We start from the raw sequence: 95,982 nt of genomic DNA, 5'->3' as shown, positions 1-95,982 counted from the left end.
GGAACAAGACTTAGATTATATACACAAAATTGGGCCCGAATCGAAAAACAGCCCTGTTCATTCACAAGCCCGTGCTGCGGCGCGGAGTCGTAGTGCACGTTATCCTGAAAGGTATGCCGCCATGCGAGCGGCTTGTGCTGCATCCAACTCCCTCACGACATGACCATCCACACCATTCTGAAAATGGGCGACCCCCGCCTGCTGCGCGTGGCCCAGCCAGTGACCGTATTCGATACCGATGAATTGCACCAGCTGGTGCGCGACATGTTCGAGACCATGGCGTCGGTGAACGGAGCCGGGCTGGCCGCACCGCAGATCGGGGTGGATCTGCAACTGGTCATCTTTGGCTCCAACGACCGCAACCCGCGTTATCCAGACCGGCCGCTGGTGCCACCCACCGTCCTGCTCAACCCGGTGATCACGCCTCTGGGGGCAGAAGAGGAAGAAGACTGGGAAGGGTGCCTCTCCGTGCCGGGTTTGCGTGGCAAGGTGCCCCGCTGGTCACGCATCCGCTACACAGGCTTTGACCTGTATGGCGATCCCATTGACCGCACGGTGGACGGCTTTCATGCGCGCGTTGTGCAGCATGAGTGTGATCACCTGATCGGAAAGCTGTACCCCATGCGGGTGCGTGATTTCACGCAGTTCGGGTTCATCGAGGTGCTGTTTCCGGAGATCAGCGCCAACGAGGACGACTGAGCCTGACCTGCACCCTTGGCTCACGCCCCCCAGGTCAGGATGACAGTTCCTGCAGCAGCTCGGTCTCGATCTGAATCTGGCGCGCGTTGTTCTGCAGCTCGGGGCCCTGGATGAGGAAGGTGTCTTCCACCCGTTCGCCCAGGGTGCTGACCTTGGCCAGTTGCACGCTCAGGTGGTGCTGCGCCAGGATGCGTGCTACCAGATACAGCAGGCCTGCACGGTCGCTGGCAGAGATAGCCAGCAGCCAACGCTGCGCTTTTTCGTCGGGCCGCAGGGTCACGCGGGGTGCGACCGGGAAGCTCTTGACCCGGCGCGATACCCGCTTGCGGGTGGGCTCTGGCAGCGGGCCGCCTTCCTCGATCACGCGCATCAGGTCGCTCTCGACCATGTGGGTCAGCTCGCGGTAGTGCCCGGGCTGTTCAGACGCGGAAGAGGCTACCACCTGGAAGGTGTCGAGTGCATAGCCGTTGTTGGCGGTGTGCACCCGCGCATCCAGGATGCTGAAGCCCACGCGGTCGAAGTAGCCGCAGATGCGGGCAAACAGGTCGGCCTGGTCGGCGGCGTAGACCATCACCTGCAGGCCATCGCCAGCCAGTGACTGCCGGGCGCGCACCACCGGTTTGGCCGCGCCCACGTGGCGTGACAGATGGCGCGTGTGCCAGGCAATGTCGGCCGCGTCGTGGCGCATGAAATAGCTCACGTCGAGCGTGGCCCACAGCGCCTTGTGCGCTTCAAAGGGCAGGGCGTTGAGCGCCAGCAGCACCAGTGCCTCGCGCTTGCGGGCCTCGATCTCTGCGGCTGCGTCGGGCGCGCGGCCGCCCAGGGTGCGCAGCGTGGCGCGGTACAGGTCTTCCAGCAGCTTGCCCTTCCAGGCGTTCCAGACCTTGGGGCTGGTGCCGCGGATGTCCGCCACCGTGAGCAGGTACATGGCCGTGAGGTTGCGCTCGTTGCCCACACGGTGCGCAAAGGCGCCGATCACATCCGGGTCGCTCAGGTCCTGCTTTTGCGCCACGGTGCTCATGGTCAGGTGTTCGCGCACCAGAAACTCGATGAGCCGGCCGTCTTCTCGGTCCACGCTGTGCTGGCGGCAAAAGCGCCGCACTTCCTCTGCGCCGATTTGTGAGTGGTCGCCGCCTCGCCCCTTGCCAATGTCGTGGAACAGCGCGGCCACGTACAGGATCCACGGCTTGTCCCACCCTCCCGCCAGCTGCGAGCAGAACGGGTATTCGTGCGCATGTTCGGCCATGAAGAAGCGGCGCACGTTGCGCAGCACCATCAGGATGTGCTGGTCCACCGTGTAGACGTGGAACAGGTCATGCTGCATCTGCCCCACGATGCGGCGAAACGGCCACAGGTAGCGCCCCAGCACCGAGGTCTGGTTCATCAGCCGCATGGCATGGGTGATGCCCGAGGGTTGCTGCAGGATGCGCATGAAGGCATCGCGGTTGACCGGGTCGCGCCGGAAGGCGCTGTCCATCACGCCGCGTGCGTTGTACAGCGCGCGCAGGGTGCGCGCCGACAGGTCCTTGAGCCCGACCGTGGTCTGGTAGAGCAGAAAGGTCTCCAGGATCGCATGCGGGTCGCGGGTGTACAGGTCGTCACTCGCCACCTCGATGAGGCCCGCCTTCTCGAAGAAGCGCTCGTTGATCGGACGCGGCTCGTGGGTCGATGGGTTCAGGCGCTCCTCGATGTTGAGCAGCAGGATCTGGCTGAGTTGCGACACCGCCTTGGCTGCCCAGTAGTAGCGGCGCATCAGGCTTTCGCTGGCCCGCATGGGCAGGCGCGAGCCGTCGGGTGCCTGCGAGCGGTAGCCGAACGACTCGGCCACGGCCGTCTGCAGGTCGAACACCAGACGGTCTTCGTGCCGCCCGGCCGCTGCGTGCAGGCGGGCACGGATCAGGCAGAGCAGCGCCTCATTGCGCTCGATCTGGCGCACTTCGAAGGCCGTGGCCATGCCGCTGGCAGCCAGCTCCTTCCAGTTGCTGCCCAGACCGGCCGCCTGGGACACCCACAGAATCATCTGCAGGTCGCGCAGGCCGCCGGGCGACTCCTTGCAGTTGGGCTCCAGCGAATAGGGCGTGTTCTCGTACTTGGTGTGGCGCTGGCGCATCTCCAGCGTCTTGGCGACCAGAAACGCCTGGGGGTTCATCTGCGCCCGGTACTGGCGCTGGAACTCGGCAAACAGCGCGGGATTGCCGCACACCAGCCGCGATTCGAGCAGCGAGGTCTGCACCGTGACATCGCCCGCGCTCTCGGCCAGGCATTCAGCCACCGTGCGCACGCTCGATCCGATCTCCAGGCCCGTGTCCCAGCAGCTACCAATGAAGCCTTCGAGCTTGGTGCGCAAGGCGCTGCCGGCCTCGGGTGCCGTGCCGTCGGGCAGCAGCAGCAGGACATCGACATCGGAATAGGGGAACAACTGGTCGCGCCCGAAGCCGCCGACCGCCACCAGGGCCATGTCATCGGGCAGTTGGGCGCGTTGCCACAGGGTTTGCAGCAGGTTGCCCGCCAGCGACGACAGCTTGCGCAGCAGCACCCGGATGCCGCGCGTCGATGCGCCGGTGGATTGCATGGCAGCCAGCAGCGCGGCCTTGTCGCTGCGGTAGGCGTCGCGCAGGGCATGGAGTTCAGTCATGGTCGGTAAGTATCGTGGGAGGCCATGAAAAAGCCATGCAAGAGTTGTGCAAGCGGCAGCCAAAGGCGCGGGACCCGGTGGCCCCGCCGCCGCCTCAGGTCTTGGTGGCTGTCACAAAGGACGGCAGGGCGGGCGATCCAGCCGACAGCGTCATCACCTCATACCCCGTGGGAGTGACCAGCACCGTGTGCTCCCACTGGGCCGACAGGCTGTGGTCCTTGGTCACGATGGTCCAGCCGTCGTTGCCGTGTTCCTTCACCTCGCGGCGGCCCGCATTGATCATGGGCTCGATGGTGAACACCATGCCGGGCACCAGCTCTTCGAGCGTGCCGGGCTTTCCGTAGTGCAGCACCTGGGGTTCTTCATGGAACTTCTTGCCGATGCCGTGGCCGCAGAACTCGCGCACCACCGAAAAACCGTGCCCTTCGGCAAACTTCTGGATTGCGTGGCCGATATCCCCCAGCCGTGCGCCGGGCTTGACCTGCACGATGCCGTGCCACATGGCTTCAAAGGTCAGCGCTGACAGTCGCTTGGCGGCGATCGAGCATTCCCCGATCAGGAACATGCGGCTGTTGTCGCCGTACCAGCCGTCTTTCGTAATCACGGTCACGTCCACGTTAACGATGTCGCCCTTCTTGAGCGGCTTGTCGTTGGGGATGCCGTGGCACACCACATGGTTGACCGAGGTGCACAGCGAGGCCGGGTAGGGCGGGTAGCCCGGCGGCTGGTAGCCCACGGTGGCCGAGATGGTGCCCTGCTGGGCCATGCATTCGGCGCCCAGGCGGTCGATCTCTTTGGTGGTGATGCCGGGCTTGATGTGCGGCGTGATGTAGTCCAGCACTTCGGAGGCCAGGCGGCAGGCAACGCGCATGCCCTCGATGTCCTCGGCGCTTTTGATGGTGATGCTCATGCCGCAATTATCCCATCGGCCCCCCAGCCGCGCAGGCGGCCTGGGCTTGCCCGGTAAAATGGAGGGCTCCGGTGCTGGTTGCACGCTGGCACCCGGAGCCACCCTCTACCCCTGACACCCCCCAACAGGCCGCTACCGTGACCTTGCACATGACCACGCTGGCGGGCGGCAACGCCCTCAGCTCCTTCCGCGCTCAGCAACTTCAACCCGCCCTGGAGGCGATCCACCCCAAGATCAGCGGCATTGCAGCGCGTTTCGTGCACCTGGTCGCCACCGATGCGGTCCCCACCACCGCCGAGCAAGAACGGCTGGCTGCCCTGCTGACCTACGGCGACCCCTACGCTGGCCCTGAAGACGGCGCCGCGCTCATCGTCACGCCCCGCCTCGGCACGTTGTCGCCCTGGGCTTCCAAGGCCACCGACATCGCGCGCAACTGCGGCATCGCCATCCGCCGCGTGGAGCGCATCACCGAATACCGCATCAGTCTGAAATCCGGCCTGCTGGGCAAGACGCCCGAGCTGACCGCCGAGCAACTGGGCCAGATTGCCGCGCTGCTGCACGACCGCATGACCGAATCGGTCGTGGCCGACCGCAGCGCAGCCGCAGCGCTGTTCACCGAACTGCAGCCCGCGCCCATGGAGCATGTGGACGTGCTGGCCGGTGGTCGCGCAGCTCTGGAGGCCGCCAACACCCGCTTCGGCCTGGCGTTGGCCGACGATGAAATCGACTACCTGGTGACCGCCTTCACGGGCCTGAAGCGCAACCCCACCGACGTGGAGTTGATGATGTTCGCGCAGGCCAACAGCGAACACTGCCGCCACAAAATCTTCAACGCCCAGTTCACCATCGACGGCGTGGCGCAAGACAAGAGCCTGTTCGGCATGATCCGCAACACGCACCAGCTGGCGCCCCAGCACACGGTGATTGCGTATTCGGACAACGCCTCGGTCATGGAAGGCCACCAGGTGGAGCGTTTTGTAGCCAAAATGGCCGCAAGCGCTAGTGAATCAAGCGCTAATAGCTATCAAAAAAGTAGCGTCACCCAGCATGTGCTGATGAAGGTGGAAACGCACAACCACCCCACGGCCATCTCGCCCTTCCCGGGCGCATCGACCGGCGCGGGCGGCGAGATCCGCGATGAGGGCGCCACCGGCCGGGGCTCCAAGCCCAAGGCCGGCCTCACAGGCTTCACCGTGTCCAAGCTCTGGGGCAGCACCGTGGGCAAGCCTGAGCACATTGCCAGCCCGCTGCAGATCATGGTCGAAGGGCCCCTGGGCGGCGCCGCGTTCAACAACGAGTTCGGCCGCCCCAACCTGAATGGCTACTTCCGCGAATACGAGCAAAACGTGGGCGGCGTGCAGCGCGGCTACCACAAGCCCATCATGATCGCGGGCGGCGTGGGCGTGATCGACGCCGAGCTGACGAAGAAGATCGAGTTCCCCGCCGGCTCGCTGCTCATCCAGCTGGGCGGCCCCGGCATGCGCATCGGCATGGGCGGCAGTGCTGCCAGCTCCATGGCCACCGGCACCAATGCGGCCGAGCTGGACTTTGACTCGGTGCAGCGCGGCAACCCCGAGATCGAGCGGCGAGCGCAGGAGGTCATCAACCACTGCTGGGCGCAGGGCGCGGCCAACCCCATCCTGGCCATCCATGACGTGGGCGCAGGCGGTTTGTCCAACGCCTTCCCCGAGCTGACCAACGACGCAGGCCGTGGCGCCCGCTTTGACCTGCGCGCCGTGCAGCTTGAAGAGTCGGGCATGAGCCCGAAGGAAATCTGGAGCAACGAGTCGCAAGAGCGCTACGTGCTCGCGATTGCACCCGAGTCGCTGCCCCTGTTCCAGGCATTCTGCGAACGCGAACGCTGCCCCTTTGCCGTGATCGGCACGGCCACCGAAGAGCGCCAGCTGGTACTGCATGACCCCGCTGCCACGGCCGACGACCAGAAGCTGCCCGTGGACATGCCCATGAACGTGCTGCTGGGCAAGCCGCCCAAGATGCACCGCGACGTGACCACCGTGGTGCGCGAATTCGCTCCGATGGACTTGACCGGCGTGCCGCTGCAAAAGGCCGTGATCGACGTGCTGGCTCACCCCACGGTGGCGTCCAAGCGCTTCCTCATCACCATCGGCGACCGCACCGTGGGCGGCCTCAGTCACCGCGACCAGATGGTAGGCCCCTGGCAGGTGCCCGTGGCCGATTGCGCCGTGACGCTGGCCGATTACAAGGGCTTTGCGGGCGAGGCCATGAGCATGGGCGAGCGCACGCCGCTGGCCGCCATCAACGCCCCCGCCTCGGGCCGCATGGCTGTGGCAGAAGCCATCACCAACCTGTTGGCTGCGCCCATCGAGCTGCCGCGCGTGAAGTTGTCGGCCAACTGGATGGCCGCCTGTGGCGAACCCGGCGAAGACGCCGCGCTGTACGAAACCGTGAAGGCCGTGGGCATGGAGCTGTGCCCCGCGCTGGGCGTCTCCATCCCCGTGGGCAAGGACAGCCTGTCCATGCGCACGCAGTGGAGTGAAGGCGCGGACAAGAAGAAAGTCACATCCCCCGTCAGCCTGATCGTGAGCGCATTCGCTTCACTGTCCGACGTGCGCGGCACGCTCACACCCCAGCTCGACGCCACCGAGGCCGACACGACCCTGGTGCTGATCGACCTGGGCAAGGGCCAGAACCGCATGGGCGGCAGCATTCTGGGCCAGACGCTGGACCAGAGCGGCGATGTGGTGCCTGATGTGGACGACCCCAAAGACCTGGTCAACCTCGTCAACGCGGTGAACGCACTGCGCGCCAAGGGCCAAATCCTGGCCTACCACGACCGCAGCGACGGTGGCCTGCTGGCCGCAGTGGCAGAAATGGCGTTTGCAGGCCATGTGGGTGTGTCGCTCAATGTGGACCTGCTGGTGACCGAAGGCGACGGTATCAGCGACAGCCGCGCTGAAGTGGGCGATGCCAAAAACTGGTCGGGCCAAGTCAGCGCGCGCCGCGAAGAACTCACGCTCAAAGCCCTGTTCAACGAAGAACTGGGCGTGGTGCTGCAGGTCAAGACCAGCGAGCGCAATGAGGTGATGCAGACCCTGCGCGAGCACGGCCTGTCCAAGTTCAGCCACTTCATCGGCAAGACCCGCCCCGCCTCGTCGTCCATCGATGCGGGCAAGGGCGAGCTACAGGTGTGGCGCGATGCCAAGGCCGTTTTCAGTGCCTCGCTGGCCGACCTGCACCAGGTGTGGGACGCCGTGAGCTGGAAGATCTGCCAGCAGCGCGACAACCCCGCCAACGCCGACGCCGAGCACGCGGCGGCAGGTGAGCCCACCGACCCCGGCATGCATGTGCACCTCACGTTCGACGCCGCTGACAATGTGGCCGCGCCGTATTTGAGCCTTGCCAAACCTAAGGTCGCCATCCTGCGTGAACAGGGTGTGAACTCGCACATCGAAATGGCCTACGCCTTCACCGAGGCAGGCTTTGAGGCCTACGACGTTCACATGACCGACTTGCAGACCGGCCGCGTCAAGCTCGAAGACTTCAAGGGCGTGGTCGCCTGCGGTGGCTTCAGCTACGGCGACACGCTGGGCGCGGGCATCGGCTGGGCGCGTTCGATCACCTTCAACCCCGTGCTGGCAGCCCAGTTCCAGGGCTTCTTTGGCCGCACGGACACGTTTGGTCTGGGCGTGTGCAATGGCTGCCAGATGTTTGCCGAGCTGGCTGACATCATCCCCGGCGCGCAAGACTGGCCGCGCTTTACCACCAACCAGAGCGAGCGCTTCGAGGCCCGCCTGTCGCTGGTGGAGGTGCTCGAATCCCCCAGCCTGTTCTTGCAAGGCATGGCGGGCAGCCGTCTGCCGATCGCCGTGGCGCATGGTGAGGGCTATGCCAACTTCAAGTACCGTGGTAATGCCGACAAGGCCATCGCCGCCATGCGCTACGTGGACAACCACGGCCGCGCCACGGAGCAGTACCCGTTCAACCCCAACGGCAGTGCGGGCGGCCTGACGGCCGTGACCACGGCTGACGGCCGCTTCACGGCCATGATGCCGCACCCCGAGCGCGTGTTCCGCAACGTGCAGATGAGCTGGACCAGCGAGGACAAGGCCCAGTACAGCGGCTGGATGCGCATCTGGCGCAACGCGCGCAAGTGGGTGGGGTGATGGGCTGAGGCACCCTGCGCTGCAGGGTGCTCATGCTTGATATCAGTAGCCGCTGAACACCGCAGGTTCAGCGGCTACAGTTTTCTTCAGGTGGGGTTCATGCCCTGTCGTCCATCTGAAGAAACACGCGCCCTCCGTCGATGCGCACGGGGTAACACTTCAATGGCTCGGTGACCGGTGCGCAGGTGGGGCTGCCATTGCGGACATCGAACTTCCCCTGGTGCAGGGGGCACTCGATTTCATGGCCGTCCAGAAAGCCATCGCACAGGCGCGCGTGCCCGTGGGTGCAGATGTTGTCGGTCGCAAACACACTGCCATCCACCTTGTACAGCGCAATGTTGTGCTCACCCACCTGCAACCCGATGACATCGTCGTCGGGTACTTCGGCTTCGCTGGCGGCGTCGATCCAGGAGGTTTCGTTCATGGTGGTTCAGATGGGGTAGATGATGGAGTTGGGGATCATTTCGCTGTCGTACACACAAAGGCGCGTCGCGAATTTGAGTCCTGCCGGGGTGCGTTCGATCACGTCGATGTACCGCCCCACGTTGAACACCGTGGACTCGCGCGAGAGCTTGGTGCGGAACACTGCGTAGTTCGCCTGGGCCTCGAAACGGTTCTCGCTCGCGGCAAGGACCACGGGCGCGCTGACCACATGGCGCTGGTAGTAGGGGTCGTGGAACAGCGTTTCGCGGATGCCGTAGACGCGGTCCTTGAGCATCCCTTTGCTTTCGAACAGCAGCGTTGCGAGGGGGAATCCGCGCTCGTGGTTCTCGCGGGGCACCAGCTTGTACGTGCAGTCCTCCGTGAAGAACTCGGGCCACAGGTCCCAGTCACCAGAGTCCACCGCCAGTGCGTACTCGGAATACAGGCGCGAGATGGCTAGGTAGTCATCAAAAGCAAGGTGGGGCGTAGTGCTCATGGTCAGCCCTCCATCACTTCACGCCAGTACGCGTACATGCCGCGGATGAGTGTTTCGGTCACCATGTGATCGGTGTTCTCCACGGTCTTTCCCCCCAGCTCGGCCAGGGTGCGGTGGTAAGGCTTGCTTTCAAAGCCTTCCTGCGAAAACTCGATCACCTCCCCGTCGTCGGCAGACACAAACCCCGCCGGGCCGAACAGGTTGGCCTGCCGCAAACGGCGCTGTGTCATCTCCGCGCTGTCGTCCTCGAACCCGAAGTGGGTCCACACGAAATTGAAGGCCCCGTGCCCGTCCGGCTGGATATGCCGCGTGGAGACGCTGTTGACCTGCTGCTGAAAGATGACGCTGGGGAACACCGTCATCATGACCGCTGTGGGCCCTCCCCACCAGGGCTCGGGCACGATGTCCAGAAACCGCGCATCGTGGAGCTGCATGCTCTCCTTGAAGCTGGAGACCTGGGTGACCTGTTCGGCCTTTCCCGCCTGGCCCCGGGTGGAAATCATGGCGGCATGTCGGTGGCGCGCATCCATCTTCAGCTCGCTCTTGTTGTCAGCACGCCAGAGGCCAAAGGTCACAAACCAGGTGTGCAGCAACCCGGGGTGGTAGGGGTCCTTGATGTTCTCCTGCATGAGCTTCCAGTTGCCCGGAATGCGCTGGCGGTTGTAGCCCAGTATCGTCAGGCGCCGGCCGTTGAAGAGCCGGTCAAAGTACGACAGGATGTCCGGCCCTAGAAAGTCTTCGAGCGATTCAACATCGTGGTCGAAACTGGCAAACACCACGCCACCCCGGGTGGCCACCTTGAGCTTGTTGAGGCCATGGTCCGCCGTCTGAAAATCTGCTGGCATGCCCCCGTTGATTTTTCCGTCCTGCTTGACGCCACGTCGAAAGGGCACCCCTTGCAGATCGCCTTGCAGCGTATAGCTCCACTGGTGGTAGGGGCAGACAAAGTCCTTCTTGTTGCCGTGGCGCTCGCGGCAAAACTGCATGCCGCGGTGGGCGCACACGTTCTCGACCACCTGGATGCCGCTCGCGTCGCGGACCATGATGACCGAGCGTTCTCCCACCACCGTGCGCTTGAAGTCGCCCACGTTCGGCACCTCGGCCTCCAGCCCGACATAGTTCCAGTGCTGTCGGTAGAAGAAGCGCTCCAGCTCTTTCTTGTGCAGGTCTTCACCGGTGTAGGCCATGAACGGGATTCGGCTGCTGCCTTCGGTTTCCCATCGCATCTGGCTGGGAAAGACTTCCTTGGCGGGTGTGCTCATTGCTGTCTCCTGGGTTATTTTGTGGGGCTCACGTGCCACTGGCATAAAACGCATCCGCGTACACCTGCTCTGGCAACACGCCCATTTGCCTTACCAGCAAGGCAGTGGCCTCAACCATGGGCGGTGCGCCGCAGAGGTAGGCGCGAAAGCCTTCCAGGCTGCGCCAGTCCCGGGCGATGGCGTCGGTCACCAGTCCGGTGCGATGCCCCTGTGCGGGACCGGACGCGACCACGATGTGCACCTGGAGCTGCGGGTGCTGGCGCTGCAGCGCTTGCAGCCATTCCGCGCCATAGATATCGCGCTCGGACCGCACGCCGAAGTACAGGTGGATGGGGTTGCCCATGCCTGCGGCAACTACGCCCCGAACGATGGACAAAATTGGCGCCAGCCCTGTGCCGCCCGCCACACACAGCATGGGGCCTGTGTGTTGGCGGCGCAGGTAGGCAGAGCCCATCGGGCCGCTCACGCGCACCGTATCGCCCACGCGAAGCTCGTTCGCCACGTAGCCGGTGACACGGCCTTGCGGAACCAGCCGGATGTGGAACTCCAGCGTGTTGTCCTGGGCGGTGCCCGCCATGGAATAGGGCCGCACATGCGCTGACGTGAACTGCAGCTGCGCATACTGGCCGGGCGAAAAATCGAGTGCTTTTGCGGGCTGGAGAACCAGTCGCTTGATGTCGTGGGTGGGGTCTTCCATGGCCACCACCGTGGCCTTGATGATGCGTGCCGTGTGCACGACCACTTCGTCGGGTTCGGGAATCTCTACCGTGCACGGTTCCGTCACGAAGGTCTGGCAGGCCAGGACGTAGGAGTCTTGTGCCGCCAGTGGTTGCTGTACTTCGCGCCCTGAGTCGAGCACCTGTCCTGCCACGATCTTGCAGCGGCAGGTGCCACACCGCCCGGCCATGCAGCTGTGCGAAATCGGCACATCGTTGTTGCGCAACGCGTCCAGCAGATTGGTGCCAGGAGCGACGTTGAGCGTGCGCTGCAAGGGGCGTACGTGGATTTCCATCGTCCGTTGTCTCGGGTGTTGTCTCTGATGTTTTTATGGGTCGATTCCCGGGGAAGGGATCGATGGAGGCGATGATCAGATCGGCGAGAAAATCAGTCAACGCGATGATGTGAATGTTGAATATCATCCAAATCAATAGTTACGGAGGCAATCGATGGAGCTGAAGGACATTGATCTGAATCTTCTGGTGGTCTTCAACCAGCTCCTGGCCGAACGCAAGGTTTCCAAGGTGGCGGAAAACCTGGGCCTTGGCCAGCCTGCGGTGAGCAATGCGCTGGCGCGGCTGCGCAAGCTGTTTGACGACGAGCTGTTCACCCGCACGGCCAGCGGCATGCAGCCCACGCCGTTTGCAGAACAACTGGCGGAATCGGTGGGGTATGCGCTGGGCATGATTCATGGAGCCGTGAACGCCAGAAACACGTTCGACCCGCGCACCAGCAAACGCAGCTTCACCGTCGGCATGACGGACATTGGCGAGATCTACTTTCTGCCGCAACTGATGCAGCGCATCGAAGAAGTCGCGCCCTCGGTCACCATCAGCACCGTGCGCAATACGGCCACCAACCTGAAGGACGCCATGGAGTCGGGCCAGGTGGACCTGGCCGTGGGCCTGCTGCCGCAGCTGAAGGCGGGCTTTTTTCAGCGCCGTCTGTTCGAGCAGAACTACGTCTGCATGTTTCGCAAAGGCCATCGGCTGGATCAGAAAAAGATCCGCCTGCAGGACTTCTTCGGTGCGGACCATGTGGCCATCGTCTCTGCGGGCACCGGCCATGGGCAGGTGGACGAGATACTGGACAACCACTCGCCGCAGCGGCAGGTGAAACTCAAAGTGCCTCACTTCGTTGCCGTGGGCCACATCTTGCAGTCCACCGATCTGGTGGCCACGGTGCCGGAGCGGCTGGCCGAGCGCATGGCCGTCCCCTTTGAACTGCGGTACCTGGCGCACCCGGTCAAGCTGCCCAAAATCGCCATCAACATGTTCTGGCACGCCAAGTTCCACAAGGACCCGGCGAACCATTGGCTGCGCTCGCTGGTTTTTGACCTCCATGCGGACGCTTCCAAAGGCGCCAAGGGTTAGCACCATCCTTCTCGCGTTGGGTGAGGTGCGGCAGAGCGGGCACGTCGCCTGCGCTTTCCTGCTCTCCTACGCACACCTGGCGCCGCTGCTGGCGCTTGGGGTGTCTGTGCGTTGCTATAGTGCGGCGCACACCGGCGGCATGTTGGCCGCTTTTTTACGACCCATCCCAAGGACTCTTCATGGCCACTGGCAGCCTGCTTGCTTTGCTCGACGACATCGCCACCATCCTCGACGACGTGGCCTTGATGACCAAGGTGGCGGCCAAGAAGAGCGCTGCCATGGCCGACGATGTGTCGGTGATGACCAAGGTGGCCGCGCAGAAGACGGCGGGCGTGCTGGGGGATGATCTGGCACTCAATGCCCAGCAGGTGACCGGCGTGCGCGCCGAGCGCGAGATTCCGGTGGTGTGGGCGGTGGCCAAGGGCTCGCTCATCAACAAGGTCATCCTGGTGCCTGCCGCGTTGCTGATCAGCGCCTTTGCGCCCTGGGCCGTGACGCCGCTGCTGATGGTGGGGGGCGCCTTTCTGTGCTTTGAAGGCTTTGAAAAGGTGGCGCACAAGCTGCTGCACGCGCAGCACGAGGACGAGGCCGAACGCGAGAGCCATGCCAAGGCCAATGCCAACCCAGCGGTGGATCTGGTGGCGTTTGAAAAGGACAAGATCAAGGGCGCCGTGCGCACCGACTTCATCCTGTCGGCCGAAATCATCGCGATCACGCTGGGCACCGTGGCCTCCGCGCCCTTTGTGCAGCAGTTGACCGTGCTGTCGGGCATCGCGGTCATCATGACCATCGGTGTGTATGGGCTGGTGGCGGGCATCGTCAAGCTGGACGACCTGGGCCTGTGGCTCAGCAATAAGGCCAGCAGCGCGGCGCGTGCCTTGGGCGCGGGCATCTTGCGCGCGGCGCCCTGGCTGATGAAGGGGCTGTCGATTGCAGGCACCGCTGCCATGTTCCTGGTGGGCGGCGGCATTCTGGTGCACGGAGTGCCGGTGCTGCACCACGCGGTCGAGGCTACAGGTACGGCGGCCGCGCAGTGGCCGTTGGGCGGGCTGTGGGCGGTGCTGGTGCCCAACCTGCTGAACGCCGTGGTGGGCATCGTGGCGGGTGGCCTGGTGCTGGCCGGGGTGACGCTGGTGCAGCGCCTGCGGGGCAAGTCCACAGCCTGATAGTGGGTATTCCTTGATCTAGGTCTAAGGGTTACTACCGATGGCTTGAGGTAAGGCAAGGCCGGGTGGAGGCCGCAGCGGTTCAATGCATGCACGGGGGTCGTCCCCGTCCAACCGATGCGAAATACCATGAAAAAGAACCTGCTGGCTGTCGCCGTTCTCTGTGCCCTCTCTTCTGGCGCTGCCCTGGCGCAACAGGCTGAAGGCCCCTGGATGGTCCGTGCACGCGCGGTGCACCTGGACAGCGCCAACAAGGACAGCACGCCGCTGGGCCTGTCGGTCAACAACAAGACCATCCCTGAAGTGGATGTGACCTACTTCTTCAACAAGAACATCGCGGCCGAGCTGATCCTCACGGTGCCGCAGAAGCACACGCTCAGCGCTGGTGGCGCCGCTATCGGCACCCTCAAGCACCTGCCTCCCACACTGCTGGCGCAGTACCACTTTGACGCCCCTGGCTTCAAGCCCTATGTGGGCGCGGGCCTGAACTACACGCGCTTCTCCAGCGTGAACCTGCCCGCAGGCGTGAGCATTGACCGCAACAGCTTCGGCCCCGCGCTGCAAGTGGGCGTGGACATTCCGCTGGCCAAGAACCTGTACCTCAACTTCGACGTGAAAAAGGTTTTCATCAAGACCGACGTGAGCGCAGGCGGTGCCAAGCTGGGCACCTTCAAGGTAGACCCCGTTCTGGTGGGCGTGGGTCTGGGCTGGCGCTTCTAAGGGCACAGGGCCCAGGCGGGCCCTGCGTTCCTGACGATAAAGTTCTCCAAGGGTTTGAGAGCCTGTTTACGATCTACCAGGGGTCGCGCAGTGGTCTTTGCGGGATGGGATGCAAGGCACGGTGCGCCGCCAATAGCCCCGCTATTGGCAAGCGCCGCAACGCCGCAGACCGCCCGCAAAGACCACTGCCCGAAGGGTTGGAGCGAAATCGGGTGATTGAATGCCTCGGCTGCTTGCATGGGCATGAGCCCATGCGGCGCACCCGAAACGTCCACTCATCCCGATTGCGTTCCAACGCGACCCCTGGTAGATCGTAAACAGGCTCTGCGGGGCTGGCGCGTGCGCCAGCCCTTTTTTTTGGCAGGTGCGGAAATGGCCTACACACGGCTGTCAGCGAGGCAACGCACAATGGGGAGAGGGGCAGGGGAGCGCGTGGGGTGTGCCGCAAGGCGGGCATCCCAGGCGCCTCTGCTTTTGACCCACCGGCGGCGCTGCCGCACCAACGTCTTGACGACCCATGCTCCTGCCTCGCTATTCCGACATCACGCACGGGCTTACTCAGCGGCCCGCACGCATCTCCCCCAAGTACTTTTACGACCAGCACGGCTCCCAGCTGTTTGAGGCCATCACGCGCCTGCCGGAGTACTACCCCACGCGCACCGAGATGGCGCTGATGCAGGCGCATGCGGACAGCATTGCCCATGCCATTGGCCCGGGGCGCACCCTGATCGAGCTGGGCGCAGGCAACTGCCAGAAGGCCCGCACCCTGTGCCGCTTGGTGCAGCCGGCCTGTTTTGTGGGCGTGGACATTTCGGCGGATTTTCTGGAGCAGGCGGTGCAGGGGCTGCGCGATGAGTTTCCGGCGCTGGATGCCCGCGCGCTGGCGGGTGACATGACGCTGGGTGTGTCACTGCCCGACGACATTCCCCGCACCGGGCGCCTGGTGTTCTACCCGGGCTCGTCCATCGGCAACTTCGACCCGCCGCACGCGCTGGATCTGCTGGCCCACATGCGCGAACTGGTGGACGATGATGGTGGTCTGCTGATCGGCATCGATTTGCCCAAGGACGTGGCGGTGCTCGAAGCCGCCTACGACGATGCCGCAGGGGTCACTGCCGAGTTCAACCGCAATGTGCTGCGGCATGTGAACCGCCTGATCGGCAGCGACTTTGACGTAGCGCAGTGGCAGCATCGCGCGTTCTTCAACACCGAGGCGTCGCGCATCGAGATGCACCTGGAGGCGGCCACTGACACCGAGGTGTGCTGGCCCGGCGGCGGCCGGAGGTTCGACCGGGGTGAGCGCATCCACACCGAGAACAGCTACAAGTACCCGCTGCCCGTGTTCACCGACATGCTTGCGCGCGCCGGCTTTGCGCAGGCCCAGGTGTGGACGGACGAGCGGGGCTGGTTTGCAGTGGTCCACGCCCGTCCTTGACCGGTGGTATTCATGACCGTGACATCCCCCGCATTCGACACGCTGCTGGCGCGCTACACCGCCGTGCGCGGCCGCTCGCTGGCCCTGGCGGCACCGCTATCGCCCGAGGACTGCGCCGCGCAGTCCATGCCTGATGCCAGCCCCACCAAATGGCACCTGGCCCACACCACCTGGTTCTTTGAGACCTTTGTGCTTGAGGCCCACGAGCCCGGTTTCCAGCCGTTTGCACCGGCGTTCCGTGTGCTGTTCAACTCGTACTACAACGGCGTGGGCGCCAAGCACCCGCGCCCGCAGCGCGGGCTGCTCACGCGGCCATCGCTGGACGAGGTGCTCGCCTACCGGGCCAACGTGGACGCCCGCATGGCGCGCCTGTGGCCCACCGTGGCGCACGACGACGCGCTGCGCGGCCTGATCGAGCTGGGCCTGCAGCATGAGCAGCAGCACCAGGAGCTGATACTCACCGACATCCTGCACCTGCTGTCCTGCAACCCCTTGTTTCCCGCCTATGCCAAGGCGTCTGACGCCGTGGCGCCGGGGCCCGCCGGGGCGCTGGCGTGGCACTCGTTTGACGCGGGGCTGACCGACATCGGCCACGCTGGCAGCGGCTTTGCCTTTGACAACGAGGGCCCGCGCCATCGGGTGTATCTGCACCCGTATGCACTGGCCTCGCGGCTGGTGACGCAGGCTGAATATCTCGCGTTTGTGGAAGGTGGCGGCTACCGCAACCCGCTGCTCTGGCTGGCCGAAGGCTGGGACTGGCGGGCGGCGCAGGGCCTGGAGCAGCCCTTGTACTGGCATCGCATCGACGGGGCCTGGCACCACTTCACGCTGGCTGGCCTGCAGCCGCTGCAGGGCGACCAGCCGGTGGTGCATCTGTCGTACTACGAGGCAGATGCCTATGCGCGCTGGGCCGGTGCACGCCTACCCACCGAGGCCGAATGGGAGCATGGGGCCGCGCAGGGTACCGCTGGCATGGCGCAGTGGCATGGCGCTGCGTGGCAGTGGACTCAGTCGAGCTACGCGCCGTACCCGGGCTTTCGGGTGGCGGACGGCGCCGTGGGTGAGTACAACGGCAAGTTCATGGTCAATCAGTACGTGCTGCGGGGTTCGTCCAGCGCCACGCCGTCAGGGCATGAACGACTGACCTACCGCAACTTCTTCCCGGCCACAGCGCGCTGGCAGTTCACGGGCATTCGGCTGGCACGCGACCTCGGGTGAAGGCGGCCAGCGCCCGGCGCTGACCGCCATCGACCTGTCGCGCTGGGGCAGGCATGACGATGTCGCCATGCACTGTGAGCCTGTTTGCTATGAAATATGTAGCTAGTGGCGCATATTCCACTAGCGCTTGGACGCAAAAAGCCTCAAAAATACGATAAAAGGTGCCTGGCCATGCGCTTGGGAGGCGCATGGCCCTTTGCACATCAGACCTTGTCGAGTGCCTGCGCCAAGTCGGCCTGCAGGTCATCGATGTGCTCGATGCCGACCGACAGGCGCACCATGCCTTCGCTCACACCGGCTTTGGCCAGCTCTTCGGGGTTGAGCTGGCGGTGGGTGGTGGAAGCTGGGTGCGTGGCCAGCGACTTCGCGTCGCCAATGTTGACGAGGCGCGTGAAGAGCTGCAGAGCATCCAGGAAGCGCGCACCGGCCGCGCGCGGGTCGGCGTCGCTGTTCTTCACACTGAAGCTCAGGATGCCCGAGGCCTTGCCGCCCGACTGGCGCTGCACCACCGCGTGGTCGGGGTGGTCGGGCAGGCCCGCGTAGCGCACCCATTCCACCTTTGGGTGGCTCTGCAGGTACTTGGCAATCGCCAGCGTGTTGTCGCAGATGCGGTCCATGCGGAGGGCCAGGGTCTCGATGCCTTGCAGGATCAGGAACGCGCTTTGCGGCGACAGCGCCGCGCCCGTGTTGCGCAGCGGCACCACGCGCGCACGGCCGATGAAGGCGGCAGGGCCCAGGGCTTCGGTGTAGACCACGCCGTGATAGCTCACATCGGGCTCGTTCAGTCGCGGGAAGCGCGCCTTGTGCTGCGCCCACGGAAACTTGCCGCTGTCCACAATCGCGCCGCCCACGCTGTTACCGTGGCCGCCCAGGTACTTGGTGAGCGAGTGCACCACGATGTCGGCGCCGTGCTCGATGGGGCGCAGCAAGTAGGGGCTGGGCACGGTGTTGTCCACGATCAGCGGCACGCCGTGGTCATGCGCCACCTTGGCGATGGCCGCGATGTCGGTCACGTTGCCCAGCGGGTTGCCGATGGACTCGATGAAGATCGCCTTGGTGCGCGCATCGATGTGCTGCGCAAAGCTGGCCGGGTCGCGCGGGTCGGCAAAGCGGGTGGTGATGCCTTGCTGCGGCAGCGTGTGGGCAAACAGGTTGTAGGTGCCGCCATACAGCGTGCTGGCCGACACGATGTTGTCGCCCGCCTCGGCAATGGTCTGGATGGCGTAGGTGATGGCCGCCATGCCGGAGGCCACGGCCAGCGCGGCGATGCCGCCTTCGAGCGCCGCGACGCGCTTTTCGAGCACGTCGGTCGTGGGGTTCATGATGCGGGTGTAGATGTTGCCCGGTACCTTCAGGTCGAACAGGTCGGCGCCGTGCTGGGCGCTGTCAAACGCGTAGGCCACCGTCTGGTAGATGGGCACGGCCACGGCCTTGGTGGTGGGGTCGGGGCTGTAGCCAGCGTGAACGGCCAGGGTCTCGATTTTCATGCAGCTTGTCTCTTTCGTTGAAGGGAAGGGAGTGGGGCAACCGGCCTCTACCCGTGCTGGGCGGAGCCGTATATGCCGATGGCGCGGGCCATTCTGGCACCGCTGGCCCGTGGCGTCATCGAATCGTTGGCTATGTGCTTATGACGTTCTTGCGTGCCGTGAACGCCCTCAGGCCGCAGGCTCGTCCAGGGCGCTGTCGCTGGACTCTGGCGTGGTGCGCCGCTGTGGCTGGCTGCGTCGCCAGGCCTTCTCGATCTCGACCACCACCAGCACCACCAGCGCGGCGCCGATGCACAGCGCCAGCTCGCCCAGGCTCAGCGGCTCGGTGCGGAAGATGGGGTTGAGCCAGGGCACATAGATGGTCGCCAACTGCAGCGCAAAGGTCAGCAGCACGGCGCCCAGCAGCGGGCGGTTGCTCCACAGGCCCAGGCGCCAGATGGGCTCGGACTCAGACCGGATGGCGATCACGTGCGCCATCTGCGCCAGCGTGAGCACGGTGAACACCATGGTCTGCCAGTGCGCATGGCCGGTCTGCAGCGCCCAGGCCTGCACGGCCAAGCATAGCCCGCCAATCAGCAGGCCCACGCCCAGGATGTGCTGCCACATGCCGTGCGCAAACAGGCTTTCGCGCGGTGCGCGGGGCGGGCGTTGCATGATGCCGCGCTCGGCCGGTTCGGCCGCCAGCGCCAGGCCCGGCAGGCCGTCGGTCACCAGGTTGACCCACAGAATGTGGATGGGCAGCAGCGGAATGGGCAACAGCAACAGCGGCGCGAGGAAGATGGTCCAGATCTCGCCCGAGTTGCCCGTCATGGCGTAGCGCACAAACTTGCGGATGTTGTCGTAGATGCGGCGGCCCTCGCGCACCGCCGCGACGATGGTGGCGAAGTTGTCGTCCAGCAGCACCAGGCTCGACGCCTCGCGCGCCACGTCGGTGCCGCCCTGGCCCATGGCCACGCCGATGTCGGCGCGTTTGAGCGCCGGGGCGTCGTTCACGCCATCCCCCGTCATGGCCGCAAAGTGGCCCTGGGCCTGCAGGGCCTCGACGATGCGGATCTTCTGCGCCGGGTCCACGCGGGCGTAGACCTGCACCTGCTCCACCTTGGCCCGCAGCGCGGCATCGTCCAATGCGGCCAGGTCGGCGCCGGTCAGCACCGGAGCATCGGCACTGCGCACGATACCCAGCCGGTGCGCAATGGCGCGCGCGGTGGCGGGGTGGTCGCCCGTGATCATCACTGGCGTGATGCCCGCGCTGATGCAGTCGCGCACTGCGGCCTGGGCCTCGGGGCGGGGTGGGTCGATGAGGGCGATCAGGCCCAGCAGCTCCAGCTGGTTTTCTACCGCGTCGATGTCGTTGGTGTCGGGCAGGCGGGTGTGGCTGCGGCGGGCCAGGGCCAGCACGCGCAGGCCCTGGGCGGCGAGCTGCTGTGCGGTGCCGAGGACCCGGGCGGTGTCGATTGGAGCAGCGCCTTCGGGCGTCCAGTGGGCGGTACAGCGGGGCAGCACGGATTCGGGCGCGCCTTTGGTGTAGGCCACAAAACCATCGGCAGCGCGGTGGAAGGTGGTCATGCGCTTGCGGTCGGAGTCGAAGGGCTGCTCTTGCACGCGGGGGCTGGTGGCATCGAGCTGAGTCTTGTCCAGCCCGCCCGCGTGGGCGGCCAGTACCAGCGCGGTTTCGGTGGGGTCGCCCAGCCACTGGGTGCCTGACGGACCCTCTTCGGCCTTTGCCTGTAGCGTGGCGTCGTTGCACAGTGCGGCGGCGCGCAGGGCCTCGGCGTGGGCGGGGCCGAGCAGGGGGTCGCCGGGCACCCAGCGCACGCCGTGGGCCAGCAGCAGCTCGGCGTGCATGCGGTTTTGGGTCAGGGTGCCGGTTTTGTCCGAGCAGATGGTGGTGACCGAGCCCAGCGTCTCCACCGACGGCAGGCGCCGCACCAGCGCATGCACGGCCACCATGCGGCGCGCGCCCAGGGCCAGCAGCACGGTGACCACGGCGGGCAGGGCCTCGGGGATGGCGGCCACGGCCAGGCTGATGGCGGTGAGGGCCATGAGCAGGGGCGCCTCGCCACGCAGCACGCCCACCACAAAAATCACTGCGCAAATGCCCAGCACCGCAATTGCCAGGCGCTTGCCAAAGGCCGCCAGGCGCAGTTGCAGCGGCGTGCTGCGGTCGCCGGTGTCGAGCAGCGTGGCCACCTTGCCCAGCTCGGTGCGCATGCCGGTGGCCACCACCAGCCCGCGTGCGCGGCCATGGGTGGCGGTGGTGCCCTTGAAGGCCATGTTGGTGCGGTCGCCCAGCGCGCCCACGTCTTCGGCCGCCAGGGCCTCGGTCTGCTTGGCCACCGTGACAGACTCGCCCGTGAGGGCCGATTCATCCACCTGCAGCTGCGCAATCTCGATGAGCCGCAGGTCGGCCGGGATCTGGTTGCCCGCCTCCAGCAGCACGATGTCGCCGGGCACCAGCTCAGTAGCGGGTAGGACCTGCACCATGCCGCCGCGCAGCACGGTGGCGTGTGCCGCCGCCAGCTGGCGCAGCGCAGCCATGGCCTGATCGGCGCGCCAGGCCTGCACAAAGCCGATGACGGCGTTGAGCACCACGATGACAAGGATCACCAGCGTGTCTGTGGCCTCGCCCACCAGCCCCGAGATGACGGCCGCGCCCAGCAGCACCAGCACCATGAAGTCCTTGAACTGGTCGGCCAGCAGACGCCACCAGGGGCGGTCCTGCGATGCAGCCAACTCGTTGGCGCCATGCGTGGCGCTGCGGCGCTGCGCCTCGTCGGCATGCAGGCCTGCGTCAGGGTTGACACCATGGGCCTGGGCGACGGCCTCGGTGGGGTGCAGGTGCGGCGCGGTGGACGGGGACATGCGGCGATCGGTGAAACGGGCCGCAAGCCCACGCAAGGACTTCTTTGCGTTGCCTTAGTGCGCGACTTGCGGCCGGGCTTTGTAGAACTGGAGCGGGACTTCTGGCACCTGGTTCAACACCTGGCGCTTGATCTTGCCCACCACATGCATTTCACAGGGCTTGCAGTCAAAGCGCAAGGTCAGCTTTTCCTTGCCATTGATCAACATCAAGGGTTCGGCCTTGATGGTGCCCTGCACGCCCGTCACGCCCTTGGCCTGCTTGGGGCACAGGCTCATGGAAAAGCGCACGCAGTGCTTGGTGATCATGAGGCTGACTTCGCCTTCTTCTTCATGCGCCTCGTAGGCCGCAGCGATCACCTTCACGCCGTGGCGCACGTAGAAGTCGTGGGCCTTGTGGTTGAACACATTACCCAGGAAGGAGAGCGTGTCCTCGGGGTAGGGCGCAGGGGGCTCCACCGGTGTCGCACGCGGCAGGCGGGCAAAGTTGCGGGCGCGGTTGGCCTCCAGGTCGGCCACGGCATCGCGGCGCAGCGCGTTGAGCACCGAGGCGGGCACAAACCACGGCTGCGACAACTGCAGTGCAATGTCGTGCACCGCAAACACCGTCGCGCCAAAGCGGCCCAGTTGCTCGCGCAGGCTGGCTTCGGCCTTGGCCGGATCGGTGGCGGGTTGGTGGGGCTGTTGCACGTCGGCACTGCCCACGTTGCCATCCTCGTCGGTCAGCATCAGGCTAAAGCCGGTGGGCGTTTCGCTCAGGTGCGCCCACAGGCTGATGCGGCGGTCGCTCGACTTTTTCTCCAGCGTGCGCACCCAGTCCATGTCGCGGTTGCGGTTGACCTCGGTGCCCTTGCGCAGATCCTTGAAGCCTTCCATCGGGTCCTTGGGGTACACGCGCCACTGGCCCACACTGCGGGCCGACACCGGCTCGGCCACGTTGATGGCCATGCCCACCAGCTCCTTGTGCAGGTCGTAGTAGCACAGACCATCGCCGTTGTGCAGCACGGTGGCGGGGTCGCTCACTTCCAGCTCCACAAAGTCGGGGCCCACCTTGGTCACCCAGCCGATGGCCTGGCCGGGGTTCTTGGGGGTGTCGAAGGCGCCGATGTCTTCCTTGCGGCCGGTGACGAAGTAGTCGGTGAACTCGCGGTTGAAGTTCTGGAGCGGGTCGGGTTTGAATGTGAAAGTGGTGCGCCCGCTGGACGAGCGCGACAGCGGCCGGCCTTGCGCCTCGCGCTCTTCGATGATCTCGTCGAGCAGCGTGCGGTAGTGGGCGGTGATGTTCTTCACATAGCCCATGTCCTTGTAGCGCCCCTCGATCTTGAAGCTGCGCACCCCTGCGTCGATGAGAGCACGCAGGTTGTCGGACTGGTTGTTGTCCTTCATGCTCAGCACGTGCTTGTCATGCGCGATGAAGCGGCCCTGCGCGTCCGTCACCTGATAGGGCAGGCGGCAGGCCTGGCTGCAGTCGCCTCGGTTGGCGCTGCGGCCCGTTTGCGCGTGGCTGATGTTGCACTGGCCGCTGTAGGCCACGCACAGCGCGCCGTGGATGAAGAATTCAATGTTGGCGCGGCCCGGCGCATCGACCGGGCCCAGCGCTTTGTGGACTGCCGCAATTTGCTGCACCGTCAACTCGCGCGCCAGCACGATCTGCGACAGACCTGCGTCCTGTAGAAAGCGCGCTTTTTCAGGCGTGCGGATGTCGGTCTGGGTGCTGGCGTGCAGCTGGATGGGGGGCAGGTCGATTTCGAGCAGGCCCATGTCCTGGATGATCAATGCATCCGCGCCCGCCTCGTACACCTGCCAAGCCATCTGGCGCGCGGCTTCCAGCTCATCGTCGCGCAGGATGGTGTTGAGTGTGATGAAGATGCGGCTGTTGAAGCGGTGCGCGTGCTTGACCAGGCGCTCAATGTCCCGGATGTCGTTGCCCGCGCTGGCCCGGGCGCCGAAGGCCGGGCCGCCGATGTAGACGGCATCGGCGCCGTGGTTGATGGCTTCGATGCCAATGTCTGCGTCGCGCGCAGGCGAGAGCAGTTCGAGCTGGTGGGGCAGGAGGGACATGGGGCGTGATTATCCCAGCCTGCCTTGCTGGGCGGTGCGCGCCGGACGTATTAGCCCGGTTAATGCTGGAGCAAATTACTAAGTTTGCTTAGTAATTTTACAGAAATGAGGGTTCGGGTGGCTACGATGCAGGGTTTGTTGTGTACAAGTTCGGTGCACAACAGGATGCTTTGACCGACCCAGGAGACTTTGTACTGTGCTGCGCCCCGTTTTCGCTTCTTCGCCCCTGTTCCGTATTTCTGCCCTGACCGCCCTTGCGCTGGCGGCCAATCTGGCCTCCGCCCAGGACGTGCAAACCGTCAAGATCGCCCACGCAGGCCCGGTGTCGGGCGGCATTGCCCACATCGGCAAGGACACGGAAAACGGTGTGCGCCTGGCCATTGACGACCTGAACGCCCAGAACCTCGTCATCGGCGGCAAGAAGATCAAGTTTGAAATCGCGGCCGAAGACGACGCGGGCGACCCACGCCAGGCCACCGCTGTGGCGCAGAAGCTGTGCGACCAGAAGGTGGCTGGCGTGGTGGGCCATCTGCAATCGGGTACGTCCATTCCCGCGTCGGCCGTCTACGCCAAGTGCGACCTGCCCCACATCACGGCCTCGGCCTCCAACCCTGACCTGACGAAGCCCGGCCACAAGACCACCTTCCGCCTGATCGCCAACGACAACGCGCTGGGCGCTGCGCTGGCGCTGTTTGGTGCGGACCACCTCAAGCTCAAGAACGTGGCCATCATCGACGACCGCACGGCCTACGGCCAGGGCGTGGCCTCGGTCTTCAAAGCCACGGCGCAACAAAAGGGCCTGAAGGTGGTGGCCGAGGAGTTCACCAACGACAAGGCCACCGACTTCATGGCCATCCTCACTGCCATCAAGAACAAAAAGCCCGACGCGATCTTCTACGGTGGCCTGGACGCGCAGGCCGGCCCCATGTTGCGTCAGATGGAGCAGCTGGGCCTGGGCAACGTGAAGTTCTTTGGTGGCGATGCCCTGTGCACCGAGAAGCTGCCCGAACTGTCGGGCAAGACGCCCGCGCTGAAAAACGTGACCTGCGCCACGGGCGGCGCCTCGGTGGACAAGATGCAAGGCGGCTCGGACTGGAAGAAGCGCTACGACGCCAAGTTCCCCGGCCAGTTCCAGATCTACAGCCCCTACGCCTACGACGCTGCCATGGTGCTGGCCGACGCGATGAAGCGCGCCAACTCGGTGGACCCCAAGGTGTTCACCCCGTTTCTGGCCAAGACCGAATACAAGGGCGTGACCGCCAACATCGCCTTCACCGCCAAGGGCGAGCTGACCACCCCCGCCGTGACCTTGTACACATTCAAGGACGGCAGCCGCGTGGCGTTGAACTGAGGCCGTTCGCCTCGGTGGCTTGACCGACTCTTGCCCCAACGGCCGCCTTGTGCGGCCGTTTTTGCATTCGGCGTTCATGCGGCGTTTGGCTTTACAGTCAGGCCCCATTGCAAGAACCCGCGGGCCGCCGGTGCCCGCCAAGGAGCCCAGGTATGCGCGCACTGTTTGGATTGGTTGGACTGGTGGTGGTGCTGGCCATCGTGGGCCTGCTGGCCAAGAAGCAACTGGCGGCCACGCGTGCCCCCGTGCCCGCATTGCAAACCGCCACGGGTGCGGCGGCGCCTGCCTCGGCACCCACCGGCACGGTGCGTGAGCAGAGCCAGCAGATGCAGCAACAGGTCAAGCAGCAGGTGGAAGGCCTGATGCAACAGGCACGCCCCATGCCCGAAGATGAGAAAAAGTGAGCCAGAATGCTTCTAAGCGCTCATATTTCATGCCTTGGATGCTATTGAAAATATAGTAATGAAGATGGCCAACGACGCGCACTGGATGCGACTGGCCCTGGCCGAGGCGCAAGCCGCAGCCAGCGCGGGCGAGGTGCCCGTGGGCGCCATTGTGGTCAAGGACGGTCAGGTCATCGCCACCGGTCGCAATGCCCCGGTGGAGGGCCACGACCCCACGGCCCATGCCGAGATCGTCGCCCTGCGTGCGGCAGCCCAGCGCCTGGGCAACTACCGGCTCGACGGCTGTAGCCTGTATGTGACGCTGGAGCCCTGCGCCATGTGCAGTGGCGCCATGCTGCACGCGCGGCTGGCGCGGGTGGTGTATGGCGCGGTGGAACCCAAGACCGGGGCGGCAGGCTCGGTGCTCAACCTGTTTGGGCATGCCGAGATCAACCACCAGACCGAGGTGCAGGGCGGGGTACTGGCCGAAGAATGTGGTGGCCTGCTGAGCCACTTTTTTGCGCAGCGCCGCCGCCAGCAGCGCGCCGAGGCATTGGCCCGCCACCCGTTGCGTGACGATGCCTTGCGCACGCCCGATGCGGCGTTTGCCCACCTGCCCGGCTACCCCTGGGCTCCCCACTACCTCAGCGACCTGCCTAGTCTGGCGGGCTTGCGTCTGCACTACCTGGATGAAGGCCCGCGCGATGCCCGCCGCACCTGGATGTGCCTGCATGGGAACCCGGCCTGGAGCTACCTCTATCGCCGCATGCTGCCCGCCTTTCTGGCTGTGGGCGACCGCGTGGTGGCGCCCGACCTGATCGGTTTTGGCAAAAGCGACAAGCCCAAGAAGGAGGGTACGCACCAGTTCGAATGGCACCGCCAGGTGCTGCTGGAGCTGGTCGAGCGGCTGGACCTGCGCAATGTCGTGCTGGTGGTGCAGGACTGGGGCGGCATCCTGGGCCTCACGCTGCCCATGGCTATGCCCGAGCGGTTTGGCGGCCTGCTGGTGATGAACACGCTGCTGGCCACGGGCGATGCGCCGTTGCCGCAGGGCTTTGTCGACTGGCGCGCGATGTGCCGCGACAAGCCGCTGTACGGGGTGGGGCGCCTGTTGGCACGCGGCAATCCGCACCTCAGCCCTGCTGAGTGCGCGGCCTACGATGCGCCTTTCCCCGACAAGGGCTACCGTGCCGCGCTGCGGGCGTTTCCCGAACGTGTCCCCGCCGCTTTGGACGACGCCGGCGCGGCGCTATCGCGTGCAGCCCGCGACTTCTGGCACCACCAGTGGCAAGGCCGCAGCCTGATGGTGGTGGGTGCGCAAGACCCGGTGCTGGGGTTGCCCACCATGCGGGCGCTGCAACACCACATCCGTGGATGCCCCGAGCCGGTGGTGCTGCACCATGCGGGCCACTTTGTTCAGGAGCATGGCGAGGCCATCGCCGCACAGGCTGTGGAATACTTCAGCCATTGATGTGTCCGCTGCCGCCGCCTGACTGCATGGGGCGCCGGGCATTCCCCCTGTTTACGGAGCAGACCCCATCGGGGCCTGAGCGCTTTGCACGACCACCATCACGACCACTCCCAGTGCGACCACGACCACGGTCCCAAGCACATCTACATTTATTCGCCCTCCAGCGCCGTGCGCGACAAGGCGGCCTTCAAGCGGGGCATTGCCCGGCTCAAGGCCCAGGGCCATGAGGTGGAGGTGGATGTGGACGCGCTGGCCGCGCACACGCGTTTTGCGGGTGATGACGACACCCGGCTGGCTGCTATCCACCGTGCGGCGGCCAGCGGCGCCGATGTGGCGCTGATCTCGCGCGGGGGGTACGGCCTCACGCGCATCCTGCCGGGCATCCGCTACAAGGCGGTGGCCAAGGCCATCGAAAAGGGCACGCACTTTGTGGGCGTGAGCGACTTCACCGCCTTTCAGCTTGCCGTGCTGGCCAAAACCGGGGCCACCACCTGGGCAGGGCCCTCACTGGGGGCCGATTTTGGGGTAGAGGGCGAGCCCGACGACATCATGGAAGCCTGCTTTGACGACCTGGTGACCGGCCACGGCGAGGGCACTGGCTGGCGCATGCACAAGGAAAAGCCCCATGCCACCACTGGCAAGCCGGCTGTGCCCAACGTCTATGTGAAAAGCGCCACCCTGTGGGGCGGCAACCTCGCAGTGCTGGCATCGCTGGTGGGCACGCCCTATTTCCCGCAGGTCAAGGGCGGAGTGCTGTTTGTAGAGGATGTGCACGAGCATCCCTACCGCATTGAACGCATGCTGACCCAACTGCTGCACGCCGGTGTGCTGGCCCAGCAAAAGGCCGTGGTGCTGGGGCAGTTCACCAATTTCAAGCTGGCGCCGCATGACAAGGGCTACAAGCTGCAGTCGGTGGTGGACTGGCTGCGCACCCAGATCAAGGCCCCCGTGCTGACCAACCTGCCGTTTGGGCATGTCGAGACCAAGGTGCTGCTGCCCGTGGGCGCAACGGTGTCGTTGTCGGTGGAAGAGCGCGATGCGCTGATCTATTGGGGCCACCAGCACTGAACAGGCGGCGCTAACCCGGGGCCGCTGCGTGGCACGATGCCGGTGCGGCGTGGTGACCGGCCCCGGCCGTCAAGGCTGCAATCTCAGGGTTTCAGAGGTGCGCGCGGGGTGCGTTGGGCATTTGTGGCACCCGCAGCGACAGCGGCAACTGCCCCTGGAACATCGGCGTGACCTGGTCCAGCACCGTCTGTGCGATGGCCTCGCCGCGCAGCAGGGTGAGCGTGTCGAGCAAATCGCTGCGCAGGTACCACAGCGCTTCGATATCGCCCGCGTAGCGCAGGCGCATGTTCATGCGCGCCACTTCGCAGCCGGTCAGCCCCATCAGGCTGTGCAGCATGGCACGCCGCACCTCTTCCAGACCCTGGTCGCGCACCCAGGCCGTCGATGACGGCTTGTCACGACCGAGCAGGTCGTGCAGGTTGTTGCGGAGATTGGGCTTGTTCCAGCGCATGGACGGTGGGCTGTGCGATTTTTGTAACAGGGTCGATCAAAGTAAGCGGGAGTGAGGATTGACGCAAGGGTGACGCTCCTGTTTTTGCATAAAGACAACACGGTGCCCCCGTTTGTTGCGAACTTTTACGCAATTCATCGCGAATTCTTGCGGCGGCCTGACGCGAGGCAAGCGGGCGAACAGGTGCGCTGCTCGGCGTGGGCTTTGCCGGGTCTTCAGGCACCCAAGATGCGCGCCCTCTACGCCTACTGCCACCACCAGCGCCTGCAGTGAGGCCGCAAGTACTGGCTTGCGTGGCCCGCAAAGACCTTGGCAAAGGATTGTTGACGCTTTGATAGATGCGTCTTCGTTGAGCTTGCACTAAACTGGTTCACATGATGTTACTAATCGGCCATCGTTCATGAGTGTGTTGTCAACGGTGGTCTTCGCAGACATCTCGGGCAGCACCTCGTTGTATGAAACGCTGGGCAACGAGCGTGCCACTGAGGCGGTGACCCAGGTCACTCAGTGGATCAGTGACACCATCGAGGCACATGCGGGCCGCGTCGTCAAAAAGCTGGGCGACGGGGTGCTGTGCGTGTTTGGTGACGCGGCCAGTGCCGTCACCGCCACCACCCACATGCTGCGCCAGCACCAGGCGCGCCTGGACCGGTGGCCGCAGCCGTTGCGCATGGACATCCGTGTGGGGGTGGCCAGTGGCGAGGTGGTCGATGTAGACGGTGACTGCTATGGCGATGCCGTCAATGTGGCCTCCCGCCTGTGTGAGCGCGCGGGCCCGGCTGAAATCTGGGCCACCGAGACAGCGGTGCTGCTGGCAGGGGCGGCGGCCGATGTGTGGTACCGCAAGCTCGGCGTCATGGAGATCCGTGGCAAGGCGGAATTGCAGATGCTTTACCAGGTGGAATGGCGCGAGAACGAAGAGCCTGACTCACTCACCATGCAGGCGGCGCTGGTCAGCAGCTTTGCGCCGGCCGATTCCATCCTGGGGCAGATCCAGTTTTCCTGGCATGGCGTGGACATGTCGTTCACCTCGTCGGATGCGCCCGTGCATGTGGGGCGTGCCACCCATGCCCAGCTGTGCATCAACGACCCCCGCGTCTCACGACTGCATGCGCGCATCGACTGGCGTAACAGCGGCTTTGTGCTGACCGACATGAGCAGCTTTGGCACCTGGGTGCGGTTTGACGGCAGCGACTCGCCTGTGCGGCTGCGCCGCGATGCCTGCATCCTGCATGGCACGGGGCAGATTGCACTGGGCGTTCCCTTCACCGAGTCCAGTGCACCGGTCATGAACTTCCAGGTGTCTGGCACCAGCGTTCATCTGGGCTGAGGCCTTGGGCCAGGGCCGATGGCTGTTGCCGTGCGGCGGGCTTCTGGTTAGCGTGCAGCCCTTTTCACTTCCCAACCAATACAAACAACCCAGAACAATCAGGAGACACGAGACATGGCGTGGATGAAGCGAACGGCCGTCGGGCTGGTGGTGGCGGCCTTGCTGGCTGGCACGGGGGCTGCCGTGTATGTGCAGCGCAGCTTTGCGACGCTGGATGGCAAGCTGGCGGTAAAGGGCCTGCGCCAGGCCGTACAGGTGCAGCGCGATGGCGCCGATGTGACCCACATCCGCGCGCAGAGCCCGCAGGATGCCTGGTTTGCCATGGGCTACGTGCACGCGCAGGAGCGCACCTGGCAGCTGGAGTTCAACCGCCGCGTGATGCATGGCGAGCTGTCCGAGGTGTTCGGGCCCGCCACGCTGGAGACCGACAAACTCATGCGCACGCTGGACATCATGGGCACGGCCAAGCGGCAGTACGCAGGCCTGCCGTTGTATGCCCGGGAGGCCCTGCAGGCCTACAGCAAGGGCATCCATGCCTTTCACCAGAACCGCCCCCAGGCGCTGCCGCCGGAGTTCCACATCCTGGGCGTTCAGCCCGGTGGGGCCACCGGTGCCGTGTGGGAGCCCGAGGACAGCGTGGGCTGGGCGCTGATGATGGCGCTGGACCTGGGCGGCAACTGGGGCAACGAGTTTGCGCGGCTGTCCATCGCCAAAACGCTGGACACCGAGCGCCTGTGGCAGCTGATGCCGCCGTACCCGGGCGAGCGCCCCGCAGCCACGGCCGACTTGGCCGCGTTGTACCGGCAACTGGGGGTGTACCGCGCCACCGATGCCAACGCTTCTGCTGCACCGTCCGCGGCCACAGCGTCGGCCGATCGGGAGGCTGCAACTGCCGCGCTGGGTGAAGGGCCTTTGTCCCGCCAGATCAGTGCCGGCATGCTGGCCTGGGCCGACGAGCTGACCCGCAATGCGGGCACCAACGAGGGCAAGGGCAGCAACAACTGGGTGCTGGCGGGCACCCGCACCGTGAGTGGCAAACCGCTGCTGGCCAACGATCCGCACCTGGGCCTGTCGGCACCCGCCATCTGGTACTTTGCGGGCTTGCAGGCACCGGCAGGCCAGGCGTCTGACGGCACCCCCATGGGCGCCATCGATGCGGTGGGTGCCACCTTGCCCGGCATGCCTTTCGTGGTGCTGGGCCGCACGGACAAAGTGGCCTGGGGCTTTACCAACACGGGCCCGGACGTGCAGGACCTGTACCTGGAGCAGATCAACCCCGCCGACGCGTCGCAGTACCGCACGCCCGAGGGCTGGGCGCCCTTCACGGTGCGTAACGAAACCATCCGCGTGAAAGGGCAGGCCGATGTTGCCCTGAAGGTGCGCAGCACGCGGCACGGCCCCGTGTTGAGCGACGCGCAGAAGTCGCATGCCGACGTGCTGGACCTCGGCAAATACGTGCTGGCGCTGCGCTGGAGCGCGCTCGATGCCGACAACCAGACGGTGCTGGCGGGCCTGCAGACCAACCAGGCGAAATCGGTGGATGCCTTGTTCGCGGCCCTGTCGCACTACCACTCGCCGATGCAGAACGTGGTGGCGGCCGATGACCAGGGCAACATCCGCTTCAAGGCCGCAGGCCGCGCGCCCGTGCGAGACCCTGCCAACGACATCCGGGGCGTGGCGCCGTCACCGGGCTGGGACGCCCGGTACGACTGGAAGGGCTGGCTGCCGTACGACCAGACGCCGGAGGACAACGGCGCCCGGGGCTGGATAGCCACCGCCAACCAGCGGGTGACGGCGCCCGACTATCCCCACTACCTGACCCAAGACTGGGCCTTGCCTTACCGCTACGAACGCATTGCGCAGCTGATAGAGGCCACCGACAAGCACGATGCCGCAAGCATGCAGGCGATCCACCGCGATGTGACCTCACTGGCCACGCGCAAGCTGCTGCCCTACCTCCAGCAGGCCAAGTCATCGCACCCGCTGGCAGCGGCTGCGCAAGAGCAGCTCAAGGGCTTTGACGGCGTGATGGATGCAGGCAAGGCAGCGCCCCTGGTGTTTGCCGCGTGGACCGACGAGTTGGCGCGTGGCCTGATCGTGCCGCGCATTGGCGAGGCGCGGTTCACCGCTACTTATGGCAAACGCGACTACCGGGCGGCGCTGGAGGGCATCCTGGAGCGCAACGACTCCTGGTGGTGCCAACCTTCCTCGTGCGCAGAGCAGTCGGCCGCAGCCCTGGGCCGTGCGCTCGGTCGGCTGCAGGCGGCCTACGGCGCCGATCCCGCGCAATGGCGCTGGGGCGCGGCGCATCCGGCACTCAGCGTGCACCGGCCGTTTGGCAATGTGCCCGCGCTGGCCCGCTTTTTTGACGTGAGCGAACCATCGCATGGCGACTCCTACACCGTCAACGTGGGGCAGTACAACGCGGGCGAAGCCAAGGGCCCGTTTGTGAACCGCCATGCCGCATCGCTGCGCGCGGTGTACGACCTGGCCGACCTGGAACAGTCTCGCTTCATCTACCAGACCGGGCAAAGCGGCCTGGTGTTTTCACCGCGTTACAGCGACATGAGCAGCACCTGGGCGCAGACGGGCTACCGCGCGTTGCAGCGCCAGCCCGCACGCTGGGCCCATGAGTTGACTCTGGCCCCCGCACCGGCGGTGCAGTAACCACGTTGGAGATCACCATGGGTTTTGTTCCGCTGATCGAGGTGACCCGGGGCAACCTCGCCGAATGCCAGCACTGGGGCGCCGTGGCGGTGGCCGACCGCAACGGCCGTGTGCTGGCGCAGGCGGGCGACCCGTATACGGTCACGTTCACGCGCTCCACCATCAAGGCATTTCAGGCCCTGCCATTCATGCAGTCCGGCGGCGCCCAGACGCTGGGCTGGGGCGCGGGTGAACTGGCGCTGCTGTGCGCCAGCCATAACGGCGAGGCCATGCATGTCGAGCAGGTCGAGCGCATGCTGGGCAGCGTGGGGCAGAACTACCGCGCCCTGCGCTGCGGCTGCCACCGGCCGCTGTTTGCAGAGCTGGGGCTGGGTTCGCTGCCAGACGGCTTTGTGCCGGACGAACGCCACAACAACTGCAGCGGCAAACACGCCGGTTTTGTTGCCCATTGTGTGCAGCAGGGCTGGCCGCTCGACAACCATCTGGACCCTGCGCACCCGTTGCAGCAGGCGATTCGTGAGCATGTGGCGCAGGCTGTGGGGCTGGAGCCCGAGCAACTGGCCATGGGCATCGACGGATGCTCCGCCCCCAACTACGCCATGCCGCTCGCGCACCTGGCGCGGGGCTATGCGCGCCTGGCGGGTGGGGCGCCCGACACGGATCTGGACCAGAGCCTGACCGCACTGGCCGACGCCATGGTGCAACGCCCGGAGTTGGGCTCCGGCACCGGGCGGCATGATCTGGATTTCATGCGGGCAGGGCGGGGCGATTGGGTCTCGAAGACCGGAGCCGACGGGGTGCAGGTGGTGGGCAGCCGCAGCCATGGCGAGGCCTTTGCCCTCAAGATCATGGACGGCAACATGGTGGCGCAGGTGGCGGCGGCCGTGGAGGTGATGGACCAGCTGGGATGGCTGGATGCTACGCAGCAGGAGGCCCTGGCGCTGCGCAGAAACGCCGTCATTCGCAATGCCAAGGGGCTGGTGGTGGGCGGCCGCCGGCCTGTGTTTCGCCTGCAGCGCGCAACGGCTTGAGCCGGGGTGGCGTGTGCGTGGCTACTGTCGGAAGTGTCAGCGCGGGAGCCCTAGCCGTACTGGGCAAGAATATTGAATCAAATGGGCCGTTAGTGCACTACTCATAAGCGCTAGCTGCTACAAAAAAAGTAGCAAAAGGCTCGGTGTCCGGCAGCACGTAGATCACCCCTGGTGCCCGCCCGAACCAAGGCGCGATGAACTGGTCGTAGAACGCGGCGGGGGCGTTCACGCAGCCGTAGCTGATGCGTTTGTCCCGCGTGCCGGGGCTCGCCAGCCGCTGCAGGCGGCGCTCAGCGGCGCTCACACTGCGCACCCTGTGCAGTGATACGGCAGCGTCGTAGTCGATCCACACAATGTCGTCACCCTGCAGGTTGCGGCCGGGTTCCGTCACAAAGCGGCCCGCAGGGGTGGTGCGTTCGTGCGGGCGGATGTGGGACAGAGGCTTGGCCCCGATGCCCGGGGCTGAGCGGTCACCCGTAGCGGCCCCCAGCAGCACGGGCGCGCTGCCGAGCCATTGGGCCTGGGCCGAAAACACGTGGATGCGCGCGGCAGGCTTGTCGATCACGGCAAACGGCAAGCCCTGGTGGTCGGCCGTCGCTGCGGACCAGCGCACCAGCTGACGCACCCGCGCCGAAGCGTCGTCGGGCAGCGCCAGGGCAATCCCCGGTGCGGCGAGAGCACCAGCGACGCCAATCAGTGCAAGTCTGCGGTCCATGAAGAAGGGTGGTGTGTGGGCTGTGCACTTCGCAGCCATTGATTGCTCCCAAGGCCATGGCCGCACCTGCCGCTCGCTGCAGTTTAGAGCGACTGACAAAACTCGCCTTGCATCGTTGTCTCGCCTTGTCGTACTAGTTGTACTGCCTGCGGCGAAACGCCTAGCCAGGGCCGCTTCGCTGAGTTTTGTTCGCCGCTCTTATGACGGTCAGGGTGAACAAGCTCACAGAAGGCGTCAGTCCAGTTTGCTGCAGCGGCCAATGCCCCCAATAATGCCCGTATCCGTGACTCCCGCGAAGCCTGGGGCTTCGAATTGCCATGTTTGACCGTCTTCGCAAAGCGCTGCATCTGTCCGGCGGCCCGAATGCCGCGCGGCCCGTGTCCAACCAGGAGGTGGTGCGTTGGGCAGCCACCCAGCGCTTGGCGGTGGTGCCGCAGGCGGTGGACGGGCATTTTGACCTGGGAGGCGACCTGAACGGCCACCCGTGGCGGCTGGAATGTGGCAATCCGACGCGCGATTACGTGCGCGGCCTGGAGTTGCGGGGGCGGGCCGACTTGGGGGTCGACCCGGAGGCGGCGGTGATGGTGCTCAACCGCCCCTTGCAGGAGTCGCTGGAGGGCAATGCCTACAACGCCATCACCGACACCCTGCAGACCACGGTAAACGCCAGCCTGCCTGAGGAAATGCGCTGGCTGGCCATGTTTGAAGAGGTGACTTGGCCGGGGCTGCCGGCCTCATTCCGCCAGCACTTTGCGGTGGTGGCCGAGCGCATGGAGACCGCACAGCGCTGGATCCATGCGCCGGTGGTGTCCCAGTTGCTCAATATCGTGGAAGGCGAGGGCGGGGCGGTGCGGGCGCAATCGCCGCTGCTGTTGATGCTGGTGCGCGGCAAGGTGTACCTGCGCATGGAGCACACGCAGCGCAGCCTGACGGAGATCGCCCAGGCCACGCAGTTGCTGCTGGCGGCTGCCCAGGGGGCATTGCAGAACCTGCCGCCGCCTGCGGCCGCAGGCGGGCCGACGGAAGACACTGAAGACCCGCAGTAGGGCGTCTGCGGGTCCCGTGTCCTGTGCGGCGGGGTGTTAGCCGCCGCGTGTCACCGGCACGGCGGCGTCGCGGCCGTAGGTGCCGTACTTGCCCAGCTCCCACTTGGCAATCGCGTTGCGGTGCACTTCGTCCGGGCCGTCGGCAAAGCGCAGGGTGCGCGCACCGGCGTAGGCATAGGCGAGTGGGAAGTCGTCAGACATGCCGCCACCGCCGTGCACCTGCATGGCCCAGTCGATGACCTGGCAGGCCATGCTGGGGGCCACCACCTTGATCATGGCGATTTCTGTCTTGGCGACCTTGTTGCCGGCCACGTCCATCAGCCAGGCGGCCTTCAGGGTGAGCAGGCGGGCCATGTCGATCTTGCAGCGGGCCTCGGCAATGCGCTCTTGCGTCACCGTCTGCTGCGCCACGGTCTTGCCGAAGGCCACACGCGAGGACGCGCGCTTGCACATCAGTTCGAGCGCACGTTCGGCCAGGCCGATCAGGCGCATGCAGTGGTGGATGCGTCCGGGGCCCAGGCGGCCTTGTGCGATCTCGAAGCCACGGCCTTCGCCCAGTAGGATGTTGGAGACGGGCACACGCACGTTCTCAAAAGTCATCTCGACGTGGCCGTGCGGCGCGTCGTCGTAGCCCAGCACGTTCAGCGGGCGGATGATCTTGATGCCGGGGGTGTCAGCGGGCACCAGCACCATGCTTTGCTGCGAGTGGCGGGGGGCTTCGGGGTCGGTCTTGCCCATGGTGATGAACACGGCGCAGCGGGGGTCGGCGGCGCCGGAGATCCACCACTTGCGGCCGTTGATCACGTACTCGTCGCCATGACGCTCGATGCGCGTTTCGATGTTGGTGGCGTCGCTCGATGCGACATCGGGCTCGGTCATCGCAAAGGCCGAGCGGATCTTGCCTTCGAGCAGTGGCTTGAGCCAGCGGGCCTTGTTGGCCTCGTCACCGTAGCGGGCAATGGTTTCCATGTTGCCGGTGTCGGGTGCGGAGCAGTTGAACACCTCGCTGGCCCATGGCACGCGGCCCATGATTTCGGCCAGCGGCGCATATTCCTGGTTGGTGAGACCCGCACCTGAATAGCCCGAGGCTGCAGCGCTGTCGACGGGCAGGAACAGGTTCCACAACCCGGCGGCCTGGGCCTTGGGCTTGAGGTTTTCGATGGTGTTCAGCGCGCTCCAGCGCTTGCCAGCGGCGGTGTTGGCGGCCAGTTCATCCTTGTAGGCGGACTCGTTCGGATAGATGTGGTCATCCATGAACTGGAGCAGCTTGGCCTGCAGTTCCTTGGTTTTGGGCGAGTAGTCAAAGTCCATGGGTTTCTTCTCCGTTGGTAATCGTGGGACGGCGCTGGGGTTGCGTCGTGTGTTCAGCCGCGCTGTGCAAACGACCAGGCCAGCTGGGCCATGGGCCGTGCGGTGTCGCCCGAGGCCTTGGCCTGGGCGCTGGAGGCTGTGCCGGCCTCTACCCGCTTGGCAATGCCCTGCAGAATCGCGGCGATGCGGAACATGTTGTAGGCGAGGTAGAAGTTCCAGTCCGCGCGCAAGGCTTCGGGCGTGGCGATGCCGGTGCGCTCGCAGTAGCGGCGGATGTAGGTGTCTTCGTCGGGAATGCCCAGGGCGCCCAGGTCCAGCCCCGCAATGCCACGCCCGAGCGATGCGGGAATGTGCCAGCTCATGCAGTGGTAGCTGAAGTCCGCCAGGGGGTGACCCAGTGTGGACAGCTCCCAGTCGAGCACGGCAATCACGCGGGGCTCGGTGGGGTGGAACATCAGGTTGTCCAGACGAAAGTCGCCGTGCACGATGGATACGTGGCCCTCATCCCGCGCGCTGGCGGGCATGTTGGCGGGCAACCATTCCATCAGGCGGTCCATCTCTTCGATGGGCTGCGTGATGGAGGCTACGTACTGCTTGCTCCAACGGCCGATCTGGCGGTCAAAGTAGTTGCCAGGCTTGCCGTAGTTGGCCAGGCCACGGTCCGCAAACTTGACGGTGTGCAGCGCTGCGATCACCCGGTTCATCTCGTTGTAGATGTCACCGCGTTCAGCAGGCGTCATGCCCGGCAGGGATTGGTCCCACAGCACGCGGCCCTGCATGCACTCCATCACGTAGAAGGCACGCCCGATCACCGACTCGTCCTCGCACAGCACAAACATGCGCGGCACGGGTACGTCGGTGCCGTACAGGCCGCTCATCACCGCAAACTCGCGCTCGATGGCATGGGCCGACGGCAGCAGCTTGGCCACGGGCCCGGGCTTGGCGCGCATGACATAGCTGGCGCTGGGCGTGATGAGCTTGTAGGTGGGGTTGGACTGCCCGCCCTTGAACATCTCCACCGTCAGCGGGCCAGCAAAGCCCTCCATGTTCTTGGAGAGCCATGCGGTCAGCGCTTCGATGTCAAAAGCATGCTGATCGGAAACAGGGCGGGTGCCGACGAAATGGTCAAAGTTGCTCATGGAGGCGGATGAAAGGTCGTGCAGTCGGTGATGGGGTAGTCGGCTCAGTTGTCGGCTTCTGCGATGCGCATGAGGGCTTCGCGGTCACGCACCACCAGGCCGCCTGGCTCGATGCGGATCGCGTCTTCGCGTTCCATGGCCTTGAGCTCCTGGTTCACGCGTTGGCGTGATGCGCCCAGCAGTTGGGCCAGTTCTTCCTGCGCCAGTTGCAGGCTGATGCGCATCTCGCTGCCGTCCGACAGGCTGGGCACCCCATAGCTGCGCACCAGGTGCACCAGCTGTTTGGCCAGGCGTGAGCGCAGGGGCAATGTGTTGAGGTCTTCCACCAGCCCGAACAGCTGGCGAATGCGACGCGCATGCAGGCGCAGCATGGCTTCGTACAGCTCGGTGTGTACGGCCAAAATCTTGCGGAAGTCGGCTTTGGCCACGCACAGGATCGTGGTGTCGCCATGCGCATAGGCGTCGTGTGTGCGCCGGTCCCCGTCGAAGATCGCCACGTCGCCAAACCAGATGCCCGGCTCCACATACGTCAGCGTGATCTGCTTGCCCGAGATGGAGGTGGAGCTCACCCGTACCGCACCGCGCGCGCAGGCAATCCACTCCTCGGGTGGATCCCCACGTGCGGCAATGAGGCCGCCGTCCTTGAAGCGTTTGACGTATGCACATCGGAGGATGTCGTGGCGTAGCGAAGGTGAGAGTGATGAAAACCAGCGACCGGAGTTGATCGCTTCACGTTCTTCGATAGTAAGAATCGGGTCGTCCATGGCCTGTCTTTTGGGTGACTAGAAACAGGCCCATTGTCGCGTCAGGGACCTGTGCAATGCGTCAGGGTTGTCACCTGCGTGTCTGCGCGTAAGGGCGCGTTGGCGAGTCACTGCGATATCGCAAATACGTGATGGGGCAATAAAAAACCCCCGGCGCTGGGTGGCAGCGTGCCGGGGGTTGATGTGCCTGTGATGGTGGATCGGCCGAGGCGTTTGAGGCGCAGCGCTATTCGTAGCGCGGCACGCGCTTTTCCAGGAACGCAGAGATGCCTGCGCCGCCATTAGCGTGGTGCAGGTTTTTCACGAAGTGGTCGCGCTCCTGGCCCAGGTGGTGCGTGAGCTGGGCCTGGGGGGCTTCGTTCAGCAGTTCCTTGATACTGGCCAGTGCATTGGGCGCACGGGCGTTGAGCTGCTCGGCCAGCGCGAGGGCCGCGTCGAGTGCGCTGCCTGCTTCGGCAACGCGGTTGACCAGGCCCATTGCGTGCAGGCGCTCTGCGCCGATGCGGTCGCCACACATGAGGATTTCGGTGGCCAGCTGGCGCGGCAGCGTCTGGGCCAGGCTCCAGCTGGCGCCGCCATCGGGCGACAGGGCCACATTACTGTAGGCCATCACAAACACGGCATTGCGCGCCGCCACGATGAAGTCGCAGGCCAACGCGAGCGAAAACCCGGCCCCGGCCGCGGCACCTTCCACGGCCGCAATTATCGGCTTGGGATAGGTGCGGATGGTCTCGATCCAGTTGTGCAGGCCTTCGATGCTCTGCGCCTGCACCTCGGGCGGCTGTTGCCGGTTGGCCAGCAGGCGCTGCAGGTTGCCGCCCGAACAGAACATGCCGTCCGAGCCGGTGATGACCACGCTGCGGATGTCAGGGCTGCTCTCGGCCACACCCAGCGCTTCCACGCCGGCGGCGTACATCACCGGGTCGATGGCGTTGCGCCGCTCGGGGTTGCGGAGGGTCAGGATCAGGGTCTGCCCCTGGCTGGTGCTCTGGAGTTCTGCGGGCATGGCGGTCTTCGGTGGGATGGCCGTGGTGCTGGCCGATCAGGCTTCTTCGACGTGGCTCAGGCTCAGGCCGATGGCCCCGCGCCGGCGCAGCCAGGGGCTGGGGCGGTAGCGCGTGTCACCGTACACGGTCTGCATGTTGAACAGCACCTCCAGGATGTTGGTGGGGCCCCAGCGGTCGCCCATGGCCAGCGGGCCCAGCGGGTAGCCCAGGCCCAGGGTCACGGCGGTCTCCAGGTCCTTGGGGGTGCAGATGCCTTGCTGGCAGATGTCGCTGGCGATATTGACGATGGTGGCCACCACGCGCTGCGTTACAAAACCGCCGCTGTCACGGATCACGCTGACGGCTTTGCCATCGCGCGCAAACAGCGCATGCGCCGCGTTGCGGATGTCGACGCGTGTGGCGGGGTTGGTGGCCAGCACGCGGCGCTTGGTGGCGGCGTCATCGATCAGCATGTCGATGCCGATGGTGCGGGCCGGGTCCAGCCGCTCCACCACCGCCACGGTGGTCACGTCAAAGCCCAGCGGGGCCACCAGCGTGATGGCCTGGGGGGAGGGCGATTGACCGGTTTCGATGGTGGCCCCCAGGTCCTTGAGCAACTGGTACAGCTCGGCCCGGCGTGCAGCGCGCGGGGACACCCACACCGGGGGAATGTCGTTGACGACGGGGACGGGCGCCTCAGCAGGCACCTGGGCCACACCCTCCACGTAGCGGTAGAAGCCTTCGCCCACTTTCTTACCCACCACGCCCCCTGCCAGGCGCTGGGCAGTGATCACGCTGGGGCGGAAACGGGGTTCGTCGTAATACTGGCGGTAGATGGATTCCATGACCGGATGCGACACGTCCAGCGCCGTCAGGTCCATCAACTCGAAGGGCCCGAGCTTGAAGCCGACCTGGTCGCGCAGGATGCGGTCGATGGTGGCAAAGTCGGCCACACCTTCGCCCACGATGCGCAGGGCCTCCGTGCCAAAGCCGCGCCCGGCGTGGTTCACGATAAAGCCTGGGGTGTCCTGTGCCTGCACCGGGGTGTGGCCCATGGCCTTGGCATAGGCAGCCAGCGCCGTGCAGATGGAAGGATCGGTCTTGAGGCCCGCAATGACCTCCACCACCTTCATCAGCGGAACGGGGTTGAAGAAGTGGAACCCCGCCAAGCGTTCCGGACGCTTGAGGGATGCGCCAATCGCCGTCACGGACAGGGAGGATGTGTTGGTGGCCAGCACCGCATCGGCGCGCACCACTTCTTCCAGTTCAACGAAGAGGGCCTGTTTGGCATCCAGACGCTCCACGATGGCCTCCACCACCAGGTCGCAGGCCGCCAGGTCCGCCACCGTTGTGACGGGGTGCAGCCGTGCAGTCAGCGCGGTGGCTTGGTCAGCCTCGATCCGGCCTTTGGTGACCAGCTTGTTCCATTGTTCCTGCAAGGCAGCCCGGGCGGCGTCGGCGGCCCCGGGGTTGGCGTCCAGCAGAAAAACCTGGCTACCGGCCTGGGCAGCAATTTGCGCAATGCCCCGGCCCATGGCGCCGGTGCCCACGATGGCGATGTTGGGAAACTGAATTTTCATAGCGGCATTATGGCTCTGGCCTTATCTGGGACTTATGTGCAAGAATCCTTCGGACCGAAAAACAGAATTGATTGTGAAAATCCGTAACACCATTTTTGGGCCGGGATTGTGGGCGCTTGCAGCCGGTGCTTCGGCGCTGTCCCTGGGCAATGGTAGTGGTACGGTGGTGTTGGGCTCCCCGGTCGATCTCTCGTTCGAGTTGCAGCCCGACCCTGGCACCGATGTCGCGTCGTCCTGCGTCACGGCCAAGCTGGTGGCAGGCGACAACGCCATCAGCGACAGCAAGGTGCGCGTGATCCCATTGCCCGAGGTGCGTGGGCGTCCGTCGGGCGTTCGCGTGTTGGCCTCGGTATCGCTGGATGAGCCTGTGCTGACCGTCACCCTGTCTGCAGGGTGCAATGGCAAGACCACGCGCAGCTACACCTTCCTTTCGGACTTGCCGACCACCGTGACCCGATCTGCCTCCGCGTCGCCCGTGGATGTGACGCGTCTTCCCTCCGCCGCCACCCGCACAGGTGCGGAGTCACAGAGCTCTCCTGCCGTGGGTGGTGGCAGTTCCGCCGCATCTTCAGCAGCCACCAGCATGGCGCAGGCCACCCGGCCCAGCGACAAGGCGGCGGCACCGGCAAAGGCTGTGCGTCCGCAGTCTGCCGACCGCAGCGCGCCAGGGGCTGCAACCGCCCCACGGCCTTCAGCGCGCGTAGGCGCGGCGGCTCCCGGCAAATCAGCGGTAGGTGCTGCACCGGCCACGCGTTCCCGTCTGGTGGTGGAGCCACTGGACACCTGGCTGGACAGCCCGGTGGCACTGCGCTCCACCGGGCAACTGCCCACCGCGCCGTCCGAGGAGATGTCGGCCCTGCGGGCCCAGGCCGCTGCGTTGTGGAAGTCGCTGAACACCGCGCCCGAAGATCTGCAAAAGGACAGCGAACGGCTCAAGGCCCTGGAAACAGACACAGCCGCGCTGCGTGCACAGGCCGCCAAGGACCGCGCCACGGCCGGTCAGTTGCAGCAGCAGCTGGAGCTGATGGAGCAGGAACGGTTCCCTGCAACAGTGGTGTATGCCCTGGGAGGCCTTTTGGCCCTGGCGCTGCTGGGTGTGGCATGGATGTGGTCGCGGATGCGCAGCGCGTCCGACAAGGCGGTGCGGTCATGGCGCGATTCCGTGGCCCTGGGCGCGCGCGCCGAGGCCACATCGGCCCATGACGAGGCGCTGGGTCTGACGCCCCATCCTGGCGACACCTGGCTGCCGTCGGAAACCCAGCCCCACGCTGTCGCAGCCGGCCTTGAGTCCGGTGCAAGCCCCTTGGGCAAAGCCGCCCCGGTGGCGGTGGAGCCACGCTTCGTGGCAACCAGCCCTGCGGCCAGTGCGCCCGCCCCGTTGCAGGCCAAGGCTGCTGCCCCGTCCCCGGCGCCCTCCGTGGCAGCCCACATCGTCAACCCTGAAGAGCTGTTTGACATTCAGCAGCAGGCCGAATTCTTTGTCTCGGTGGGCGAGCACCAACAGGCCATCGAGGTGCTGAAGCATCACATTGCAGAGCACCGCGAGACCTCGCCGCTGGCTTACCTGGAGCTATTGAGGCTGTACCACACCCTCAGCCGGGTGGATGAGTTTGCGCAGTTGCGCACCCAGTTCATGCAGTTCTTCAACGCACAGGTGCCGGAGTTTGCGGGCTTTCACCGCACAGGCCGCATGCTGTACCACTACACCGACGCGCTGGCCGAGATCGAGGCCGAGTGGACAACGCCTGCGGTGCTGGGCTTGCTGGAGAAATTCCTGTTCCGTCGCTCGGGCGCCGAAGCGGTGGAACCGTTTGATCTGGCTGCCTATGACGATCTGCTGCTGCTCTTGGCGGTGGCGCAGACCACGCCTGCCAGTGCACGGGGTGCGCCGCCGCCTCGCAAGCGGACGACCCCGCTCGCACCTCCCCGGTCTGAAACGCTGGTCGCTCCCTCGGGTCCTGCCCCCGCTGCGGCGGCGCTGCACGACGACTTGCCGCTCGATTCGCTGGCCGCCAGTCTGGAGTTCGAATTTGCGATGAAGGCCCAGCAGGAGCCGGCACCTGCGCCCGCTCCGGTTGCGCCCTCCAGGCCCGCAGCGTCTGTGGGCGAGGACTCGCGGGGCATTCCACTGGATCTGGATCTGTCGGACCCTCCCCACCTCACGCTGAGCGATCTGCCTCCGGTGCCCGTGACGGCGCCGCCACCCGCAGGCCAGCCGGTCGGCTTTGGTATGGAGAACGATCTCATGGAGCTCCGCCTTGAGCTGGAGCAGATGAAAAAACCTGACCGCAAGTAACCAGTCGCTGGCCTATCGACCGCCCCAGCCACGGCCACGCGGTGCGGTAGCTGCCCCAGAAGACCCGCGATAGCCGCTCCGGCCGCTATCGCTGCCCGACCATCACCGCATCAGAGCCATCAGCGCTGCAGCCGACGCTTCAGGGTCCGGTGCATTGACCAAGGCCCGCACCACCGCCACGGAACCCACGCCAGTGGCCAGCACCGTGGGGAACTGCTCGGCGCTGATCCCGCCAATCGCCACTTTCGGGTAGTGCCGCATCAGCCGTGCATACAAGCCCAGCCTGCCCACGCCCTGGGGCGCGGTAGCCATTTTTTTGAGGGTCGTAGGGAACACGGCACCCATCGCGATATAGCTGGGCCCCACGGCGTCGGCACGCACCATTTCGGCATACCCATGGGTGCTCACGCCCAGGCGCAGGCCGGAGCGGTGGAGTGTCTGCAGCTCTTCGGCAGTGAGTGCGTCCAGGTCTTCCTGGCCCAGATGGATGCCGTAGGCGCCTGCATTGATCGCATCCCGCCAGTGGTCGTTGATGAACAACAGCGCGCCCGTGCCTTGCACGGCCTCGACGGCGGCCTGGACTTCGGCCCGGATGGCGCGGTCGTCTTCCGATTTGAAGCGCAACTGCACCGTTGGCACCCCGGCGCGTGCCATGCGGCCCACCCACTGGGCGTCAGGCAGCACGGCATACAGGCCCAGGCGCTCGGGGCACGCGGCAAACTGCTGGGCGCGCGGAAGGCGCTGCAGGCCAAAGTCCTGGGGTTCGTCGGGCCACTGCTCGGGCTGTGCGCTGCCGGTGCGCAGCTCGCGCGCCTGCCAGGCGCGGGCCAGGCATTCGGCGTCGTGGGCGATGAAACCCAGTTGACTGCAAGCCTGCAGCGCGGCCAGGTACACAGGGTCCTGCGACGTGGGTGTGGGCACGGGCTCAGGCGCAAACCCTGCAAAGGTGGCCGCGTGGTGGCTCAGGATGGCGTTCGCCAGGGCGGTGGTGTCATGCATGGGCGTGGTGCCAGAAAGGGGTGCCCAGCACGGGGGTGCTAGGCTGGGCGGCGTCTTGTGCGGCCATGGCACCGGCCAGGCGGGCTGCGCGCCCGGCGCTCACGGCATCGGCAAACGCACCGGCCATGGCCACCGGGTCTTGGGCCAGGGCCACGGCGGTGTTCAGCAGCACGCCGTCATAGCCCCATTCCATGACTTGGCAGGCGTGCGAGGGCAGGCCCAGCCCGGCATCGACCAGCATGGGCACATTCAGGCGCTCGCGCAGTGTCTGCAGCGCGTAGGGGTTGACCGGGCCGCGCCCGGTGCCGATGGGGGCGGCCCAGGGCATTACGGCCTGGCAGCCCACGTCCACCAGGCGCTGACACAGCACCAGGTCTTCGGTGCAGTAGGGCAGCACCTGAAAGCCTTCTTTGATGAGGTGCTCGGCCACGCCCACCAGGTTCAGCGTGTCGGGCTGCAGGGTGTAGTCGTCGCCGATCAGCTCCAGCTTGATCCACGGGGTGTTGAATACCTCGCGCGCCATCTGTGCGGTGGTGATGGCCTCTTGCGCGCTGTGGCAGCCGGCGGTGTTGGGCAGCACGGGCACGTTGAGCTTGCGCAGCAGCTCCCAGAAGCTGCTGCCGCTCTCGGCCGGGTTGCTACCCTGGCGGCGGAGCGAGGCCGTGACCATGGCGGGCCGGGCGCGCAGCACGGCGGCTTCGAGCACGGCGGGCGAGGGGTAGCGCGAGGTGCCCAGCAGCAGGCGGCTGGCGAACGTCTGGCCGTACAGCACCAGCGGGTCTTGGGGCGTCGGAGTGGTCATTGGATTACTATGATTTTGATAGCTACTGACGTATGTTTTGTATGCGCTAGCAGCCATTTTGATTGAGTTACTGTTACCTCAGCCGCCAGTGACCGGCGAGATGATCTCCACGCGGTCGCCAGGCTGCAACGCATGGGCGGCGTAGCGGGTGTTGGGCACAAAGGTGGTGTTTACGGCCACGGCAAACGGGGGGCGCGCTTCGATGGCGGCCACGGCATCGGCCACGGTGGCGCCTTCGGGCAGTTCGTGCGGGACTTGGTTGATCGAGATGTTCATGCAAATGCGGGGGCGGCAACGCCGGTCGGGGCGGGTGCGATGGGTTCCAGTTCCAGCCGGAGGTCAAAACGTTCGGACAGGGTCGATTGTCCCGTGTTCAGCACCTCCAGGGTCACGTCCAGCATGGCGGGCGAGATCATGAAGCCGTGGCGGTACAGGCCGTTGATCTCCAGCACGCCCGGGCGGGTCTGGCGGATGGCGGGCAGGTTGTCGGGCAGCGTGGGGCGGCACTGCGTGGCCAGCTCCAGAATCCGCCCTTCGGCAAAGCCGGGGTGCACGGCGTAGGCGGCGCTCAGCAGCTCCAGGGTGGAGCGCACGCTTGCTGGGGAGCGGTCGTCGGACTCGATCTCGGTCGCGCCGATGACGAACAGATGGTCTTCTTTGGGCGCGATGTAGATGGGGTAGCGGGGGTGCACCAGCCGGGTGGGGCGCTGCAGCGTCACGTCGGGCGCGTGGATGCGCGCCACTTCACCGCGCACGCCGCGCAGCGCGCTCCACTGGCCCTTGGCGCCCAGGCCACGGCAGTCCAGCACCCGGTCGGGCTGGCCGGGGGCGCCGGGCGTGAAGGCGTCGGGCGACTGAGGCGTGTGCCAGTGCGCCCGCACTCCCAGGCGCTCCATTTCCACCAACAGGGCGGCCAGCAACTGGCGGTTGTCCAGCTGGCCCTCGCCGGGCAGGTACAGGCCTTGGTTGAAGCGGTGCGCAAGGGCGGGCTCCACCTGTTCCAGGGCGCCGCTGTCGAGCTTTTGCAGGGCGGGCAGCTCGGGCAGGCTGCGCTGGTTGTTTTCAAGCTGGCGGGTGAAGCGCTGGGCTTCGGCCACGTCCTGGCGGTGCCACACGATCAGTGTGCCAGCCTGCTGAAAAAACACGGGCTCCGACAAGCCTGCCAGCAACTCGGGCCACCGGGTCAGCGCGTGGTGGCCCATGCGGACCACGCCGGGTTCGGTGATCGCGGACTCTGCCAACGGGGCCAGCATGGCCGCAGCCACCGTGGCGGCCGAGTTCTCGGCGGCGGGGCCCCCCGCGTCATAGATGTCCACGCGGTGCCCCTGGCGCGCCAGCTCCACGGCCAGCAGACGGCCCATCAGGCCTGCGCCCAGGATGGCAAAGGAAGAAGGTTGAAGTGACATAGATCCGTCAGTGTGTCCGTGGTGTGGCAAGCGGCCATGGACAAAACGGGGTCACCGTTGATGGAAACTCCCCACGCCAGCATGACCTGGATCGGGTAGCGGGGCTCCTGCTTCGGTCGCAGTGCACAGGGTTCTGTGCAGGCCCCAGGGTATTTCTCAGTCGCACGCCCAAGAACAGTATCTTGATGGCAGGACACCCCTGTTTCGTCCGGAAAATGAATTACAGCACATCCCCCGTGTGCCCCGTTTTGACGTGGCGCATAGGCCATAATTTTTGCCATGATTTCACCGACGACCTCCTTGCCCTCCACGGGCCACCGCTACGCACGCGTGCTCTCCATCGCAGGGTCTGACAGCGGCGGCGGCGCGGGCATCCAGGCCGACCTCAAGACCTTCAGTGCGCTGGGCTGTTATGGCATGACGGCCATCACCGCCATCACGGCCCAGAACACCTGCGGGGTGACGGGCATCCACGGCATTCCGCCCGAGATGCTCAAGGCCCAGATCGATGCGGTGGTGCAGGACATTGGCGTGGACGCCGTCAAGATCGGCATGCTGCACTCGCCCGACGTGGTGCATGTGGTGGCAGAAGCCATTCGGACCTACCAGCTGCCGCACGTGGTGCTGGACCCGGTGATGGTGGCCACCAGTGGCGACCGGCTGATCGCCCAAGAGACGGTGGCGGTGCTGGTCCAAGAGCTGTTTCCGCTGGCCGAGGTGGTCACGCCCAACCTGGACGAGGCCGGATGGTTGCTGGGGCGTCGCATCGAAGGCGTGGAGGCGCTGGAGCTGGCCGCGCAAGACCTGCTGCGGCTGGGCGCCCGCGCGGCATTGCTCAAAGGCGGGCACTTGCCGGGCGACTGGGTGGTGGATGTGCTGGCCGTGCAGGGTGGTGCTCAGGGTCACCGGTTGCAGTCGCAGCGCATTGCCACCCACAACGGGCATGGCACGGGATGTACCCTGTCGTCTGCGATTGCAGCCCACTTGGCGCTGGGCCTACCGCTGGAGCAGGCCGTGGAGCAGGCACGGGCCTACATCTTGGGGGCCATTGCTGCCGGAGCGAATGTCACCACCGGCCGGGGCCACGGCCCCCTCAACCACGGCTACGCGCCGGTGGCGCAGCGGGTGTTTCAGGCACCATAGAGCGTCTTTTTAGGTGTTTTGAGGCGCAAGCGCTAGTCAAACATGCGCTGGGTGCTCCTTTTTTGATAGTGTTTTGGCGGCGACTCAGCGTGCCTTGGGCCTTGTCGCCCAGGCCAGCACGAAGCTGAACGCCAGCGTGGGCAGGGCAGAGCCCGCATCAGGCAGCACCTTGGGCGCCAGGTGGTACACTGCGATGCCGGCCAGCCAAATGGCTACGGGCGCTGCATTCACCTTGCGCGCCGCCGCCAGCAGGGCGGGCGCATCGGTGCCAAAGGCCAGACGCCCGAGGATCACGCCAAACAGCGGCACGAACACCGAGCTGAGCAGCAGCAGAAACGGTTCCAGGCTGTGCATGGGCAGCACCAGCGCCAGCCCGGTGCACAGCGCGGCCACCAGCAGGCCCCAGGCGCGCACACCCCAGCGCGGCAGCAGGCTATGGGCCGACACGGCGCCTGAATACGCGTCGCCATAGGCGTTGTCCACCTCGTCGATCAGGATCAGCGACAGCGCAATCAGCCCGCCCTGGGCCAGCAGCAGCGCCTGCACCAGGTCTTGGCTGGGCAAGGTCAATGCCACCAGCACACCCAGGCTGTAGCACCAGATGTTGGCCAGCGCATAGCCCAGCCACGTGCCGCGCAGCGCTGAGCCACCGTTCTTGCCATGGCGGGCGTAGTCGGCCACCAGTGGCAGCCACGAGATGGGCATCGCAATCACCAGGTCCAGCGCGGGCAGCACGCCCATGCCGCCGTCGCCCTTGCGCGTCCACAGCGCCTCAAAGCCTTGCGTTTGCGCCAGCGACAGGAACTGCCACGACAGCCACAGCAGCGACAACACCACCAGCGGCAGCGCGATGCGCGCAATCAGCTTGCGCACCAGCTGCACCATCGATCCGCTGATCAGCAGCATCACCACGCCGCCCCACAGCAGCGTGGCCAGTACGGGCCAGTGGGCTCCCGCCATGGCGCCCGACTGCTGGCCAATCGCCACGGTGGCGTCACGCATCACCACCAGCTCGAACGTGCCCCAGCCCACCAGCTGCACGATGTTCAGGATAATGGGCAGGCTGGCAAACGTGCGGCCATACACCGCGTGCATCAGCCCCGCACTGGCCAGGCCGCTGTCGCAGCCCAGCTTGGCCACCCAGCCCAGCAGGCCCGCACCCACGATGGAACCGGCCACGATGGCGATCAGGGCCTCTTTGGTACCCAGCGCGGGCATCAGGTACGCCCCCACTTGCATGACCAGCAGTCCCACGCCCAGGCTGAACCAGAGCGAGGCATGGTCATGCCACTGGAAGACGCGGCGGTCGGGGGAGACGGGGGCCAGCGCTTCGTTGGTGGCGTGCGTGGCAGGCGATGAGGACATGGAATGGCTCCGTAAGCAGATACAGAGCAGGGGCGGCCCGCCGGTGCGCCCGGATGTGTTCAGGGCCGTGCTTTGGCGGACTTGCTTCCCTGCGCGAGGATGATCTCAATCAGGTTCAAAGGGACTCTCTCAGTCGAAGCGGGCGGGCCCACATCGACACCCCTAGCGGTAGCGCTTGCTAAAGCAGCGCGCTGCGGATTGTAGTGGTGTGCGGCCGTCGCGCGCCCAGTCAGGCAGCGGTGGCCGGGGCCACACCCAGCAACTGGTGCAGGCGCGGGCTGGTGGTGGTGTATTGCAGGGCCACCTTGTCGCCCTTGAGCGCTTCGGCCGCGCTAAAGGCGGCCAGCGTGGCCTCGTGGAAGCCACACAGGATGAGCTTGCGCTTGCCGGGGTAGGTGTTGATGTCGCCCACGGCGTAGATGCCGGGCACGCTGGTGCGGAAGGCTTCGGTGTCAACCACCAATTGTTTACGGTCCATGGCGATGCCCCAGTCGGCGATGGGGCCGAGGCGGGGCGAAATGCCCAGTACCGCCACCAGCAGGTCCAGCGCCAGGGCGCGGGTGCTGCCATCTGCGTCCACCACCTGCAGTGCGGTGAGGCGGTCGCCCACAGTGTCGATGCCGGTGATCTGCACGGCCTCGACATGGATGCGACCTGCGTCGCGCAATTGCTGCAGGCGTTGCAGCAAGGCGTCAGGCGCCTGGAAAACGTCACGGCGATGCAGCAGGCTCACGCGGGCGGTCTGGCCTTGTTCGGCCAGTTCCACGGCGCGTGCCACCGCGGGCTCGTCGCCGCCGTGCACGACCACGTGGCGACCGGTCACATCCACTGTCGCGGGCAGGCTCTGGTAGTGGACCTGGGTGCCGACGAACCGCTCGATGCCGTCCACTTTGAGGGTGCGCGGCACAAAAGCGCCCACGCCGGCGGCAATGAACACGCTGCGGGCCAGCAGTTGTGCGCCTTGCGAGGTTTCGACCAGCAGGCGCCCGTCCGCTTGTACGGTGAGGGCGGACACCAGCGTGTTCAGGTGCCACTGGGTCTTGAACGGCGCGGTCTGCTGAAGCAGCAGACCAGCCAGCTCGCGCCCGGTGCACACCGGGATGCCCGGGATGTCGTAGATGGGTTTGTCGCCGTACAGCTCGACGCACTGGCCCCCTGCATGGGGCAGGGCGTCGATCAAGTGGGCGGTGATGCCTTGCAGGCCCAGCTGGAAGACCTGGAACAGGCCCACAGGACCTGCGCCGATGACAACGGCGTCGGTCTCGACCACGGTGGGCGCTTGCAAAGTCTCGGTCACCAGTGGCGCGCGCGGCGGGTTACTTGATCAGTTCGTTGACCTTGCCCGGCTTGCCGTTCCACTCGTCAGCGTCGGGCAGTGCAGGCTTGCGCTTGGTGATGCTCTTCCAGCCGTCGGCAAAGGCCAGGTCGGCGTTGAGCTTGATGAAGGCGATCTGGTCGGCCGGCAGGTCTTCTTCGGCAAAGATGGCGTTGGCCGGGCACTCGGGGATGCAGACGGCGCAGTCGATGCATTCGTCAGGGTCGATGACGAGCATGTTCGGGCCTTCGCGGAAGCAGTCCACGGGGCACACGTCCACACAATCGGTGTACTTGCACTTGATGCAGTTTTCGGAAACGACGTGGGTCATGACAGGAGTTGTGTGGGTCGGTGAAAACCCTCGATTTTAGAAGCTTTCACCGACCTTTGGTTACAGGGCCCCTTGCTGCGAAGGGGTGTCTCGGGCGTGCGGAGTCTGATCTGGGTCAGTGGCCCATCAGTTGACCAGCACGGCGCCCGCAGTTTTGTGGCTGGCGGTGTCCACCAGGATCAGCGATCCGAGCACGCGGGCCTGGGTGAACGGCGCAGCGGGAATCGCCTCTTGCAGCAGCAGTTCCACATGGCCGATGGCGTTGGGGTCGAGCTGCGTGGCGGCTTCTTCGACCAGCGTGTTGATGTTGAGCTTGTGCACCACGGCCTTGACCTTGGCCTTGACCCAGTGGTGGCCGTGCAGCGCCCAGTACACGCGGCCCGCGACCAGGGGCTCGTCGTCCATCCAGGCGATGGTGGTGCGCAGCTCGCGGCTGGCGGGCCAAGCGGGGGTGGCAGCGGGTGTGTCGCCAAAGTCATCGTCGGCAACCGGCGTTGCAGCAGCCGTGGGCGCGGCCAGAATCCAGTCGCCGCGCGATACGTCCACCTCGCGGTCCAGGATGATGCCGGCGCTGGTGCCTGCGGGCACGTCCTTGGGGCGGCGGGCGTGGTCCAGCACCTGGGCCACGGTGGCCAGCTGGCCGCTGGGGAAGATCTGCACGGCCGTGCCGGGCGCGAAGGTGCCTGCAGCCACACGGCCCCAGAACACGCGGCGGCCCTGGCTCGTGTCGGACGAGGACGAGAACTTCTCGACCCACTGCACCGGGAAGGCCGGTGCCAGTGCTGTGTCTGCCGGGGTGTTGGGCAGTTCTTCCAAGACTTGCAAGAGGGTAGGACCGTCATAGCCGCACCAGCCTGCGTGGGCGTCCACCACGTTCCAGCCCTTGAGGGCGGAGACCGGCACCATGGCTCGCACGGTGATGCCTGCCGCCTGGGCAAAGGCCTGCAGTGCGCCTTGAATATGCTTCCAGGCCAGTGCGGGGTCTTCCACCGCGTCCAGCTTGTTCACGGCAAACACCAGCGAGTGAACGCGCAGCAGGTGCACCAGCAGGCTGTGGCGGCGGGTCTGCGGCAGCAGGGCCAGGCTGGGGTTCTTCCAGTCGAGCTTGGTGGCATCGACCAGCACCACGGCGGCGTCGGCGCTGCTGGCGGCCGTGACCATGTTGCGGGTGTACTGCTCGTGGCCGGGCGCGTCGCCGATGATGAACTTGCGCTCTTCGGTGGCGAAGTAGCGGTAGGCCACGTCGATGGTGATGCCTTGCTCGCGCTCGGCGCTGAGGCCGTCGGTCAGCAGGGCCAGGTCGGTCTCACCCTGGCGCTGAACGCCGGCCAGGTGGTCTTGCAGCACGGCCTTGCTGTCCACCAACAGGCGGCCGATCAGCGTGCTCTTGCCGTCATCGACGGAACCACAAGTGATGAACTTGAGGGCGGAGATATGGTCGTTTTGGCTGGTAGCGCTAGTGTTATTTGCGCTGGCAGCTATTGAATTGATAGCGTTCATCAGAAATACCCGTCCTTCTTGCGCTTCTCCATCGAAGCATCCGATGTCTTGTCGTCCATGCGCGTGGCGCCGCGCTCGCTCACGTCGGCAGCCAGGGTCTCGATGACGATCTCGGCCGGGGTGGCGGCGGTGCTCTCCACCGGTGCGGTGCAGGTGATGTCGCCCACGGTGCGAAAGCGCACGTCGCGCGTTTCCACCACATCGCCTTCACGCGGCGGGGTGAGTTCGGTCACGGGCATCAGCAGGCCCTTCTTGTCCACCACCTGGCGCTTGTGCGTGTAGTAGATGCTGGGCAGGCCGATCTGCTCGCGGTCGATGTACTGCCACACATCGAGCTCGGTCCAGTTGCTGATAGGGAACACGCGGAAGTGCTCGCCGGGCTGCAGGCGGGTGTTGAACAGCGTCCACAGCTCGGGGCGCTGGGCCTTGGGCTGCCATTGGCCGAAGCTGTCGCGGTGGCTGAAGATGCGCTCCTTGGCGCGGGCCTTTTCCTCGTCGCGGCGGGCGCCGCCGATGAGGGCATCAAAGCGGAATTCCTCAATCGCTTCGAGCAGCGTGACGGACTGGTGCACGTTGCGCGACTCGCCCGGGTGGGCCAGGCGCACGGTGCCGCGCGCCATCGAATCCTCTACGCTGCGCACGATCAGCTCGGCGCCCAGTTCCTTGGCACGGAAGTCGCGGAAGTCGGTCACTTCAGGGAAGTTGTGTCCCGTGTCGATCATCAAGAGCGGGTAGGGAATGCGGCCCGCGCCAAAGGCTTTTTCAGCGCACTTGAGCATGACCAGCGAATCCTTGCCGCCCGAAAACAGCAGGGCGGGGCGCTCGAAAGCGGCGGCGACTTCGCGCAGGATGAAGATGGTTTCTTCTTCCAGGGCGTCGAGGTGCGAGTTGTTGAGGTGGTAGCTCATGTTGTTGGTTTTCTCAAGCAGCGCTGAGTCGGTGCGGGCGTTCATGGATGTGTTCGGTTTCAGTGGGCCAGATGCAGACCGCACTCGCGGTTGTCTTCGCCCTTGGTCGGGTCCACGTAGTCGAAGTTGTTGGGCAGGCCGTGCTTCACGCAGTATTCGTGCAGGTCTTTGGACGACCAGTGCAGCAGCGGCGCCACCTTGATGAGGCCATCGGGGTTGATGCTCACCGGGTCCATCTGTGCGCGCACAGCGGTGTCGGTAGCGCGCAGGGCGGTGAACCAGACTTGCGGTGCGGTCTCGCGCAGGGCGCGGGCAAAGGGTTCGAGCTTCACTTCTTCGGTGAAGGCAGCGTGGCGTGGGTCGTCCAGTGCAGGTGTGGGGCCGTCCACGGCTTCACGGTGGGCGCGCGAACGCAGGGGCAGGTAAATCTTGAGGTTCAGGCCCAGTTGCTTGGTCACCTCGTCGGCAAAGCGGTAGGTGGCTTCGGTGTTGTAGCCGTTGTCCATCCAGACCACGGGTACGTCAGGGTTCACCTGCGTGACCATGTGCAGGATCACGGCTTCAAAAGGACGGAAGTTGGTGGTGACGATGCTGGTCTTGCCCAGGCCCAGGGCCCATTCCACCAGGGCGGGCGCGTTGCGGCCCAGGTCGGCGTTGATGCTTGCGAGATCGATGTGGCTCATGGTGAGGGGCTCGTGTTTCGGTGCGGTGGACGCGTGGGCAGTGCGTCCGTCAGGCGGCCTTGGCGGCAAACAGGGGTTGAGGGTTCACGGCGTCGCCCTGGTAGAAGCCAGGGAAGCGTTCAAACTGGCGCTGCGCATCGGCAGCGTCCACGCCCTCGCGCAACACAGCGCTCGAAAAGCCGGTGCGCTGCATCTGCACCAGCTGGTCGATCAGCACATCACCGGTGGCGCGGATTTCGCCCTTGAAGCCACGGCGGCGGCGCAGCAGGAAGGCCTGGCTGAACGCGCGGCCGTCGGTGAAGTTAGGGAAGTGCAGGTCCACACGTTCCACGCCTTCCAGCGGCAGGGCCAGGGCGTCGGCATCGTTGGCCAGCGCCACCGCGCGGGCGTCGCCTTCTGCCGGGGGCTGGTGTTCGTGGGATGCGAGAAGTTTCAGGTTCATCATCGTTCCGGGATCAGGGGCAGTGCGGCTTCAGGCCGTGGCCAGGGTTTCGTCTTTGTGGCGGGCCTGCTTGGCCGCTTCCTTGAAGGGGTCGAGGCCGGTGCGGCGCACGGTGTTCTGGAAGGTCTCGCCGCTTTCGCGCAGGTCGCGGTAGGTGTTCAGCACGGCCTCGATCACGTCTGGCACTTCGGCGGCTGAGAACGAGGGGCCAATCACCTTGCCGGCCACGGCAGCGCCCGAAAGGTCAGAGCCGTCGGAGCCGCCCAGCGTGACCTGGTACCACTCCTTGCCGTCTTTATCGACGCCCAGGATGCCGATGTGGCCGCTGTGGTGGTGGCCGCAGCTGTTGATGCAACCGCTGATGTGCAGGTCGATTTCGCCAATGTCGTCCAGCTCGTCCAGGTCTTGATAACGCTGAGTGATGGCCTCGGCAATCGGCAGCGAGCGGGCGTTGGCCAGCGCGCAGAAGTCGCCGCCGGGGCAGGCGATCATGTCGGTGAGCAACTGCACATTGGCGCTGGCCAGGCCCAGGGCCTTGGCTTCTTGCCACAGGTCGAACAGGCGGCTGGCGTGTACCCAGGGCAGCAGCACGTTCTGGTCGTGGGTCACGCGGGCTTCACCAGCGGAGTATTTGTCCACCAGGTCGGCCAAGGCAATCAGCTGGTCGCTGGTGGCGTCGCCGGGCGACTGGCTGGGGCGCTTGAACGACAGCGTCACGGCGCGCAGTTGCGGGTTCCGGTGCGGGTGCACATTGCGCTGCAGCCAGCGGCCAAACATCACGTGTTCTGCGGCCTGGGCGTCCAGCTGGGCTTGCAGGACTTCTGGTGCCACGTCGGCAATGTCAGCCAGCTTCGGCGCCACAAAGCAGGCAGCCACGCGGTCAAATTCGGCCTGCGGGATGGTGTGGGGGCCTCCGTCGATCTCCAGAATCTGGCGGTATTCGGCTTCCACATCGTCGATGTACTGCTGGCCTTCGGACTTCACCAGAATCTTGATGCGGGCCTTGTACTTGTTGTCGCGGCGGCCGTGCTCGTTGTACACGCGCACGATGGCCTCGATGTAATTCATGATCTGGTTCCAGGGCAGGAACTCGCGGATTACGGTGCCAATCACCGGCGTGCGGCCCATGCCACCGCCCACAAATACCTTGAAGCCGATCTCACCCGCATCGTTCTTGACCAGGTGCAGGCCCACGTCGTGCCAGCCGGTGGCCGCGCGGTCGTCCTTGGCGCCGGTGATGGCGATCTTGAACTTGCGGGGCAAAAACGCGAACTCGGGGTGCAGCGTGGACCACTGGCGGATCAGCTCCGCATAGGGGCGCGGGTCCACGATCTCGTCCACGGCGATGCCTGCCAGCGCGTCGGTGGTGGTGTTGCGGATGCAGTTGCCGCTGGTCTGGATGCCGTGCAGGTTGACGCTTGCCAGCAAGTCCATCACGTCCGCGCTTTTGGACAGCGGGATCCAGTTGAACTGCACATTGGTGCGGGTGGTGAAGTGGGCGCAGTTCTTGGGCAAGAAGGTCGTGCCCAGCTTGCCCTGGCCTTCCATGGCGGCCTTGAAGACAGCGGCTTCGGGCTCGTCGTATTCGCGGGCAATCTGCGCCAGCACGCGCAGCTGGCGACTGGCGATCTCGCCGTAAGGCACAGCCACGCGCAGCATGGGGGCGTAGCGCTGCACATACCAGCCGTTTTGCAAGCGCAGGGGGCGGAAGTCGTCCTCGCTCAGCTTGCCGGTCTGCCAGCGGGTGAGCTGGTCACGGAACTGCGCGGCACGCTGTTGCACGAACTGGGTGTCGAAAGCGGTGTATTGGTACATAGGGGACTCAGATCAGAATCAGTTTGAAGCCTGCCCAGGCCAGCAAGAGGGACAAGGCGGAGCGAATCAGGCGCTCAGGCGTGCGGGTGACCAGGCGCGAGCCCAGCCAGATGCCCGGCAGCGAGCCAGCCAGCAATTGTGCAAGCAAAGGCCAGTCCACCGAGCCGAGCGTGGCATGGCCGAGACCTGCCACCAGGGTCAGCGGAACGGCGTAGGCAATGTCGGCGCCAATGATGCGCGGCAGCGGCAGCAGGGGATACACCAGCAGCAGCACCGTCACGCCGATGGCGCCCGCGCCCACGGAGGTGAAGGTGACCAGCGTGCCGATCACCGCGCCCAGCAGCACGGGCAGGCTCCAGTGGCGGGGGCGGGTGGCGTCGCCGGTGTGGGCCTTGCGGGCGGCGTTTTGTGCGGCCTGGCGCTGGGCAGAGAAAACAATGGCCTTGTAGAGCGTGGCGGCGGCCGTGAGCAGCAGGGCAAAACCCAGCGTGGTGGTCATGATGCGCTGGGCGGTGGCGCTGGCCGGGCCCAGGGTGTGCAGCGCCCACAGCGCCAGCAGGGCGGCTGGAATGCTGCCTGCGCACAGCTGGCCCACCACTTTCCAGGGCACCAGACGCTGGCGGGCCAGGCTGACGGTGCCGCCCATCTTGGTGAAGGCCGCAAACAGCAAATCGGTGCCCACGGCCATGTGGGGCTTGATGCCGAAGAAGAAGATCAGGATCGGCGTCATGAGCGAGCCGCCGCCCACACCGGTCAGGCCCACGATGAGCCCAACGGCAAAGCCCGCAAAAACAAACGCCAATTCATGCATGGCGGCGAATGTAGAGGGGCTTCTTATGGATGCAAACTATTGTTTTGCTCTGCCAATATGTCGATTTGTTTATAAGTAAGGATTGGCGCGGGCTGGCAGGGGGGATGCTTGAGCCGCCTGCCGTGCTGGATCTATTGCAGCCGCTCGGTGCCCAGCGCCTTCGCCAGCCGCGCATCCAGCGGCAGCGGCTCGCCCTGCAGCCGGGCTGCGAGCAGTTCGCCGCACAGCAGCGCCAGCGTCAGCCCGCGCGCGCCCATGGCCGTGCTGGTCCATAGGCCCGGCAGCTGGGCTGCATCCACCGGGCCCACGATGGGCAGGCGGTCGGGCGCGGTGCAGCGCACGGCGGCCCAGGTGCGCAGGGCGGGGGGCTCCCCTGCGGCGGGCTGTAGAGCCGGGGCGTTTAGTGCCTGGGCGAACAAGGGTTCCAGCTGGGGGGCGATGCCGGGCAGCAGGCCCTGCAGCTTGGCCCAGTTGGTGGCGTGGGCGGCGTGGATGTCGGCATCGGCCGGCGGCAGGACCTGCACATCGCGCTCGAACGTGGAGCCCATCACCCAGCCTTGGTCGTCATCTGCTTGATCGCCCAGCGGGAAGCGTGGCACCAGGTTGCCATTGCCGTTGGCCGGGAACGGAATCCATGGCAGCAGCGGCTTTGCTGGGTCGGCATGTTTGCCCCACGACACCTGCCCGCGCACCGGCTGCAGGGGCCAGCGGTGGTTCAGCAGGGCCAGGCTGCCTGCGCCCGCTGCAATGACCACGGTGGGTGCCTCGGCCAGCACCTGGCCCTGGGCATCGAGTGCCTGCCAGGTGGTAGTGGCGGGGCCGTGCGCAGTGGAGGGTGCTTCCACACGCCGCAACTGGGCCACTGCGCAAATCCCCCGCCATTGAATGCCGGGTTGGCCCAGCAAGGCCTTGGCCAGGCGCGCCGGGCGCACCCAGCCCGCTTGGTGGTGCCAGCAGGCCGTCGCGTCAGGCGGCAACTGGGCGGCGGCCAGGGCGGCGGGGGGCGCAGGCTCGCTCCAGGCGGCGCCTGGCCCTTGGGGCCAATCGGGCGACAGGCCGGGGCTGCCGTCGGTGCGGTGCTCCAGCACGCCGCAATGCGCCCAGTCCACCCCCTCGTTCAGCAGCCAGCGGGCCTGCTCCAAGGTGGTGCGGATGCCGCTGCGCGACAAGCGCGACAGCACGCTGTCGTCGGGCGACACATGGGGGGCAAACACCCCGGCGGGCAGGGCCGATGCGCCCGCAGCGGGCTCGGGGGCCTGGTCCAGCACCGTGACCTGCCAGCCGCGCCGGGCCAGGCTGGCTGCGGTGGCCGCCCCCGCAATGCCGCCGCCGATCACGATGCAGGGGCCGGGCGTGGAGGGTTCCGGCGCGGCACCCGCCTGGCGCGAGGTGCGCGGTTCCCAGCGCGGATTGAAGGTGGCATGCAGGTTGTCGCGCTTGGGTGGCACGCCGGGCACGCGGGTCACTTCAAATCCACAGTGCGCCAAGGCATCACGCACGGCACGCGCGATGGTCCAGGTGGCCAGGCGGGTACCGCGTCGGCAACAGCGCGCCACGGCCTTCAGGGTGTGCAGGTCCCAGCTTTCGGGGTTGCGCTGGGGACTGAAGCCGTCGAGGTAGACGGAGTCCACCGTCAGGTTCTGCTGGCGCAGCATGGCCTGGGTGTCGCCCACGTACAGGGTGAGCAGCACGCGGCCTTCGTCAAAACGCAGCCGGTGCACGCCTGGCAGCAGGCCCCACCATTGCTGGTGCAGTGCTTCGGCCAGCGGCGCCAGCTCGGGGTGGACCGAGGTGGCGCGCAGCAGGTCGGCCGCACTCACGGGCCAGGCCTCGGTCGATACGAAGTGCAGCAGCGTGGGGCGCTGCGGGTCGGCCCGCCAGGCGGCCCAGGTCACCAGGAAATTCAGGCCAAAGCCAAAACCGGTCTCCAGAATGCGCCACTGCGGTTGCCCCGCCCAGGCCTCGGGCAGGCCGCAGCCGTGCAAAAACACACGGCGGGCCTGGTCCAGGCCGCCGTTTTCACTGTGGTAGCGGTCGCCGAAGCGGGGGCTGTAGGGGGTGCCGTCTGGCAGCCACTCGATGCGTTCAGTCATGGGAACGGCAAAAGGCCGGCGTGGCGCCGGCCTGCTGGAAAGGGAAAAACGGTTTTTACCGCGAACCGCTCCGGGGTGCGTTGCGCTGCGTCACGCAATGGGCGGGGCCTAACCCGCCGCAGCGTCTGCGCTGCCGCCAAAGAAGTGATTTTGGCGAAACCATTTCTTGCAGCGCTGCACTGCGCTTCGCTCCGTTACGCGCTGGGCGGGACGTAGCCCGCCGCGGCGTCTGCGCCGCTGCCAAAAAAGTGGTTTTCCATCTGGCGGGCCAGGTATTGGCGGGCGCGCGCATCGGCCAGGTTCAGTCGGTTTTCGTTGACCAGCATGGTCTGGTGTTTGAGCCAGCCGGCCCAGGCTTCCTTGCTCACACTTTCCCAGATGCGTTTGCCCAGCTCGCCGGGGTAGGGGGGAAAGTCGAGGCCTTCGGCTTCCTTGCCGAGCTTGATGCATTGAACGGTGCGTGCCATGGGAATTCCTTGTAATGGGGGCGAGCGAAAAAAAGCTTCGCTCAGATGATTTGGATATTAAGAACTGAAATCTCAGTAGTTCCAGTTTTGAAGAGGGCCTTCCAGAATGCGTTCCATCGGTGTTTTGCACCGCAACACATTCTTAAAAAGAGGCCCTTCCATGAACTTTCGCCGCGACTTTATCAAGTTTCCCTTCGCCGCCGCCCTGGTGGGCAGTTTGGCCCTGACGGCATTGCCGTCGTTTGCGCAGTCGGTGACGCTGCTCAATGTGTCGTACGACCCGACGCGCGAGCTGTATGTGGACTTCAACCAGGCCTTTGCCAAGCACTGGAAGGCCAAGACCGGCCAGGACGTGACCATCAAGCAAAGCCACGGCGGCTCGGGCAAACAGGCCCGCTCCATCATCGACGGGCTGGACGCTGACGTGGCCACCCTGGCCCTGGCGGGCGACACCGATGCGCTGCACACCAACGGTGGCTGGATTCCCAAAGACTGGCAAAAGCGCCTGCCACACAACAGCTCGCCCTACACCTCCACCATCGTGCTGGTGGTGCGCCAGGGCAATCCCAAGGGCATCAAGGACTGGGACGACCTGGTGCGCCCCGATGTGAAGGTGATCACGCCCAACCCCAAGACCTCGGGCGGCGCGCGCTGGAACTACCTGGCCGCGTGGGAATTCGCCAAGCGCAAATACGGTGGTGACGCCAAGGCCAAGGACTTCGTGGCCAAGCTCTATGGCAATGTGCCCGTGCTGGACACCGGCGCGCGCGGCTCCACCATCACCTTTGCGCAACGCAACCAAGGCGACGTGCTGATCGCCTGGGAGAACGAGGCCTACCTGCTCGAAAAAGAGTTCGGCGCCAAGTTCGATGTGATTGCCCCGTCCATCTCCATCCTGGCCGAGCCCGCCGTGTCGGTGGTGGACAAGAACGTGGACAAGAAGGGCACCCGCGCTGTGGCCGAGGCCTATCTGCAGTACCTCTACACCGAAGAGGGCCAGGACATTGCGGGCAAGCATTTCTACCGCCCCGCCGTGTCTGAAAAGGCAAAGGCCAAGTACGCCAAGCAGTTCCCCAACCTGAACCTGTTCACCATCAATGACGCATTCGGTGGCTGGGACAAGGCGGCCAAGGACCACTTTGCGGACAACGCCAGTTTTGACCAGATCTACACCCGCAAGTAAGTAAGCCAGTCAGTCCACCCGCCTTTCGTGTGCGGGGGGATGGCGCCCCGTCTCCGTTCAACAAGCCAGGCCCCAGCGGGCCAGGCGGGGCGTTGCTCGTCCTTTTTGAATGAAAACAGGCTCAAGCGCTAGTCAAACATGCGCTGACAGCTATCAAAACCATAGTATTCAAGGAATCCACACCATGTCCGCCTTGCTCATCGCCGGCAGCCCCTCGGAGCGCTCCCGCTCCGCCGCCTTGCTCGACGCCGTGGCCCAGCGCCTCTCAGTGCGCGGTGCGCTGGTGGACCGCATCCACATCCGCGACCTCTCGCCCCAGGCGCTGCTGCTGGCCGACTTTGGGCACCCCACGGTGGTCAGCGCCATCGACCAGGTGGCCGATGCCAGCGTGCTGGTGGTGGCCACCCCCGTCTACAAGGCGGCATACAGCGGCGTGCTCAAGGTGTTTCTGGACCTGCTGCCGCAAACCGCTCTCAAGGGCAAGACCGTGCTGCCCTTGGCCACGGGTGGCAGCCCGCACCACATGCTGGCGCTGGACTACGCGCTGCGCCCCGTGCTGCAGTCGCTGGGCGCCAAAAGCATCCTGCCCGGCATCTACGCCACCGATGCCCAGGTCACGCTGACGCCCGAGGGCACCTACCACGTGCAGGCCGACATTGCCGCCCGGCTGGACGATGCGGTCAACGTGCTGGTGACTGAAACCCTGCGCCCATCGCCCGCCCAGGCCACGCGTTTTGCGCCGGTCAACTTCGCTGACGTGCGATGTAGCGTCTGATGTAGCGATGGCACTGCGGCAGGCCCGCAGTGCCACCTTCCTTCCCCCTTCATTTCCATTTTTGATTTTTGCTGCGCCGGGTGCGCGGGCAGGGCGGTGTGCCGCCTGCTGCCAGCCCGCCCGGTGCTCCACCCACTCGATTTGCTGCTGGAACCCGCACCATGAATGAACTGAACCGCTTCTCCCTGCAACGCCGCCACCTGCTGGCCGCCAGTGCTGCCATCGCCGCTGCGGCAGCGCTCCCCGCCACCTCTTGGGCCCAGCCCTCTGGCGCGCCCCGCGTGCTGCGCGTGGGTCACCAAAAGGGCTGGCTCTCCATCCTGAAGGGCCGCGGCACGCTCGAAAAACGCCTCGCCCCGCTGGGCGTCAAGGTCACCTGGACCGAATTCAACGCCGGCCCCGTGCAGCTCGAAGCGCTCAACGTCGGCTCCATCGACTTTGGCGATGTGGGCGAGGCCCCGCCCATCTTCGCCCAGGCCGCTGGCGCGCCGCTGGTGTACGCCGGTGCCACCGTACCGCGCCCAGCGCTGGAGGCCGTGATCGTCCCCAAGGACTCCCCCATCCGCAGCGTGGCCGACCTCAAGGGCAAGCGCGTGGCCTACAACAAGGGCTCCAACGTGCAGTACTTCCTGGTCAAGCTGCTGGAGAAGAACGGCCTGAAATACGGCGACGTGCAATCCGTCTTCCTGGCCCCGGCCGATGCGCGGGCCGCGTTTGAAAAGGGCGCGGTTGATGCCTGGATCATCTGGGACCCGTTCCTGGCCGCCGCGCAAAAGACGCTCGACGCCCGCCTGCTGGCCGACGCTACGGGCGTGGTCAACAACCGCGCCTACTACTTCACCTCGCGCGACTTCGCGACCCGGAATACCGATGTGCTGCGCATCGCGATCGAAGAGGTCAACGCCATCGATACCTGGGCGTCCAAGAACAAGGAAGCCGCCGCTGCCGAGCTGTCGGCCGTGCTGGGCCTCGACAAATCCATCACCGAGCTGTACCTGAACCGCGCCCGTTTCGGCACCGCGCCCGTCACGCGCGAGATCCTGGCCGAGCAGCAGTCGATTGCCGACACCTTCTTCGACCTGAAGCTGATTCCCAAAAAGCTCAACCTGCTGCACGCCGCGCCGGTCGATCTGCTGTAACCGCCATTGCCCAAGGAGCTGCCCATGCCTGCCCCCATGCCTTTCCCGTTGCACGCCCAACTGCGGCGCGTGCTGTGCGTCACGGCCGCCGCCTGGGGGCTGAGCCTGCAGCAGCGACGCGCGGCCCTGCGCGCGCCCCAGTTCGGCTTTGCCATCTCTTACTGACACCGTACGGACCTCGTTGAGATCCCGCTTTGAAAAGACCTGTGCCATGCAAATCTTCTGGTTCATTCCCACCCACGGCGACAGCCGCTACCTTGGCACCGCCCAAGGCGCACGCCAGCTCAGCCATGACTACCTCCAGCAGGTGGCGGTGGCCGCCGACAGCCTGGGCTACGAGGGCGTTCTGATCCCTACCGGGCGCTCTTGCGAAGACCCCTGGGTGGTTGCATCCAGCCTGATCGCCGTGACCAAGAAGCTCAAATTTTTGGTGGCGGTACGCCCCGGCCTGCACCAGCCGGCGCTGGCTGCGCGCATGGCGGCCACGTTCGACCGCCTCTCGGGCGGGCGACTGCTCATCAACCTGGTGACCGGGGGCGACCAGGCCGAGCTGGAGGGCGACGGCGTGTTTCTGGACCACGCCACGCGCTACGAGCAGTCGGCCGAGTTCATCCGCATCTGGCGCGAAATCCTCACGCGCAGCCACAGCGGTGAATCACTCGACTACGACGGCCAGCACCTCAGCGTGAAGGGCGCCAAGCTGTTGTTTCCGCCCCTGCAGCAGCCGCACCCGCCGGTGTACTTTGGGGGCTCTTCCGACGCCGCCCACGACCTCGCCGCCGAGCAGGTCGAGACCTACCTGACCTGGGGCGAGCCACCGGCTGAAGTCGCCAAGAAGGTGGCCGACGTGCGCGCCCGTGCTGCAAAGCATGGGCGCACCGTGAAGTTCGGCATCCGCCTGCACGTCATCGTGCGCGAGACCGAAGACCAGGCCTGGCAGGCCGCCGAAGAACTCATCAGCCATGTGGACGACGTGACCGTGGCACGTGCGCAGGCCGTGTTTGCGCGCATGGACTCTGAAGGCCAGCGCCGCATGGCGCGGCTGCATGCGGGCGCCAGGAATAAGGCCCCCACGCTCGGCACTGGCGTGTCCTCGCTGCCCCCCGAGGGGGCGCAATCGCCTAGGGGCGGCCCGTCGGCGATTGGACGCACGCGGGCCGACCTGGAGATCAGCCCCAACCTCTGGGCCGGTGTGGGCCTGGTGCGTGGCGGCGCGGGCACCGCGCTGGTGGGCGACCCGCAGACCGTGGCCGCGCGCATCGAGGAATACGCCGCGCTGGGGCTCGACACCTTTGTGCTCTCGGGCTACCCACACCTGGAAGAGGCCTACCGCTTTGCCGAGCTGGTGTTCCCGCTGCTGCCCGTGGGTGTGCGCGAGAAGCTTGCGGGCGGCAACCCGCTGGGCCCGTTTGGCGAAACCGTGGCCAATGACTTTGTGCCGCGCGCATCGCAAAGCTGAGCGCAGCGCTGCCCAGGAGACCGCCCATGTCCATCCAGTCCATCAACCATGTGCAGCTGCCGTTCCCGGCCGGTGCCGAGGCGCCCATCCGGCGCTTTTACAGCCGCTTGCTGGGCCTGCCCGAGGTGCGGCTGAACGCGGGCAATGCCCTGCGTTTTGTGGCCGGCGCGCAGCGCATTGACCTGGTGCCTACCGAGCACTGGCAGCCCGCACCCGCCGTGTCGCACCTGGCCTTTGAGGTGCAGGACCTGCCCGCACTGCGCCACCGCCTGCTGCAGGCCGAACTGCCGCTGGTGGAAAACTGTGCGCTGCCTGGCTACCTGCGCTTTTACGTCAAGGACCCGGCGGGCAACCAGCTGGAGTTCTTGGAGCCCGACAACGATCCCCAGGAAATATCGCCATGACACAGGCCCAGACAAACACGGTGCCCGTGCGCGAGCTGCAGGTCTCGCCACCCATTGCCGACACCATCGACCATCCGCTCGACGGCCCCCTTCTGCCCGCACCCGTGGCCCGATTTTTTGCCAGCGTGGCGCGGCGCCTGCTGCCATGGGCCGTGCCTGTGGGCCTCATCGTGCTGTGGCAGATCGCCTCGTCGCAAGGCTGGCTCTCCACCCGCGTGCTGCCCGCGCCGCTGGAGGTGGTGAAGGCCGCCTGGACTTTGACCCTGTCGGGCGAACTGTGGACGCACGTCAAGGTCAGCGCCGGCCGTGCGCTGGCCGGGCTGGCGATTGGCGGCGGCCTGGGGCTGCTGCTGGGCCTGCTGACCGGCTCGGTCAAGCTGTTCGAAACGCTGCTCGACTCCACCATCCAGATGGTGCGCAACATTCCCGCACTGGCGCTCATTCCGCTGGTGATCCTGTGGTTTGGCATCGATGAATCGGCCAAGCTGTTCCTCATCAGCGTGTCGGTGTTCTTCCCGATCTACCTCAACACCTTCCACGGCATCCGCAATGTGGACCCGGGCCTGATCGAGATGGGCCGCACCTACGGCCTGGGGCGCTGGCAGCTGTACCAGCAAATCATCCTGCCCGGCGCGCTCTCCAGCATCCTGGTGGGCCTGCGCTTCTCGCTGGGCCTGATGTGGGTGATCCTGATCGTGGCCGAAACCATCTCGGCGCAGGCGGGCATCGGCTACCTCACGATGAATGCACGCGAGTTTCTGCAGACCGACATCGTGCTCGTGGGCATCTTGCTGTACGCGCTGCTGGGCAAGCTGGCCGATGTGTTTGCCAAGGGGCTCGAACGTTACTGGCTGCGCTGGCATCCCGGTTACCAGGCTTGATGCTTCACGCTTGAATACTCACATTTTTATAGCTGCTGGCGCAATAGCCACTAGCGCAGGAGACCTTTTTGACCACAAGTTCATCTTTACAACCCCAGGGCGTGCGCCTGGAAGTGTGCGGCGTGGACAAACGCTACGGCGCGCGCAGTGTGCTCCAGAAGGCCGACCTGGTCATCGAACCCGGCCAGTTCGTCGCCATCGTGGGCCGCAGCGGCTGCGGCAAGAGCACGTTGCTGCGCCTGGTGGCGGGCCTGGAGTCCGTCTCGGGCGGCGCGATCCGCATCGATGGCAAAGACATCGACGGCCTGAGCGGTGACACCCGCATCATGTTCCAGGACTCGCGCCTGCTGCCCTGGAAGCGTGTGGCTGACAACGTGGCCCTGGGCCTGCCGCCCGAGCGGCGCGGCGCTGCGGCCGACGTGCTGGCGCGCGTGGGGCTGGGCGACCGGTTGAACGAGTGGCCAGCACGCCTGTCGGGCGGCCAGCGCCAGCGCGTGGCCCTGGCACGTGCCCTGGTGCACAACCCGCGCCTGCTGTTGCTCGACGAGCCGCTGGGCGCGCTGGATGCGCTGACGCGCATCGAGATGCACCGCCTGATCGAAGGCCTGTGGCGCACCAGCGGCTTTACCGCGCTGCTGGTGACCCACGACGTGCAGGAGGCCGTGGCCCTGGCCGACCGCGTGATCCTGATCGAGGACGGCCAGATTGCGCTGGACCAGCGCATCGACCTGCCACGTCCCCGCTCGCACGGCGATGCCGCCTTTGCCGCCATCGAAAAACGCATCCTGGACCGCGTGCTGCAAAAGCCCGATGGCGACCCGGCGCACGAAGCCCCCTGGCCGGGTGTGCCGGCGCACGGGCTGCGCTGGGCCGTGTGAGCTTTCACCTCTTTCCTCTTTCCCCCTTTTCTTTTTCTTTCAACGGACTTTTTAGGAGAACCCCATGTCCATTCAAGCCATCAACGTTCGCAACCAGTTCAAGGGCAAAGTGCGCGAGATCATTCGCGGCGACGTCGTCTCCGAGGTCGATGTCGAAACCCCTTGGGGCATCGTGACCTCCGTCATCACCACCCGCTCGGTGGACGACCTGGGCCTGGTCGTGGGCTCCGATGTGGTCGCATTGGTCAAGTCCACAGAGGTGTCGATCGCCAAGCTGTGAGTTGGGAGCAGGGCGCAGGGCCGACGGCGCCATGCCGTGCGGCACTGCGCAGCCCTCATCCTGTGGCACAGGCCTGCGTGTCGCGTTGGCAGGCAGCGCGACTTGCCTTGGCCGAGTCTTGACCAGCCGCTATCTGGCAAGAACCCTGGGGCTATTGCCCCCAAAGCCGCCCGGGTTGCCTACACTCGGGCCCATGACGACCCTTCTGGTTTGCCCCTTTGCCGCCCTGGCTGCGCTGCCCCGCGCAGCGGCCTGCGCGCGAGCGGTGGCCAAGAAGAACGCGCGTCGTCAGCTGACGCCAGCACATTCCTGAGCCCGGCGGCACCCTCTCTCCTCATCCCCTTGTAGCGCAACCATCCACCGCCGGGCACCAGCCAAGCGCGGTAGCGGCCGTCTTGTCCCCACGGGGCACCGCCGCATTCGATGGAGTGCTTTGTATGCATGCAGTTGTGACCCCTGGCGAGCGCACGCTCACCGACCTGGACTATTCGCGCCTGACCAAGCTGGTCGGCAACCGGCCAGCGCCCTTGCTGGATAACCTGCTGGCCAACGCCGACATCACCAGCCCGCGCACCGTGCGTGCGGATGTGGTCACCATGAACTCCCGCGTGGAGCTGGTGGACCCGCACACCCACCGGCGCCAGGTGCTGACCCTGTGCTACCCGCAGGACGCTGAGCCTGCGGCGGGCTTTATCTCGGTGCTGTCGCCGGTGGGTATCAGCCTGCTGGGCCTGCGGGTTGGAGATATGGCCAAGTGGCAAACGCCGCACGGCGAAGAGTGCTCCGCCACCATCGAGAGCATCCAGTACCAGCCCGAGGCCACGGGCGACTACCTCACCTAGTCGCCTTCGCACGCCGGCCCGCTGCGGGCCGTGCCACCAGATCACTTCCCACCAGACCGGCGCCAATTACATTGGCAGCCGTTGGAGGAGTGCGCGTTGTTCACCACAGAAGGACGTACCACCATGACCCCTCGCTCCATCCTCGTCGTCACCGATTTTTCTGAAGTGGGAGGGCACGCGCTGGCACGCGCGGCGTTGCTGGGCGCAGAGCATCGGGCTGCGTTGCAGCTGGTGTATCTCTCCGCACCCGGCGAGGTGCCACCCCCCGATGTGGCGGTGCGCCTGTCGCACCATGCGCTGCAGCTGCGGCAGCGCCACCAGATCGCTGTGCAGGCCGTATCGCGCGTGGATTGCACGGTGGCAGACATCGCCCGTGCGGCAGCCGCGCACGACCTGGTGGTGTGGGGCACGGCACCGCAGCGGGGGCTGCGGGCCTGGTGGGGCACGCACCCCGCCCTGCAGTTGCTGCGTGCTTGCCAGCGCCCCGTGGTCGTGGTGCGCAACGCGGCGGACCAGACCTACCAGAGCCTGTTGGTGGCGGTGGACTTTTCGCAGGCATCGCACCGATTGGTCGAGCTAGGCCTGGCACTGCACCCCCGCGCACGTGTGGAACTGTTCCATGCCATCAGCACCGCCAATGAGGGCAAGCTGCGGTATGCCGAGGTGTCGGAGCGCGCCATCCAGATCTACCGCGAGCAGTGCAGGCGCCATGCGCAAGACCGCATGTTCACGCTGACCGACTCGTACGACGCGCGGCGCAATCGGTTGTCATCGTCCATCGGCCGGGGCGATCCGGCGCGACAGGTGCTGGTGGCACAGCAAAGCGCTGGGGCCGACCTGATTGTGGTGGGCAGGCATCCCGCGTCCCCGTGGGTGGACTGGTTCTTCGAGAGCGTGGCGCAACGCATCTTGCGCGAAGCGCGCACGGACGTGCTGGTGGCACCGCACGGCTTTCAGACCGCCTCCCGGGGCACTGCTGTCAAGCGCCTTGCCACCGACCTGCCCGTGCGCCGCGTCAAGGCGGGTGCGCCACGCCCGCCAAGCCATCCCAACCCCGCTGCGCTGTGGAGCGGGGCATGACGCGGCGGGCCTCCGGTGTCAGGCTGCCTTGGCCAGCGGTGTGGCATAGCGGCTGGCAGGCCGCGCTAGGCCCAGGTTCTCGCGCAGCGTCGTGCCTTCGTAGGCAGTGCGGAACAGCCCGCGCCGTTGGAGCTCCGGCACCACCAGGTCCACAAACTCGTTGAGCGACTGGGGCAACACGGGCGGCATCACGTTGAAGCCGTCGGCCGCGGCGTTCTCAAACCATTCCTGCATGCGGTCTGCAATGGTCTGCGGCGTGCCCACCACCACCCAGTGGCCGCGCGCGCCGGCCAGGTATTCGTACAACTGGCGCACGGTGTAGTTCTCGCGGCGGGCCAACTGCAGCACCACATGCGCGCGGCTGTTGATGCCCTTGGGCGGCTCGGGAATGTAGGGCGGTGGTGCGTCCAGGTTCCACTGCGTGAGGTCTTCGCCGGGCCAGAAAGGGGCCAGCGTGGCCAGGCCCACGCTGGGGTGGATCAGTGCCTGCAGCTCGGCCCACTTGGCCTGGGCTTCTTCCTCGGTGCGGCCGATGACCGGAGAGATGCCGGGCAGCACCAGCAGCTCGTCGGGCCGGCGGCCGTACTTGGCCATCCGGCCTTTCACATCTTTGTAGAACGCCTGGGCCTCGGCCAGGCTGGTCCAGGCGGTGAAGATGGCTTCGGCCGTGGCGGCGGCCAGCTCCTTGCCATCTTCGGAAGAGCCCGCCTGCACGATCACCGGGTGGCCCTGGGGCGAGCGCTCGATGTTGAGTGGGCCCTGCACCTTCAGGTGCTTGCCGATGTGGTTGAGCGTGTGCAGCTTGTCGGGGTCAAAGTACACGCCGCTGGCCTTGTCGCGGCTGAAGGCGTCGTCGTCAAAGCTGTCCCACAGGCCCTTGACCACATCCACAAACTCGTGGGCGCGCTCGTACCGCAACGCTGGGTCGGGGTGGGCATCCAGACCAAAGTTGCCGTGCACGTTCTCTGCACTGGTGGTCACCACGTTCCAGGCCGCGCGGCCCTTGCTGATGTGGTCGAGCGAGGCGAACTTGCGTGCCAGCAGGTACGGGTCTTCGTAGGTGGTGGATGCCGTGGCCACAAAGCCGATGTGCTTGGTGACGGCCGAGAGCGCCGCCCACAGCGTGACGGGCTCGAAGTGCGAGAGCCGCCCCTGGCGGCTGAAGGACTCGCGGTCGCCCTTGTGCCACACCCCCGGGCTGTCGGCCACAAACACCTGGTCGAACAGGCCGCGCTCTGCGGTCTGTGCCAGTTCGATGTAGTGGTCGATATTGACGCCCGCATCGGCCTGAGAACCGGGGTGGCGCCACGCGGCAATGTGGTGGCCCGTGGCCATGATGAAGGCGCCGAGGCGCAGTTTTCTTAGGGTTTGTGGTTCGGTCATGTGGGTGTCCAAAACGTTATGAGATTTGCCCGCGGCCTACGGCACCGGCGCGGACCAGGCCAGTGCACCCGTGGAACCGGCTTCGCCGGGCCACCGTGTGCGTCCCCCTTCGGGGATGTCCTGCATCACTCCCTGCGGTCGGTGATAGCGCGGGCTCGGGCCATCCGCTGCGTTGCTTTTTTTGCCAATAGCTCGGCTATTGGCTGCAAAAAGACGCCTTGCGGACTGTCCCGATCCGCACTACCACCGACTCGCGAGGGTGATGCAGGACATCCCTGGGAAGGCGCCGAAGGCGACTCAGGGGGCTACTCAGTGATAGTGATGCGATGCAGCTTGCGGTGCTGCGGGAAGAAGTCGCCCACCGCGTAGTGCTGGGTGGAGCGGTTGTCCCACACCGCCAGCGTGCCTGGCGCCCAGCGCAGGCGGGCCTGGAACTCGGGCACCTGGGGCAGGGCAAACAGCTGGGTCAGCAGGGTGTCGCTCTCCACGCGCGACAGGCCCTTGATGTGGCTGGTGAAGGTGGAGTTCACATACAGCACCTTCTTGCCTGTGACCGGGTGCACACGCACCACCGGGTGCTCCACCGGCGGGTACTTGGCGCGCGCGGCCTTCAGCTCGTCGCCGCTGGCGTCCTTGCGCAGCAGGTACTCGGTCCAGCCGCTGATCTCCCAGGTGTGCACGGCCGTCAGCGTCTCCAGGTAGGCCTGGAAGGCAGGCGACAGGCTGGCATAAGCGGCGGTGAGGCTGGCCCACAGCGTGTCTCCGCCGCTGGCGGGAATCACCTGCGCATACAGGCTGGTGCCCAGGGGCGGCTGCTCGCGCCAGGTGATGTCGGCGTGCCAGTTGCTCGACGCCTTGGGGCGCTCGGCAGTGCTTTCCACGATCTCGATCTCGGGGTGGTTCTCCAGCCGAGGGAAGAACGCCTTGACCTCGGCCACGTTGCCAAAGCTGCGGGTGAAGTCCACCTGCTGCTGCGGCGTGATGTGCTGGTCGCGGAAGAACAGCACCTCGTGCACGGCGAGAGCCTGGCGCAGCTCGGCCTGCGTGGTGGCATCCAGCGGCTGGCGCAGGTCCAGGTCGTGGATGACGGCGCCGATGGTGGGGGTGTAGGGCTCCACCGCAAAGCGGGTGAAGGTGGGGTGCAAATCGTTGATCTTGGACATGGTGCTGCTTTCTGAAACGAGTGGGTTGAAAGAGAACGGCCATGCCATTGGGACACTGCAAGCGTTGCACACCAACGAAGCTGTTCGCATATCGATAGTTGGAAAAACAAGCGCTGCAGTTTGGCGAGCGGGTAGGGCGCTTGCGCATTTGGATATCTGTTTTTGGTCGTTGGCCGCATTGCCGGGCGTGCCTAGAGTGGGGCTCGACAGGTGCAGGGCGTGGCCCGCGCACCGTCCCAACGCAACCCCTACGAAAGAGCGACACCATGACAAAAACACCCTGGAATACCACCCGCCGCAAGGCCTTGACCGCAGCAGGCGCTGCCTTGGCGCTGGGCCTGCGGGCGGGCAGCGCCGCTGCACAGACGGCAGAGCCGCTGAAGGTGGTCCGCATTGGCGTAGCCACCGGCGGCGTGGGCAGCGACCCCGTGCGCCACGGCGGCACGTCGGCCGCGCTGGCCTACACCGATGGCGCGCTGGAAGAAGAGTTCAAGAAAGACGGCGTGAAGGTGCAGTGGACTTTCTTCAAGGGCGCAGGCCCCGCCGTGAACGAGGCGCTGGTCAATAAACAACTGGACTTTGCATGGCAGGGCGATTTGCCGTCCATCGTGCACCGGGCCAGCGATGTAAAGACCAAGATCATCCTAGGCAGCGGCGTGCGTACCGGCCTGTACTTGGCAGTGCCGCCGGATTCCAACATCCGGCGCATCGAAGACCTCAAAGGCCGCAAGGTGGCGGTGTTCAAGGGCACCAACCTGCACCTGGCCGCCGTGCGTGCGCTGGTCGACAAGGGCCTGAGCGAACGTGACGTGAAGCTGGTCAACCTGGACCTGCCCAGTGCCGAGGCCGCTTTGGTGAGCAAAGACATTGACGCCGCTTTTGGCTACGTGGGTTTTTTCAAGCTGCGTGACCATGGCCTGGCCAAGGTGGTGTGGTCGGCTGCGGAAGATTCGTACAAGTACACCCGCCAGACAGCGCTGCTGGTGACCGACGAGTTCGCCGCCCGCCACCCCAAGGCCGTGGAGCGTGTGGTCAAGGCCGTGGTGCAGTACGCGCACAAATACTCCGACGAAAACCGCCGTGCCGAACTGTTTGCGCAGTGGGGCAAGGCCGAGTACCCCGAGAAGGTGTGGCGCGAAGACTTCATCGGCCAGCCGCTGCGTGTGCGCCTGTCGCCGCTGCTCGACCCATTTTTGGTAGCGCGCTACAAGGACGCGGCCGACGAGGCATTCAAGCTCAAGCTGATCCGCAAGAAGCCCGAGATCGACAGCTGGTTTGACCGCCGCTACCTGAACGCTGCGCTCAAGGAACTGAAGCTGGAGGCCTACTGGCCCGTGTATGGCGCCAACGGGGACTTGGCAACCGCGCCCTAGTAGTTGGCTCTGCGCCAGAAGGATTGAATCCTAGGTAGGGGGACCGGGCCGGTGAAAACCGCCCTTTGCAACCCGCCGGCACCCAGTGCCTGGCGGGTTTTTTTGTGCCTGCGTCTGGCCCCGCTCATAACGTCTGTACCGCTGCTCATGCCGCAAACATCTTTGTCATTGCATATGAGTATTAACCATTTATTTTTATAACAAACGTCTTTTACATTTCTTTTGGTTGTTATTGAAGTTGCCCGCCCAGCCCTGGGCAGTAGCACTTTTTCCACCCGAAAGGACATGCAAAAGATGGCGATACCCGCACTGAACGCGGCCGGGCCTTCCAGCCCCACGCACCCGTTGGAGCCGCTGCCGAAGGTGCCTGTGCGCCGCGTTGCGATCTTGAGAAACAAGGCCTCGTGGGCTTGGGCAGGTCGCTCGCTCTGGGCCTGGCCTTTTCCGCTGGCCATGCTGGCACTGTGGCAGTTGTCCGCCGTGTGGGGCTGGGTTCCCGAGCAGGTGCTGCCTCCGCCCGCTGCCGTGTTCAAGGTGTTTGGTGAGCTGCTGGCCAGCGGCGAGCTGTGGGACCACCTGCGCATCAGCATGGTCCGCGTGTTTGCGGGCTTTGGCATTGGTCTGTCGCTGGGCCTGCTGCTGGGCGGTGCCATGGGCCTCTCGCCCACCTTTCGCGACTACTTGTTTCCGCTGTTCAAGGCGTTCAGCCAGGTGCCGGTGATCGGTTGGCTGCCGTTGTTAATTTTGGTGGTGGGCATTGACGAGGCATTGAAGTTCTTGCTGATCGCCAAGGCCGCGCTGGTGCCCGTGGCCATCAACACCTGCCAGGGCATCCAGAACGTGCCCAACCGGCTGGTGGAGGTGGCGCGTGTGTATGGCTTTACCCGCTGGCAAATGCTGCGCAAGGTGGTGTTTCCGGCGGCCACAGCGCCCGTCTGGAATGGCGTGCGCTATGGGCTCACCCATGCCTGGCTGGCGCTGGTGGTGGTGGAGCTGCTGGCATCGTCCGAGGGCATCGGGTTTCTCATCGTCTATGGCCGCCAGCTCTTTCAGTTGGACGTGGTGCTGGCCGCCGTGCTGGCCGTGGGCATCGTGGGTTTTGTGATCGACAAGCTGCTGGCCGTGTCCGAGGCGTGGCTGCTGCGCTGGCGCAAGCCGGGTCTGTGAAAGGGGTACGCGAATGTCTTCTCTGAACGTGCAACGCAACCTGTTCCACAAAGTGCCCCCACGCCTGCGGGGCTGGGTGCTGCCTGTGCTGATCCTGGCCGTGTGGTGGGCGGTGGTGGCCTCAGGGGCGTCCGATTCGCCCTTGCTGGTATCGCCGCTGGCCGTGTGGCAGCGCGGCGTGGGCCAGGTGGTCAGCGGCGAGCTGTGGGTGGCCTTGTCGGCCAGCCTGTGGCGCATGGCCTGGGGCTTTGGCATTGGCGCCAGCGTCGGGCTGGCGGTGGGGGCGCTGCTGGGCTGGTCGCGCTGGGCCGAGCGGCTGGTGGGGCCCACCTTCCACACGCTCAAGCAGATCTCGCTGTTTGCGTGGATTCCGATGCTGTCGATGTGGTTTGGCCTGGGCGATGCCGCCAAGGTGGCCTTCATTGCCATGGCGGCGTTTTTCCCCGTGGTGCTCAACACGCTGGAGGGCCTGCGCAGCGTGCCGCGCGAATACCTGGAGGTGGCCCGCGTGTACGAGTTCAGCGTGTGGCAAACGCTGCGCCGCGTGGTGGCACCTGCGGCCGCGCCCTCTCTGTTCACCGGCATCCAGCTCTCGCTGATCTACAGCTGGCTGGCCACGCTGGGGGCCGAATACCTGTTGGCCTCGGGCAAGGGCATTGGCAACACGCTGATCGACGGGCGCGAACACTTCTGGATGGACCTGGTGCTGTTTGGCGTGGTGGTGGTGGGCCTGGTGGGCTTTGCACTGAACGCGCTGCTGGCCGCGCTGGAGAAGCGCCTGCTGGCTTGGCGCGACCGCACTGTCGCCAGGTACTGATGCCGCTAACGCATCGCATACGCATACGAACACAAGGAAATCAACATGGCACACGCCGGCACCCTGGCCATTCGCGGCCTGAACAAGCAGTACGAGGTCAAGGGCGAAGCCCTGCCTGTGCTGCAAGACATCAACCTCACCATCGAGCCCGGCGAGTTCGTGAGCATCGTGGGGTCGAGTGGCTGCGGCAAGTCCACGCTGCTACGGTTAGTCATCGGGCTGGAGGGCGACTACCAGGGCGAGATATTGCTCAACGGCCAGCGCATTGCGGGCACCAGCCTCAACCGGGGCATCGTGTTCCAGGAGCACCGCCTGTTCCCCTGGCTCACGGTCGAGAAAAACGTGGCGCTGGGCCTGCTCAACTCCAGCCTGACCGAAGGCCAGCAGCGCGCCACTGTGCGTGAGCACATTGCGCTGGTGGGGCTGCAGGGGTTTGAGACCGCCTACCCGCACCAGCTCTCGGGCGGCATGTCGCAGCGCGTGGCGATTGCGCGGGCGCTGGTCAACCGGCCCGACATCCTGCTGCTGGACGAGCCCTTTGGCGCGCTCGATGCTATGACCCGCGCCCACCTGCAGCAGGAGCTGCACCGCATATGGCAGCAAGAGGGCATCACCATGATTTTGGTGACGCACGACGTGGAAGAGGCCGTGTACCTGGGCGACCGCGTGGTGGTGATGGAGCCGCGCCCCGGCCGCATCCGCCGCACTGTGCCCGTGGGCTTGCCCCATCCGCGCGAGCGGACATCGCACGCGTTCACCGCCATCAAGGACAGCGTGCTGCGCGAGTTTGCGGGCCACCCTGCGGCCGACCTGGCCGAGCCGCCGCTCAAGCGCGGCGAGCAGCTGGCACCCGCTGCGCAGTGGCAGTTTGCCGTTTGATTTTTTGTTCTCCCTTTTCTGATTCCCGAGATTCCCATGACACCAAAAAACTCCTCTGTTTTCTCCACGCGCCGCTCGCTGCTGGTGGCTAGCGCTGTCACATTGGCCGCCCCTCTGGTGCTGCGCGCCCAGTCGCCTGCCAAGGTCATCCGCATCGGATCGCCCGACCTGGGCACCGCCGGCAAGCCTTCGCCCGGCGGCAGCGTGGTTGCGGTGCTGCAGGCCAACAAGTGGCTCGAAGATGAATTTGCCAAGGACGGCATCAAGATCGAGTGGAACTTCTTTCGCGGCGCGGGCCCGGCCGTGCACGAGGCGCTGTCGGCCAAGCAGCTGGATGTCGTCTCGCTGGGCGACCTGGCGGCCGTCATCGGCCGCGCGCGTGGCCTGCCCACCCGCTTCATCGCGGCCACGGGGCGGGGCAGTAACAGCTACCTGGCCACGGCGCCGGGCGTGAGCATCAAGACCGTGGCCGACCTCAAGGGCAAGAAGGTCACGGTGCTCAAGGGCACGGCCTACCAGCGCACGTTCGACAACCTGCTGGCCACGGCGGGCCTGACCGAAAAAGACGTGAAGCTCATCAACATGGACTGGCCCACGTCCAAGGCTGCCGTGGTGGCCGGGCAGATCGACGCTACCTTTGGCGGCTCGGACCTGTTCCTGCTCAAGGCGCAGGGCGCGCAGATTGCGCTGAGCACCAAGGGCCGGGGGGCGGACTACACCATCAACTCCGGCATTCTGGCCACCGAGGATTTCGCTGCGCAAAACCCGCAGCTCACCCAGCGCCTGGTGACGCAGCTGGTGCGCGCCGCCCACTGGTCATCGCAAGAGGGCAACCGCGAGGCTCTCATCAAACTGTATGCCGACAACAGCGGCAACCCGGAGCTGTCGTTCCGCGAAGAGCTCGCGGGCGACAACCTGAACGCCCGGTATTCGCCGCTGCTCGACGAGGGCTTCATCGCCGGTTACCAGGGCGTGCTGGATGACGGCGTCAAGCTGGGGCTGGTGCGCCAGACGTTTGACGTGAAGGCCTGGTTCCAGCCCGCGTTTGTGCAGCAGGCCGTCAAGGACCTCAAGCTCGACAAGCAGTGGCGTGAGACCGATGCCGCTGGCAAGGCCAAGGGGGCGGCATGAGCACCGCTGCCACCAACACCTCAGCGCAAGCGCCCAACATCGTCTTTATCCTGGCCGACGACCTGGGCTGGGCCGACCTGAGCGTGTACGGCCAGGCCGACTTCACCACGCCACACCTCGATGCGCTGGCGGGCGAGGGCGTGCGCTTCACGCAGGCCTATGCCAACTCGGCCGTGTGCTCGGCCACGCGCTTTGCGCTGATCACCGGGCGCTACCAGTACCGCCTGCGCGGCGGGCTGGAGGAACCCCTGGTGCGCAAGGCCCATGTGCACGGCCTGCCGCCCGAGCACCCCACGCTGCCGTCGCTGCTGCGCGATGCGGGCTACGACACGGCCCTCATCGGCAAATGGCACCTGGGCAGCCTGCCCACATTCGGGCCGCTCAAGAGCGGTTACGACCGCTTCTTTGGCAACTACGGCGGGGCCATCGACTACTTCACGCACAAGCCCGGCGTGGGCGATGCCGTGGCGCGCGATTTGTACGAAGGCGAAGTGCCCGTGGAGCGCGTGGGCTACTACACCCAGCTCCTGGCCGATGAGGCGACGCAATGGATCGGTGAGCGCAGCGTGGCCAAGCCGTTCTTCCTTTCGCTGCACTTCACCGCGCCGCACTGGCCTTGGGTGGGGCCGGAGGACGAAGAAATATCGCTGGGCCTGAAGGACCTGTTTCACTACGACGGCGGCAACCTGGCCACCTACGCGCGCATGGTGCGCTCGCTGGACAAGGCGGTGGGCCAGGTGCTGGACGCACTCAAGGCGCAAGGCTTGGCCGACAACACCATCGTCGTCTTCACCAGCGACAACGGCGGCGAGCGCTTTTCCAAGACCTGGCCCTTCACCGGCCAGAAGACCGAGCTGCTGGAGGGTGGCATCCGCGTGCCCACATTGCTGCGCTGGCCCGCGCGCATCGCGCCGCAGGTGAGCGACCAGGTCACCGCCACCATGGACTGGCTGCCCACGCTGCTGGCCGCCGCAGGCGTGGCACCTGCGGCTGACTACCCGCCGGACGGCGAGAACATCCTGCCCGTGCTGCTGGGCGATGCGCCCGCACACCCGCGCACGCTGTTCTGGCGTTACAAGTCGCAGCGCCAGCGGGCGGTGCGCGAGGGCCGCTTCAAGTACCTGCGCATCAACGACAACGAGTTTCTGTTCGACGTGGAAGCCGACACGCTGGAGCGCGCCAACCTGCGCGACAAACACCCCGAAGTGTTCGACCGATTGCGCACGGCGTGGGAGCAGTGGAACGCGCAGTTCCTGCCCATCACCGACGAGGTCATCACCCACGGCCTGTCGCCCGACATCCAGGCCGACCGCTATGTGCCCGACCTGAGCCAACGGGGCATGTGAGGCCTCTGTGTGACAGAAAACCAAAGAAAAGTGACTGATGCGATAGTGGAATATGTGCTTGATGCTATCAAAGATATAGTATCTACGAGCCCACTGCCCGATGGCCGCTATGGCTTCGTGCGAAAGGGATCGTCACCAGTACGGGCCTTGGCAGGAGGCAGTCACAGGGACATTGTGGGACCGGCTTTTCATTCATGAACTTTCAGCAACTGCGCTCCGTGCGCGAAACCGTGCGGCGGGGCTTCAACCTGACCGAAGTGGCCCACATCCTGCACACCTCTCAACCCGGGGTGAGTCGCCAGATCCGCGAGCTGGAGGAAGAGCTGGGCGTGGAGATTTTTGTACGGGCGGGCAAGCGCCTCACGGGCCTGACACCGCCTGGCGAAGTGCTGCTGCCCACGGTAGAGCGCCTGCTGCTGGAGGCCGACAACCTCAGGCGCGCTGGCCAGGACTTCAGCGATAGCGCGCAAGGGCGCCTGTCGGTGGCGGCCACACATTCGCAGGCGCGGTATGCACTGCCCCAGGTGGTGCGCGACTTTCGGGCCTTGTTCCCGCAGGTATCGCTGCACCTGCACCAGGGCTCGCCGCGCCAGGTGGCAGAGATGCTGCTGTCTGGCGAGGCCGACATCGGCGTGGCCACCGAGGCCCTGGCTGGCTATGACGCCCTGGTCACGCTGCCGTGCTACCGCTGGACGCATAGCATCGTGGTGCCTCCGGGCCACCGCCTGCTGGACCTGCCCGGCCCGGTGACGCTGGAGCAGCTGGCGCAATACCCCATCATCACCTACGAGCTGGGCTACACCGGCCGCGCGCACATCGACGAGGCCTTTGCGCGCGAAGGCATTGCGCCCGACATCGTGCTCACCGCCATGGACGCCGACGTGATCAAGACCTACGTGGAGCTGGACATGGGCGTGGGCATCGTCGCGTCCATCGCGGTCGATGAAGAGCGCGACCGCCACCTGCGGCTCATCGACGCGGGCCATCTGTTCGAGGTCAATCTCACCCGCCTGGGCCTGCGGCGTGGCGCCTGGCTGCGCGGGTATGCCTACCAGTTCATTGAAAGCTTTGTACCCACGCTCACCCGCGATGTGGTGCAAAAGGCCGTGGCACAGGGCGCTGAGCTCGGGAGCCTTCTGGGGGAGTGATGGCTGGGTGATGGGCACCGCACCTGCCGGTGAGCGGCAGGGCGACCCGCTTCCGCGTATTGCACAGGCCTTCCGCTCCATGGAGCGGCCGTGACCTTTCAGGTCGGTTGCTCTGTGGCGCCAGAGTGTTCAGCACCCGCCATGCGGTCGCGGCGGCGCGGCCGGCGGGGCGTGGCCTGGCGGCGCCAGGCACGCAGCAGATGGCGTGCCGCACTGGCCAGGGCTTCGTCCAGCGCACAGCGCCAGTCCCTGGCCACAGACGACACCACCACCGGGCCTGCGCCATCGGTGTGCAGGGCAATCTGACAGCGCTTGTCCGCACCGCCACGGGGGCCGTTGATGTCATCCAGCTTGATGTCTGCACGGGGCACCAGGGCATTCAGCCGCCGGAAGGCAAAGCGCACGCGGCGGTCCACCGTCTCACGCAGTTGCGCTGCTTCGGGGTGATGGGTTCTGACAAGAATCTGCATGGGCAATCTCCTGGGTTGAAGGTGACACCGTAGCCCGCAGGGGCGCGGCCAGCCAGCAGGCTTTATCTGCGTGATGCGCTTGAAAATCCTGTGCATTCGGTGCGCCCGACTCCTGGCGCGAAGCTTCGTATTTTTGGATGCCAGGCCAAGAGAAAACCTGCTTTTTGATGGCGATGCGGGGCTGCAGATTCAAGGCTCCTGTTCACTTGCTAACGACCGCTACAAGGAGCTATCCATGAATCTCTCGTCTGCCATCCCTTCGCTCATTGCTACTCTGCGCCAGCGTCTCGCGCGCTGGCTGTCTCGTGTTGCCGTTGGGCCAGCGCCCGCGCTGCGGCGCGTTCCGGTGCCGCTACGGGTCCAGACGCAGTACCGGGACGGCTTGCAGCCGCGTTCACGCTATCGCCGCTAGGCGGACGGGCAGGGCGGCCTCGGCTGCTCCTGCAGCTTGCTCCCACGCGATACAAGCAGGGCTGCTTTGGTACTGCCGCCTACCGCGCAGACGCCTCCACCATCTGCCGCACCAGCGGGTGGTGCTGACCTCTGCGCGACCAGATGGCGTGCACCTCCTCAAAAAGCGCAGGGCAATCGCCCAGCAGGCGCAGGCCTCGCACCAGCCCCACGTCTTGCGCCCCCAGGCGGCTGACCGGAAACACGCCCAGCCCCCGCGCTGCAAACACGGCCAGCAAGGCGCTGTCCTCAAACTCGCCCACCACGCGCGGTTGCAGACCCAGGTCTTGAAACCACGCATCCAGCGTGGCACGCAACGGCGCGTGGTGTGTGGGCAGCAGCACTGGCAAGTCTTGGAGTGACTGGGGAAAGTGGTCGCGCGCTGCCTTCTTGACCAGCGACGCCGGTCCGTACCACTGCAGCGGCGAGCGCGCGATGCGTTCGCTGGTCAGGCGTTGCTGTGGGATGCGCGGCGCTGCCTGCCCGGCCAGCACCACGTCCAGCTGGTGCAGGGCCAGCTCGGACAGCAGTTCGTCTGACTCTCCCTCGTGGCACACCAGCCGCAGATGGGGCGTTGCCAGCACCGGCTCCAGCAGCGCATGGGCCGCCAGTTTGGAGATGCCGTCCGACAGCCCCACAGACAACCGCGCCACACGGGCCGTGGCAGCCTCACGAACTTCTTCTTCAATGTATTGACCCAGTTGAAAAATCTCTTCGGCCCGGGTGAACGCGGCCTGCCCGGCTTCGGTCAGCGCCACACCGCGCCCCGAGGGCTTGAGAAGCTGGTGGCCCAGCGACTTCTCCAGGTCCCGCACCTGTGCGCTGATGGTCTGCACGGCCATCTCCAGCCGGTCTGCAGCCCGGGCAAAGCCGCCTTCCTTGGCAACCATCCAGAAGTAGTACAGGTGGCGGTAGTTCAGCATGCACGGCCTCAGGTTCGAAAAAACCGAATGCTAGGTGCGGCCCGGGCTGGTGTCTATGTCATGCCGGTTTGCCCATACTGACCGCTTGCCCATTGCGCAACTCAAGGAGGTTTTGCATGTTCTACGCAATCAACTGGTTTCTCTCATTGGCCTTGCTGGCCCTGTGGTCGCTGGCGTGCTGGGCCCTGCATGCAGTCACCGTGTGGGTAGTGTCCAGCGCGGGCGCCCTGGCAGGGGGCAGCGCGGTGGCGGACGTGATCTTGATGCCCGCCTGGCTCAAGGCCTGGATGCCCCCGGAACTGATGGGCCAGTGGGAGGCTCTGGTCTCCTCCGCAGGTCCCATCGTTCAGGCCGTGCTGGAGGCGGTGCCTGCTCTGGCTGGCGCGGTGACCTTCCTGGCCTGGGCGCTGTGGGGGCTGGGTGCCGTGGTGCTGGTGGCACTGGCGGCCGGCATTCACATCCTCATCGCACTGGCCCAACGCCGTGGCGGTGGCCCCGGCACCCCGCAGCCCGCGTTGGCCCGCTGAGTGGGGGCACCCGGGCGCCCGGCGAGAGCGTCAGGGCAGCGACTTCACGCCCTCAAACGCCGCGTTCAGCGCGGCCTCTGCGGTCAGCAGGCGCTGCCGGGCTTCGGCTGACCAGGCGCGGTCCTTGGCCAGCGTGTCCTTGGCGGCGGCCACCATGCGCGCGACCTCCTGGGGCTGGGGGCCGCCTGTGCCGGTGCGCGTCAGCACCATCTCGGCGGGGGACAGGGCGCGGCGGAATTCCTTCTCCGTCAGCGGCAGGCGCTGGTCCTTGATGTCGTACTTTTTGCCGGCCTCGCGGTAGATGCGGATGGCCTCGGCGTACGGAAAGTCCTTGGGCCGGATGTTGCGTTCCTTGGCGTACACCACCACGTCCGACGCAAAGTGGTGACCCACCCGGAACGGAATGGCATGGGTGCGCTGCAGGGTTTCGGCCAACTCCATCGATGTGGTCCATTCGGATTCCAGTTCGTCCAGTGCGCGGGCCGGGTCGATGCGCAGCGAGTCCAGGACATCAGCCAACTGCTGCAGCATTTCCACGCCCTGGACGAAGGTTTTGGCGCTGCCGGGGCTCCAGGTGTTCTTGTAGTCGATCATGCCGGGCGTGACGTTATGGGCGCGCCACAGCGATGCCTGGGCCGACGCCACCACGTCGCTCGCCTTGGCGCGGGTGTTCTGGATGATGCCGGGGTTGGCCTTTTGCGGCATGGCGCTGCTGGTGTAGGTCTTGCCGCTGGCCAGCAGCAGCCACGGCCGCGTCTGGTGGTACTGGGTGTGCACATCCTGCATCAACGCGCCCACGCGGATGGCCGTGGAGCTGGCGATGGATGTGGCTTCGATAGGGATGTCATACGTGCTGATCTGCCCCGCATCCAGCGAGTTGACGATGAGCCCGTCAAACCCCAGCAGCTGTGCCAGGCGCTCGCGGTTGATGCTCCAGCTGGAGTTGGCCAGCACGGCTGTGCCCATGGGGCTGAGGTTGATGCGCGCGTAGGCCTCGCGGATGCGTGCCGAGTCGCGCGCAAACGAATCGGCAAACGCCATCAGGTAGTGCCCATAGCTGATGGGCATGGCCTGCACGCCGTTGGTGTAGGCGGGCACATAGGTGGCGGTGTGTGCCTGGGCGATGGTGATGAGTCGTGCGCGCACCTGGTCCAGGGCATCGGCAAAGTCCAGTATCTCCAGGCGCAACTGCGCAGCGTTCAGGGTGGAGTGGATGTCCTGGCGGCTGCGCCCGGTGTGGATCAGCGTGGCCTCGGGGCCCACGGCGTCGGTGATGATTTTTTCGACCTGCAGCACATCGGTGGGGCGCTTGCCGCCCGGGGCCGTCGCCTGCGTGATCGACAGTTCCACGCCACGCGCAATGCGGCCTGCCTGGGCTTTGGGGATGATGCCTTGCTCCACGTTGACCACGGTCGATGCCATGTTGATGCGGCCAAACCAGTAGAAGGTGTCCTGCGACTTGGACAACGCGCTGGTGGCATCGCCCTTGACCGTGCCCTGGATCTTGGCGACCTGCGCCTGGCATTCGGCCGTGGTCTTGCAGGCGGTGTCCAGGGTGTCTGCAGCTTGTGCGTGGCCCATGGTCAGGATGGCACTCACGACCGGAGCGAGCAGGACGCGGGTGGGGCGCAAGGTGCTGGTGCGCAGGGGCTGGCGCTGAGGTGATGGCATGGTGGTTTGTCTCCTGGCATCCCGCGCAGCCGGCGGCGGGCTGGTGCGGGAATAAGATTCGTTAATTGAATGTGCTTGGCGCCGACTTTGTCCGTGCCAGCTTCTGAATATTTCCACAGCAGGCGCTGCAAGGCCAATGCTTGTTTTTCAAGTGAATTCAATTTCTGAATAGCCCATGCCAGATTTGACGCCTTCCGTCCTGTTCAACCGCATCCTCGGTCGAGTGCGCCTCAAGCACCTGCAGCTGGCCATTGCGATTGCCGACCTGCAAAGCCTGCACCGGGCGGCTTCCTCCATCGGCCTGAGCCAGCCCGCCGCGACCCATGCGCTGGTCGAACTGGAAAGCTCCCTGGGCGGGCCGCTGTTCGAGCGGCATTCCAAGGGCATGCGCTTGACTCGCCTGGGAGAGGCGGTGCTACCGCTGTTGCGCGCATCACTGGTCCCTCTGCAGGCGGCAGCAGGCAATGCCGCGCTGATGCAGCAGGGCGCTGCGTCCGCACTGATCCGCATCGGCAGCATCGCGGCGGGCATCAACGGCCTGCTCACGGCGGCCATCCCGACCTACGTCGCCGCGCATCCCGATGCCGCCATCGATGTGCACGAGGTCACGATCGACAATTTGCTGGAGAGCATTCAGGAAGGCACGCTGGACCTGGCCATCTGCCGGGAGCCGACCCCGCTGCCGCAAGGGTTTGGGTTTCGTGCGGCGCTGCAGGACGGGTTTGTGGTGGTGTGCCGCCCCCAGCACCCTCTGACCCGGCAGTCCACCGTCACGGCCGCAGAGCTGCTGGCGCAGCGCTGGCTGGCCCCACCCCTGACCGGGCTGGGCCCCCAGCAGGTGGAGAGCCTCTTCGATGAACTGGGTGGCGTGCCCGAGCTGTGCCGCGTGTCGAGCCGCTCCACGGAGATCATGTACGCCATGCTGGCCGACAGCGACATGCTGGCTTGCGCGCCCGCAAGTCTGGTGCGGCCGCTGGTTCAACGCGGGGAGCTGGCGGTGTTGCCGTGGAACTCGCAGGCGGTGGGGCCCCTGGGCGTCCTCGCCAAGGCGGAGGTGCTGGCGCACCAGACCCACCCGAGTCAAAGCTTCATCACGCATGTGCTGGCCGTTGGGGGCGGGCTGCGTCACTAACGACAGTCAGCCAAACGCTGCGGCGGCGCGACCAGCGCTGTGTCAGCCGCCCTGGTCGCCGGCATCGCTCTGGGCAGGGCTCAGCGCTTGCATCAGCATCTCCACCAGCGCGCGCAGTCGCGGCACCCTGCGCAGGTCCTGGTGGTAACCCAGCCACACGTCGCGCCCTGGTGGGGCCGGGGTACTTTCCAGCCTTTGCAGGCCAGGGTGTGAATCCCCCAAGGGGCAGGGCAGCACGGCCAGGCCCGCTCCGGATGCGCAGGCAACGGCCTGCACGTGCCGGTTGTTACTGCGGAAAGCGATGCGCGCCGATGGAAAGGCCTCGCGCAGCCAGGCCGCGTCCGGCATCTCGCTGAAGCCCAGGTCCATGGTGACGAGGCGAACGTCCGCACCGTCTGTGGGCATGTCCGCGCCGCGCTGCATGTACAGCGCGTAGGGCACATGCATCAGCCTGCGCTGTATGACATCGGGCTCGTCAAAAGGAACAATGCGTGCCACCAGATCCGCCTCGCGGCGCGCCAGGCTGAAGAGGCGTGCATCGGTCAGGAGTTCGATGCTGACGCGGGGGTGGTGGTGGGTGAACGCTGCGCACAGCGGCGCCAGCACATGCAGGCCAAACCAGTCAGAGGTCGATACCCGCAGCGCGCCTTCCAGCTGCTGGTCCGCGCCATCCAGCTGGCGGGAGAACGACAGCGCCTGCGCCTCCATGCCCTCGGCGTGGCGCAGCACGGCGGCGCCCTCGTCGGTCAAGACAAAGCCCTCGGAGGTCCGCTGGAACAGGGTGTGGTCCAAAGAATGCTCCAGCGCCTTCAGCCTGCGGCCCATGGTGGGCTGGCTTTGTTGGAGGGCGCGGCCTGCGGCACCCAGCGTGCCGTGCCGGGCAATGGCCAAGAACACCTGTACGTCATCCCAGTTCATCGGCTGCATCATACAAAAGTGAATGGAGAGGTTTCAATCTTGTGGCTTTTCATTCAAAAGAGAAAAGTGAAAACTGGCGGCACTGTTCAACCCCACGAAGGAAAACGCCATGTCCACCCCTACCGCCCCCACCATGCAGGCCCTGGTGCTCGCAGCCCCCAACGGCGCATTGACCTCTACCTGGCTGCCCCGGCCGCAGGCCGCTGCGGGCCAGGTGCTTGTCCGCATCCACGCCAGCGGCGTGAACCCGCTGGACACCAAGATCCGCGCCGGCGCCGCCGAGCACGCCCAGCAACCACTGCCCGCCGTTTTGGGCATGGACCTCGCCGGCGTGGTGGAGGAGGTGGGGCAGGGCGTTTCTGGCTTCAAGGTGGGGGATGCGGTGTATGGCTTTACCGGTGGCATCGGCGGGCTGCAAGGCAGCCTGGCGCAATACGCTGCGGTGGATGCCCGGCTGCTGGCGCACAAGCCAGGCCGGCTGACCATGCGCCAGGCAGCGGCCTTGCCGCTGGTCTTCATCACCGCCTGGGAGGGCCTGGTGGACCGCGCCAACGTGCGCAGCGGGCACAAGGTGCTGGTGCACGGCGGCGCCGGTGGCGTGGGCCATGTGGCCGTGCAGCTGGCCCGCGCCCGGGGTGCCGAGGTGTTCGCCACGGGCACGGCGGCGCAGGCCGGTTACATCCGGTCTCTGGGCGCGACGCCCATCGACTATGAAATGACCTCGGTCGAGGCGTATGTCAACGCTTTCACCGACGGCCAGGGCTTTGATATTGTTTACGACACCGTGGGTGGGCCGGTGCTGGATGCGTCGTTTGTGGCCGTCCGCCGCTACTCGGGCCATGTGGTGACGTCGCTGGGCTGGGGCACCCACAAGCTGGCGCCCCTGTCGTTCCGGGGCGCGACCTTCTCGGGCGTTTTCACACTGCTTCCCATCCTCACGGGAGAGTTTCGCGAACACCATGGCGAGATCATGGAGCAGGCCACCACCCTTGCGGAAGCGGGGCAGCTTGTGCCGTTGCTCGACCCGACCAGCTTCGCGCTGGATACGGCGGAAGCCGCCCACGCCCTGGTCGCCGAGGGCCGCGCCCGTGGCAAGGTGGTGGTGAGCGTGCTGCCATGAGCAAGCCGCGTCAGACTTTGGCAGAAAGCGACAGCGCGCCAGCCAGCAGGGGCGATGCAGCAGGCCTGCGGTTTGGCGCGATGGACCCCACGCACGAACACCTGCGGCGCGTGGCCGATGCGTTGATCGCCGCCACCAATGCGTTTGCGGTGGAGCAGGTGCTCGGCATTTTTGCGCATGACGCCGTGATCGACGACCCCTCCACGGGCCAACTTTTTGATGGTCATGCCGGAATACGCCGCTATGTAGAACAGTACTTCGTTGGCTACCAGACGGTGACCCGGTTCCTGTCGATGCAACGCATCAGGCCGCAGCGCGCGAGGGTGCGGGTGGACTTCACGGGGGAATTGGTCATGAGATCGGCAACCTGGACATCTCCGTGGATGCGCAGGGCTTGATCGCTCGGCTGAATGCCGACCTGGAATGAGCGGTGTGGTTGGCTTGGCTACGCGGCGACCCTCAGGGCTGGCGTACGACGCCAGGCTGCACCGGGCTGCACCGGGTTGCATGAGGCGGCTTTGGGCTGTGTTGAAGCGGAATATGAGCGAAAACAGCCTCAAGCGCTAGTGAATCATGCCCTGGCAGCTATCGAAAAGAGAGCATTTTGATGCGACTCAGCGCGGCAGGCACCCCGCAAACCCCCTGGGCCCTGCTGCTGAGACATCCGCCAGCGTCACGGCCTCCAGCCGGTCGTTCTGCCCCGGTATCTTCGTCAGCCGCTGGCCGTTTTGCCAGCGCCATTGGGTGCCGTCAAAGCTGTAGATGAAGGTGTGCGTGCGGTTGGACAGCAGGTGCGCGGGGGTGAGGGTGATGGCCTGGGCAGCGGCTTGCGTCGGTGCGTGGGCCTGCGCCTCGTTGTCCTTGATGACGAGCTTGCCCACATAAGGCGTCACGGTGGATTCGGTGCGTGTGACATCGGGCTGGACCAGCGCGGGGCTGTAACCGGTCAGGGTCCAGTCGCCCGCTGCGCCGGGCAGTACATGGGGTTGCCGTGCGGCCAGGAACTGGGTGCATGCGGTGGTGATGGCATCGAAGCTGGTGGTGGCGGGGCCGGTGGCTTCGGGCTTGCTGCAGCCTGCGAGGCCCGCCACCACTGCGGCAGCGGCTGCCAGCTGGAGGAGGGCGCGGGAGCGGATTGGGGGCTGGGTCATCGGGCGTAAGGCGGTGGTTCGTTGCGCAGTTTGGCCGCACGACCAGTCTGCTGCGGGCTGGCTGCATTGTGGGCGGCTGGCTGCGGCGGGTCTTGACGGAAATCAAGGCGCACAGGCTTTTACGGCGGCGTGCCGCGCAGGGCCAGCGCGCCGTCATCACCCCGGTACCAGCGCAGCAGGGCGCCAGCTGGGGGCGACGCTGTGCCATCCAGCGCTGCCAGCACGGCGGCGTTGAGTTCGTGGGCGCTGGCGGGCAGGGGCTGGTCGCGGTAGGCCAGGGCGGTGCCCGTCATCAGTGCTTCGGCGTCCACCAGCAGGCGCAGGTTCTGCGGGATGGTGGGCGACTGCTCTGCACAGTGCGCAGCCGACAAGGAATGCGCCTTGCGGCAGGAGGCGGGGCGCACGCTGTAAATGGCGCACCGGTCATGGACGAGAAAGCTGCAGGGCTGGCGCGTGGTGCCCACGCTTGCCGCCGCCACATGCTGCTGCAGACGCAGCAGGGTTGCGGCCTGGTCTGCGCTGGGCAGCGTCTGCAGGTGCTGGGCAATGTGCAGCACCTCGGGGTCGGTCGCTTCCACGCGCAGGTGGCAGCAGTGGGCGCAGCCTGCCTGGCACGCTGGCTTGGGGCCTTTGGCGCGGGCCTGTTTGGCCACGGTGTCCAGGCCCTGGTGCAGTTGTGCAATGAAATCGACGGCAGCCTGGGCGGCGGGTTCGGTGGCCTCGGCGACCTCGGGGGCCTGGCCGGTGGCACCCTGCACGGTATTGGCCTGCGCTGCCCGCAGGGCCCGCCCGGCCGCGCTGCGCACGCGGGCGATGGACTGCAGAAAGGCCGCTTGCTCGGCCTCGGTCAGCGCTGAGTCGGTCGGGCTCGTCATGGAGATGTGGGGGGCGCGCTGGAGGGGGCCGACGCGCTGGGCGCCAGCGGCAGCCACACGCTGGCCGCAAGGCCTGACCCGTCCCCCGTGTCGCTGGCGGCCGCCAGCTCCAGCCGTCCTTCCATCAACTGCACGTACCTCGCCACGATGGCCAGGCCCAGCCCCGCGCCCTGGCCCAGGCGCTGGCCCTGGTCACCCTGCGCCCAGCGCTGTTGCAGCTGCTGCGCCAGCGCTGCGTCCACGCCGGGGCCGTTGTCGGTCACGCGCAGTACGCCAAAGCCTGGCTCGGTGTGCAGCGCCACGGTGATGTGGGGCGGCGTGCCGCGCCCGTAGCGCAGCGCGTTGTCCAGCAGGTTGTTCAGGATGCCTTCCACCAGCGCGATATTGCCCCGCACCACCACGGCCTGGTCCAGGCCCTCGGCGCCCAGGTCCACCCCCAGCGCATCGGCGCGGGGCAGGTAGCGCAGCAGCACGTCGCGCACCAGGGCATGCAGGGCCAAGGGCTGCAAGGTCAGTGCAATGCCGCCCTCGGCCGCGCGGGCCAGGGCCAGCAACTGGTCCACGGTGCGGCTGGCGCGCTGTTCGGCCTGGGCGATGCCTTCGATTTCGCTGCGCCACACGGCAGGGTCGTTGTGCGCCAGCGCGTGGGCGGCCTGGGCGCGGATGCCAGCGAGCGGCGTGCGCAGCTCATGCGCCACATTGCCCGCAAACTCGCGCTGCGCATGCAGGCTTTGCTGCACGCGTGCCAGCAAGCCGTCCAGGGCCACACCCAGGCGTTGCACGTCGCTGGTGCTGGCCTGCTGCGTCAGCGCTGGCGGCAGGGGTTGCAGGTCGGCGGCGTCGCGCTGGTCCATGGCGTCTTGCAGCGCCCCCAGCGGGTGCAGGTCGCGCTCGATGCCACGCAGCAGCCACGACCCCAGCACCACCAGCAGCCACAGCTGGGCGAGGCCCGAGTACACCAGCAGCCTGCGCAGCAGCTGCGTACGCTCGGCCGTGGTCTGCGCGATGACGACGGCGAACGATGGTGGCCCTGCAATCTGCAAGGTGGCGCGCCGCATCTCGCGCCCGTCTTGCGAGAGGTGCGAAAACGCGTGGCTGCTGCCCGCCGCCACCACGCCCGGCGCCAGGTGCGAGTCGCCAGCGATGAAACTGCCGTCGGCGGCATACACCGCAAACCACACGGTTTCGCTCTGGTCAAAACGCAGCAGGCCCACCTCGCGCGGGGTCAGGTCGAGCTGCAGCGGGGTGCCTGGTGGGTCAGCCGCCTGGCCGCCGCGCACATGGGCCGCCAGTGCGTGGGCGTCGTCCAGCAAGGCGCGGTCAAACGCCTCGGCCACAAAGTGGTTGCCCACGCCCAGCACCACGGTGCTGCCCAGCCCCCAGATCAGCACCAGCGACAGCAGCACGCGCCGGCCTATGCGCTGGCGCAGGTCGGGCGGCTGCGGGTGCAGCGGTGCGGTGCCGGGTTCAGGGCTGGCCAACGTCATCCTCTAGCACGTAGCCCAGCCCGCGCAGCGTGCGGATGGCCGCGCCGCTGCCGGCAATCTTGCGCCGCAGGCGGGAGAACGACGCCTCCAGCGCGTTCTCGCCCACTACCTCGCCGCCGTCCGACAGGCGCGAGGACAGGTCGCCCTTGCTCAGTACGCGGCCGGGTGGGGTCATCAACTCCCACAGCAGGTCAAACTCGCGCGCGGGCAGCTCCAGCGGCTGCCCGGCCACGCTGACGCGGCGCGCCTGGCGGTCCAGCACCAGTTGGCCCACGGTGACGATGTCGGCGGTGCCACTCGCGCGTCGCAGCAGAGCGCGCAGGCGGGCTTCCACCTCTTTGAGTTCGTAGGGCTTGCCCAGGTAGTCGTCGGCGCCAGCGTCCAGCCCGGCGATGCGCTCCTCGGTGCTGTCGCGGGCGCTGAGCACCAGCACCGGGGTGCGGTCGCCGCGCGCACGGGCGGCGCGCAGGGCTGTCAGGCCGCTGCCCAGGCCGCTGCGTGCGTGGGCGGCATGCGGCAGGTTCAGGTCCAGCAGCACGGCGTCGAAAGCCTGTACGGCCCACCAGTGCTGGGCTTCTTCGACGGTATGGGCCAGCTCGACACGGTGGCCCGCGTTTTCGAGGCCTTGGGCCATGGTGCGGCTGAGCACCGGGTCGTCTTCCACCAGGAGGAGGCGCATGGAGGTCGGGGTTCTACGTGAAATTACGCATGGCCAAGATCAGCCTGCGATCAGGTTCGATGGGGATAGTCTGCCCGTCAGCATACCCCAGCCCTGCGCGCCATTTGCACCGCCGGATGGGGTCGTCAAGCCTATCAGGAGACAACCTTTTCATGATCAACCGCAATCTACTCAGAGGCTTCGCCCTCATGGCTCTGGCGCTGGGCTTCGGCCTGCCGTCCCTGAGCTATTCGCTGGGGACGCTCGGCCGCGCCGGGCCGGGCATGTTCCCGTTCATCGTCAGCTGCATGCTGTTTGTGATCGGGGTCATCACCGTGGTGCGCGCGCGCCTGGTGGCGCCTGTGCCCATGGACTTTCAGGTGCGCAACATCGTCATCATCCTGGGCAGCTTGTGCGGCTTTGCGGCACTGTCGCACTTTGTGAACATGATCGCCGGCATCGTGTTTCTGGTGTTCTGCTCGGGCTTTGCGGGTACGTCGTACTCGTGGAAGCGCAACCTGAAGATCGCTGCGGTGCTGGTCGGCATTGCGTTTGCATTCCAAAAGCTGCTGGGCGTGAGCCTGCCGCTGTACTGAGGTCACCGCCATGGAAGTTTTGAACAACCTTGCGTTTGGCTTCAGCCACGCACTGACGCTGCAGAACCTGATGTTCTGCGCCCTGGGCTGCACCGTGGGTACCCTGGTGGGCCTGCTGCCGGGCCTGGGCCCGCTGGCCACCATCAGCCTGCTGCTGCCGCTGACCTACTCCATCGACACCACCGGCGCGCTCATCATGCTGGCCGGTATCTACTACGGTGCGCAATACGGTGACAGCGTGAGCGCCATCACCATGAAGATCCCGCACGCCAGCAGTATCGTGGCGTGTATCGACGGGTATGCGATGACGTTGAAAGGGAAAACGGGGCTGGCCCTGTTCACCGCCGGCTTCTCCAGCTTCATCGGGGGCACGGTAGCCATCGTGGTGCTGGCGTTCCTGGCGCCCAGCCTGGGCGAGGTGGCCTTCTTGTTTGGCCCTGCCGACTACTGCGCGCTGATGCTGGTGGGCTTTGTATGCGTGAGCTTTGTGACCACGGGCAGCCTGCTCAATGGCCTGGCCATGTGCATGGTGGGTGTGCTGCTGGGCTCTATCGGCACCGACGTGAACAGTGGCCTGGCCCGCTTCACGTGGGACGCTCCCTTCCTGGCCGACGGCGTGGGCATTGTGAGCATTGCGCTGGGCTGCTTCGGCATTGCCGAAATCGCCAAGAACCTCGACTCGCGCGAAGAGCGCTCGCCCTTCAACGGCAAGATCAAGCTCATGCCCACCTGGCCCGAGTTCAAGCGCATCATCCCCAGCGCGCTGCGTGGCAGCGTGGTGGGCTCCATCCTGGGCATCCTGCCCGGTGGCGGCCCTGTGATTGCCCAGTTTGCTGCCTATGCGCTGGACAAGAAGGTCAGCAAATACCGCGATGAAATCGGCACCGGCTGCATCGAAGGCGTGGCCGGCCAGGCTGCGGCTGACGAAGCGGCTGCACGCACCAGCTTCATCCCGCTGATGAGCATCGGTATCCCCGAGAACGCCGTGATGGCGCTGATGATGGCCGCGTTCATCATCAAGGGCATCCAGCCTGGCCCCAACATGATTGCCGGCCACCCCGAACTGTTCTGGGGCCTGGTAGCCAGCATGTGGATCGGCAACTGCTTCCTGCTGGTGCTGAACGTGCCGCTGGTGCGCTACTGGCTGTCAGTGTTCAAGATTCCGTACAACGTGTTGTTCCCGGCCATCCTGTTCTTCTGCTGCATCGGCACCTACAGCATCAACAACAACCTGGACGACGTGTTCATCACGGTGGCGTTTGGTGCGCTGGGCTATCTGTTCATGCGGCTGGAGATGGACCCTTCACCGCTGATGCTGGGCTTCATCCTGGGCCCCATGCTCGAAGAGAACTTCCGCCGCTCCATGCTGCTGTCGCGCGGCAGCTTTGAAGTGTTCATCAACCGCCCCATCAGCGGCACGCTGATCAGCCTGATCGCTGCGTTCATCCTGTGGCAGACGGTGTCGTTCTTCCGCCAGCGTGGCAAGGCGAAGGAACTGGCGGTGGCGGAGCCCGTTGCCTCCTGACGATTGACTCTCTGTGTGCCGCCATGGCGGCCTTTGCAAGGCCGGTCCCCACTGGGTGACCGGCCTTTTTTTGGCTCAGAGGCTGAGAGTTTTTTGCCAGTGCCCGAAAGGTGCGCCATAACACCGCTGATCGAGGCGCAAAGCACAGCCATAGCTCGGGCTATGGCGCGCATTTGCAACGACGAGCAGCGGTGTTGTGGCGTGCAAGGCGGGCATAGGCAAAAGACTCTCAGCCTCTTAGCCTCTCAGTCCACCTGCCACCATGCAGGCAGCAGCGCACGCACCTGGGCCTGCGCAAACCGGTCGTCCATCAGGTGCACCACGCCCTCGTCGCTGGGCGTGCGGATCACGCGGCCTGCGGCCTGCACCACCTTTTGCAGGCCGGGGTAGAGGTAGGTGTAGTCGTAGCCCGCGCCAAACAGCGCCTGCATGCGCTCGCGGATCTGCTCGTTGACGGGGTTGACCTGCGGCAGGCCCAGCGTGGCCAGAAAGGCGCCAATCAACCGCTTGCCTGGCAGGTCGATGCCCTCGGCAAACGCGCCGCCCAGCACCGCAAAGGCAATGCCCTGGCTGCTGTCGGTAAAGCGCGCCAGAAAATCGCGCTGCTCGCCCTCCAGCATGCGGCGCGACTGGCACCAGTGCGGCACCTCGGGGTGCTGCTGCGCAAACAGTGCGGCAGCCTGCTGCAGGTAGTCATAGCTGCTGAAAAACGCCAGGTAGTTGCCGGGCCGCTCGCGAAACTGCTGCGCCATCAGCGCCGCGATGGGCGCGAGGGACGCCGCGCGGTGCGGGTAGCGCGTGGAAATGTGGCGCGCCACCTGCACCTGCAGCTGGTGCGCGGCAAAGGGCGATTCCACGTCCACCCACACATGATCGTCGGGCAGGCCCAGCAGGTCGGCGTAGTAGCGCGCAGGCTGCAGCGTGGCCGAGAACAAGGTGCTGGTGTGTGCCGCAGCGAGGCGCGGTTGCAGAAAGGGTGCGGGCACCACGTTGCGGATGCAGACCACGGAATCGCCGGGCTTGGGGGCGTGGCGGTGGGTGGCCTGGGTGATGTCCACCATCGAATGCGCATCCAGCAGGTCGGCCATGCGCTGCAGGTGCAGGGCGTCGAAATAGAAGGTTTGCAGCGCGCTATCCGGCTCCGTGGGGTGGTCTGTGAAGTGTTCGGTGAGGGTGGTGGTGCACTGCTGCAGCGCGGCCAGCAGCTTGTCGGGGAAGGTTTCGAGCACCGTGTACCGGGCTGGGTGCGCCTTGTTCAGCGCCACCCAGGCGCGGAGCACCTTGTTCAGCGCCTTCTTCACCGGCGCGTGCTGCGCAGCGGTGGGGCTGCTGCGGGCCTGGGCCAAGGCGGCGGGGTGCAGCTCGGCGGTGAACATCTTGCGGCCGCGCTCCACCAGGTTGTGGGCCTCGTCCACCAGCAGCGCCGTGCGCCACTGGTTGGCCTGGGCCAGGCCGTGCAGCAGCCCGCCCAGGTCAAAGTAATAGTTGTAGTCACCCACCACCACATCGGCCCAGCGGGCCAGTTCCTGGCTCAGGTAGTAGGGGCAGACGTCATGCTGCAGGGCTACGTCGCGCACACGGGCTCGTTGCAGGACGGGCGCGGGGTTGCCTGCACTGGCGGGGGCCACGGCGGCAGCGCGGGCGGCAGGCAGCCGGTCGTAAAAGCCCCGGGCCAGCGGGCAGGATTCGCCGTGGCAGGCCTTGTTGGGGTGTTCGCACGCCTTGTCGCGCGCCACCAGCTCTAGCACACGCAGGGGCAGCGCCTGTGCGCTGTCGGCCAGGCGCGCCAGCGCATCCAGTGCCATCTGCCGCCCCGACGTTTTGGCGGCCAGGAAGAACACCTTGTCGATGCGCTGCGCAGGTGCGGCCTTGAGCAGTGGGAACAGCGTGCCCATGGTCTTGCCAATACCCGTGGGCGCTTGGGCCAACAGGCAGCGGCCCGCCACTGCGGCCTTGTACACGGCCTCGGCCAGCGGGCGCTGGCCCGTGCGAAAGCCACCAAACGGAAACGCCAGCGCATTCAGAGCCGTATCGCGCGCGGCACGGTGGTCCACCTGCTGTTCGGCCCAGGCAATGAAGCGCTGGCACTGCGTCTCGAAGTGCTGGCGTAGGTCATCGGCGCTGCAGCGCTCGGTAAACACCGTCTCCTGCTGCGTGCCCACGTCCAGGTACACCAAGGCCACGTCGATCTGCTCCAGTTGCTCTTGCTCACACAGCAGCCAGCCATACACCTTGGCCTGCGCCCAGTGCAAGTGGCGGTGTGATGCAGGCTGGCGGTCCAGCCGTCCCTTGAAGGTCTTGACTTCGTCGATGCGCTGCTGCGCTGGGTCATAGCCATCGGCCCGGCCGCGCACACGCAGGCTCTGGTAGCTGCCACTCAGCGAAACTTCAGCGCGGTAGCCCGCGCCTCGGCGCGATGCAGCCACAGCATGGCCTGCGATGCCCTCCAGCGCGGTGGGCGCGGGCGTAAAGCGCAGGTCCAGGTCGCCCTGCTTGGCGGTGAACTCGCACAGCTCGCGCACCGCCACGGTGTAGGTCATGGCGCGGAGTGGGGGCTGTCGATGGCGGGAGCGGACGCTTCACCCAAATGCGCCTGGGCCGGGTCTTCCTCACTGCGCAGCGGTGTGGCCTTGCACAACGCCATCCACACCGAAAAGGGCAAGGTGCAGCGGTTGTGCCTGGCAGGGCGCAGTAGCTCAAAGCGTCCGTCTTCCACGCTGCCGTGCAGCACCCAGATGCCGAAGTGCTCGGGGATCTCATCAGGTTCGGCAATGCCGGCCGGAAAGACGTAGTAACACTCCTCGCACAGCCACTGGTAGGCCTGCCGCTTGGCGTCGTGCCGCAGGTCCGACAGCAGGTCGGCCCGGCTCGCCTTCACCTCATGCACCATGGGCTGCAGGTAGGCGGGCACGGAGGTGTTGCGCACAGAAAAAAGATCGGGCCGTGCCATGCGCCACACGTTGGCGGCGGCGCGGGCTGCGGGGGCGTGGTCATCCTCGGCCCACAGCGGAGCCATCGCGGGTGTGGTGTTGGCGGGCGCACCAGCTGTGGCCGCAGGCGGCACCCCATCCCCCACCGGCACGCTGTCGATCACCGCGCGCAATGAAAGCTCTGTCCACACAATGCGGCCCGAGGCCTGCAACTGCGTCGCAAATTTTTGCCCCAGCCTGTCGTGCAGGCTCAGCGCCCGCACGCTGCGCTGGCGGGCCTGCGCCAGGGTACGGATGCCTTCGTCGGTGAGGCGCAAGGTTTCACAACCATCCGGCGCAATGTGCAGACTGATGAGGCCCGCTGCCAGCAGGTCAATCTCCAACCCATCCTGGCATGGCCACCCCGCCGAGCGCCAGATCTGCATCAGGCGCGTACGGTGAAAGCGGGTGATCGGAGCGGAGCGTGGTAAGTCCGAAGTGGGGGAGGTCAGCTCCGTCATAGAGAGGTGGGGCTGGTTGAATACTGATTTTAATCACAGTATCTAACGGGCGCGACTTCTTGGAGAGAAGAAAAAACCAATGTGATGTAGGAGCGAAATTGGCTCTTGCCGCTTTTTCAATAAGCGCCATTAGCTACAAAATTGAGAGCAATTTTGTCGCCCCTCTGAGTTCATCCCAGTCTCTCCAAGCTCGGTGGCTGGCAGCCTCCTCAGCGATTTCAGCAAGGTGCTCTGGCCTGCCCTCGGGCAAACTGCTACGCGATGGAGGGAGCGCAGCCACTGACCGTCTGGTATTCATCATTCAAAACGTTGTGGCTGCAGACCGGTCAGAACCAGAACCCGTGAGGCATATCCGGCGCCATTCCCACTACCGACAGCGCCATGTGCCCCGGCGCCCCCGGGTCCGTGATGATCCCATCCATCTTCCCGTCCGCGTCAAACTGTCC

The 95,982-nt window shown here is 65.9% G+C and carries 82 protein-coding genes, 3 pseudogenes and 1 riboswitch; of the genes and pseudogenes, 41 read left to right on the top strand and 44 right to left on the bottom strand.

Annotated elements, in window-relative coordinates; translation table 11 throughout:
- Positions 1–159 precede the first annotated feature (159 nt).
- Positions 160–699 carry a peptide deformylase gene (gene def, locus ACT531_RS13975; RefSeq protein WP_476017803.1) on the top strand — a complete coding sequence of 180 codons (540 nt, stop codon included), beginning with the start codon at positions 160–162 and terminating at the stop codon, positions 697–699.
- Positions 700–733: 34 nt separating this feature from the next.
- Here the strand turns inward: def and ACT531_RS13970 are convergent, their stop codons facing one another.
- Both ACT531_RS13970 and map read right to left on the bottom strand, forming a co-directional pair.
- On the bottom strand, positions 734–3,334 hold the full coding sequence (locus tag ACT531_RS13970) for a [protein-PII] uridylyltransferase (RefSeq protein WP_476017802.1): 2,601 nt from the start codon (positions 3,332–3,334) through the stop codon (positions 734–736).
- A 94-nt stretch (positions 3,335–3,428) separates the two neighbouring features.
- Positions 3,429–4,244 (bottom strand): type I methionyl aminopeptidase, encoded by an 816-nt coding sequence (gene map / locus ACT531_RS13965; RefSeq protein ID WP_209819286.1) that lies wholly within the window; start codon positions 4,242–4,244, stop codon positions 3,429–3,431.
- 137 nt (positions 4,245–4,381) lie between these two features.
- Between map and purL the strand changes: the two genes are divergently transcribed.
- Positions 4,382–8,389, top strand: coding sequence for a phosphoribosylformylglycinamidine synthase (gene purL / locus ACT531_RS13960; RefSeq protein WP_476017801.1), 4,008 nt, complete (start codon positions 4,382–4,384; stop codon positions 8,387–8,389).
- 97 nt (positions 8,390–8,486) lie between these two features.
- Here purL and ACT531_RS13955 read toward each other — a convergent pair whose 3' ends face one another.
- Genes ACT531_RS13955 through ACT531_RS13940 form a run of 4 tightly spaced genes read right to left on the bottom strand, consistent with a single transcriptional unit; the run spans position 8,487 to position 11,582 of the window.
- Entirely contained in the window at positions 8,487–8,813 is a 327-nt protein-coding gene (locus ACT531_RS13955; RefSeq protein ID WP_110958991.1) for a non-heme iron oxygenase ferredoxin subunit, read from the bottom strand.
- A gap of 6 nt (positions 8,814–8,819) precedes the next feature.
- Positions 8,820–9,308 carry an aromatic-ring-hydroxylating dioxygenase subunit beta gene (locus ACT531_RS13950; RefSeq protein ID WP_291446025.1) on the bottom strand — a complete coding sequence of 163 codons (489 nt, stop codon included), beginning with the start codon at positions 9,306–9,308 and terminating at the stop codon, positions 8,820–8,822.
- 2 nt (positions 9,309–9,310) lie between these two features.
- Positions 9,311–10,570 carry an aromatic ring-hydroxylating dioxygenase subunit alpha gene (locus ACT531_RS13945; RefSeq protein ID WP_476017800.1) on the bottom strand — a complete coding sequence of 420 codons (1,260 nt, stop codon included), beginning with the start codon at positions 10,568–10,570 and terminating at the stop codon, positions 9,311–9,313.
- Positions 10,571–10,598: 28 nt separating this feature from the next.
- Positions 10,599–11,582, bottom strand: coding sequence for a 2Fe-2S iron-sulfur cluster-binding protein (locus ACT531_RS13940; protein WP_476017799.1), 984 nt, complete (start codon positions 11,580–11,582; stop codon positions 10,599–10,601).
- A gap of 154 nt (positions 11,583–11,736) precedes the next feature.
- Here ACT531_RS13940 and ACT531_RS13935 point away from each other — a divergent pair, with 154 nt between their 5' ends.
- The 5 genes from ACT531_RS13935 (at position 11,737) to egtB (ending at position 17,199) form a co-directional block, all read left to right on the top strand.
- Positions 11,737–12,660 (top strand): LysR family transcriptional regulator, encoded by a 924-nt coding sequence (locus ACT531_RS13935; RefSeq protein ID WP_476017798.1) that lies wholly within the window; start codon positions 11,737–11,739, stop codon positions 12,658–12,660.
- Positions 12,661–12,839: 179 nt separating this feature from the next.
- Entirely contained in the window at positions 12,840–13,826 is a 987-nt protein-coding gene (locus ACT531_RS13930; protein WP_015013728.1) for a DUF808 domain-containing protein, read from the top strand.
- A gap of 129 nt (positions 13,827–13,955) precedes the next feature.
- Positions 13,956–14,546 carry an OmpW/AlkL family protein gene (locus tag ACT531_RS13925; protein ID WP_015013729.1) on the top strand — a complete coding sequence of 197 codons (591 nt, stop codon included), beginning with the start codon at positions 13,956–13,958 and terminating at the stop codon, positions 14,544–14,546.
- A gap of 517 nt (positions 14,547–15,063) precedes the next feature.
- Positions 15,064–15,981: an L-histidine N(alpha)-methyltransferase gene (egtD, locus tag ACT531_RS13920; protein ID WP_209819308.1), complete on the top strand. Its 918-nt coding sequence runs from the start codon at positions 15,064–15,066 to the stop codon at positions 15,979–15,981.
- Positions 15,982–15,993: 12 nt separating this feature from the next.
- Positions 15,994–17,199: an ergothioneine biosynthesis protein EgtB gene (gene egtB, locus ACT531_RS13915; protein ID WP_476017797.1), complete on the top strand. Its 1,206-nt coding sequence runs from the start codon at positions 15,994–15,996 to the stop codon at positions 17,197–17,199.
- Between the two features lie 203 nt (positions 17,200–17,402).
- Here the strand turns inward: egtB and ACT531_RS13910 are convergent, their stop codons facing one another.
- From ACT531_RS13910 to ACT531_RS13900, 3 genes are all read right to left on the bottom strand, one after another.
- Positions 17,403–18,686: an O-acetylhomoserine aminocarboxypropyltransferase/cysteine synthase family protein gene (locus tag ACT531_RS13910; RefSeq protein WP_295940668.1), complete on the bottom strand. Its 1,284-nt coding sequence runs from the start codon at positions 18,684–18,686 to the stop codon at positions 17,403–17,405.
- 168 nt (positions 18,687–18,854) lie between these two features.
- On the bottom strand, positions 18,855–21,548 hold the full coding sequence (locus tag ACT531_RS13905) for a cation-translocating P-type ATPase (RefSeq protein WP_476017796.1): 2,694 nt from the start codon (positions 21,546–21,548) through the stop codon (positions 18,855–18,857).
- 54 nt (positions 21,549–21,602) lie between these two features.
- A complete protein-coding gene (locus ACT531_RS13900; RefSeq protein WP_476017795.1) occupies positions 21,603–23,606 on the bottom strand; it encodes a peptidase U32 family protein in 2,004 nt (667 codons plus the stop codon).
- A gap of 196 nt (positions 23,607–23,802) precedes the next feature.
- On the opposite strand from ACT531_RS13900, the gene ACT531_RS13895 reads away from it, so the two are divergent.
- The 4 genes from ACT531_RS13895 (at position 23,803) to ACT531_RS13880 (ending at position 27,879) form a co-directional block, all read left to right on the top strand.
- Positions 23,803–24,957 (top strand): branched-chain amino acid ABC transporter substrate-binding protein, encoded by a 1,155-nt coding sequence (locus ACT531_RS13895; protein ID WP_060985301.1) that lies wholly within the window; start codon positions 23,803–23,805, stop codon positions 24,955–24,957.
- 152 nt (positions 24,958–25,109) lie between these two features.
- Positions 25,110–25,361, top strand: a complete 252-nt coding sequence (locus tag ACT531_RS13890) for a hypothetical protein (RefSeq protein WP_060985300.1) — start codon at positions 25,110–25,112, stop codon at positions 25,359–25,361.
- Between the two features lie 58 nt (positions 25,362–25,419).
- Positions 25,420–26,811 (top strand): tRNA adenosine(34) deaminase TadA, encoded by a 1,392-nt coding sequence (tadA, locus tag ACT531_RS13885; protein ID WP_476017794.1) that lies wholly within the window; start codon positions 25,420–25,422, stop codon positions 26,809–26,811.
- Positions 26,812–26,895: 84 nt separating this feature from the next.
- Complete coding sequence (locus tag ACT531_RS13880; RefSeq protein WP_476017793.1) at positions 26,896–27,879, top strand: LD-carboxypeptidase; 984 nt, start codon at positions 26,896–26,898, stop codon at positions 27,877–27,879.
- Positions 27,880–27,970: 91 nt separating this feature from the next.
- Here the strand turns inward: ACT531_RS13880 and ACT531_RS13875 are convergent, their stop codons facing one another.
- Positions 27,971–28,330, bottom strand: coding sequence for a hypothetical protein (locus tag ACT531_RS13875; RefSeq protein ID WP_056067399.1), 360 nt, complete (start codon positions 28,328–28,330; stop codon positions 27,971–27,973).
- Between the two features lie 400 nt (positions 28,331–28,730).
- On the opposite strand from ACT531_RS13875, the gene ACT531_RS13870 reads away from it, so the two are divergent.
- From ACT531_RS13870 to ACT531_RS13860, 3 genes are all read left to right on the top strand, one after another.
- Positions 28,731–29,660, top strand: coding sequence for an adenylate/guanylate cyclase domain-containing protein (locus tag ACT531_RS13870; RefSeq protein ID WP_476017792.1), 930 nt, complete (start codon positions 28,731–28,733; stop codon positions 29,658–29,660).
- 114 nt (positions 29,661–29,774) lie between these two features.
- On the top strand, positions 29,775–32,327 hold the full coding sequence (locus tag ACT531_RS13865; protein ID WP_476017791.1) for a penicillin acylase family protein: 2,553 nt from the start codon (positions 29,775–29,777) through the stop codon (positions 32,325–32,327).
- 17 nt (positions 32,328–32,344) lie between these two features.
- The gene (locus ACT531_RS13860; RefSeq protein ID WP_476017790.1) at positions 32,345–33,358 is read left to right on the top strand and encodes an asparaginase; all 1,014 of its coding nucleotides are present in this window, start codon (positions 32,345–32,347) and stop codon (positions 33,356–33,358) included.
- Positions 33,359–33,455: 97 nt separating this feature from the next.
- On the opposite strand, the gene ACT531_RS13855 is transcribed toward ACT531_RS13860, so the two are convergent.
- The gene (locus tag ACT531_RS13855) at positions 33,456–34,073 is read right to left on the bottom strand and encodes a hypothetical protein (RefSeq protein WP_476017789.1); all 618 of its coding nucleotides are present in this window, start codon (positions 34,071–34,073) and stop codon (positions 33,456–33,458) included.
- A gap of 317 nt (positions 34,074–34,390) precedes the next feature.
- On the opposite strand from ACT531_RS13855, the gene ACT531_RS13850 reads away from it, so the two are divergent.
- Positions 34,391–35,119 (top strand): hypothetical protein, encoded by a 729-nt coding sequence (locus tag ACT531_RS13850; protein WP_476017788.1) that lies wholly within the window; start codon positions 34,391–34,393, stop codon positions 35,117–35,119.
- Between the two features lie 36 nt (positions 35,120–35,155).
- Here the strand turns inward: ACT531_RS13850 and ACT531_RS13845 are convergent, their stop codons facing one another.
- From ACT531_RS13845 to ACT531_RS13825, 5 genes are all read right to left on the bottom strand, one after another.
- Positions 35,156–36,430: an acyl-CoA dehydrogenase family protein gene (locus ACT531_RS13845; RefSeq protein ID WP_476017787.1), complete on the bottom strand. Its 1,275-nt coding sequence runs from the start codon at positions 36,428–36,430 to the stop codon at positions 35,156–35,158.
- A 53-nt stretch (positions 36,431–36,483) separates the two neighbouring features.
- Positions 36,484–37,569 (bottom strand): phosphotransferase, encoded by a 1,086-nt coding sequence (locus ACT531_RS13840; protein WP_209819336.1) that lies wholly within the window; start codon positions 37,567–37,569, stop codon positions 36,484–36,486.
- 44 nt (positions 37,570–37,613) lie between these two features.
- Positions 37,614–38,333 (bottom strand): Crp/Fnr family transcriptional regulator, encoded by a 720-nt coding sequence (locus ACT531_RS13835; RefSeq protein WP_015013747.1) that lies wholly within the window; start codon positions 38,331–38,333, stop codon positions 37,614–37,616.
- Positions 38,334–38,559: 226 nt separating this feature from the next.
- Positions 38,560–39,339 (bottom strand): oxepin-CoA hydrolase, alternative type, encoded by a 780-nt coding sequence (locus ACT531_RS13830; protein WP_476017786.1) that lies wholly within the window; start codon positions 39,337–39,339, stop codon positions 38,560–38,562.
- Positions 39,340–39,375: 36 nt separating this feature from the next.
- Positions 39,376–40,899, bottom strand: a complete 1,524-nt coding sequence (locus tag ACT531_RS13825; RefSeq protein WP_476017785.1) for a 3-hydroxyacyl-CoA dehydrogenase — start codon at positions 40,897–40,899, stop codon at positions 39,376–39,378.
- Between the two features lie 73 nt (positions 40,900–40,972).
- Between ACT531_RS13825 and ACT531_RS13820 the strand changes: the two genes are divergently transcribed.
- Positions 40,973–43,195 (top strand): type IV pilus assembly protein FimV, encoded by a 2,223-nt coding sequence (locus tag ACT531_RS13820; protein ID WP_476017784.1) that lies wholly within the window; start codon positions 40,973–40,975, stop codon positions 43,193–43,195.
- A 102-nt stretch (positions 43,196–43,297) separates the two neighbouring features.
- Here the strand turns inward: ACT531_RS13820 and ACT531_RS13815 are convergent, their stop codons facing one another.
- The 4 genes from ACT531_RS13815 to thiO form a co-directional block, all read right to left on the bottom strand.
- Positions 43,298–44,194 carry a thiamine phosphate synthase gene (locus ACT531_RS13815; protein WP_476017783.1) on the bottom strand — a complete coding sequence of 299 codons (897 nt, stop codon included), beginning with the start codon at positions 44,192–44,194 and terminating at the stop codon, positions 43,298–43,300.
- The gene (locus ACT531_RS13810) at positions 44,187–44,996 is read right to left on the bottom strand and encodes a thiazole synthase (protein ID WP_015013752.1); all 810 of its coding nucleotides are present in this window, start codon (positions 44,994–44,996) and stop codon (positions 44,187–44,189) included. Before ACT531_RS13810 ends, ACT531_RS13815 begins: the two co-directional genes overlap by 8 nt.
- 78 nt (positions 44,997–45,074) lie before the next feature.
- Positions 45,075–45,272: a sulfur carrier protein ThiS gene (thiS, locus tag ACT531_RS13805; protein ID WP_015013753.1), complete on the bottom strand. Its 198-nt coding sequence runs from the start codon at positions 45,270–45,272 to the stop codon at positions 45,075–45,077.
- Complete coding sequence (thiO, locus tag ACT531_RS13800; RefSeq protein ID WP_476017782.1) at positions 45,269–46,402, bottom strand: glycine oxidase ThiO; 1,134 nt, start codon at positions 46,400–46,402, stop codon at positions 45,269–45,271. The genes thiS and thiO overlap by 4 nt, the downstream gene beginning before the upstream one ends.
- Before the next feature lie 279 nt (positions 46,403–46,681).
- Here thiO and thiD point away from each other — a divergent pair, with 279 nt between their 5' ends.
- Positions 46,682–47,545, top strand: coding sequence for a bifunctional hydroxymethylpyrimidine kinase/phosphomethylpyrimidine kinase (thiD, locus tag ACT531_RS13795; protein ID WP_476017781.1), 864 nt, complete (start codon positions 46,682–46,684; stop codon positions 47,543–47,545).
- 84 nt (positions 47,546–47,629) lie between these two features.
- Here thiD and ACT531_RS13790 read toward each other — a convergent pair whose 3' ends face one another.
- The 11 genes from ACT531_RS13790 to ACT531_RS13740 all read right to left on the bottom strand — a co-directional run bounded on the left by ACT531_RS13790 (position 47,630) and on the right by ACT531_RS13740 (position 59,275).
- Complete coding sequence (locus tag ACT531_RS13790; protein ID WP_476017780.1) at positions 47,630–48,910, bottom strand: purine-cytosine permease family protein; 1,281 nt, start codon at positions 48,908–48,910, stop codon at positions 47,630–47,632.
- Between the two features lie 69 nt (positions 48,911–48,979).
- Positions 48,980–49,084, bottom strand: a riboswitch (TPP riboswitch).
- Positions 49,085–49,139: 55 nt separating this feature from the next.
- Positions 49,140–50,180: an NAD(P)/FAD-dependent oxidoreductase gene (locus tag ACT531_RS13785; protein WP_476017896.1), complete on the bottom strand. Its 1,041-nt coding sequence runs from the start codon at positions 50,178–50,180 to the stop codon at positions 49,140–49,142.
- A gap of 46 nt (positions 50,181–50,226) precedes the next feature.
- On the bottom strand, positions 50,227–50,556 hold the full coding sequence (gene fdxA / locus ACT531_RS13780) for a ferredoxin FdxA (RefSeq protein ID WP_008904181.1): 330 nt from the start codon (positions 50,554–50,556) through the stop codon (positions 50,227–50,229).
- Between the two features lie 126 nt (positions 50,557–50,682).
- The gene (locus ACT531_RS13775) at positions 50,683–52,056 is read right to left on the bottom strand and encodes a sulfate adenylyltransferase subunit 1 (protein ID WP_476017779.1); all 1,374 of its coding nucleotides are present in this window, start codon (positions 52,054–52,056) and stop codon (positions 50,683–50,685) included.
- Entirely contained in the window at positions 52,056–53,009 is a 954-nt protein-coding gene (gene cysD, locus ACT531_RS13770; RefSeq protein WP_099729969.1) for a sulfate adenylyltransferase subunit CysD, read from the bottom strand. The genes ACT531_RS13775 and cysD overlap by 1 nt, the downstream gene beginning before the upstream one ends.
- A gap of 14 nt (positions 53,010–53,023) precedes the next feature.
- On the bottom strand, positions 53,024–53,647 hold the full coding sequence (locus ACT531_RS13765; protein ID WP_476017778.1) for a phosphoadenosine phosphosulfate reductase domain-containing protein: 624 nt from the start codon (positions 53,645–53,647) through the stop codon (positions 53,024–53,026).
- A 49-nt stretch (positions 53,648–53,696) separates the two neighbouring features.
- Entirely contained in the window at positions 53,697–54,083 is a 387-nt protein-coding gene (locus tag ACT531_RS13760; protein WP_209819849.1) for a DUF934 domain-containing protein, read from the bottom strand.
- A gap of 36 nt (positions 54,084–54,119) precedes the next feature.
- Complete coding sequence (locus tag ACT531_RS13755; protein ID WP_476017777.1) at positions 54,120–55,904, bottom strand: nitrite/sulfite reductase; 1,785 nt, start codon at positions 55,902–55,904, stop codon at positions 54,120–54,122.
- A gap of 7 nt (positions 55,905–55,911) precedes the next feature.
- A complete protein-coding gene (locus ACT531_RS13750; protein ID WP_476017776.1) occupies positions 55,912–56,715 on the bottom strand; it encodes a sulfite exporter TauE/SafE family protein in 804 nt (267 codons plus the stop codon).
- A 131-nt stretch (positions 56,716–56,846) separates the two neighbouring features.
- On the bottom strand, positions 56,847–58,808 hold the full coding sequence (gene mnmC, locus ACT531_RS13745; RefSeq protein WP_476017775.1) for a bifunctional tRNA (5-methylaminomethyl-2-thiouridine)(34)-methyltransferase MnmC2/FAD-dependent 5-carboxymethylaminomethyl-2-thiouridine(34) oxidoreductase MnmC1: 1,962 nt from the start codon (positions 58,806–58,808) through the stop codon (positions 56,847–56,849).
- 194 nt (positions 58,809–59,002) lie between these two features.
- The gene (locus ACT531_RS13740) at positions 59,003–59,275 is read right to left on the bottom strand and encodes an oxidative damage protection protein (RefSeq protein ID WP_015013765.1); all 273 of its coding nucleotides are present in this window, start codon (positions 59,273–59,275) and stop codon (positions 59,003–59,005) included.
- 160 nt (positions 59,276–59,435) lie between these two features.
- Between ACT531_RS13740 and ACT531_RS13735 the strand changes: the two genes are divergently transcribed.
- The 8 genes and pseudogenes from ACT531_RS13735 to ACT531_RS13700 form a co-directional block, all read left to right on the top strand.
- A complete protein-coding gene (locus ACT531_RS13735; protein WP_476017774.1) occupies positions 59,436–60,458 on the top strand; it encodes a sulfate ABC transporter substrate-binding protein in 1,023 nt (340 codons plus the stop codon).
- Positions 60,459–60,642: 184 nt separating this feature from the next.
- Positions 60,643–61,233 carry an NADPH-dependent FMN reductase gene (gene ssuE / locus ACT531_RS13730; protein WP_060984826.1) on the top strand — a complete coding sequence of 197 codons (591 nt, stop codon included), beginning with the start codon at positions 60,643–60,645 and terminating at the stop codon, positions 61,231–61,233.
- 161 nt (positions 61,234–61,394) lie between these two features.
- Complete coding sequence (locus tag ACT531_RS13725) at positions 61,395–62,372, top strand: sulfonate ABC transporter substrate-binding protein (RefSeq protein WP_209819366.1); 978 nt, start codon at positions 61,395–61,397, stop codon at positions 62,370–62,372.
- Positions 62,373–62,396: 24 nt separating this feature from the next.
- Positions 62,397–62,537, top strand: a complete 141-nt coding sequence (locus ACT531_RS13720) for a hypothetical protein (protein WP_291445963.1) — start codon at positions 62,397–62,399, stop codon at positions 62,535–62,537.
- 46 nt (positions 62,538–62,583) lie between these two features.
- Positions 62,584–63,822, top strand: a pseudogene (locus ACT531_RS13715) (FMNH2-dependent alkanesulfonate monooxygenase); the annotation flags it as partial.
- Positions 63,823–63,857: 35 nt separating this feature from the next.
- Positions 63,858–64,235, top strand: coding sequence for a VOC family protein (locus ACT531_RS13710; protein ID WP_476017773.1), 378 nt, complete (start codon positions 63,858–63,860; stop codon positions 64,233–64,235).
- Positions 64,232–65,116: an aliphatic sulfonate ABC transporter permease SsuC gene (ssuC, locus tag ACT531_RS13705; RefSeq protein ID WP_476017772.1), complete on the top strand. Its 885-nt coding sequence runs from the start codon at positions 64,232–64,234 to the stop codon at positions 65,114–65,116. Before ACT531_RS13710 ends, ssuC begins: the two co-directional genes overlap by 4 nt.
- Positions 65,117–65,217: 101 nt before the next feature.
- Positions 65,218–65,658 (top strand): annotated as a pseudogene (locus ACT531_RS13700) (ABC transporter ATP-binding protein); the annotation flags it as partial.
- On the opposite strand, the pseudogene ACT531_RS13695 reads toward ACT531_RS13700, so the two are convergent.
- Positions 65,653–65,763, bottom strand: a pseudogene (locus ACT531_RS13695) (hypothetical protein); the annotation flags it as partial. The pseudogenes ACT531_RS13700 and ACT531_RS13695 overlap by 6 nt on opposite strands.
- A gap of 295 nt (positions 65,764–66,058) precedes the next feature.
- Between ACT531_RS13695 and ACT531_RS13690 the strand changes: the two are divergent.
- The 3 genes from ACT531_RS13690 (at position 66,059) to ACT531_RS13680 (ending at position 68,196) form a co-directional block, all read left to right on the top strand.
- Complete coding sequence (locus ACT531_RS13690) at positions 66,059–66,274, top strand: TOBE domain-containing protein (protein WP_015013774.1); 216 nt, start codon at positions 66,059–66,061, stop codon at positions 66,272–66,274.
- Positions 66,275–66,711: 437 nt separating this feature from the next.
- Complete coding sequence (locus ACT531_RS13685) at positions 66,712–67,116, top strand: GreA/GreB family elongation factor (protein ID WP_476017771.1); 405 nt, start codon at positions 66,712–66,714, stop codon at positions 67,114–67,116.
- Between the two features lie 123 nt (positions 67,117–67,239).
- The gene (locus ACT531_RS13680) at positions 67,240–68,196 is read left to right on the top strand and encodes a universal stress protein (protein WP_476017770.1); all 957 of its coding nucleotides are present in this window, start codon (positions 67,240–67,242) and stop codon (positions 68,194–68,196) included.
- Between the two features lie 18 nt (positions 68,197–68,214).
- Here the strand turns inward: ACT531_RS13680 and ACT531_RS13675 are convergent, their stop codons facing one another.
- Together ACT531_RS13675 and ACT531_RS13670 are read right to left on the bottom strand one after the other, a co-directional pair.
- Positions 68,215–69,579, bottom strand: a complete 1,365-nt coding sequence (locus tag ACT531_RS13675) for an LLM class flavin-dependent oxidoreductase (RefSeq protein WP_476017769.1) — start codon at positions 69,577–69,579, stop codon at positions 68,215–68,217.
- A gap of 305 nt (positions 69,580–69,884) precedes the next feature.
- Complete coding sequence (locus ACT531_RS13670; RefSeq protein WP_422849353.1) at positions 69,885–70,742, bottom strand: TauD/TfdA dioxygenase family protein; 858 nt, start codon at positions 70,740–70,742, stop codon at positions 69,885–69,887.
- 266 nt (positions 70,743–71,008) lie between these two features.
- Here ACT531_RS13670 and ACT531_RS13665 point away from each other — a divergent pair, with 266 nt between their 5' ends.
- The 7 genes from ACT531_RS13665 (at position 71,009) to ACT531_RS13635 (ending at position 78,603) form a co-directional block, all read left to right on the top strand.
- Positions 71,009–72,115, top strand: a complete 1,107-nt coding sequence (locus ACT531_RS13665; protein ID WP_476017768.1) for an ABC transporter substrate-binding protein — start codon at positions 71,009–71,011, stop codon at positions 72,113–72,115.
- A gap of 285 nt (positions 72,116–72,400) precedes the next feature.
- Entirely contained in the window at positions 72,401–73,282 is an 882-nt protein-coding gene (locus ACT531_RS13660; protein WP_476017767.1) for an ABC transporter permease, read from the top strand.
- A gap of 13 nt (positions 73,283–73,295) precedes the next feature.
- Positions 73,296–74,099, top strand: a complete 804-nt coding sequence (locus ACT531_RS13655; RefSeq protein ID WP_476017766.1) for an ABC transporter permease — start codon at positions 73,296–73,298, stop codon at positions 74,097–74,099.
- 45 nt (positions 74,100–74,144) lie between these two features.
- Positions 74,145–74,978, top strand: a complete 834-nt coding sequence (locus tag ACT531_RS13650; protein ID WP_476017765.1) for an ABC transporter ATP-binding protein — start codon at positions 74,145–74,147, stop codon at positions 74,976–74,978.
- Between the two features lie 36 nt (positions 74,979–75,014).
- Entirely contained in the window at positions 75,015–76,109 is a 1,095-nt protein-coding gene (locus ACT531_RS13645) for an ABC transporter substrate-binding protein (protein WP_476017764.1), read from the top strand.
- On the top strand, positions 76,106–77,455 hold the full coding sequence (locus ACT531_RS13640) for a sulfatase family protein (RefSeq protein ID WP_476017763.1): 1,350 nt from the start codon (positions 76,106–76,108) through the stop codon (positions 77,453–77,455). Before ACT531_RS13645 ends, ACT531_RS13640 begins: the two co-directional genes overlap by 4 nt.
- A gap of 194 nt (positions 77,456–77,649) precedes the next feature.
- Positions 77,650–78,603, top strand: a complete 954-nt coding sequence (locus tag ACT531_RS13635) for a CysB family HTH-type transcriptional regulator (protein WP_295940758.1) — start codon at positions 77,650–77,652, stop codon at positions 78,601–78,603.
- A gap of 98 nt (positions 78,604–78,701) precedes the next feature.
- Here ACT531_RS13635 and ACT531_RS13630 read toward each other — a convergent pair whose 3' ends face one another.
- A complete protein-coding gene (locus ACT531_RS13630; protein WP_476017762.1) occupies positions 78,702–79,073 on the bottom strand; it encodes an HPF/RaiA family ribosome-associated protein in 372 nt (123 codons plus the stop codon).
- A gap of 491 nt (positions 79,074–79,564) precedes the next feature.
- Positions 79,565–80,446: a LysR substrate-binding domain-containing protein gene (locus ACT531_RS13625; protein WP_476017761.1), complete on the bottom strand. Its 882-nt coding sequence runs from the start codon at positions 80,444–80,446 to the stop codon at positions 79,565–79,567.
- Positions 80,447–80,562: 116 nt separating this feature from the next.
- Between ACT531_RS13625 and ACT531_RS13620 the strand changes: the two genes are divergently transcribed.
- A complete protein-coding gene (locus ACT531_RS13620; RefSeq protein WP_110958946.1) occupies positions 80,563–80,973 on the top strand; it encodes a hypothetical protein in 411 nt (136 codons plus the stop codon).
- Between the two features lie 30 nt (positions 80,974–81,003).
- Here the strand turns inward: ACT531_RS13620 and ACT531_RS13615 are convergent, their stop codons facing one another.
- A complete protein-coding gene (locus ACT531_RS13615; RefSeq protein ID WP_476017760.1) occupies positions 81,004–82,644 on the bottom strand; it encodes an argininosuccinate lyase in 1,641 nt (546 codons plus the stop codon).
- Between the two features lie 175 nt (positions 82,645–82,819).
- Between ACT531_RS13615 and ACT531_RS13610 the strand changes: the two genes are divergently transcribed.
- Positions 82,820–83,776 (top strand): LysR family transcriptional regulator, encoded by a 957-nt coding sequence (locus tag ACT531_RS13610; protein ID WP_476017759.1) that lies wholly within the window; start codon positions 82,820–82,822, stop codon positions 83,774–83,776.
- A 42-nt stretch (positions 83,777–83,818) separates the two neighbouring features.
- Here the strand turns inward: ACT531_RS13610 and ACT531_RS13605 are convergent, their stop codons facing one another.
- Positions 83,819–84,694 carry a LysR family transcriptional regulator gene (locus ACT531_RS13605; protein WP_476017758.1) on the bottom strand — a complete coding sequence of 292 codons (876 nt, stop codon included), beginning with the start codon at positions 84,692–84,694 and terminating at the stop codon, positions 83,819–83,821.
- 109 nt (positions 84,695–84,803) lie between these two features.
- Here ACT531_RS13605 and ACT531_RS13600 point away from each other — a divergent pair, with 109 nt between their 5' ends.
- On the top strand, positions 84,804–85,814 hold the full coding sequence (locus ACT531_RS13600) for a zinc-dependent alcohol dehydrogenase family protein (RefSeq protein ID WP_476017757.1): 1,011 nt from the start codon (positions 84,804–84,806) through the stop codon (positions 85,812–85,814).
- A complete protein-coding gene (locus ACT531_RS13595) occupies positions 85,811–86,212 on the top strand; it encodes a nuclear transport factor 2 family protein (protein WP_476017756.1) in 402 nt (133 codons plus the stop codon). The genes ACT531_RS13600 and ACT531_RS13595 overlap by 4 nt, the downstream gene beginning before the upstream one ends.
- A 216-nt stretch (positions 86,213–86,428) precedes the next feature.
- Here the strand turns inward: ACT531_RS13595 and ACT531_RS13590 are convergent, their stop codons facing one another.
- The 4 genes from ACT531_RS13590 to ACT531_RS13575 form a co-directional block, all read right to left on the bottom strand.
- Complete coding sequence (locus ACT531_RS13590; protein ID WP_476017755.1) at positions 86,429–86,965, bottom strand: hypothetical protein; 537 nt, start codon at positions 86,963–86,965, stop codon at positions 86,429–86,431.
- A 119-nt stretch (positions 86,966–87,084) separates the two neighbouring features.
- Positions 87,085–87,840 (bottom strand): YkgJ family cysteine cluster protein, encoded by a 756-nt coding sequence (locus tag ACT531_RS13585; RefSeq protein WP_476017754.1) that lies wholly within the window; start codon positions 87,838–87,840, stop codon positions 87,085–87,087.
- Positions 87,837–89,327, bottom strand: a complete 1,491-nt coding sequence (locus tag ACT531_RS13580; RefSeq protein WP_476017753.1) for a sensor histidine kinase — start codon at positions 89,325–89,327, stop codon at positions 87,837–87,839. Before ACT531_RS13580 ends, ACT531_RS13585 begins: the two co-directional genes overlap by 4 nt.
- A complete protein-coding gene (locus ACT531_RS13575) occupies positions 89,308–90,006 on the bottom strand; it encodes a response regulator transcription factor (RefSeq protein WP_015013798.1) in 699 nt (232 codons plus the stop codon). The genes ACT531_RS13580 and ACT531_RS13575 overlap by 20 nt, the downstream gene beginning before the upstream one ends.
- A gap of 152 nt (positions 90,007–90,158) precedes the next feature.
- On the opposite strand from ACT531_RS13575, the gene ACT531_RS13570 reads away from it, so the two are divergent.
- Complete coding sequence (locus ACT531_RS13570; RefSeq protein WP_476017752.1) at positions 90,159–90,581, top strand: tripartite tricarboxylate transporter TctB family protein; 423 nt, start codon at positions 90,159–90,161, stop codon at positions 90,579–90,581.
- A 10-nt stretch (positions 90,582–90,591) separates the two neighbouring features.
- Positions 90,592–92,106: a tripartite tricarboxylate transporter permease gene (locus tag ACT531_RS13565; RefSeq protein WP_015013800.1), complete on the top strand. Its 1,515-nt coding sequence runs from the start codon at positions 90,592–90,594 to the stop codon at positions 92,104–92,106.
- A gap of 245 nt (positions 92,107–92,351) precedes the next feature.
- On the opposite strand, the gene ACT531_RS13560 is transcribed toward ACT531_RS13565, so the two are convergent.
- On the bottom strand, positions 92,352–94,646 hold the full coding sequence (locus tag ACT531_RS13560; protein WP_476017751.1) for an ATP-dependent DNA helicase: 2,295 nt from the start codon (positions 94,644–94,646) through the stop codon (positions 92,352–92,354).
- Complete coding sequence (locus ACT531_RS13555; protein WP_476017750.1) at positions 94,643–95,536, bottom strand: hypothetical protein; 894 nt, start codon at positions 95,534–95,536, stop codon at positions 94,643–94,645. The genes ACT531_RS13560 and ACT531_RS13555 overlap by 4 nt, the downstream gene beginning before the upstream one ends.
- Positions 95,537–95,982 lie beyond the last annotated feature (446 nt).

Source organism: Acidovorax sp. DMC1, assembly GCF_056314325.1.
Note: the sequence above shows the minus strand (reverse complement) of the source record. Positions and strands in the feature narration are given on the sequence as shown.

Coding starts and splice junctions, on each gene's coding strand:
- def (WP_476017803.1), top strand. CDS start 160: ATGACCATCCACACCATTCTGAAAATGGGCGACCCCCGCCTGCTGCGC.
- ACT531_RS13970 (WP_476017802.1), bottom strand. CDS start 3,334: ATGACTGAACTCCATGCCCTGCGCGACGCCTACCGCAGCGACAAGGCC.
- map (WP_209819286.1), bottom strand. CDS start 4,244: ATGAGCATCACCATCAAAAGCGCCGAGGACATCGAGGGCATGCGCGTT.
- ACT531_RS13955 (WP_110958991.1), bottom strand. CDS start 8,813: ATGAACGAAACCTCCTGGATCGACGCCGCCAGCGAAGCCGAAGTACCC.
- ACT531_RS13950 (WP_291446025.1), bottom strand. CDS start 9,308: ATGAGCACTACGCCCCACCTTGCTTTTGATGACTACCTAGCCATCTCG.
- ACT531_RS13945 (WP_476017800.1), bottom strand. CDS start 10,570: ATGAGCACACCCGCCAAGGAAGTCTTTCCCAGCCAGATGCGATGGGAA.
- ACT531_RS13940 (WP_476017799.1), bottom strand. CDS start 11,582: ATGGAAATCCACGTACGCCCCTTGCAGCGCACGCTCAACGTCGCTCCT.
- ACT531_RS13935 (WP_476017798.1), top strand. CDS start 11,737: ATGGAGCTGAAGGACATTGATCTGAATCTTCTGGTGGTCTTCAACCAG.
- ACT531_RS13930 (WP_015013728.1), top strand. CDS start 12,840: ATGGCCACTGGCAGCCTGCTTGCTTTGCTCGACGACATCGCCACCATC.
- ACT531_RS13925 (WP_015013729.1), top strand. CDS start 13,956: ATGAAAAAGAACCTGCTGGCTGTCGCCGTTCTCTGTGCCCTCTCTTCT.
- egtD (WP_209819308.1), top strand. CDS start 15,064: ATGCTCCTGCCTCGCTATTCCGACATCACGCACGGGCTTACTCAGCGG.
- egtB (WP_476017797.1), top strand. CDS start 15,994: ATGACCGTGACATCCCCCGCATTCGACACGCTGCTGGCGCGCTACACC.
- ACT531_RS13910 (WP_295940668.1), bottom strand. CDS start 18,686: ATGAAAATCGAGACCCTGGCCGTTCACGCTGGCTACAGCCCCGACCCC.
- ACT531_RS13905 (WP_476017796.1), bottom strand. CDS start 21,548: ATGTCCCCGTCCACCGCGCCGCACCTGCACCCCACCGAGGCCGTCGCC.
- ACT531_RS13900 (WP_476017795.1), bottom strand. CDS start 23,606: ATGTCCCTCCTGCCCCACCAGCTCGAACTGCTCTCGCCTGCGCGCGAC.
- ACT531_RS13890 (WP_060985300.1), top strand. CDS start 25,110: ATGCGCGCACTGTTTGGATTGGTTGGACTGGTGGTGGTGCTGGCCATC.
- tadA (WP_476017794.1), top strand. CDS start 25,420: ATGAAGATGGCCAACGACGCGCACTGGATGCGACTGGCCCTGGCCGAG.
- ACT531_RS13875 (WP_056067399.1), bottom strand. CDS start 28,330: ATGCGCTGGAACAAGCCCAATCTCCGCAACAACCTGCACGACCTGCTC.
- ACT531_RS13870 (WP_476017792.1), top strand. CDS start 28,731: ATGAGTGTGTTGTCAACGGTGGTCTTCGCAGACATCTCGGGCAGCACC.
- ACT531_RS13865 (WP_476017791.1), top strand. CDS start 29,775: ATGGCGTGGATGAAGCGAACGGCCGTCGGGCTGGTGGTGGCGGCCTTG.
- ACT531_RS13860 (WP_476017790.1), top strand. CDS start 32,345: ATGGGTTTTGTTCCGCTGATCGAGGTGACCCGGGGCAACCTCGCCGAA.
- ACT531_RS13855 (WP_476017789.1), bottom strand. CDS start 34,073: ATGGACCGCAGACTTGCACTGATTGGCGTCGCTGGTGCTCTCGCCGCA.
- ACT531_RS13850 (WP_476017788.1), top strand. CDS start 34,391: ATGTTTGACCGTCTTCGCAAAGCGCTGCATCTGTCCGGCGGCCCGAAT.
- ACT531_RS13845 (WP_476017787.1), bottom strand. CDS start 36,430: ATGGACTTTGACTACTCGCCCAAAACCAAGGAACTGCAGGCCAAGCTG.
- ACT531_RS13840 (WP_209819336.1), bottom strand. CDS start 37,569: ATGAGCAACTTTGACCATTTCGTCGGCACCCGCCCTGTTTCCGATCAG.
- ACT531_RS13835 (WP_015013747.1), bottom strand. CDS start 38,333: ATGGACGACCCGATTCTTACTATCGAAGAACGTGAAGCGATCAACTCC.
- ACT531_RS13830 (WP_476017786.1), bottom strand. CDS start 39,339: ATGCCCGCAGAACTCCAGAGCACCAGCCAGGGGCAGACCCTGATCCTG.
- ACT531_RS13825 (WP_476017785.1), bottom strand. CDS start 40,899: ATGAAAATTCAGTTTCCCAACATCGCCATCGTGGGCACCGGCGCCATG.
- ACT531_RS13815 (WP_476017783.1), bottom strand. CDS start 44,194: ATGCATGACACCACCGCCCTGGCGAACGCCATCCTGAGCCACCACGCG.
- ACT531_RS13810 (WP_015013752.1), bottom strand. CDS start 44,996: ATGACCACTCCGACGCCCCAAGACCCGCTGGTGCTGTACGGCCAGACG.
- thiS (WP_015013753.1), bottom strand. CDS start 45,272: ATGAACATCTCGATCAACCAAGTCCCGCACGAACTGCCCGAAGGCGCC.
- thiO (WP_476017782.1), bottom strand. CDS start 46,402: ATGTCACTTCAACCTTCTTCCTTTGCCATCCTGGGCGCAGGCCTGATG.
- thiD (WP_476017781.1), top strand. CDS start 46,682: ATGATTTCACCGACGACCTCCTTGCCCTCCACGGGCCACCGCTACGCA.
- ACT531_RS13790 (WP_476017780.1), bottom strand. CDS start 48,910: ATGTCCTCATCGCCTGCCACGCACGCCACCAACGAAGCGCTGGCCCCC.
- fdxA (WP_008904181.1), bottom strand. CDS start 50,556: ATGACCCACGTCGTTTCCGAAAACTGCATCAAGTGCAAGTACACCGAT.
- ACT531_RS13775 (WP_476017779.1), bottom strand. CDS start 52,056: ATGAACGCTATCAATTCAATAGCTGCCAGCGCAAATAACACTAGCGCT.
- cysD (WP_099729969.1), bottom strand. CDS start 53,009: ATGAACGCCCGCACCGACTCAGCGCTGCTTGAGAAAACCAACAACATG.
- ACT531_RS13765 (WP_476017778.1), bottom strand. CDS start 53,647: ATGAGCCACATCGATCTCGCAAGCATCAACGCCGACCTGGGCCGCAAC.
- ACT531_RS13755 (WP_476017777.1), bottom strand. CDS start 55,904: ATGTACCAATACACCGCTTTCGACACCCAGTTCGTGCAACAGCGTGCC.
- ACT531_RS13750 (WP_476017776.1), bottom strand. CDS start 56,715: ATGCATGAATTGGCGTTTGTTTTTGCGGGCTTTGCCGTTGGGCTCATC.
- mnmC (WP_476017775.1), bottom strand. CDS start 58,808: ATGACTGAACGCATCGAGTGGCTGCCAGACGGCACCCCCTACAGCCCC.
- ACT531_RS13740 (WP_015013765.1), bottom strand. CDS start 59,275: ATGGCACGCACCGTTCAATGCATCAAGCTCGGCAAGGAAGCCGAAGGC.
- ACT531_RS13735 (WP_476017774.1), top strand. CDS start 59,436: ATGAACTTTCGCCGCGACTTTATCAAGTTTCCCTTCGCCGCCGCCCTG.
- ssuE (WP_060984826.1), top strand. CDS start 60,643: ATGTCCGCCTTGCTCATCGCCGGCAGCCCCTCGGAGCGCTCCCGCTCC.
- ACT531_RS13725 (WP_209819366.1), top strand. CDS start 61,395: ATGAATGAACTGAACCGCTTCTCCCTGCAACGCCGCCACCTGCTGGCC.
- ACT531_RS13720 (WP_291445963.1), top strand. CDS start 62,397: ATGCCTGCCCCCATGCCTTTCCCGTTGCACGCCCAACTGCGGCGCGTG.
- ACT531_RS13710 (WP_476017773.1), top strand. CDS start 63,858: ATGTCCATCCAGTCCATCAACCATGTGCAGCTGCCGTTCCCGGCCGGT.
- ssuC (WP_476017772.1), top strand. CDS start 64,232: ATGACACAGGCCCAGACAAACACGGTGCCCGTGCGCGAGCTGCAGGTC.
- ACT531_RS13690 (WP_015013774.1), top strand. CDS start 66,059: ATGTCCATTCAAGCCATCAACGTTCGCAACCAGTTCAAGGGCAAAGTG.
- ACT531_RS13685 (WP_476017771.1), top strand. CDS start 66,712: ATGCATGCAGTTGTGACCCCTGGCGAGCGCACGCTCACCGACCTGGAC.
- ACT531_RS13680 (WP_476017770.1), top strand. CDS start 67,240: ATGACCCCTCGCTCCATCCTCGTCGTCACCGATTTTTCTGAAGTGGGA.
- ACT531_RS13675 (WP_476017769.1), bottom strand. CDS start 69,579: ATGACCGAACCACAAACCCTAAGAAAACTGCGCCTCGGCGCCTTCATC.
- ACT531_RS13670 (WP_422849353.1), bottom strand. CDS start 70,742: ATGTCCAAGATCAACGATTTGCACCCCACCTTCACCCGCTTTGCGGTG.
- ACT531_RS13665 (WP_476017768.1), top strand. CDS start 71,009: ATGACAAAAACACCCTGGAATACCACCCGCCGCAAGGCCTTGACCGCA.
- ACT531_RS13660 (WP_476017767.1), top strand. CDS start 72,401: ATGCAAAAGATGGCGATACCCGCACTGAACGCGGCCGGGCCTTCCAGC.
- ACT531_RS13655 (WP_476017766.1), top strand. CDS start 73,296: ATGTCTTCTCTGAACGTGCAACGCAACCTGTTCCACAAAGTGCCCCCA.
- ACT531_RS13650 (WP_476017765.1), top strand. CDS start 74,145: ATGGCACACGCCGGCACCCTGGCCATTCGCGGCCTGAACAAGCAGTAC.
- ACT531_RS13645 (WP_476017764.1), top strand. CDS start 75,015: ATGACACCAAAAAACTCCTCTGTTTTCTCCACGCGCCGCTCGCTGCTG.
- ACT531_RS13640 (WP_476017763.1), top strand. CDS start 76,106: ATGAGCACCGCTGCCACCAACACCTCAGCGCAAGCGCCCAACATCGTC.
- ACT531_RS13635 (WP_295940758.1), top strand. CDS start 77,650: ATGAACTTTCAGCAACTGCGCTCCGTGCGCGAAACCGTGCGGCGGGGC.
- ACT531_RS13630 (WP_476017762.1), bottom strand. CDS start 79,073: ATGCAGATTCTTGTCAGAACCCATCACCCCGAAGCAGCGCAACTGCGT.
- ACT531_RS13625 (WP_476017761.1), bottom strand. CDS start 80,446: ATGCTGAACTACCGCCACCTGTACTACTTCTGGATGGTTGCCAAGGAA.
- ACT531_RS13620 (WP_110958946.1), top strand. CDS start 80,563: ATGTTCTACGCAATCAACTGGTTTCTCTCATTGGCCTTGCTGGCCCTG.
- ACT531_RS13615 (WP_476017760.1), bottom strand. CDS start 82,644: ATGCCATCACCTCAGCGCCAGCCCCTGCGCACCAGCACCTTGCGCCCC.
- ACT531_RS13610 (WP_476017759.1), top strand. CDS start 82,820: ATGCCAGATTTGACGCCTTCCGTCCTGTTCAACCGCATCCTCGGTCGA.
- ACT531_RS13605 (WP_476017758.1), bottom strand. CDS start 84,694: ATGAACTGGGATGACGTACAGGTGTTCTTGGCCATTGCCCGGCACGGC.
- ACT531_RS13600 (WP_476017757.1), top strand. CDS start 84,804: ATGTCCACCCCTACCGCCCCCACCATGCAGGCCCTGGTGCTCGCAGCC.
- ACT531_RS13595 (WP_476017756.1), top strand. CDS start 85,811: ATGAGCAAGCCGCGTCAGACTTTGGCAGAAAGCGACAGCGCGCCAGCC.
- ACT531_RS13590 (WP_476017755.1), bottom strand. CDS start 86,965: ATGACCCAGCCCCCAATCCGCTCCCGCGCCCTCCTCCAGCTGGCAGCC.
- ACT531_RS13585 (WP_476017754.1), bottom strand. CDS start 87,840: ATGACGAGCCCGACCGACTCAGCGCTGACCGAGGCCGAGCAAGCGGCC.
- ACT531_RS13580 (WP_476017753.1), bottom strand. CDS start 89,327: ATGACGTTGGCCAGCCCTGAACCCGGCACCGCACCGCTGCACCCGCAG.
- ACT531_RS13575 (WP_015013798.1), bottom strand. CDS start 90,006: ATGCGCCTCCTCCTGGTGGAAGACGACCCGGTGCTCAGCCGCACCATG.
- ACT531_RS13570 (WP_476017752.1), top strand. CDS start 90,159: ATGATCAACCGCAATCTACTCAGAGGCTTCGCCCTCATGGCTCTGGCG.
- ACT531_RS13565 (WP_015013800.1), top strand. CDS start 90,592: ATGGAAGTTTTGAACAACCTTGCGTTTGGCTTCAGCCACGCACTGACG.
- ACT531_RS13560 (WP_476017751.1), bottom strand. CDS start 94,646: ATGACCTACACCGTGGCGGTGCGCGAGCTGTGCGAGTTCACCGCCAAG.
- ACT531_RS13555 (WP_476017750.1), bottom strand. CDS start 95,536: ATGACGGAGCTGACCTCCCCCACTTCGGACTTACCACGCTCCGCTCCG.